The sequence below is a fragment of the Nocardiopsis alborubida genome, from assembly GCF_012396365.1.
Taxonomy (GTDB): domain Bacteria; phylum Actinomycetota; class Actinomycetes; order Streptosporangiales; family Streptosporangiaceae; genus Nocardiopsis; species Nocardiopsis alborubida.
The window spans coordinates 1-115,343 of the sequence record NZ_JAAXPG010000022.1; the positions used below are offsets into that span (position 1 = coordinate 1).

The following is a 115,343-nucleotide window of genomic DNA, read 5'->3' on the forward strand; positions in this document are numbered from 1 at the left end:
TCCCCGCCCTCCCGGGAGACCGGTCCGCCCGCGGCCCCCGCCCCGTCATCCCCTCACCGGCGCGACCCGTGACCGAGGTCCCGAAGCCCCCTCCGGGGAGAAAAGGTGACCGCACGCGACACTCCGCCCGATCGCCTTTCTTCGCGGGGCGAAACACGCGCCGGTGCCTCTTCGCTCTCCTTTCGGATTCCTCTCACCCCTTCCGGTCAGGCATAACATAATAAATCACTGAAAAGGCTGCGGCGTGAACGTGTGGCGCCTATTCTCGTGATGTCCGCAAAGGACAGTTAGCCTGATTCGTCGCGGGCCGACGCAAGTCACGGCCCCAGCCTTCGCAAAGGACCGACGTGCGCTTCGACCAGCAGTTGCGGGAGATGCTCCAGACGCCGGGGGTGCGCAGTGCCTGCCTCGTGGACTGGCGGCGAGGGCGCGTCCTCGCCCACGCCGGCGCCGACGATCCGGCCGCGGACGCGGCGGCGATCCTCAGGGCCGTCCGGGAAGGGCCTCTGTGCGCCGGCCAGCGGGTGGAGGACGTCGTCGTCACCGACACCGACCACCACGTGCTGTTCGCCGTCGTGGAGGGCTCCGACCTGTGCGTACGGGTGCGGATGGGCCGCACGGAGGGCAGCCTCGGCTTCGCCCTGCGGCGGCTGCGCGACCTGGTGCGCACGGCGAGGGTGCCGCCTCCCCGCGACGACACCGACCGCCCGCCCCGGCGGGACCTGCCCCGCCCCACCGCGCCGGCGGCCACGTCCGTGGACCGCAAGGTGCTGGAACGCGTGCTCACCGCGCTGCGGACGCTGTCCGTCGACGGCCCCCGGCCGGTGGCCGCGTGACCGGTGGGCAGCCCCGCCGAGGCGCCTCCGGTCTGCGCCGCTGGATCGCCGACCGCAGGGCGCCGCGCCGAACCACGTCAAGGAGAGAGAAGGACATGCCGAACATCGAAGCCGGGCTCAAGGACATGATGGAGATCGACGGGGCGGTGGGCGCCGCCGTCGTCGACTACAGCAGCGGAATGGCGCTGGGCACCCTCACCTCCACCAACTCCCTGGACCTCACCGTGGCCGCCGCGGGGAACACCGAGGTGGTCCGCGCGAAGATGCGCACCATGGACCAGCTGGGGCTCAACGACGCGATCGAGGACATCCTCATCACCCTGTCCGGGCAGTACCACATCATCCGGCCCCTCACCAGCCGCAAGGGGCAGGGCCTCTTCCTCTACCTGGCCCTGGACCGATCCCGGGGCAACCTCGCCCTGGCCAGGCACCGCCTCAAGGGCATCGAGGCGGACCTGGAGGTGTGACCGGGCGGGCCGCCCCGGCGCACCCGTCCTCCCGGAGGATTCCCAGCCGGGGAGGCGATGGGGCAGAATGCCGGTGTCCGCCCCCCGGCACCCTAGGGAGACAGCACATGTTCCGGGTCGTTATCAGCCGTCTCACCGACAACGGACTGCGTGTCACCCCAGAGCAGAAGGACACCGCCATGTCCGTCCAGGAGGCGGTGTCCTTCATCCGCGAGCACCTGCCCGGGGTGGACACCGCGGCCTTCGACGACAGCGCGGTGCAGGGCTCCGTCAACCGGGTCAACGACTTCCGCCGCGACGTCTCCACCGCGGACGGGGGGCACTACCGGGTGGTCATCGCCCCGATGATCTGACCCCGCCCCACGATGGAGGGGGTCCCCGGTACGCGCCGCCCCGCCGCCGCGCCTGGGTCCGGGTCAGTCCGACCCGAAGGCGGAGTCGAACGACGCCTCGGGCGGGTCGTAGGCGTGGGAGCGCACGAAGTCCACCGCCTCGGCCGCCCCGACCAGCCGGTCCATGCCCGCGTCCTCCCACTCCACCGAGATCGGCCCCTGGTAGTCGATCGCGTTCAACGTGCGGAAGCAGTCCTCCCAGGGCACGTCGCCGTGGCCGGTCGAGACGAAGTCCCAGCCCCGTCGCGGGTCGCCCCACGGCAGGTGGGAGCCCAGCCGCCCGTTGCGGCCGTTGCCCACCCGCTTGCGGGCGTCCTTGCAGTCCACGTGGTAGATCCGGTCCCGGAAGTCCCACAGGAACCCGACCGGGTCGATGTCCTGCCACACCATGTGGCTGGGGTCCCAGTTCAGGCCGAAGGCCGGGCGGTGGCCCACCGCCTCCAGCGCCCTCTGGGTGGACCAGTAGTCGTAGGCGATCTCGGAGGGGTGCACCTCGTGCGCGAAGCGCACCCCCACCTCGTCGAACACGTCCAGGATCGGGTTCCACCGGTCGGCGAAGTCGCGGTACCCGGCCTCGATGACGTCCTCGCCCACCGGCGGGAACATCGCCACGTACTTCCAGACGGCCGAGCCCGTGAAGCCCACCACGGTGGACACGCCGAGCCTGGCGGCGGCGCGGGCGGTGGTCCTCATCTCCTCGGCCGCCCGCTGGCGCACGCCCTCGGGCTCGCCGTCGCCCCACACCCGCGCGGGCAGGATGTCGCGGTGTCGGTGGTCGATCGGGTCGTCGCAGACGGCCTGGCCCAGCAGGTGGTTGGAGATCGCCCACAGGCCCAGCCCGTGGCGTTTGAGCGTGTCCAGCCGGTCGCGCACGTAGTCGTCGTCCACGGCGGCCCGGGTGACGTCGAGGTGGTCGCCCCAGCAGGCGAGCTCCAGACCGTCGTAGCCCCACGAGGAGGCCAGGGAGCACACCTCCTCGAAGGGCAGGTCGGCCCACTGTCCGGTGAACAGGGTGACTGGTCGCGGCATCTTCGTCTCCTCCTGGAGTAGGGGGTTTCGTGGTCAGTGGTCGTGTCCGCCGCCGGAGCCCTCCCCGGCGTCCTCGGGGCCCGCGCCCTCATCGGCGCCGTCGGGCGTGAGGGCGCCGCTGTCGGGGGCGGCGGGCAGGTACAGGTGGACGTGGCCGTGACCGGTGTCCACGCTGACCGCGTCCAGGTGCGTGGCGGCCACCGACCACGACACGACCGCCTGGTCGCGCAGTTCCATGGCGATGTGCAGGACGTCCATGCGCAGGTCCTCGTCCTGGACCAGCGCGGCCTTGGCGTAGGTGTCGACCGACATGGACAGCAGCCGGACGGAGGAGACCAGGCCCGCGTGCGCGGTCCGGTGGGCGCCACCGGACTCGGGGACCTCGCCGAAGTGCACCGAGGCGTCCTGGACCTCGGTGCGCCAGGAGTTGACCACTGAGGCCTCGGTCAGCTCCAGGGGCGGATGCGATCCGTCGGTGGGCAGGAACTCCTCCATGTCCTCCACCACGGGGACGAGTCCCTCGTGGGCCGTGCGGGTGTGGGCGAGCAGTGAGCCGACCTGTTCGGCGTCGGGGTGGTCCGCCGGGGCCTGCGGCGCGGCGGAGGCGCCGTTCGCGCCGTTCCCGCCGAGGAACACGGCGGAGGCGACGGCGGCACCGGCCACCGCGAACGACACCCCGGTCAGCCACCAGGTGGCGGGGGTGTCCGCCACCGGGTCCGGGAACTCGGATCCGGCGGCGGAGGGGGACTTGCGAGCGGGCATGGTGACGTCTCCTCGTGGGGATGGAGCCGCCCTACCTCAGTCAGCGCTTTCCGGCGAGCGCGGCACCGAGCGGGGGTGGTGGACGTTTCCTCCTGACCCGAGGGCACCGGCGGCCGCGGTGCGGACACGGCGACCGGGTCCCGTCCTCCGCGGGGCCCGACCGCCCCTGTACGGGCGGACCGGAGCCCCCGGGAAGCACCGCCTACCTGCACGGCGGCTCCTCTCGTCGGCTCAGGGCGCGAAGGAAGGCCAGGCCGTCGACGGCGATCGCGTCCTGGGTCGCCGCCAACGGTCGCCAGACGGAGGCCGCCGTGGCGATGCTGGCATTGTCCGCCGTGAACGACTCGATCACCAGGGGTCCTCCGTACCCCGCGTCGCCGAGCGCGCCGAGGATCGCGCTCCAGTCCAGGTGGTCGGCCCCGGGGGTGCCGCGGTCGTTCGCGCACACCTGCACGTGCGCCACCCTGCCCGCGGCGCGCCGCACGGCCGCCGCCACGTCCCGCTCCTCGATGTTCATGTGGTACACGTCCAGGGCCAGCCCGCAGTGCTCCTCGGGCAGGTCGGCCAGCATCTCCAGCCCCTGGTCCACCGTGTTGAGCACGCTCGTCTCGTACCGGTTGAGCGGCTCCACCGCCAGGCGGACCCCCGCGTCCGAGCAGTGCCCGACCACGGGGGCCAGCGCCTCGGTCAGCTCCGCGCCGATCCCCGCCCGCTCACGCGGGGACATCCGCCAGGTGCGGCCGACCGAGGCGTAGGCCGGACCGGCGGCGACGGGGGAGCCCACCGCCGCGGCCGCGTCCACGACCCGCCTGAGGTAGTCCTGCGTGGCCGAGCGGGTGGCCGCGTCGGTCGCGACCAGCTCCCGGCCCGGCCCCATGACCAGGACGACGCTGGCCGTCAGGCCCAGCCCGTCCAGCAGGGCCCGGGCGCGCCGGGGGTCCCAGTCGCCCGCGTTCTCCACGGGGAGCTCGATCACGTCGAACCCCCACTCCGCCACGCGGGGCGCGATCCGCTCCAGCGCGGCGTCGGTCAGCGGCGACGTCCACACCCAGGTGTTGACCCCCAGCGCGCGCATCTACCGGTCCGTCCAGGCCTCGGGGAAGCCCGGCAGGTCCTCGCCGCCGAACTTCGCGTAGTGCAGGGACGGCATCTCCGCGTTGCGCTCCAGGTACTCGTCCAGCTCGTCTGCGCGGATCGGCTCCTGCGGCAGGATCCACTCCGAGGGCACCTCCTCGCCGGCGAGGATCATGCCGGCGGCCAGGACCGGGGTCCGCCACTGGAAGTTGGAGTAGACGGGCGCGATCGCGGTGAGCTCCTCCTCCTGCCACTTGCGCATGAAGCTCAGCTCGTCCTCCCCGGAGATGACCGGGTAGGGCTGGCCCGCGTCCTCGAAGGCCTCCAGAGCCGCCACGGCGCCGTCCCCGGCGTCCATCCAGATGCCGTCGACCTCGCCGCGCTGGAGGTGCTGGGAGACCAGGTCCTTGATCATGGCGCCGTCGCCCTCGGTGAACTCGTGGCCGAGCACCTCCAGCTCGCTGTCGGCGAAGATCTCCTGGGCCGCCGCCCAGCGGTGTTCGAGCACGTCCACGCCGGGCAGGATGCGCAGCGCCAGCACGGTCGAGCCGGGCTCCAGCTCCTCGACCAGGAACTCGGCCGCGTCCGCGCCGTAGGCGTAGCCGCCGATCGGGTGGATGAACGTGACCATGCAGTCGCTGTTCACGCCGCGGTCGAAGACCACGACCGGGACGCCGCTCTCGCAGGCGGTCTCCACCGCCGGGGTCAGGGTCGCGGTGGTGGAGGGGGAGATGATGATGACGTCGCAGTCCCCGGAGTCCACGAAGGCCTGGATGTCGGAGATCTGCTGGTTGTCGTCGTCGGCGGCGTCCGACACCCGGAACTCGCCGATGCGCCCCTCCTCCTGGAGCGCCTCCACCTGCTGCTCCATGGTGATGAAGCCGGTGACGCGCCAGGGGTTGGACACCGAGGCGTTGGAGAAGCACAGCGTCGCGTCCTCGGGCGCGTCGTGCGTGAACTCCGAGGTGTCGATCCACTCGGGCTCGATCGCCTGGAGCCAGGGCTGGTCCTCGGGGCCCTCCGGGGTGATCTCGCGCTGGGCCAGCTGGGCCTCGAACTCGGCCTCGTCGAACCACTCCCCGTCGGGGGTGAGCTCGGCGCCCGCCTCCTCGGGGGCGTCGGTGGGGGCGTCCGTCGTACACGCCGTGAGCATCAGGGTCAGGCCGGCGGCGCCGGCGAGCAGCACGCGGGGGACGCGCATGGTTACCTCCTGGAAGTGCCGAGCGACCGCTCGGTCGGATGGTCCGGTCGCCGTCGCAGGCGCTCCGGCAGTCGAAGGTCGCCCCGGCGGGCGGCGTAGGCCACCGCGGCGATGATGATGAGCCCCTGCACCGTGGGCTGGAGCGTCGAGGGCAGGTACAGCTGGTTGAACAGCGTGAACAGGGCCTCCACGGTCAGGGCGCCCAGGACGGCGGCGACCACGGTGCCGCGCCCGCCGCCCAGCACCACCCCGCCCAGGACCACGGCGGTGATCGCGGTGAACTCCAGCCCGTCGCCGACCTGCGCGGTGACCCCGGCGTACCCGCCGATGAGGACGGCGGCGACGGTGGCCATGAGGGAGGAGCCGACGAAGGCCGCGGTGCGCACCCGCCACACCCGCACCCCCGAGAACCCGGCGGCGACGTCGTTGTCGCCCGTCGCCAGGAGGGAGCGGCCGTAGGGCGAGCGCATGAGCACCACCGCGCCCGCCGCCAGCACCAGCGCGATGAGCAGCGCCCACGGGATCTCGCCGAGGACGGGCACGCCCTCGATCCCGTGCCGCCCGAACACGCGGAAGGACTCCGACAGGGCGCCGGTGGGAGCCCCGCCGGTCCAGTAGCGCACGGCGCCGAACAGGATGAGCATCGTGCCGAGCGTGGTGATGATCGACGGCACCCGCAGCAGTGTGGTCACCAGGCCGTTGACCAGGCCCACGACCAGGCCGAAGACCAGCATGAGGCCGATCACCGGCAGGGTCATGGCCTCGTCGCCGTCGATGAGGCGGGCCGCGACCACCACCTGCGCGCCCACCAGGGAGCCGACCGACAGGTCGAACTCCCCGGAGACGATCACCAGGTACTGGCCGATGGCCAGGATCACCAGCGGTGCGGCCTTCTTGGCGAAGGCCATCAGCGGCGGCCCCTCGAAGAACGAGGGGTTCTGGGTGGCGATCACCACGAAGATCAGCGCCAGCAGCAGGGCGACGGTCGCCGTGCCGCCCCGGCCCAGCGCGGCCAGCGCCGCCAGCGGACCCGGGCCGCGCGACTCGGGCCCGCGCGACTCTGCCGGGCCGCGCGTGTCCTGGGTGGGGGTCGGGGTCATCGACGGCCTCCGAGGGGTTGCGGTGCGGACCCCGGCCCGGGGTCCGGATCGGGGGCGGCCCCGGTGTCCGGGGCGGGCCGCGGCACGGGGGAGGGCGGCGGCGCGCCGCCGGAGGGGAAGCGCGTCCGCGCGGCGGAGCGCCCGCCGCGGGCGTAGACGGCCACGGCGGCGATGACGATGACGCCGCGCAGCACGTCCTTGACGAACGGGTCGACCGCCAGCACGTTGAACACGGTGTCGAGCGTGGCGAGGATGAGCACCCCCGCCACCGTCCCGGCCACGCCGCCGCGCCCGCCGAGCAGGTAGGTCCCGCCCAGCACCACGGCCGCGATGGCCTCCAGTTCGTAGCCCCCGGAGTAGACGGTGGCGCTGCCGGTGCCGAACCGGGCGGCCAGCAGCAGACCGGCCACACCGGCGGTGACCGAGCACAGCACGTGCGCGGTGACCGTGGGCACCCCGGAGCGGACCCCGGAGAGCCGGGCCACGTCGGCGTCGCCGCCGACGGCGTAGATGTGGTAGCCCATCCGGGTGCGGCTCAGGAACAGCACCGCCGCCACCGCCACGCCCAGCATGACCAGGGTGGAGACGGGCAGCACGCCGATCCGGGTGTAGCCGAAGGCCTGGAAGGCGGGGGGAACCGCTCCGGCCGGGCCCTGGAAGTTCGTGTCCAGGTAGCCCTTGATCACCAGTCCCATGCCCAGGGTGGCGATGAAGGGGTTGACCCGCAGTCCCGTGACCACCAGCCCGTTGACCAGTCCGATCAGCGCGGCCAGGCCGAGCGCGGCGGCCACGCCGAGCACGATCCGGGAGGGGTCGCCCGCCATGGTGGTGGCCGCGACCACGGTGGACAGGGCGGCCACGTAGCCGACCGACAGGTCCAGGGAGCGGCACAGGATGACGAGGGTCATCCCGATGGCCAGGAAGCCCAGCAGGCTGCTGCGGGTCAGCAGGTCGACGGTGTTGGCGGTGGTGAGCAGGTTGCCGCCCCGGGCGGCCACGAAGGCCGCGCTGACCGCGAGCAGCAGCACCAGGGCCAGGTAGACCAGCCCGGTGGTGCCCGTCCGGGCGCGCAGGCTCCGGAGGAGCGAGGTCGGTGTGCGTGTCACGGGGCGGCCTCCTCGTGCCGTGCGGGGGAGCCGCCGCCGTCGGTCCCGGGGGACGGGGCGCCGGGGGAGGCGTCGTCGGCCGACGCGCGGGGGCGGCGGGCGTCCGCCCCGTTCTCCCCGGGGGGCGGTGGGGTCGGGTCGTCCGAGCGCGGTGAAGCGGCGGCCGGGGCCTTCCCGGAGGCGGGCGGGACGGGGCCGCCCGGGTGCGGCGATCCGGTGGCCACCGCCATGACCGCCTCCTCGGCGGCACCGCCGGGCAGCTCGCCCGCCACCCGGCCGTCCCGGAGGACGACCAGCCGGTCGGACATGCCGATCAGCTCGGGCAGCTCGGAGGAGATGAGCACGATCGCCACACCGGCCGCGGCCAGCTCGCGCATGAGCCGGTAGACGGCCTGCTTGGCGCCCACGTCGATGCCGCGCGTGGGCTCGTCGAGCACCATCACGCCGGGTTCGGCGGCCAGCCACTTGGCCAGCACGACCTTCTGCTGGTTGCCGCCGGACAGGTACCGGACCTCCTGGTCCTGGCCGCCGCGCGCCACCAGCTCCAGGGAGGAGAGGATGCCGGGCAGCCGCCGGGCCCCGCGGGCGGAGCCCAGGGGCCAGACCGCGTCCAGGACCAGGCGGCCGTTGGCCGCCACCGACTGGTTCAGCGCCAGCCCCTGCGCCTTGCGGTCCTCGGTGACCAGCACCAGACCGGCGCGCACCGCCGTGCGCGGTGAGCGCGGATCGACCCGCCGCCCGTCCACGCGGACCTCGCCCCGGGTGAAGCGTTCGACGCCGAAGAGGGCGTGGGCGACCTCGGTGCGCCCGCTGCCCTGGAGCCCGCCCAGGCCCAGGATCTCGCCGCCGCGCACCTCGAAGCCGATCCCGTCCAGCTGGGTGTTGCCGCCGGCGGTGACCGACAGCCGCACCCGGCCCACGTGCTCGCCGTGCGGTTCCAGGCGCTCGGGGAAGACCGCCGAGACCGGGCGCCCCACCATCTTGCGGACCAGCTCGGCCGGACCGATCTCGCCGGCGGGGACGGTGTCGACCAGGTGGCCGTCCTTGAGCACGGTGATGGTGTCGGCCAGGTCGAAGATCTCCCGCATGCGGTGCGACACGTACAGCACCGCCACACCGCGTTCGCGCAGGCGGCCGATGATCCGGTAGAGGACCTCCACCTCGTGGTCGGCCAGCGCGGCGGTCGGCTCGTCCATGGAGATGATGCGCGCGTCGTGCGAGAGCGCCTTGACGATCTCCACGATCTGCTGCTCGGCCACCGACAGCGACCGCACCCGGGCCCGGGGGTCGATGCCCTCCAGGTCGAGTTCGGCGAGCAGTTCGGCGGTGGCCCGCTCCATGGCCCGGCCGTCCACCAGGCCGCGGCGGCGGATCTCCCGGCCGAGGAAGACGTTCTCGGCGACGGTGCGGTCGGGCAGGAGGTTGAACTCCTGGAAGACCGTGGTCACGCCCGCGCGCTGGGCCTGGACGGGGTGCTCGAAGGAGACGGCCCCGCCCTCCAGTTCGACCGTGCCCCCGTCCGCCCGGTGCACCCCGGCCAGCACCTTCATCAGGGTGGACTTGCCCGCGCCGTTCTCGCCGACCAGGGCGTGCAGCTCGCCGGGGTGGAGCTCCAGATCGATCCCGTGCAGGACGCGCACGCCCAGGAACGACTTGGTGATGCCGCTCATGCGGAGCAGGGGCGGGCCGCTCATGCCCCGTCCACCTCCGGCACGTCGACCCAGCGGCGTTCCCGGGCCGAGGTCAGGACGGCCTCGGCCAGGACGGCGGCGCGCAGGCCGTCGGCGAACACCGGCAGGCCCTCGGGGGTCTGCCCGGCGATGGCGGCCCCGGTGTCGGCCACGAGCGCGTTGAAGCAGTCCTGGTAGCCCTGCGGGTGGCCGACTGGGGTCGTGGACAGGCGCGCGGCGTCGGCGCTCAGTTCGGGGTCGTCGCGGCTGATGGTGCAGGTGCGGCCCCGGCCGCCCGCCCAGAGGGTCTCGGGCCGCTCCTGGTCGAAGAGCAGGGTGCCCTCGGTGCCGGAGACCTCCAGCACGAGACGGTTCTTGCGGCCGGGGGAGACCTGGCTGATGACGGCGCTGCCGACCACGCCCCCCGCGGTGGAGAACTGGAAGGCCACCAGGTCCTCGGTGGCCACCGAGTGCCCGGCGCGGGTGTCGTTGATCCGCGAGGTCTGGGCGCTGACCGAGGTGATGCGGTCGCCGGTGACGAACTCCAGCATGTCGCACCAGTGCGAGCCGATGTCCCCGAACGCGCGGGTGGGGCCGCCCAGTTCGGGGTCCACCCGCCAGTTGTCCTCGTCCGGGTACAGGAGCCAGTCCTGGAGGTAGCCGCCGTGGGCGAGGCTGACGCGGCCGATGGAGCCCGAGGCCACGCGGGCGCGCGCCTCGCGGGCCATGGGGTGGAAGCGGTAGGCGAAGGGGACGACGGCGACCCGCTCGGCCTCCGCCGCGGCCCGGACCAGCTCGCGGGCGGTGTCGGCGTCGGTGGCCAGGGGCTTCTCGCACACGACGTGCTTGCCGGCGGCCAGGGCGGCCAGGCTCAGCGGCGCGTGCAGGTGGTTGGGAGTGCACACGTGGACCACGTCCACGTCGTCGCTGCGGACGAGTTCGAGGGCGTCGGCGTGGGACCGGGCGAGGCCGTGCGCGGTGCGGAACTGTTCGGCCTTGTCGGGGGAGGAGCCCGCGACCCCGACGACCTCGCCTCCCGCGGCGCGGACGGCGTGGGAATGGACTCGGCCCATGAAGCCGGTGCCGATCACCGCGGCGCGGTAGGCGTTGGGGGCGGTCGACCCGGGATCCGCTGCCTCACCCAGGCTTGTGACCTTACTCACTGACATGCTTCGAACGGTACGCCGGACTTCTGTCGATCGTCAAGCAAAAGTCGTAGGATCTATCTGCAATAGACGGATGACGGACAGTCAATAGATCCTGTGCTTCACTGTTCGCATGACGGAAGACGCGCTGACCCATGCGGAGGGACGACCCGGCCCGGCCGTCGCTCCGACCACCGCACCCGGTGCGGGCACCCTGCTCCGACTCCTGCGCGACGGCCGACCGCGCACCCGCTCGGAGCTGGCCTCGGTCACCGGTCTGGCCCGCTCGACCGTCACCCAGCGCGTGGACGCCCTGCTCGCCAGCGGACTCATCGGACCCGCAGGAGAGGCCGTCTCCACCGGGGGCCGGCCGCCCACCACCTTCTCGTTCCAGCCCGACGCCCGCGTGGTCCTGGCCGCCGACCTGGGCGCCACCCACGCCCGCCTGGCCCTCACCGACATGTCGGGGACCGTGCTCGCCGAGGAGCGCGCCGACCTGGACATCGCCCTGGGTCCCGAGCACGTCCTGGACTGGGTCGTGAACCGGGGCCGGGGCCTGCTGGGGGGCGCGGACCGGCGGGTGGACGAACTGCTCGGCCTGGGCATCGGCCTGCCCGGCCCGGTCCAGCACACCACCGGACGCGCGGTGAACCCGCCGATCATGCCGGGGTGGGACAACTTCGACGTGCCCGGCTACGTCCACGACCGGCTCGACGTGCCGGTCCTGGTGGACAACGACGTCAACATCATGGCGATCGGGGAGCACCACACGGCCTGGCCTGAGGCCAGCCACCTGATGTTCGTCAAGGTCGCCACGGGCATCGGCTGCGGCATCGTCAGCGAGGGCAGCGTCTACCGGGGCGCGCAGGGCGCGGCCGGGGACATGGGGCACATCCACGTCCCCAGCGGCGACGAGCGGCCCTGCCGCTGCGGCAACACCGGCTGCCTGGAGGCCGTGGCCAGCGGCGCCGCACTGGCCGCCGCGCTCACCGCCGAGGGCGTGCCCGCGAGCGGCGCCCGCGCCGTGGTCGAGCTGTCCCGCAACGGGTCGGTGCCCGCCCTGCGCGCGCTGCGCCAGGCGGGCCGCGACATCGGCGAGGTGCTCGCCGCGTCGGTGAACATGTTCAACCCGTCGGTCATCGTCATCGGCGGCGCGCTCGCCCTGGCCGGGGACCACCTGCTCGCCGGGGTACGGGAGATCATCTACCAGCGGTCGCTGCCGCTGGCCACCGAGCACCTGAGCATCGTCTCGTCCGTGGCGGGAGAGAGCGCGGGCGTGATCGGCGCGGCGGTCATGGTGATCGAGCACTGCCTGAGCCCCGAGCACGCCGACGCGCTGATCAACGGCTGAGCCGGGGGAGCAGGGGGAACCGGGGGAGCCCGTGATCCCTGTGAGCCCCGGCCGGGGTTCCCAGGGCAGGGCGGGGCCTCAGCGCACGATCGGGACCTTCGGCACTCGGAGGTGTCTTGAGCCTTCGGGGACGGTGTGCTCGGTCAGGGCGTGGACGCCGTCTCGGGTTCGAGATGCTCCATCAGCTCCCGGAAGCGGTTCCAGGCGTCGGGTTCGTCCCCGTCCCCGATCCGGTACCAGACCAGTGGGGCCATGGGCGGACCGAAGGCGACACCCGGAACCGGCGCGGCCAGCGCCCGTTCCCGTCCCGCCTCCAGGACCCCCTCCGGCCCCACGGCCAGCCCGACCGGGACGGACACGCCCGCCCACCGGGGCGCGTACGTCAGGTCGGCGCGCCCGAGGGCGCGGTGCACGGTCATGCTGCGCAGACCGTCCCGCTCGGTCAGCTCGCGCACCAGGGGGTCGAGTGCGTCCAGGTCGGGCCTCTCACCCGGCCGGTACCCCACCGAGAACAGGATCCGCTCGCGTACCCCCGACGGCGTGCGTGACACCCGCAGGCTCCCCGCCAGGGGACGCGCCCCCTCCTCCCGGACGCCTCCGGGCTGTCCGGCGAAGGCCAGCAGGGTCTCACCCGGGGAGCGGCGCCGCGCCATGGCCGTGACCCGCTCGGTGTCCCACGCCCTGGTCAGGGGCTCGGAGACGCCCCACACCGCGGGCGCGCCTCCGGCCAGGCGCTCGGCGAGCAGTTCCACGGTGGTGCCCAGCACCAGGCCGTGGCCGACGGGGTGGTCGACGCTCAGGTCCACGTGCAGGTGGGTACCCGGTTCCTCGTCGGCCGAGGCCCGGAAGGCCTGGTTGGGACCGTCCTCCGCGTTCACCCTGGGGTCGGGAACGAAGCCGGTCTCGGCGTCCCACACCAGCGGCAGGCCGTTGAAGCCGTCGTAGTAGCGCCCGTCCGGGGCGCGCACGACCCACGTGGCGCGGGGGCGGCTCAGGAACCAGCGCAGCGCGTGGGTGATGACGCTCGTGGACGGGGTGACCACCTGTAGGCCCCGCTCCTGGCGGCCGTGCTCGGCCAGCGCGTCCACGAACCAGCTGGACAGGGGGACCACCGGCCGGTCCTGCACCAGGACGGCGTTCGCCCCGGTCACCGTGCTCACCGCCGGATGGTCGGTCGCTCCCAGCAGGTGCGCGTCGTCCCGGGGAAGCCGCGGCTCCGGTTCCCACACCGCCCCGCCGTGCCGTTCGACCAGGCAGCGGGCGAACCGGCGTGCCGTCGCCGCCGTGTCGGTGTCCGCCAGTTCCGTTCCGCGGACCTCGACCCACAGCGGCTGCGCGGGCAGGTCGTCGGTGATCCCGTCGCCCAGGAGGCGGTCGGCCTCCGCCGACACCGCGAGCCGCTGCGCCGCCTGCATGGCGATCACCAGGCGGTCGGAGTCGTCGCGCAGCTGCACCACGGTGCCCTCGGCCACTAGCCGGACCCGCAGCTTGGGTCCGGCGGCGACCAGCGCGTCCAGGAGGGAGCGGCGGCTGGGGCTCTCGGCGAGGAGGGCGACGACGTCGTGGCTCAACGGGGTTCCTTCACAGGGGTGGGGTCGGTGCGGTGGGGCGGGGCCGGGGCCTGGTCGCTCAGATGGGGAACTCCCCGTACCAGTTGCGCTCGACGAGGCGCTTGGGTAGGTAGCCGGACTCCACGTCGAGGTGGAAGTCGGGGTCGCTCTCGGCGGTGTCGTAGGCCAGGCAGGCCATGGCGAGGAGACCGAGCGGGACTACACCCTCGATGTCGTTGGCCCGGCTCTCGTTGGCGGTGTAGTAGTCCGCGTGCAGTGCCACGCCTTGAGCAAGGGCCTCGTTGAACTTGTCGCTGTCGCGCTCCACCAGACGCAGGAAGGCGTTCATCGGTGGGAAGACGAGTTTGTCGAGGAGTTCGGTGTCACCGAAGTCGACGCGGTCGGGGGTGGACAGCTCCATCGCGGCCAGGAGTTCCTCGCCCAGGCCGGGGCGGTTGAGGACGAAGGCCTGGAGTGCGGAGATCCAGTGGTAGGTGAAGGGGTTGTACTGGGCGCCCTCGCTTTCCCCAGCCTCTCGCAGGAGGTCCACGGAGATTTCGCATAGTTCCCGGTAGCGCTTCTGGTCACGGCAGATGACCGCGAGGAAGAAGGCAGTGGTCCAGTTGCTGGCACTGGCGGCATAGGAAGGCCCGGTGGCCTTGGGGCGGCGAATTTTGTGGTGGACCATCAACTCCAGGTCGGCTCCCGGCGGGTTGGTTTCCACTGCGAAAAGAGCATGGTACATCTGCATGTCGGTGGTCCACGCCTGCCAGGATTCCAGCCGCTCCACCCCGGGGTCTGCGGCGGTACTGAACATCACGTCCATGTGCAAAGACCCCAGCGCGAGGTCAACCGACTCAGGATTCGACTCTAGAATCGAAGACCATTCATTTCGATTGTTTTCGCTTGACTCCCAGTGGTTGGGTTCCACGCGGTGGGAGAGGTCGTGGCTGGGGATGTAGAGTGTCATTCTTCTTCCGCTCTAATGTCGAAGAACCTCATGTGGTTTCCTTGGTGTGCTCCTCATCAGCGGTGCAGCAGAAGTTTTCCCAGGGCTTATGAAACAGCCAGGGAATAGTTTTTCCTTCCCTGGATTCGGGGCTGGAGAAGGTTGGGCTAGTGGGCTGATCGGATCTGTTGCCGGTGTGAATCAGGGGGTTTCCTCCGGGATGATCTTGTACTTGTAGCGAGTCTCGACCGTCCAACCTCGCTATAAGTACAAGATCACGCGGGTCAGTGCTGGACTGGTGAACCCTTGCAGCCACCGCACTAGCGCGAACCTCTCCAGCTTAATGGAGTCACAGCGCTCGTTGAGCATGCTGGTATCGGTGGTATGTGCAGGTCGGTCAGATGGGGAACTCTCCGTACCAGCTGCGTTGGAGGATGTGCTTGGGCAGGTAACCGGATTCAACGTCAAAGTGAAAGTCTGGATCCTGCCCGGCGGTGTCGTAGGCCAGGCAGGCCAGAGCCAGGAGAGGAATGGAGGTTCCGCCGTCCAGTTCTTCAGCGCGTTCGGGCGTGGCTGTGTGGAAGGAGCGGAACAGTTCCAGCCCTTCTGCCAGTGCTTCGTTGAACTTGTCACTGTTACGCCGCACCAGGTGCATCAGGGTGTTCAACGGCGGGAAGGTGAGCTTGTTGAGGACTTCAGCAGTGCCGATCTCCGCATTCGCGGGGTCGGACAGTTCCATGGCCTTGAAGAGGTGTTCTCCCAGGCCGGGGCGGTTGAGGACGAAGGCCTGCAAGGCTTCGATCAGGTGGTAGATGTAGGGGTTGTACTGGCTTCCCCGGCTCTCCCCGGCTTGTCGCAGGAGCTCGGTGGGGATCTCGCACAGGGAGCGGTAGCGTTCCTGGTCGCGGCAGGTCACCGCCAGGTAGAACGCGGTCAGCCAGTTACTGGCGTTCGTGAAGTAGTCGGGTTCGACCGCGGTCAGGGTGCGTTCCTGGTGGTTGATCATCCGCGTGAGCTGGGTGCCCGGTTCGGCGGTGGAGACGGCGAGAGTCGCCTCGCTCATCTGCATATAGGTGACCCAGGCCTCCCAGGTTTCCAGCCTGTCCACGTCGGTGTCCATGGCCAGACACAACTCGGCTTGGTCTTGTACCCCGGCCAGGGGGCCTCCAGCATCAAAGGGTGAGTCGATCAGCCACTGCACATAGAACTTACGCCTTTCGGGAACCCTGGCGATACTACCCTCGTAGTTGGGATTGCTGATGTCGTGACGCTCGATGTGGAATGTCAATCTCTGGCTTTTTCTTAGGGGGATCGTTCGGGGCTCTCGATGAGGATTGCGACGGGATCGTGGTTCAACGGGGTCCCCTCGGGGTGGTGATGGCTTCCAGCATGTCAGGATTCGACCAGTTGGGAAGGGCCTCAGATAGGGAATTCACCGTACCAGGACTGCCGGATAATGTGCTTAGGAAGATAATCGGACTCGACCTCGAAATGGAAGTCGGGATCGGTGTCACTGATATCGCAGGCGAGGCATGCGAGTGCAAGGAGTGCTAGGGGTACGACACCGTTAAGGTCCTTGGAGCGTTCTTCAGTGGCGGTGTAGTAATCGTGAAAAAGACGAAGCCCCTGGGCGAGGCCCTTGTTGAACTCTTCACTGTCGCGTTGCGCAAGCCGTAGAAGCGTGTTCATCGGTGGGAAGACTAGTTTATCTAGCGTTTCCGACGAGGAAATGTCCGCCTGTCCGGGTGTGGAAAGTTCCAGGGCTTTTGTGAGGTTCTCTACCAGGGTGGGGCGGTCCAGGATGAAGTCCTGCAGCGCCGAGATCCAGTAGTAGAGAAATTCGTCGTAGGCTCCTCCATCGCTTTCCCCCGCCTCCTTGAGGAGTTCCACGGGGATATTGCAGAGGAAGCGAACACGATTTTCGTCTCGGCAGGTGAGGGCGAGAAAGAATGCTGTCTCCCAGTTCCCTGCATCAGTGAAGTGGGATGGCTCGACCGAGGGTAGGTCGCGCACCTCCTGGTCGATCAGTCGTTCAACGTGATCACCTCGGGGGGCAGTGCTCGCGGCGAAGAGCGCTTCAGTGGCCTGCATGTAGGTTGACCACGACTCCCATGTGATCAGGTTTTTGGAGTCAGGATCGACTGCCAGGCTTATGGCCGCCTCGCGGCGGATGTTTTCAAGTGGAAAATCGGCAAGGGAGGGATCACGTACCAGCCATGCCACCTGTTCCTTTCTTCTGGTGGCGCTGTCTTCCATGAACTTCTGATAGAAGGGCTTGGAGGGGTCATGGCGAGGAATATTTATCATTGTGCCCGTTTCTAGTTCTTGTTCGAAAGATCGTAGAGGCCGAAAGTGAGGCCTGAGTGCCTTCCGGAGTTGTCGGTCATCGCCTTAACCTCAGTATAGTACAGCTTTCTTTCTGCCAGTGCTTTTTCTAGTTTTTCTGCCATGTCCCACTCATTCGGCTTTTTTCCGTTCGTCTTGTCCTCAAGTCCTCGCTCCTTCATGTTGCTGAAAGTTGCCTTGAGGTAAGCGTGTGTCCCCTGTGATATTCGCTTAGTATTTTTTCCGTCCCCGACTGTTCGTTCTCCAAGGGATGTGTCTTTGTCTCCCTTGGCTTCTACGATGACAAATTTTCCATCCTTGGCAGGCCAGATCTGGTCAAACTGGTAGTTTCCGCTATCGGGGGCTGTGTCGAACTTGGGAAGCGGCTTGTCATCGATAACCTCTGGAAGCTTTATTTCTTTTGTCTCTTTTTCTCCTGTCTCCTTGTTCTCGAAGAAAACGGTGACTTTGGTATTGCCATCAAAAAGTTTGGGAACCGCTGCGGCGGCGGTGGTCTCACCGTACATCTCACTGGAGACGCTTACGGCGGCTCGATCCAATGACTGTCTTTCCTGTGCGGCGACGACTTTAGGGTGATCGTTCTCGGGTCCGGCGTTATTTGGATAGGCCTTTTTTTGTTTTTCCACGTCCTCTCTGGATTTCCGGTTGCTCTCGACGGCGTCAAATCGCTCCTTGGCAAGGAAGTCGATTTTCCCGATCGCGTGGTGGCTGGAGTCCCGTGGGATGGTGACTCGCTTTCCCGGGAACCTGTAATCAGGTTTTCTGGGGCTCGGGAGGCTCTCTTTGACAATCCAGGGAAGGCCTTCTTTTGCGCGAGTGATCATGGGGATCGTCATTCCCAGGATCTGGCGCTCTATCGAGTGCCTGTGGCCGTTCTTCTGATAATATTCAGAAAATAGACCATCTGGGCTCTTGTTGAGAAGGCCAATGAATTTACCCGCGAAGTCCATCCAATCCATATCTGGTTTCAGGGAAAGCTTCTTAATGATAAATTCGTCGGCTAGCCTTCCGGTGAGCCCTTCTCCCTGCCCGGACGTTCCTCGGTGGTGAGACATGTGAGTCTCAACGTCCGCCTCCAAGAGGTTTTCCCCTGGCCGACGCGGGGTCTGGGAGGACGCAGCCGAATCCTCGTGTGAACCTGAGAGGTCTGTGTCAGACCTCGTGTTCTCGCGTCGGTCGGTGGTAGCCGTCGGCGTACTTTTCTGGCGCTCCTCCATCCTGTCGCGGTCACCATGATTCGGTGTTGAATGCTGCTCCTCAGTTCTGTTCGTATTGTTGGAGACCTCGCCCCGAGGAGGCGTGTCAACATCGGAGCCGCCGTCGCCGCCCGGCACGGAGTCAGCCCTGTTGACGGCGACCGGGCGACGGGTCTCCACGTCGGCGCCGCGGTCGTGCCGGAACCCTGCATCGGAGCCGCTCCGCGCGTCAGGCGCACCGATCCTTGAGGCGTCGACCCGGTGGCCGCTGCTGTCCCCCAGGTTCACGTGCTGGACCTGGCCGTGCGGAATCGGCTTCTGCGCGCTCGCGGTGTCGGCGTCGGGACGCGGTGCCGTCGTCGCGTACTCCCTGTCGGCCTCGGGCTCGTCGCGGCCGCCGTGTCCGTCCCGTCCGTCGCCGGGGCCTCCCTCCCAATTCACATGGGGGTAGTCGCTCGCCACCGCACGCATGTCGGAGAACGCGGCGTTCGCGCGGCCGTCCAGCCCGTACCTCTCCGCGACCTGGGAGTCCTTCAAGGGAGAGGAATCCGGGTCCACGGTGGCACGGTCGCCCTCGTACAAGGCGGTCTCGGCGCGTTGGTTGACCTGGAAGTTCGCGTGGTCCTCAGCCGTGAACATGCCGTTGACCTGTCGCAGCAGCCTGTCGCTCTCGCTGAGCTGCTCGGCGGTCGGGTCCTGGGAACCGCTCTCGGTCGGCGAGGGCCGGTGGGAGGTGTCCGAGGTGTCCTCGATCACCGGTACGGGAGAGCTGCCGCGCTCTTCCCCGGAAGCCTCCTCAAGGAGGGCCTGTTCGTCGTCCGCCCCGGCACGGTCGGTTTCGGGTTCGGCCCTGGAAGGTCTCTCGTTCGCCTCGGTCTCCCGGTCTGCGATCGGTCGTGCGGTGGTCCTCCTCGATTCGGAGGGATCGCTGTCACCCTGGACGGGCGCGGACTGCGGCGGAGGAGACCCGTCCGCGTGCGAGCCGTCGGCGGGGTCGTTCGTGATCCTCTGCAAGCGGTCCAGGGACCCCCTCAGGTCACCCAGCTGCTGCGGACTGAGTCCGTCGGGGTTGAAGACACTGGTGTCGATCCGCACGACGGGGGCACCGCTGCCCCCGAAGGTGGGGACGCCCGCGGGCAGGTCCACATCGACGTCCGTCGAGCTACCGGATCCGCTGTCACCGCCGCGACCGCCCATGCCGTCCACGATGGCCATGCCGCGCCAGGCCATCAGCGGCACGCCGACCGCCGCGCCCACACCGGTGGCCGACAGCGCGGCGCCGAGGGCGGTGACGCCGATGTTGAGCACGGCGGTGCCGATCACGTAGCCGGGACGCTCGCCCCACTCCTCCCAGGGCACCACCGAGTGGGCCAGGTCCTTCCACGCCGAGCCGACGGTGTCCCAGCCCGACCAGCCGTAGCTGTCGGACTCGGCGTCGTACATGCCCACCAGCGAGGCCACGGACTGGATGTTGCTCTCGTGGTACTCGTACAGGGCGTCGCCCCAGGACATGTTGAACCAGCCCTCGGAGCTGTGCATGCCCAGCATCGCGCCGGTGCCCTCGACCGCCCCGACACCGAAGTCCCACACCGCGTCCCAGCCGTCGACCAACCAGCTCTCGTCGACGGCGGCCCCGCTCACGCCCCACTCGGTGGCCAGGTCCGACAGGTCCTCGTCGTAGCCGTGGTAGAACACGTCGGGATCGAGGGCGCCGTCGCCGGAGGGCGTCTTCTCGAACGGGGTGCGGTCGGGGACGAACCGGTTGATGGCGTTGGCGCAGGCGAGCTCGGCGTCCGCATAGTCCTCGATGATGCGTGTGCCGTCCTCGATGAGGCGCTTGTTCTCCGCGACGTCGGGGTGCTCGCCGATCCCGAAGAAGCCGGCCACGCCCTCTGCCTTGCGCCAGTCCTCGCCCTTCGCGTCGATGCGGGCCCGGAACTCGAAGGCCTCGGCTCTCAGACCGGACCAGCGGGACTTGATGTCGCGCAGGTCGGCGGCGAAGGTCTCCAGCGCGCTCGCGGCGTGGCCGAGGTCGGTCGAGACCGTGTCGCCGTCAGCGGCCACCGGTTCGAGCACGGAGTAGAGGTGTTCCGCCTCGGGAGCCTTGTAGTGGGACCTCAGCCCGCTCCAGGCGGACGTGATGTCGTTGCCGGTGTCGCCGACCGACTCCCCGGCGCTGCGCAGGTCGGAGGCCAGGGTCTCGATGTAGTCGGGGGAGGGGGTGGGCACGGGGAAGGTCGCGGGGCTGACCTTGTCATCACCGTCGATGAGCATCTCGGTCTGTTCGCCGATGGTCAGCGGCGCGCTCGGGGGAGTGTCGGGAGGAAGCACGTGGGAGGACTCCGGGGGAGAGGTGACCGGGGGAGGGGAGAGGGGCGGTCGGGGTCAGACGAGTTCGGCGTTCCCGCCCGGGGCGGGCGGCGGGGGCGGGTCGGGGACCACACCGGCGTTGCGCTGCGCCTCCAGAGCCATCTCCTCGTTGCCCGTGACGTAGGCGGTGGTCGCCTCGCTGGTCTGTGTGACGGCGTTGCCGGTCAGGGAGAGCATGTCGCCCATGAGCCCGAAGTAGTGCTCGGCGAACTCGCCCAGGGCGACCCCGATGGGGGCGCTGTTGATGTGGGTGCTGAGGGTGGTGACGCGTTCCTCGATCGTGGTCATGTCACCGAACAGGCCCTCGGACCCGCCCTCCTCGCCGAGGTGAGAGAGGGTGTTGACGAGCACGGTGCCGATCTCCGGGGGGTCGATGTCCCAGGCGGTCACGGGGATTCCTCCTGTCGCTGTTCACGGGGCTCCTCGGGGGCGGGACGGGAGCGGAAGGCCTCGGGGCGGAAGGATCCGGTCCCGTCCTCGGGGCTGGGGCCGACGAGGGGCCCGGACCCGGCCCGGGCGGCCTCGACGGTGTGGAGCATCCGGTTCAGGGCCGAGCGGCCCCGGGTGAGGTCGGTGCGGGCGCGCAGGCGCATGTACTCCGAGGATCGCTGGATCCCAAGCCCGGGGTGCGGTGCCGACGCCTCCTCCGCTTGTCCGGAAGCCTGCTCCGGGAGCGGCGTTTGTGGTGGGGGCGCTTCCCCGTCCTGGTCGAGGCGCACGATGTCGAACTTCACCGGTCGTTCTCTCCTCCCCGCCCTCTCCGCTGCCTCCGCCCGGAGGCACTCACCATGCGGTGCGTACCGACGTACGGAATGTAGGCAATGGTTCCATTGTGGCGAGATCCACCGACATCCGCCGGGGCGGGTGTGGACGTCCGCCGGGGCGGGGTGTCGACGGTCCGCGGGCACAGGACCAGGTCGGGAGTGGTGCACGCGGAGCACGGACGCTCCGAAACCGTCCGGACCCGTGCGGTGTGCCACGTGTGCCTGGCCGGATGCGGCCAGGCCTGACGCACCCGCCCGGTGCCCCACGCCCGGACGGAGGCTCCGAGACGCCACGCACAGCGGATGGCGAGGGCCGTGGCGGCCCGCGCGGTCGTCCGGGTGTGAACGGGACGCCCGTCCCCCCGGCCGGTACCGCGCAGGCGGGTGGCGGCCGGGACGCGTACCGGACTTTCGGAAGGAGGTCCCGGATCCCCTCGCACGCGTTGTCCGCCCTTGGCGGAAAAGGAGGTCCGGCCGGTCCTGGAGGGCGGGGACGCGGCCGGATCTCCGCTTCGCGGACCCGGAGGAGGGCTGGCGCGGGGCGGCTCGCCGCGCACGTGCGCCGACCCGCTGGTCGGTACCCTCTTCCGGGTCCTTGGGGGAGTGGGGGGAGGGCTGAGACGCGGCAGAAGGGGCGGGGTTCGGGGCTTCGAGGCGCGCGGGCGGGCGCGGAGCCTCCGGAGGGCGGGTTCGGTGGTTCCCTTTTCTTTTCCTCGCCTTTCCTGTGCTTTGGTTTTTCCCGTGCGTGTGCGCCCCGAAACGCCCGCCACCGGTTCCGCTGATGTTTTCTCCGGGGCGCTCTTTTCTCGCCCTGATGGGAATTGTTTTGCTTTTTTGTCGAAAAAGGAGGAGATGAGGAGTTATGCGGGTCGGGTGACGTTTTCGGGCTGACTGCGGTCATGTGACCCGCTTGGTGGTGCTTCGTCGCGCCCGGTCCTTGCCCCGGGCCCGCTCCCTCACCCGGGTCCCGGGCACGCGAAAGGGGGCGGAGCCGATCGGCTCCGCCCCCTCGTGCGCCTCGGGTCAGGGGGCGCCGCTCTGGTTCCCGGGGTCACGGGTCACCTGGTCCGATTGCCCGTCCGGATCGTTCGGGTCCTTCGGCGTGCTGGCCGACCGGTGTGTCGGCCGCCCGGCCCGCCGCTCATCCGGCGTGCTGGTCACCCGGCGCCTGCCGGTCGTGTCGCTCGCGGTTGGCCTGCTCCGCCTCCGCGTCCATCTCCTGGGCGCGGATCTGGTTCCTGTGGTACTCGCCCTGCTTCACGTCGGGCAGGATGCCCTCGTGCCGCAGGACGGGCTCCTCGCGGGGACTCCGCGCGGGCTCCCGAGGATCCACGGGCTGCGTCTCGTCCCTCGGTTCGGGCGCCGGTTCCCCGACGGGCCTCACGGTCGCCTCCTGCGCCGTGTACGCCGTCCGGCCATCCCCCGGTGCCCGGCTGCTCAGGGTGGAGGCGCGCCCCACGCTCCGCAGCAGGGTGATGATCGCGACGCCCGTGACCAGATTGATCACGGCCGTGCTGACCTGGCTCGACGTGTCCACGGGTTCGCTGAACGGGGCGACGGCGGCGATCGCCGTGATCAGCCCCAGGATCCACCCGAAGAACTTCATCGCCCGCGGGGCGCTGAGCAGCAGCATGTGCATCAGCCCCGTGGCCAGCAGCGCCGCCACGGCGGCCATCAGCGCGTAGGCCACCGTGCTCGCGTCGCCCAGTGCCCCCGCGCTCTCCGGTGCGAGCACCGGAACCCCGAACACCCCCCGGAAGACCAGGGCGCCCGCGAAGATCACCAGCGCCGCCACGACGGCGGTGGCCATCCCTCCGTACCACAGCCGCGTGGTGTTGACGGGTCGTTCGCTACCTATCTCGGTCATGCCAGTACCCCCAGATACTGTGCCTCTGGGCCGATCCCCTACCCCGCATCCGTCCATGTACTACGAGTGACCGAGAAAACCCGCGTCGTGCCTGGTCATCCGGGATGCCCTGGGGCGCCGGGGAAAACGGTCACGCCTCCCCGGGCGTGTCCGGGCCTCCCCCCGGGCGTGTCCGGGCGCCGCTCCGTCCCGGTCCCCCGCACGTGGAACACTGGAGTACATGTCTCACTTCGCGCACGCTCGCGTCGACCTCGACGCGATCTCCCACAACGCGCGGGTGCTCCGCGGGTTCGCAGGGGGCACCCCGCTCATGGGTGTGGTCAAGGCCGACGGCTACGGGCACGGCATGCTCCCGTCCGCCCGCGCCCTGATCGCGGGCGGCGCGACCTGGCTGGGCACGGCCTTCATCGGTGAGGCCCTCGAACTGCGCCGTGCCGGACTGACCCTGCCCGTCCTGGCCTGGATCATCCCGCCCGGTGAGCCGGTCGCGGAGGCGGTCGGGGCCGACATCGACCTCGGGGTGAGCGACCGCGCGGTCCTGGACACCGTGATCGCCGAGGCCCGCCGCCTGGGCCGCACCGCCCGTGTGCAGCTCAAGGCCGACACCGGCCTCAACCGCGGCGGCGCGGGTCCCGCCGACTGGGGATCCCTGACCGAGGCCGCCGCCCGCGCCGAGGACGAGGGGCACCTGCGCGTCACCGGAGTGTGGTCGCACTTCGCCTGCGCCGACGAGCCGGGCCACCCCTCCGTCGCGCGCCAGCTCTCCCGTTTCCACGAGGCCCTGGAGACCGCGGACAAGGTCGGCCTGACCCCCGAGGTCCGGCACATCGCCAACTCGGCCGCGCTGCTCACCCTCCCCGAGGCCCGCTTCGACCTCGTCCGGGGCGGGATCGCCGGTTACGGCCTGTCCCCGATCCCCGGCCTCACGGGGACCGGGCTGAGGCCCGCGATGACGCTGCGCTCCCGGCTCGCCCTCACCAAGCGCGTCCCCGAGGGCAGCGGCGTCTCCTACGGCCACCGCTACGTGACCGACCGGGAGACCACCCTGGCCCTGGTGCCGCTGGGCTACGCCGACGGGGTCCCCCGCGCCGCCACCAACCGGGGGCCCGTCCTCCTGGGCGGGCGCCGCCGCGCCATCGCGGGAACGGTCTGCATGGACCAGTTCGTCGTGGACGTCGGCGACGACGCCGTGGAGGCCGGTGAGTACGCGGTGCTCTTCGGGAACCCGGAGGACCACCCGGACACCCCGACCGCCGAGGACTGGGCCGAGATCCTGGACACCATCCCGTACGAGATCGTCACGCGGGTGGGGCCCCGGGTCCCGCGCGAGTACGTCGGCGGGCAGGCCCGAGCCGCGTCGGCGGGAGTCTGACCGGTCACCGCGATCCGGTCACAGACCTCCTCCATCCGGCCTAACCTGGGTGAAGGGGGTGCGCTCCGGCGGCCCCGCCCGCACACGCCCTGACCCGGCGCGCCGCGATCCACCATCCACACCAGATCACGAGCAGCGAATCTGATGACAGACGCGACAGCAACCACTCCAGGTGCGGCCACCGTCCGCGAGGTCACCGCGGCCACCGACGACGCCATGCGCACCCTCGGCCGCGACCTCGCCGCCCTCGCCCGACCCGGCGACCTGCTGATCCTGTCCGGGCCGCTCGGCGCGGGAAAGACCACCCTCACCCAGGGCCTGGGCGAGGGGCTGGGCGTGCGCGGATCGGTCACCTCCCCGACCTTCGTCATCTCCCGGATCCACCCCTCCCTGACCGGAGGCCCCGACCTCGTCCACGTGGACGCCTACCGGCTCGGCGGGCCCGACGAGATCGACGACATCGACCTGGACATGACCCTCCCCGACTCCGTCACCGTGGTGGAGTGGGGCGAGGGCGTGGCCGAGGGGCTCTCCGACGACCGGTTGGAGATCCGCATCGAACGCCACCCCGACGACACCCGCTCCGTCCACCTGCGCGCCGCCGGCGCCCGGTGGGCCGGCGCCGACCTGCCCGGCACCGCCGCCGGGCGCGGATAGGCGGTCACCCGTGCTTCTCCTGGCCTTCGACACCGCCACCCCGGCGGTCACCGCCGCCATCGGCGAGACCGGCTCCGACGGCTCCTTCACGCTGCGCGCCAGCGCGAGCTCCGTGGACGCCCGCCGCCACGGCGAACTGCTCGGCCCCACGATCGCGCGGCTCACCGAGGAGGCCGGGATCGTCCTGGCCGACCTCGACCACGTCGCCGTCGGTATCGGCCCCGGGCCCTACACCGGCCTGCGGGTCGGACTGGCCACCGCGCACGCCCTGGCCGACGCCCTCGGCGTTCCCTGCCACGGCGTCACCACCCTGGACGCGCTGGCCTTCGCCACCGGGCGGTCCGAGCCCTTCGTCGCGATGACCGACGCCCGCCGCAAGGAGGTGTTCTGGGCCCGCTACGACGACCACCTCACCCGCGTGGGCGAGGTGCGCGTCGACCGACCCGCCGAGGTGGACACCGGCGGGCTCGCGCTGGTCGGCGACGGCGCCCGCATGTACGCCGACGTGCTCGGCGCGGGCTCCGCCGCGATGGACCCCCTGCACCCGGACGCCGCCGCCATGGCGGAGCTGGCCCTGCTGCGCCTGGGCCGGGGCGAGGAGCTGCCCGCGCCCAACCCGCTCTACCTGCGCCGTCCGGACGCGGTGGAGCCCGGTGCCCCGAAGAAGGTGCGCCAGTGGGTGAAGTGACGCCGACGCCGGGCCTGACCGGCGTGAGCCTGCGCGCGATGACCCCCGACGACGTTCCGGCCGTCATGGACCTCGAACGCGCCCTGTTCCCCCTCGACGCCTGGAGCGAGGGCATGCTCAGGGACGAGCTGGCCGAGCCCACGCGCCACTACCTGGTCGCCGTGTCCGGGGACGCCGTCGTCGGCTACGCCGGGCTGCGCGCCGTCCCGCCCGAGGGCGACGTGCAGACCATGGCCGTGTCCGAGCAGGTCTGGGGCCGGGGCGTGGGCAGCTCGCTGCTCACCGAACTCCTCACCGAGGCCGGGCGGCGCGGCGTCACCCACATGTTCCTGGAGGTGCGCTCGGACAACCCGCGCGCCCAGAGGCTCTACGGCCGGTTCGGCTTCGTGCAGATCGGTGTGCGGCGCGGCTACTACAACGGGGCGGACGCGCTCGTCATGCGGCGCGTCGCCGAGGAGGGGAACCATGAGTGACCTGCCGCTGGTCATGGGGATCGAGACGTCCTGCGACGAGACCGGCGTGGCGCTGGTGCGCGGCTGCGAGCTGCTCGGCGACGCCGTGGCCTCCAGCGTGGACCAGCACGTCCGGTTCGGCGGCGTGGTGCCCGAGGTGGCCAGCCGCGCGCACCTGGAGGCGATGACCCCGACCGTGCACCGTGCGCTGGAGCAGGCCGGGGCCAAGCTGTCGGACGTGGACGCCGTCGCCGTCACCGCCGGTCCGGGCCTGGCGGGCGCCCTGCTCGTGGGCGTGTCCGCGGCCAAGGCGTACGCGATGGCCCTGGGCAAGCCGCTCTACGGCGTGAACCACCTGGTGGGCCATGTGGCCGTGGACCAACTGGAGCACGGCCCGCTGCCCAAGCCCTCGATCGCCCTGCTGGTGTCGGGCGGCCACACCTCGCTGCTGCTGGTCAACGACCTGGCCACCGAGGTGGTCTCGCTCGGCGACACCGTGGACGACGCGGCCGGTGAGGCCTACGACAAGGTGGCGCGCCTGCTCGACCTGCCCTACCCGGGCGGCCCGCCCATCGACAAGGCGGCGCAGCGGGGCGACCCCAAGGCGATCCGCTTCCCGCGCGGCAAGTGGGGCGACGGCACCTACGACTTCTCGTTCTCGGGCCTGAAGACCGCCGTGGCCCGCCACGTGGAGGACACCGACCGCCGGGGCGAGCCCCTGGTGGTCGCCGACATCGCCGCCGCCTTCCAGGAGTCGGTGGTGGACGTGCTCACCCGCAAGGCCGTGGACGCCTGTGTGGAGCACGGCGTGAGCACGCTGGTCATCAGCGGCGGCGTGGCGGCGAACTCGGCGCTGCGCGCGCTGGCCGAGCAGCGCTGCCGGGAGGCGGGCGTCGAACTGCGCGTCCCGCGCCCGCGCCTGTGCACCGACAACGGCGCGATGATCGCCGCCCTGGGCGCCGAGGTCGTGGCGGCGGGCCTGCCCGCGTCCGCCCTGGACCTGGCCACGGACACGTCCCTGCCGGTGAGCTCCCCGCTCGCGATGTAGCCGACGCGTGGCCGCCCCGGCCCGGACCGGTTCCGGGGCGGGCCGGGGCGGTGTCCCTCATCCGGCCAGCGCCAGGCCCGCGCTGATGGCGGCGGCGATCAGGAACGCGATGGACCCCATGAGGGTCTCCATCACGGTCCAGCTCTTGAGGGTGGTCCTGATGTCGATGTCGAGGTAGCGGTTCATCAGCCAGAAGCCGGAGTCGTTGACGTGCGAGAGCACCGTCCCGCCCGCCGCGATCGCGATGACCACGAGCGCGATCTCGGGCTGCGACATCCCGGCCTCCGCGATGAGCGGGGCCACGATCGGTGCGGTGGTGACGATCGCGACCGTCTTCGACCCCAGGGCCACGCGCATGATCGTGGCGATGACGAAGGCCAGGACGACGGCGGGCAGGGCCGTGGCGGACAGGATCCCCGCCACGGCGTCGCCTGCGCCCGTCGCCTCCAGGACCTCGCCGAAGACCCCGCCCGCGCCGGTGACGAGCAGGACCAGGGCGGTCGGGCCCAGGGACGCGGAGGCGGCCTTCTCCACCCGCTCGCGCGTCATGCCCCCGCGCAGGCCCAGCAGCCAGAAGGACAGCAGGGTGGCGATCGTCAGCGCGGTGACGGGGTTGCCGACGAAGAGCAGGGCATCCAGCACGGGCCCCTCGGGTACCACCAGGGGGGAGAAGGTGTTGAGCAGGATGAGGGCGACCGGCAGGATGACCACGGCCAGGGTCAGCGACAGCGGGGGCGCGTTCTCGGGGACCTCGCTCAGCTCGTCGCCCTCCTCCTGGAAGGAGGCGGGGACGGGGACGAAGTTGCGGTCGCCCAGCCACTTGCCGAACACGTAGGCGCCCAGGTACCAGGCGGGCAGGCCGCAGACCAGGCCCATGAAGGCGATCCAGCCCAGGTGCCCGCCGAGCAGTTCGGCCGCTGCCACGGGGCCGGGGTGCGGCGGCAGGACCGCGTGCATGATGGCCAGGCCGCCCGCCGCGGGCAGCGCGACGCTGATCAGCGACCGGCCCGACCGGGCGGCGACCGCGTACAGCAGCGGGACCATGATGATGAAGCCCACGTCGAAGAAGACGGGGACGCCCAGGAGCAGCGCGGTCAGCCCCATGGCGAGCGGGGCGCGGCCCTCGCCGAAGAGGGCGAGCAGGCGCTGTGACAGGAGCTGGGCGGCGCCCGTCTCCTGCATCATGCGGCCCAGCATCGCGCCGAGGGCGACGATGATGGCGATGCCGCCGAGGGTGTCGCCCATCCCGGCTTCGAGCAGCTCCGGAATGCCGCTGAGGGGCAGGCCCGCGGCGAACGCCACGGCCGCGCTCACCAGGAGCAGCGCGATGAAGGCGTGCAGTTTGGCCCGCAGGACCAGCACGAGCAGCAGGACCACGCCGAGGGCGACGGTGAGGATGAGGGCCCACGGCGGGAGGGACCAGGCCGCTGCGGGGGCTTCGCCCGCGGAGAGGAACGCCCCGGGGGCGGAGGGGTGGGTGGTGGAGAGCATGGGAGGCCTTGTCTGGGGAGGTGCGGGCGCTCCGCCGCGGCGGGACGCCCGGGGGCCGCGGCACCGGAGGGGGGATCCGGTGGCGGAGGTGGTTCGCCGGGGCGGGGGCCGCTCCGGCGAACCCGGGGAGGGCTAGTGGCGCGCCGGACGGGCAGCGGGGGTAAGCCCCCCGGGGAGATCGGGATCGGTCCCGACTTCGCTCATATCGTCTCCATACGTAGACGTCATCTCTGTCTGTAGCCGCAGGTTATTTTGGGGGACACATCACGTCAACCTGGGACGTGGAGCACAAAGGGTGATGAAACGGGCAACACTGCGCGTGGCGCGGCGGGCGCGGGCATGGGGGAGGGCGGGGCGCGGGCGGCGGGAGCTCCTGTGACGGAAGGGTTTCGTCACGTGTTCCGGGGCGCGCGGGACGATGGTTGGGAGAACGGCGTTCTACACTGAGGACCCCGAGGCGGACGTCCTCGCTCGCCCCCGGCGGGCCGTCCCCGGCCGGGGGGCCGACCCGGCCCGCACGCAGCAGGAAGGAGGCGGTCGAGTGTCGGCCGCGGAAGGTCACGGCGGTGTCCGAGAGGTCAAGTCGGCGGCGCGCACCGTCGAACTCCTGGAGATCCTGGCGCGCTACCGGGACCCGGTCACCCTGCGCACCCTCTCGGAGGAGATGGGTATTCCCCGCAGCAGCCTGTACGCGCTGGTGCAGACGCTCGTGAACCGCGGCTGGGTGCGGTCCGACCCCACCGGAGCCCTCTACACACTGGGCATCCGCGCGCTCTTCACCGGGACCGGCTACATCGACTCCGACGCCCGCGTGGCCCAGGCGCGCGGCCACCTGGACTCCCTCGCCGAGAAGCTGGGCGAGACCGTCCACCTCGCCCGGCTCGACGGCGGCGACGTCGTCTACCTGGCCACCCAGGAGTCACGGCACTACCTGCGCCCCTTCAGCCGCGTGGGCCGACGGCTGCCCGCGCACAGCACCGCCCTGGGCAAGGCCCTGCTCGCCGAGCGCGAGGACGGACAGGTGCGCGACCTGCTGCCCGCGAAGCTGGAGGCGCTCACCGACGAGACGATCACCGACGTGGACGCGCTCCTGGAGGATCTGGCGCGCATCCGCGAGCGCGGCTACTCCACCGACGACGGTGAGAACGTCGTGGGCCTGCGGTGCGTGGCGGTGTCCCTGCGCTACGACCACCCGGCCGTGGACGCCCTGAGCTGTTCGGTCCCGACGCCCCGGTACACCGATGAGGTGGCCGCGGCCGTGCTGGAGGCCCTGATGGAGGCGCGGGCGATCCTGGAGCGCTACTGGCCCCCGGGTCCGGGCCTGGGGTGAGGCTTGTGGGGGTGGGAAGCCGCGGCTGCCCGCCCCCACGTGGGCGTGGTGTCCGGACTCAGCCGAAGAGTTCCTCGGGGCTGTTCACCTTGGCGGCCTTGCTGGCCCAGCCTTCGAGGGTGGCGAGGTCGTCACAGGATTCGATCCGCTGGCGGATCTCATCGGAGACCTCGAAGCCCCGGGAGGAGAGGAAGAGGATCACGCTGCGCGCGACGCCCTCCTCACGGCCCTCCTCACGGCCTTCCTCGCGGCCGATGTCGACGTACTCGCGGGCGAAGTCGCTCTGCCAGTTGTAGGTTCCCACGGACATCAGGTCCTCCAGGTATTTCCGGGCCTCGTCGGAGCGCCCGGCCAGTACGTAGTCATAGTAGAACGCGCGGTGGTCGGAGGACACGGCGTTCAGTGCCTCCATCACCGCGTCCAATGTGCGCAGATCGTGGTCACCGTGCGCCTTGGCCGACAGCACCGCCAGTTCGGGCATACTCCGCGCCTGCTCCGGGTCAGCGACCACCGGAGTGTTGGACGGTCCCACCACGAGAGGCGTGAGGTGGTCGCCCGGATACCCGGTGTGGATCGGGCCGGTGTAGTACCGGGCGAGTGCGTCGGTGGGACACAGCGCCAGCAGCACTGTCGGGCACTTGACCTGGGCTCGGACAGTGGCGTGATAGACCGGCCAGGTCCAGAACTTGTCCTGTTCCTGCTTGTGCTGGCGCTCCACGACCACGGCCAGGACCTTCTCGGTGCCGTTGCGCAGCACCACGGCGCCGTCGCTGGTGTAGACGCGCGGTTTGCTGTCGGTGCACTCGGAGGAGGTCATCGAGGCCTCGGTGTACTCGGGCAGTTCGAAGCCCACCGCGTCACGGAGCAGGGGGATGACCACCTCCGGTGCGTTTCGAATGATCTTCAGGGGTATCTCGTGTTCTTCGCTGGGCACGGCGTTCCTTGTTGTCGTAGGGGCGGGGAAGGGGTCACGCGGGTGCGGCCTGGCACTGCTGGTCGTGCCAGATGCGGACGAGGGAGGCGAGTTCGGCCCACTCGGCGGAGTGGGCTGGCCGGGTACGGGCGGACTCGGTGGGCCGGACGACGCCGAAGCGGGGCGCGGGTTCGCCGAGCAGTTCGCCTCCGGGGTCCTGGGCCCACTTCTGGAGGAGGGCGGCGGCGCGTTCCTGGACGAGGGCGAACGCGCGTTGGACCTCGTCGGTCTCGGCTCCGGGCTCGGGGTTTCGGGGCGCGGGAACCTGAGCCGTGGACGCGCGTGCGCGCAGGCGTTCGTGGGCGGCGTAGTAGGGCCTGACCAGGGCGACGTCCTCGGCCGGAACGATCTCGCGGGGAGGTGCCAGGCGGGGAGGCGGAAGCGGGGCCGGGGGAGGACCGGGAACGTGGCGGCGGACGCGGGTGGAGCGTCGGCGGCGACCGGCCACCGTGGCGTGGCGTCCGCAGGGGGCGGAGAGGAAGGCGATCAGCGGGCCGAGGGCACGGCTGAGAAGGGCAGCGCTAAACTGGCGCATGCTGGCAAGTTCCTTTGGTTAAAGGGGTTGAAGTTGCTGGCCAAGGCCCCGGGCGGAGACAACCGTCGCGGGGTCATTCGTGCTTTCAGTTGTGTGTTCGGGAAAAGGGTAGGGCATCGCGGGAGTGCTTGGCGAAACTACGGCGAAGTAATGTGCGGGTTAATTCGCAACTTGGCCGTCGTTGCAGCTCAGAAGCCTTGTAAGAACCTTTCTCGCCAAAAAGGCAAAAGGTTCTATCCGGACATGGAACGCAAAAAGGCCCCTGTCCCGGAAACGCGGGGCAGGGGCCGGTGCGATGCGGTCAGCGGTCGCCCTTGACGGAGGCGAGGAAGCCGGACCAGGCGGGGCTCCCGAAGGCGAGGTGGCCGTGGTCGCGGTGCTGGGTGTCGCGGACCAGGGTGTGCTCGGAGCCCTCGGCGACCTCCACACAGTTCTGGTGAGATGCTCCGCTGTAGCTGCTCTTGTGCCACTGGACGTCACTCATGGCGGAAAACCCTCAATCGTCTCTTCGACCAGCCGCAGCGACCGGCTCGGTGGCATCGCTGCTGCTTGCAGGCGGTGGAACCTCAGTTTGAACTCTCCCACGGCGTCGGGATCGTGGACGAACTGGCCCTTGTAGGCCGACTCCGCGTAGACGAGCTCCCGTTCCGGCGGGGGGTCGAGGATCGTGAAGGGCCCGACCAGTCCGGGGTGCAGCGGCTCCTCCGTGATCTGCAAGGTTATCCGCTCGCGCGCGGCGAGAGCGTGGATGTGCTCCAGCTGCCCGCGCATGATGGGGCCGTGGTCGATCGGTTCGGTGAGGACCGCTCGGCCGATCACCACCATCATCACCGGGGTGTCCGCGCTCTGGAAGCGCTCGCCGCGAGCGGTCCGCTCGCGCACGCTCGCCTCGGTTTTCGCAGGCGGCTCCCACGGAGTCCCCGCTCGCATGACGGCCGTGGCGTAGTCGGCGGTCTGGAGCAGAGAGGGCACCAGGAAGGGGTGGAACTCCAGGATGGAGGCCGCCTTGGGGCAGGTGTACTGACAGAAGCGGAAAACGGTGATTACTATATTCCCCAGGATTGGACGGAGTGGGATGTTTCCAGCGGGGAGAGGACTACCGCTTTGGCAAATGCCTTTTCGAGTGTGAGCCAACTCGGCCTTCCCAATTCTAATAACCCAGTCATGGACGACTATGTTACATATCTCGATCTTTACTCTGGAAATCGTGAAAAGTGGGAAGACTTCTCCGAAAGTTCCCGATAGGAAGGTTGGTTGAAGGTGCGCTCGAAACTGACTGGAGCGAAAGCGCTGTTTCTGGCGTTCGGTATTTCGATCGCCACGTCGTCCTGCTCTGCATACCAAGGTGGCGATAGCCATGTCGTCAATGAGGACCCGCATGTCCTGGCTCTCAGGGACTCCGTTGATCGGGTCGGCTGGCAGTGGAGTCCTGGTGGAGACGAAGAGGTTATCTCCGTGCATCCGCTCCCTGTGGGAGTCGCAGTAATTCTTGGTGATGGAGTGGTGGCATTATCTGGAGAAACTGGAGAAGTTGTATGGGAGTATCGAAATTCAGAAGAAAACTTTACCGGAGGAATATCGGGCGACGGTGACTACCTTGTATTGGAGGCCCAGGTTTCAGGGGGGGATGGTTACAAATTTATGCTCTTGGATCCGGAAACGGGCCAGATGGAGCACGACATATTGATTGATATTGAAGAGGTTGAATCATATTCATACCTTTTCCGCGAATCCGGGGCGCATATTGCTCTCATGTCAGATCGTGTCCGTGTTGTCGGGGTGGCAGAAGAAAACGGGGATGCTGTCAGTCTTTCTGCCTTTTCCCTTTCTGGTGGAGAAGAAGTCTGGTCCGGTCCTGGGGGTATCTCTTGTGATTCGGGGAAAAGGCTTCGTCTTTCCGCTGCGTCAAGTGTCCTTGTCGGGGATGTTCTGGTGGTCCCCTACACGTGTGCGGAATTTCTGAGCAATGAGGAGATCGAGGAGGCTGGGGAGGCTGTCGGGAACCAGGAAATGTCTGTCGGCTTGCTTGGTGTTGGCGTTCAAGATGGAAGAGAGTTGTGGCGCTTGGAGGAAGAGCACGTAGGCGTGGTCAATGATTCCTATGGCCGAGAGTTCATCCGGTTGAATCAAGGGCATGTTTCTATCCATTCTCAACGCCTTGAAAGCATGGTGGTCGACGTCCGAGATGGTCGTGTGGTTATGGAGGGGGCGAATGTACTGGCTGCGGCAGAAGATATGTCTTGGACTGTGCAAACGCAAGGGCGCGGAACCTACGTGCGAATGAACGAGAAGGCGAGGGAGGTGGGCAGGGTGGAAATTGATGACGAGGGTTCTCGGGATGAGGATTACCAGGTGGCTGTTCTGGAGCGGGCGATCGTAGTTTCTGGAAGTGTGGGTGCAGAGGAAAATTCATGGGCTACTGTGCGAGAATGGGGGGGTGGTGCCGAAGAGATTGGTTCGGGTATGGATTTTTCTGATTATCGCGTCAATAAGGTAATTTCAGTTCCGGGTGCTGTTGTTGTGTCTCATGGTGGCGGCGAGGGAGAGAGTGGACTCGTCGGTTTGCATTAGGATCGATTCGTCAGCGGGCTTCGGTGCATGGTTGGTCCGGCGATGTGCAGCAGGCCCTCCTGGGTGGACAGGCACACGAAGACCGTGACCACCACCTGGCTCTCCCACATGCTGACCCCGATCTCCAGGAAGTGCCGGGCACGCTCGTGGAAGACCTCCACGAAGCCCCGGACCCACTCCTCACGCAGCCGCCACCGGTTCTGCTCGATCAGCCGGTGAGTACATCGACGGTTACGACATTGCCTATGAGCAGGAAAGCCTGGGTAGATCCGGAGGGAACTAGAGAGGCTCGGAGATTTTCATTCCTATGAAACGTCTATGGATTTTCTTGGTCCCAGTGCTGTTGATCGCGGCCCTTCTCGTGATTTTGAGTGTCAGTGTCCTGGGTTCCTTCCCTGGTCGTTATGAGTCAACGGGTGAGGAGCTGCCGTCATCCCTTTCCCTCGCGGCCGCAGCGGAGGTTGAGGAGAACCTCGCTGAGGATCCGCGCGGTCCGGTGAGCGATCTCCTGACCACCGAGCGGGGGGTGTTGGCGGTCTTCGATGACGGTGTCGCCCTGTTTGGCACCGACCCTGTGACGGAGGTGTGGAGCCTTCAAGACTTGGGTGGGCCCGTGTCAGCGGGAGTCACCGCTGACGGCAGCGAGATTGTGCTGGCTCAGGAAGGGCAAGGGCCGTTCTCCGGTCATACGCGCTGGGCCGTGCTGGCTGAGGCCACGGGACAGGTCATCTCCGAGGACTGGGCACAGGAGTCGCCGGACGAACTGGTCGCTCTCCTGGCCACTGACTCCAGGCTGGTTCTGGGTGAGAACGGTCGCGTCACCGCTCGCGCGTTGGAGGATGACCGCGAGCTGTGGAGCCTGGAGCCTCAACAGTCCTGTGGGAAGTCCGAGGTCAAGGTCATCGGGGACACAGTCGCCACGGTTTCCCTCTGTGGTGGAGAAGTCCGTTTGTCCGGCGTCTCGGCTGAGACGGGAGAGACGGAGTGGGAGCGCACCTGGTCTGGTGACGCTCTCCCCGACATGCACCTCCTGACTCCGCGTACGGTCCCCGGAGGGCGGTCGGACCCGGTGGAGCGCATCGTGCGTGGCGACCTGGCCGACGGATACGTCCTGTTCGGCCGGGGGGAGGTGTTCGACCGGGCGCGGGCCCAGGAGTATCTCCCACCGCAGACGGACTTGGATGAGGTTCCCGCCCATGTGGTGCTGGTGGAGGACCTCCAGGACGCCGACGCACGCCTGGTTCTCCAGGCGGGTCACGTGTTCCTCGAAGAAGGCCTGATCGACAGGGAAGAGCTCGATGAGGCCGGGTTGCTGGTCGACGGGCGGCTTCCGCTATCGCCACAGGAGTGGGAGGGTGACCCCCGCATGATGATCGATGACTTGGACGCTGTGCTTTCCGCGCAGAACAACGGCTTGGGGTAGTAGCAGGAGACCGTACCCGGGCATGAGAGAGGCTCTCCGTGGGCTGGCGGACTACGTGCTCTGGAGTTTTTCCTCCGTGGTGAACACAGGAAATCTCAGGAAGAACTCGGTGTTGGCTGCGCTCGTCGTCGCGGCCACCGGGTGTTCCGTGCCGCCTGGTTCCGAGCGGGAGGGCTCCTCTGCGCCAGTTGGGTACGAGGTCGCCCATGAGAGGAGCGGACGCGAACCCGAACAACTCCCTGTGCCGATCACCGTCTCCGAGGCCGCGTGGACCTGGGAGGGACCTGAAGGCAGTGCTCTCCTGGAGATCCTGCCCGTGCCCACTGGCGCGGTATTGCACATGCGGGACGGGGCCGTGGGGTTGGACACCCGTACCGGGGAAGAGGTGTGGAGCTACCGGCTGCTGGAAGCCGAGGTCGAGGCCGATGTCGTCGTATCGCCGGACGGATCCCTGGTCGCGGTGAGCGCGGGTGGTTCCCTCGCGCTCCTGGACTCGGGAACCGGCGAGGAGGTGCGCGCCGTCGAGCACGGTGAGACCGAGGCGGGACACCTGTCCCTCGGAGGCGCGGGCCTGGTGGCCGACGAAGGGCTCATCCCGGCTGGAAGCAGCGGCTCGGAAGGTGTCGTGGTGTCTCTCGACCCGTGGGAGGACGAACCGGGTTGGCGCAACGAGGACCTGGAGTGCGTCAACGGCTCTGGAACCCCGCAGGTCGATCAGGGCTTCCTCACCCTTCCTCTGGTGGTCGGGCGGCGGCACGCGGCCGCCGCCCCACTAGGTTCCCCTCCCGGGATCAGGCCTCGGCGCCGAACAGGTCCAGGAACTCGCAGGCGAAGGCCGCGGCGTGGGCGGCGGCGACCGGCTGCCAGAAGTCGTCGGCGTCCCCGGTCTTGCCGCTGAGCAGGTCGGAGATCCCCCGGACCACCAGCGAGTGCGTGCCCGAAGCCAGGTAGGCGCTGCGCAGGAACCCGTAGCCCTCCATCTCCACGGCGACCGCGTCCCGGCAGTGCTGGCGCAGGCGCTCGGCGGTGAGCGCGTCCCTGGACGCCACGACCTTGTTCCCGGCGGCGACCGGCTTGACGAAGGCCCGGGGCGGTTCGGGCAGCGGCGCGGTCAGGATCCGCTTCGTCCACTCCTGGCGGAACACCACGTCCATGGCCCGCTGCACCGCCGCATGCGACGGGGCCGCCGTCTTCGCCCCGGAGAAGAAGCCCTCCCCGTTCTCCTTGCCCGTCTCGTAGTCGTAGATGGCGTCGGCCACCACCACGTCCCCGAGCCGTACGTCCTTGACGCCTCCGGCCACCCCGGCGAACAGGATCACCTCGGGGGAGAAGGCCGTGCGGGCCCGTTCCAGGGACACCCCCGCGTCCACGTTGCCCGGGCCGACCTGCACCAGGGCGACCCGGCGCTGGCGCCGGGATCCGTGCAGGGTACCGATCCGGTACAGCGTGCCGTTCTCGACGCGCTCCTCGAAGGGGCCGGACAGGTGCGCGGCCACCGCCGCGTACTCGCTCGCGATCGCGGTGACCACCACAGAGTCCGCCACCGGGCCGTCCGCGCGCGTTCCCCGGCTCCCGGGCCGCTCGGACGGAGCCGGTGCGGCCGTGGTGCGGTTGTGGATGTCGCCCGAGCCGAAAGTGCTGCCCGAGAAGCTGTGCCGCCCTCCGTGGAACGTGGCACCGCCGCCGTCGCCGCCCATCACTTCGCCTCCGTCTTCGCGTTCTCCAGGGCCGCGCCCGGTGAGCCGTCGGGCCCACCAGGGGCACCGTCGCCGGGCCCCTCGTTCGCACCCGGTGCCGTGTGGTTGTGGATGTCGCCCGACCCGAAGGTGCTGTCCGAGAAGGAGTGCCGCCCTCCGTGGAAGGTGGCACCGTAGTTGTTGATGTTCTGGATGATGCGGGCGACCTGTTCGGTGTCGTAGCCCGCCTCCCGCAGCACATCGCGGACGCAGACCAGTACCTTCTCCGGGATGGCCCGGGTGACGCGGCGGACGTCGTGCGACTGGAAGAGCTGCTGGAGGCCGTCCGTGGCCGCCCGCTCCCGGACGCCCATGCGCGGAGCGTAGTCGAAGAACTCCTCGTGCTCACGGGCCCAGGCGTGCAGCCGGTCGTTCCTCCTCAGCGCGCTCCGCGACCCGACCCAGGCCAGGGCCTCGGCGGGGTTGGTCCTCAGGTCGTCCACGACGCCGAGCAGGGACTGCCACGCCAACTGGACCCACTCCTCGGCGTCGGCGCCCGTGGGGAGCGGCCCCGCGGGCATCCCGTACCCGGGGGATATCGGGGGCATGACCAGGGTCTCCCCCTCCACGTGCAGCAGGCCTCCCTGGGCGGACAGGCGCACGAAGACCGTGACCACCACCTGGCTCTCCCACATGCTGATCCCGATCTCCAGGAAGTGCCGGGCGCGCTCGTGGAAGACCTCCACGAAGCCCCGGACCCACTCCTCGCGCAGCCGCCACCGGTTCTGCTCGATCAGCTGTGGGGCCAGGGCCACCACGTCGTCCTGGCGGAGGCCGGGGAGGAAGACGCAGTCGGCCACCTCGACCTCGCGCCGGGTGCTGCTCCGCATCCCCTCGGTCCCGGTCAGCTCGGGAAGCTCCGCGCGCAGTCTGGCGTAGAGGCACTCGACCAGGTCGGCGCCCGCGAGGGCGGGCGCCGTCTCCACGCCCTCGTTCTCCCGGGCGGTGGTGGAGGGCGCGGACGGCGCGGCGGCCGGGTTCCTCGCGGGTCCCCTCCGGCCGCGGTCGGGGAGGAGCTTGAGGGTCACGGGCCAGGAGTCGTAGCGCAGCCCGGCCCCGACGAAGGGCTTGAAATTGCTGTAGAAGGCCACCGGCACGGTTCCGACGCCGCTTCCCCTCCAGGGCTTCTCCGCCCGGGCCCTGATCGCGCCCAGCGCGCTGTTGGTCCTGGCCCGGACCCAGCAGCCGAGGCCGACCGCGACGCCGACCAGGAGCAGCACGCCCAACCAGGCGGGGAGCAGGCCGGAGCCCTCGGGGAGTTCGGCCGAGGGATCGGAGGCGCCGAAACCGCCCCCTCCGCCACCGCCCATGAACAGTGACACCGCGCCCGCGCTCAGCAGCAGGTAGACGACAACCGCGCCGACCAGCCAGACCAGGCAGCCGCCGCGCGACCTCGCGGCGCCCCGCGCGGCGCGGTAGCGGCTCGCGGCGCCGACGACGGCGGTCAGCACGAGGGCGGTGAAGCCCACCGCCGGGCTGAGGAGGCAGAGCACCAGGCAGGCTCCGAGGAACCAGGCGCCCGCGGCGGCCCGGACGCTCCTCGCCCTGACGCACTCCTCCGTGACCCGTGCGGCGTCCATGCCCGGCTCGCGGGCCAGGGTGCGATGGGGGTTCTCCACGCGTTCGCGCAGGACGTCGGCGCGGAAGGCGGGATCGGTCCAGGCCGCGCAGCTCAGGCGTGAGGTGGAGTCGTACTCGGGCGCGCCCGCGGCCGCCTCGACGCTCGCCGCGTCCACGCGCGGGGCCGGGCCCCGTCCGTTGTTCTGTGGTTGTGTCTCGGTCACGACAGGCTCCTTGGGGGCGCAGGGGGCGCAGGGGGCGTCGGCGTCCTCTGACGAGTGGTCGGGGCATGTCGGGCGGCGGATGGCACCGCCGCCCGGGGCCCTTCCCGGTCGCGGGCTGAGGCCGAGGGGCGTCAGGAGTCCAGGGAGGGCGTGTCGCCGGGGACCCGTGCGGAGTCCCAGGCGGTGTCGAAGATCCGTAGGGCGAAGTCGTACAGCTCGCCCGATCGGTGCGCGACGATACACGGCGAGTGGCGCCCGTGTTCGGCACTTCGGTACAGCGTGATGAAGGCGATGTTGTCGGTGGCCACGACCCGGTACAGGTTCGGCAGGTCGTAGAGGCGGATCTCGGTGTTCGCCCCCTCCCTCGACGCCTGGGTCAGGTAGTGGAAGTTGGCGAGCACCTGTTCGGAGAGCAGCCCGGGGCTGAAGCCGGGGTCGACCGAGATCAACTCCCTCTCCCGGCGCCCCAGCCAGTTCCCCTCGGGGCCGGGGGAGTGGGGGTCGGGCAGGAGAACCCGGACGGAGTCCGGCGGCCGTCCTCCGCCGCTCCACAACGGCGTGAAGCCGTCCCGGGTGAGTTCGTTCCCCCGCCCGACCATGACGCGCAGCCACCGGGCCCGACCGATCTCCTCGGACAGCTCGGGCTTCGCGTCGTCCTGGTGCCGGTAGACCCGCAGGGCCCCGAGCCCGTTGAGGCGGGAGGCCGCCGACAGGAGCCACCAGCGGACCCGCCGGGACAGCAGCCATCCCAGCCCGACGGTGGCGGCGGTGGCCGCCAGGGAGCTGGCGACTCCGAGCGTGAACTCCGTCAAGGCGTGCTCCTCGCGTGCGTTCCGGCGGGTCTGTGGTGTCCCGGGAGGTTTTTCTGGTCAACTTGACCATAATGGAGTCCATGATTTTGGTCAAGAGGACCTTTAGTAGGATTGGTGGGATGAGTTCCAGTGCGGGGCCCCCGACGCCCAGGTTTCCGGTTTCCGTGACCGTCGACCTCGTCATATTCACCGTGCGTGACGACGCCCTGCACGTGCTGCTCGTGGAACGGGGCAAGGAACCCTTCCTCGGCTGCGGCGCGCTGCCCGGCGGGTACGTCCGACCGGAGGAGGGCCTGGACGAGGCGGCCCTGCGCGAACTCGGCGAGGAGACCGGGCTGGACGGGCGCAAGCTGCACCTGACGCAGCTGCGGGCCTACGGCGACCCCGGCCGCGACCCACGAGGACGGGTCGTCACCGTGGCCTACCTGGCGCTGGGGCCGGACCTGCCCACCCCCGTGGCGGGGACCGACGCCGCCGACGCCGTCTGGACGCCGGTCGAGGAGGCGCTCGGCCCGGGCTTCGGCCTGTCCTTCGACCACGGCCGGATCCTGGCCGACGCGGTCGAGGAGGCGCGCTCCCGGCTGGAGTACACGACCGTGGCCGCGGGTTTTTGCCGGGAGCCCTTCACCATCAGCGACCTGCGCAGGGTGTACGAGGTGATCTGGGGTATCTCCCTGGACCCCAGCAACTTCCGCCGCAAGGTCACCAGGACGGCGGGCTTCGTCGAGCCCACGGGGGAGCGGCGCACCGCGGAGGCGGGCCGTCCCGCGGCCCTGTACCGGTTCGGTGGCGCCCGTGAGCTGTACCCGCCGCTCCTGCGCTCCGGTGACGTGGCGGGGGCGGATGAGCGCGCCGGAGCCGGAGAGCGGGGCCGGGCCGGGGCGGGAGCGCGAGGGGCGGGACGCGAGCCCGCGAACGGGACGGCGGCCTTGCCTCCGTGTTGACGCGGGGCCGGGCTTCCTCCCCGGCGGGCGGGGTAGTCGGGCCGTATGGACGCGACTCCTCAGCAACACGGTTCGCCGGCAGCCCTGCCCACCGTCACCAGCCTGTCCGAGCTGGCCGACCTCGTCCGCGGCCGTGACCGCCTCTACCTGCGCTACTCGGACGGCCCCGAGCGGGACCGCCACGTCGTGAGCAAGGACTACGAGAGCGAACTCGAACTCCCCGGGCTCTCGGTCACCGTCCTCACCCCCGAGTCCTGGTGGACCCGCCCCATGGAGGACTGGCTCTCCCGCCAGGTGCGCAAGTACGCCTCACTGGTCGACGAGGACCCGGACCGGGTGGGGTGGGTGCTCCAGGGCGACACCGTCGCCCACGGCCCAGACCACGAACCGCTCCTGGACGGGGTACGGCCGGTCGCCTACCTCTCCGAGGCCGTGATGGAGGAGGCGCAGCGCAGGTACCGGGAACGCTTCGAGGCGGGCAGGAAACCGACGGACCCGTAGCGGCCGGTCCTCTCCCCGCGCGTTTCGGCCCCCGGGGGTGGAACCGGATTCGGTCTCCGTGGTTGGCTTCGGAGTATGTTCGCTATCACCGCAGCACGCTTCGCGCCCGACGACCCCGTCTCCGCCCTGGAGGCGGGCGAACGCCCCGACCCCGAACCCCGTGAGGGGTGGACGACCGTCGACGTCAGGGCCGCGTCCCTCAACCACCACGACCTGTGGAGCCTGCGCGGCGTCGGGCTCAGCGAGAAGCGCCTGCCCATGATCCTGGGCTGCGACGCGGCCGGGGTGGACGAGGACGGCAACGAGGTCATCGTGCACGGGGTCGTCGGCGACCCGGCGGCCGGGGGAGGCGACGAGACGCGCGATCCCCGCCGTTCGCTGCTCTCGGAGGTCCACGACGGCACCTTCGCCGAGAAGGTCCTGGTGCCCCGCGCCAACCTGGTGCCCAAGCCGCAGGAGCTGTCCTTCGAGGAGGCCGCCTGCCTGCCCACCGCGTGGCTCACCGCCTACAGCATGCTCTTCGGCAAGGCCGACCTGCGGCCGGGCTCCACGGTGCTCGTCCAGGGCGCCGGGGGAGGCGTGGCCGCGGCGCTCATCCGGCTGGCGTCGCAGGTGGGCCACCGGGTCTACGCCACCAGCCGCAGCGAGGAGAAGCGGACCAGGGCCCTCTCCCTGGGCGCGCACGCGGCGCTGCCCACGGGCGAGCGCCTGCCGGAGAAGGTCGACGCCGTCTTCGACTCGGTCGGCCAGGCCACGTGGGCGCACTCGCTGCGCTCCCTGAAGCCGGGCGGCGCCGTCATCACCTGCGGCGCGACCAGCGGCGACGCGCCTCCGGCCGAACTCAACCGGGTGTTCTTCCTCCAGCTGCGGGTCCTGGGCTCCACCATGGGCACCCGTGAGGAGTTGGCCGCCCTGGCCCGGATGTGCGTGCGCACCGGCATCCGGCCCGAGATCGACCGGGTGCTGCCCCTGGCACGGGCCGAGGAGGGCTTCCGGGCGATGGCCGGGGGCGAGCAGTTCGGCAAGATCGTCTTCACCGTCTGAACGGGCCCGGCGGGGGCCGGGGCCCCGGCGTGCCGGCGCCGCTTCCGGACACACGGGGGCCGGGGCACCTCGGGTGCCCCGGCCCCTTCGCCGTCCGCCGGTCCGCGTCCGCCCGGCGCTCACCGGGCGGACCGCCTACGCGGACCCCGCGCTACCGGCTACTCGTCGTCCTCGTCCTCGTCGCGGCGGCGCTTCTTCTTGCCGTCCCGGCCCGGGCGCAGCAGCGCCTCGGCCAGGGCGAGCACCGTCTCCTCCAGGGAGGCGAACCGCTTGGTGATGTCGTCGTGCGAGTTCTCGACCGCCTCGGTGACGGTCTCCTCCAGCTCGTGCCGGTCCGGGCGCTGCTTCAGCTCGCGCAGCACCGGCGCCACGGCCGAGGTGACGTGCTCGTCGATCTCGTCCAGCTTGCCGGTGTGGTCCAGCTGCGGCCGCTCCACCAGCTCGCTCAGGCGGCGGTGCAGCTCGCTGACCTCCATGGTCTGCGGCAGCTGGTTGAGCCGCTGGTTGAGCGCCTCCAGCCGGTCGTCGAGGGCCTCCATGCGGCCGTCCACGCCCTCGAAGTGCCCGCTGACGCCCTCGAACTGGCCCTCGACCCCGTTGACCCGGCCGTCCAGGCCGTCCAGGCGGCCGTTGACGCCGTCCATGCGGCCGTCGATGCGGTCGAGCTTGCCCTCGACCCCCTCGAAGCTTCCCTCGAAGTGCCCCTCGAAGGTGTCGAAGCGGTCGGTGAGGCGGCCCAGTTCGTGGTCCACCTTGCCGGTGATCTGCGCCAGGTGGGTGTCGACCTTGCCGGTCAGGGCCTCGCGCTGGCGCTCCAGCCGCTCGTCCAGCGCCGTCCGGTGCGCCTCCACCTGCTCGGTGAGCGACTCGGTCAGCGTCCGCGAGCGCTCCTCGGACTCGGTGGCGAGGCGGTCGCCGCTCTCCTGGACGAACGTCCGCAGCTCGGCGAAGTCGGAGGTGACGCGCTCGGCGTCCTCGGCGATCCGGGTGCCCAGGGCGTCGGTGCGCTCGGTCACCGCCTCGCGCAGGCGCTCGGAGGCGGCCTCGGCCTGCTCACGGGTCTCGGTGCGGCCCAGCTCCATCTGCTCGTTGAGCTCGGCCAGGCGCTGGCGCAGGTGGGTGCGCATCTCGGTGAGCGAGGACTCGTGGTCCTCGCGGAGCTTGGCGAGCGCGCCGGTGACGTCGGCGACCGCGGCGGTGGTCTCGGCGTTGTTCTCCTCGGCCTGGGTGCTGAGGTAGCCGACGCTCTCGGCCAGCTTGGCGGCGAGGGTCTCGTGGCGCTCGGCGGAGGAGGTGGACAGGGCGCCCAGCTCCTCGGCCAGGGCGGCGGTGCGCTCGCCCAGTTCGCCGGTGTTCTCCTGAAGGCGTGACAGCAGCGTCTCGTGCTGCTCGGCGGTGCGCTCCTCCATCGAGGTGCGCAGCCGCTCGGTGCGCTCCTCCACGAGCGTGCGCAGTTCGCCGTTGGCCTGCTCCGCCCTGGCGGCGGCCTCCTCGGCCCTGGCCGCGACGGTCTCGCCCAGCCGGGCGTCGGCGGCGGCCAGGGCCTCGCGGCTCTCGCTCACGACGGCGGTGAGGCTCTCGCGGCTCGCGGCCACGGCCTCGGCCAGCTCGGTGCGGCCCTCGGCCAGGGCCTCGGAGATCTCGGCCCGCCCGCCGGCGAGCGCCTCGGCCAGTTCGGTGCGGCTCTCGCCGACCGCGGCGGTGAGGGCCTCGTGGCGGCTCTCCGCCGACTCCGAGAGCGCGGACAGCGACGCCTGTACGGCCTCGGTCCTGGCGGTCAGGGAGGCCAGCGCGGTGTCGAGCGCGTCCAGCCGGGCGCCGAAGGTCTCGCTCAGCCCGTCCAGACGGGCGCCGAGGGTCTCGCCGAGTCCGTTCAGACGGGTGTCGAGGCTCTCGTCCAGCCCGGTCAGGCGCTCGCCCAGCTCGTTGACCTGCTCGGAGGTGCGGTTGCCCGTCTCCGCCATCCGCTGGAGGCGGGTGAGCGCGGTGTCCAGGTGACCGGCGATGCGGTGGGTGTCCGCACGCAGGGAGGGCAGGTCCGACAGGGGCTTGACCTGCTGGGCGACGACCTCGATGTGCTCGGCGAGGGTCTCCGCCCACTCCGGCGGCCGGGCGAGGAACTCGTCGACGCGGCCGTTGACCGTGGCGACCGACTCGGTGAGGGCGGTGAGCTCGCGCTCGCGCAGCTCGCGGAGCAGCCACTCCATGCCCTCCAGGCGCTGGCGCATCTCCTCGCTGACGGCGCCCTGCGACTTCTGCTCGGAGACGTGCTCCTGGGCGGCCTGGGAGAGCAGATCGCGCATCCGGTCGGAGATCCCCGCCTGCCCTCCTCCGTTGAGGAAGTTGTGATTGGTCTGTTCCACCGAGGTGCTCCTTATTTTTCTGGCGCTCCCGTACCCGTCCGGGGGGAGTGGACGGTGGGTTCCGGACGGCTCGGGTTCTCGATGGTCCCCGGGCGGGTGGCGCTCCCGCATCCGTACGGCCTCATCGTGACTGGGGTGTTACCGAGCGTATACACGTGAGGCAAGGTCAGTGCTTTGGCCGAACCGCGGGGGCGGGTCAGCGTTCGCGACCTTCCGGGTGAATCCATGAGAAGGGAAAGAATTCGCGCCGCCAGTTTAACGACACGTACCCCTGCTCCCCCAGGGGACCGCCAAAGATCTGGGTGGGGAAGGTAACGATCTGGCCCGATGTCGTGATCCGGGGCCCCAGAGTGCACTCCGGCCACCTCGTCCGCGGTTGTCCACCTCAGCCGTTCACAGGCGGGAGTGTGCCCTTGTGGGCCGGTCGCGGGGAGAGGGACACTCGAACACGGGGGCGGCGCACCCGCCCGACGGCGGCGCGTGGCGCCCCCGAATCCAGCCTAGGTCGACACCTCCACCGCCCGCCAGCCCTTCGCCGGGCCTGTGGACGACCGGGCACGGACAACCGGGCCTGCTGACACGGACCAGCGGGCAAGGACGAGACGGACGGCGGCCGGACGGCGGCCGGGCGGTGATCGGCCCCCGGCTCCGTCCCGGTTCCCGGCTCCGCTCCGGCCCCGTTCCCCGACTCCGTTTCGGCTCCGTTCTGTTCCCGGTCCGGCCCCCGGCTCCACTCCGCCGCCAGCCCCGGGGCCCCCGCCGAACCGGGGCCTAACCCCGCGCCGGGGCGCCGACCTCGCGGCACAGCAGGCAGAAGGGCCGCTCGCCGATCCGCGTGAGCACGACCGTCACCGACTCCGGGCCGGACGCGCGCAGGTCCCGGCGCAGCTTCTCGGTGTCCACCGCCGACCCCCGCTTCTTGACGGTCACCGTCCCCGCCCCGAGGGCGCGCACCGCCGAGCGCAGCCGCTTCAGCGAGAACGGCAGCACCTCCACCACCTCCAGCACCCGCCACAGCGGCGAGAGCACCGCGGTGTCCGCGGTGAAGTACGCGATCCGCTCGTCCAGGAGGGCGCCGTCCACCCGGGCCGCCGCCTCCGCCACCAGGTGCGAGCGCACCACGGCCGGGTCCGGGTCGTACAGGTAGCGCCGGGCCGCCGCCACCGGGGCCGGACCGAGGCCGGGTTCGGCGTCCAGGTGCGCCACCGCGCCCTCGCGGGCGAGCAGCCCCTCGCGCTCGTGCAGCACCGTCGCCCGGCGCCGCGGCCCGTCGGCCAGCGCGCCGAACCACAGGGCGGTCTCCTTCAGCTCCCCGTCCACCGAGACCCACTCGGCCGCCGCCGCCTCGGGCAGCGCCTCGTGCGGGATGCCCGGCGCGGCCTTGAGACAGGCCGCATCCGCCCCCGCGGCCAGGCCCACGGCCGCGTCCCACGGCGGGGAGTAGGCCGAGGGGTCGAACACCCGGCCGCGCCCTCCCCGCCGGGCGGGGTCGCAGAACAGCAGCGGGTACCGGCCGGGCGCGGTCGCGGAGGCGTCGCCCTCGCGGACCCGGGCCAGCCCGGACAGGCCCAGGGCCTCGATGTTGGCGCGGGCCACCGCGACCGTGAGGGGGTCGGCGTCCACCCCCTCCACCGGAACGCCGCGCGCGGCCAGGGCCAGCAGGTCCGCGCCGACCCCGCAGCACAGGTCGCCCGCGGTGGCGCCGTCCAGGCCCCGACCCGACGACCCGGCCCACCCCGCCATGCGTTCGGCGCGGTAGTCGGCCACCACGCGCCGGGTGGACTGCTCCAGCCCGTCGGGGGTGAAGAACATCCGTTCCGCGAGTTCGCCGAACTTGGCCCGCCCGCGCTCGCGCAGGGAGACCTGGGTCAGGACGGCGTTTACCAGCTCGGAGACGGGTAGACCGGGGTCGAGGGCGGCCACGCGCGGATCACCGCGCAGGAGCGAGGCCGCGGCGAGCTGGTCCCTGGCGGCGGCCTTCGGGTCCACCCCGGCCAGGACCTCCCGGCCCGCGTCGGTGAGCAGGGCCTCGAAGGCGGGCGCGCGCATGGGTTCCCCCCGGGCGTCGAAGGAGCGGTGTGCGGGAGCGACCGCGCCCCGCCCCGGCCGGGAGGGGAGCCCCCTGACGGAAGTCCCTGACCGGGGGTCACGGTCACATTTCCATTCTGGCACTCTCGGGGGTAGAGTGCTAACCGCGACGAGGCCGGTCTGGCACCCGCGACGACAGGCCGCCGCGGTCGCCCCTTTTTCGCAGTCGGTCCGTGCACCAGCACGGGCCGAGATCAGTACACCGAAACTTTGAAGGGGGAGGTCACACCGTGTCGACCGCCACCAAGACCGTGCTGAAGCCGCTCGAGGACCGCGTCGTGGTCCGGACGCTGGAGGCCGAGCAGACCACCGCTTCCGGTCTGGTCATCCCGGACACCGCCAAGGAGAAGCCCCAGGAGGGCGAGGTCCTGGCCGTGGGCCCGGGCCGCTGGGACGACGAGGGTGACAAGCGCATCCCGCTGGACGTGAAGGTCGGCGACGTCGTTCTCTACAGCAAGTACGGCGGCACCGAGGTCAAGTACGACGGCGAGGAGTACCTGGTGCTCTCCGCCCGCGACCTTCTCGCTGTCGTCGAGAAGTAGGCCTCTACGGGGCCCGCTCCGTCGGGCCCGGAGCCATTCGCATCCCGCACCGGTCGGCGCACAGCCGGGCGGGCGGGATGCCCGCTTTCGACCAGCCTGAAGAGGAAGCACCCACATGCCGAAGATCCTGGAGTTCGAGGACGACGCCCGTCGCGCCCTCGAACGGGGCGTCGACCGCCTCGCCAACGCCGTCAAGGTGACGCTCGGCCCGCGCGGCCGCAACGTCGTCATCGACAAGAAGTTCGGCGCCCCCACCATCACGAACGACGGCGTGACCGTCGCCCGTGAGGTCGAGCTGGACGACCCCTACGAGAACCTGGGCGCCCAGCTGGTCAAGGAGGTCGCCACCAAGACCAACGACGCCGCCGGTGACGGCACCACCACCGCGACCGTCCTGGCCCAGGCCCTCGTCCGCGAGGGTCTGCGCAGCGTGGCCGCCGGCGCCTCCCCGATGTCCCTGAAGAAGGGCATCGACGCCGCCGCCGCCAAGGTGTCGGAGGTCCTCCTGGAGCGCGCCCGCCCCGTCGAGGAGCGCGCGGACATCGCCTACGTCGCCACCAACTCCGCCCAGGACGCCCAGATCGGCGACCTGATCGCCGAGGCGTTCGACAAGGTCGGCAAGGACGGCGTCATCACGGTGGAGGAGGCCCCGACCTTCGGTCTGGACCTGGACTTCACCGAGGGCATGCAGTTCGACAAGGGCTACGTCTCGCCCTACTTCGTCACCGACGGCGACCGCCAGGAGGCGGTGCTGGAGGACGCGCTGATCCTGATCAACCAGGGCAAGATCAGCAGCCTCAACGACCTGCTGCCCGTGCTGGAGAAGGTCGTCCAGAGCAAGAAGCCCCTGCTCATCATCGCCGAGGACATCGACGGTGACGCCCTGGGCGCCCTGGTGCTCAACAAGATCCGCGGCACCCTCAACGTCGCCGCGGTCAAGGCGCCCGGCTTCGGCGAGCGCCGCAAGGCCATGCTCCAGGACATCGCGGTCCTCACCGGCGGCCAGGTCGTCGCCGAGGAGGTCGGCCTGACCCTGGAGAACGTGGACCTCGACGCGCTGGGCGGCGCCCGCCGCATCACGATCACCAAGGACGCCACCACCATCGTGGACGGCGCCGGTGAGCAGTCCGAGGTCGAGGACCGCGTCCGCCAGATCCGCAAGGAGATCGAGGCGAGCGACTCCGACTGGGACCGCGAGAAGCTCCAGGAGCGCCTGGCCAAGCTCGCGGGCGGTGTCTCCGTCCTGCGCGTGGGCGCCGCCACCGAGGTGGAGCTCAAGGAGAAGAAGCACCGCCTGGAGGACGCCATCTCGGCGACCCGCGCGGCCATCGAGGAGGGCATCGTCGCCGGCGGCGGCGCCTCCCTGGTGCACGCTTCCAAGGTCCTCAGCGCGGACGACCTCGGCCTGACGGGCGACGAGGCCACCGGTGTGGCGATCGTGCGCCGCGCCCTGGTCGAGCCCGCCCGGTGGATCGCGGAGAACGCGGGTGCCGAGGGCTACGTGGTCACCCACCGCGTGTCGGAGCTGGAGGTCGGCCACGGCTACAACGCCGCGACCGGCACCTACGGCGACCTGACCTCGCAGGGCATCCTCGACCCGGTCAAGGTGTCCCGCTCCGCCGTGCAGAACGCCGCCTCCATCGCGGGCATGCTGCTGACCACCGAGGTGCTGGTGGCGGACAAGCCCGAGGACGAGGAAGACGACGGGCACGGCCACAGCCACTAGGCACGGTCGCCGGGCCCCCGGGCCTTCGGGCTTTCGAGCCCCGGGGCGCACGGGCCCGGCGCAGACGGGGGCGGAGCGGTTGCTCCGCCCCCGCGCACTATCACGCACGTCACAGGTTTCCCTCGGCGGCGCAGACGTTTTCGGGTGTTTTTCCCGAAACGTGACCATTCTGTAGTTGCCGATCCGCGTGGTTGAGTCCCGCGGTGGGGGCATCATTCCTAGCGTGACGGTGACGGATGCAGGCGCCCGGGGGCAGCGGGACCACACGGGGTTGAACCATCTGGGATCGCTCGCGGTCCGGGGGGACGACGGGGCGATGGACTCGCTGCTGCGCGAGGTCCGCCCCATGGTGGTCAGGTACTGCCGTGCCCGCCTGGCCCGGGTCTCGGGGCTGGCCCACTACTCCGACGACGTGGCCCAGGAGGTGTGTATCGCCCTGCTCTCGGCGATACCGCGCTACCAGGACCGCGGCCGCCCCTTCGCGGCCTTCGTGTTCGGCATAGCGGCCCACAAGGTGGCCGACACCCTGCGCGGCGCGGGCAGGGCCGAGACGGTGTCCACCGACTCCGTGCCCGAGCGCCCCGACGAGGGCCCCGGGCCCGAGGAGTCGGCGGTGCGGGTGATCGAGGCCCAGCGAGCCCGGGAGCTTCTCGACGAGCTGCCGGAGCAGCAGCGCAAACTGCTGGTCATGAGGGTGATCGCAGGACTTACGGCGGATGAGACGGGACATGTTCTTGGAATGTCGGCGGGAGCGGTACGGGTTGCCCAGCACCGAGCTATTGCTCGGCTTCGGCAGGTGGCCGTGGCGAACCGCCTTGTCCCCTGAGCACGCCGGACGCCCCCGGCCCGGACGCCGCCGGTGCCCCGACCGCCCCCGGGTGCGCGGGTACTGCCGCGCCCTCGGGCCGTCGGGCTACCTGCGCCCCTAGTCGGGCTACCTCCGCCCCTAGGGGCTCCCGCTCTCCACGAGGCCCGGGTCGCGGGCCGGGCCATGGGTTGAGACCCCCTCAACCGGTCTCACGCGTGGCCGCTGCCGAGGGACCTCGGTGACGGTCCGGAACGGACCCGGTCACCGGCCGCCGGTCCCCGTCTCCTGTGGGCGGCACCACCGGGGGAGCCCCCGAACCCCTGAGCCGCGGGAGGACCCGAGCGCCGGCCGGAAGCGCGGGAAGGGCCGCGCAAACCGTGAGCCTGGTCACTTTCGGCCCGGGGTGACGGGTCAAACACCTCGTTCCACCTGGGGTGCACGGGACCACGACCTAGGATGAGACGACACGCGAGGGCGAGACCGCGCAGGTGTGCCGGGAAAGCGGAGGTTGTGTCATGGGCCAGAGCCAGGAGTACAGCGACTACGGGGACAAGCTCCTTCCCCCCGGATTGACCTACGACGACGTCCTTCTGGTCCCGGCCTACTCCGATCTCCAACCGGGCGAGGTCGACACCACCAGCCGCCTGTCCCGCAACCTCACGCTGCGGATCCCGCTGCTCTCCGCGGCGATGGACACCGTGACCGAGGCCCGCATGGCCGTGGCGATGGCCCGCCAGGGCGGCGCGGGCGTCCTGCACCGCAACCTCTCCGTCGAGGACCAGGCCAGCCAGGTCGACCTGGTCAAGCGCTCCGAGGCGGGCATGGTCACCGACCCGGTCACCTGTCAGCCCGAGGACACCCTCGCCGAGGTCGAGCGCCTGTGCGCCCACTACCGGATCTCCGGCGTACCCGTCACCGACGCCACCGGAACCCTGGTCGGCATCGTCACCAACCGGGACATGCGCTTCGAGAGCGACCGCGACCGCCTGGTCCGCGACGTCATGACCACGGAGAACCTGGTCACCGCTCCCGTGGGCGTCAGCCGAGAGCAGGCCTTCGACCTGCTGCGCAGGCACAAGGTCGAGAAGCTGCCGCTGGTCGACGGCCAGAACCGGCTGCGCGGACTGATCACCGTCAAGGACTTCATCAAGAGCGAGCAGTACCCCGACGCCACCAAGGACGCCGACGGCCGCCTCGTCGTCGGCGGCGCCGTGGGCGTGGGCGCCGAGGCCGAGGAGCGCGCCAAGCGGCTCGTGGAGGCCGGTGTCGACTTCATCGTCGTGGACACCGCCCACGGCCACTCCTCGGGGCTCGCGGACATGATCGCCAAGCTCAAGGCCAACTCGCGCGCCGACATCGTCGCGGGCAACATCGCCACCCGGGCCGGGGCGCAGCTGCTCATCGACGCCGGAGCCGACGCCGTCAAGGTCGGCGTGGGCCCGGGCTCCATCTGCACCACGCGGGTCGTGGCCGGTGTGGGCGCCCCGCAGCTCACCGCCATCCTGGAGGCCGCCAAGGCGTGCGGCCCGGCGGACGTCCCGCTCATCGCCGACGGCGGACTCCAGTACTCCGGTGAGATCGCCAAGGCCATCGCGGCCGGTGCCAGCACCGTCATGCTCGGCAGCCTGCTCGCGGGCGTGGAGGAGAGCCCCGGCGAGCTGATCTTCATCAACGGCAAGCAGTTCAAGGCCTACCGGGGCATGGGGTCGCTCGGCGCCATGCGCGGCCGCTCCTTCTCCAAGGACCGCTACGCGCAGGCCGACGTGGCGACCGAGGACAAGCTGGTCCCCGAGGGCATCGAGGGCCAGGTGCCCTTCCGCGGTCCGCTCCAGGCGGTCGCCCACCAGCTCGTCGGTGGTCTCCACCAGTCCATGTGGTACGCCGGGACCCGTACGGTGTCCGAGCTGCGCGAGCGCGGCCAGCTGATGCGCATCACCAGCGCCGGGCTGCGCGAGAGCCACCCGCACGACATCAAGATGACGGTCGAGGCGCCCAACTACAACGCCCGCTGACGCGGTGGCCGGGCGGCCCGGCGCCGCCCGCCCCCGGGGTCGATAGACTCACGGCGGCAGGAAACGCGCCGGTAGACCGTCCGGCAAGGCACGTCAGAGGGGATCGAAACGTTGGCTCAGGTGGAGATCGGGCTGGGCAAGAACGGACGCCGGGCCTATGAGCTCGACGAGATCGGGATCGTGCCTGCCCGGCGGACGCGGGACCCAGAGGAGGTGTCCATCGCCTGGCAGATCGACGCCTACCGGTTCGAGACCCCGCTGGTGGTCAGCCCCATGGACAGCGTGGCCTCGCCCCGGACCGTCGTGGCCGTGGGCGAGCAGGGCGGCCTGGGCGTGCTCGACCTCGAAGGGCTCTGGACCCGCTACGAGGACCCGGAGCCGCTGCTCCAGGAGATCCGCGAGCTCGACGACGTCACCGCCACCCAGCGGCTCCAGGAGATCTACGCGGCGCCCATCCAGGAGGAGCTGATCGGTCGCCGGATCGAGGAGATCCGCGACGCGGGCCTGGTCACCGCCGCCCGGCTGTCGCCGCAGCGCACCGCCCAGTACCACAAGGCGGTCGTCGACGCGGGCGTGGACATCTTCGTGATCCGCGGCACCACGGTGTCGGCCGAGCACGTGTCCGGCCGCGCCGAGCCGCTCAACCTCAAGCAGTTCATCCACGAGCTGGACGTGCCGGTCGTGGTCGGCGGCTGCGCCACCTACACCGCGGCGCTGCACCTGATGCGCACCGGTGCCGCGGGCGTGCTGGTCGGCTTCGGCGGCGGCTCGGGCCACACCACCCGCTCCGTGCTGGGCGTGGCCGTGCCGATGGCCAGCGCCGTCGGCGACGTGGCGGCGGCCCGCCGCGACTACCTGGACGAGTCCGGCGGCCGGTACGTGCACGTCATCGCCGACGGCGGCATGACCGGCAGCGGCGACATCGCCAAGGCCCTGGCCTGCGGCGCCGACGCCGTCATGGTGGGCTCCCCGCTCGCCCGCGCCACCGAGGCGCCCGGCGGCGGCTACCACTGGGGCAGCGAGGCGCACCACAACGAGCTGCCGCGCGGTGAGCGCGTGCACGTCGGCACGATCGGCGACCTGAAGTCGATCCTGCACGGCCCGGCCTCCACCAGCGACGGCTCCATGAACCTCATGGGTGCTCTTCGTCGCACGATGGCCACCTCCGGCTACACCGACCTCAAGGAGTTCCAGCGGGTCGAGGTCGTGGTCAACCCGCACCACTAGGGGTGTGTCCGCCCAGGACACGGACCTGGAAGGGCCGCGCCGGCCTCCGTCGGCGCGGCCCTTCGCGTGTGCGTCCCCGCCGTGCGACCGTTCCCTGAGCCCGAGGGCACCGGCCACGAGGCGTCGCCGGTCGCGTACTTTGGTTCCGGCGTGATGTGGAATTGACGTTTCCTTGACGATGTGGAGTGCCCATGGGTGAACGACGTGCGTCCGGGGCCGAGGGGCGCCGGAGTCGTGGCCCGCTGGTCGCCGTCTGCGTGACGCTGACGGTGTGCCTGCTGCTGACCGGTGGAGTGGTCGTCCTGGTCAACCGGATCTCCGACGCGTTCAACGAGTGGTCGCCGCCCAGTGCCTCGGGCGTCGAGCCGCCGGTGGGCACGATCCAGACCCCGCCCCACGACGAGCTCACCGGTCCGCCTGAGCCCGCGGACGTGGCCCCGGCGGAGGGGGACCCCGCACCCGAGGAGGCGGGCGCCGACGAGCGCCAGACCCCCGCCGTCCCGGAGGCGCGCCCCAGCGCCGAGTGGCTCGACCAGGTGTCGGAGGCGACCGGCATCCCGCGCCGGGCCCTGGAGGGGTACGCGGGCGCGCAGCTGGTGGTCGCCCGGGACCAGCCCTCGTGCCAGCTGTCCTGGCCCACCCTGGCCGGTATCGGGTACATCGAGTCGCACCACGGCACCTACGCCGGGGGCGAGATCGGCGACGACGGGAGCACGACCGTCGACATCATCGGCATCCCGCTGGACGGCACCAACCGGACCCGGGCCATCCCGGACACCGACGGCGGCCGCTACGACGGCGACACCGAGTGGGACCGGGCGATCGGCCCGATGCAGTTCATCCCGCGCACCTGGGAGCGCTGGGGCGACTCCCCGTCCGGTGGCGACCCCGACCCGCACAACATCGACGACGCCGCGCTCTCCGCGGCCCGGTACCTGTGCGCGGAGGGCCGCGACCTGACCGTCGCCGCCGACTGGGAGGCAGCGCTCCTGGAGTACAACAGCTCCGACGAGTACGTCGCCGACGTCCTGGCCTACGCGCACGCCTACGCCGACGCGGCCTGACCGTACGGCCGCTCCTCGCGGTCGGGCCGCCTCCGGCCCGCCGCGGGGGCGCTCCGCCGCCCTGGTCGGAGGCCCGGTCACCGCGGCCGCCGCCCTCCCCGCCCCGGCCCTGCCGAGGAGGTGAACCGGTCCACGCCCCCGTCCCGTCCCGACCCGAACTCCCCGGGACACGCCGGTGCCGGACGCCCGGTGTGATCACCGCCCCCGGTTAGCCTGGGGCCCTCTCGGATGGACACGGGCCCGGGGCGGGTATGCGCCTGGGAGGAAACCCATCGAGACGGAGGAGACGGATGACTACCACCTGGCTGGGACCGAAGGGGCGCACCGAGGCGCTCGCGTCGATGGCCGACGAGGAATTCGACGTCCTCGTGGTCGGGGGAGGCATCGTCGGGGCGGGCATCGCCCTGGACGCGGTCTCGCGCGGACTGTCCACGGCACTGGTCGAGGCGCGCGACTTCGCGTCGGGCACCTCCAGCCGGTCCAGCAAGCTCATCCACGGCGGCCTGCGCTACCTGGAGCAGTTCGACTTCGAACTCGTCCGCGAGGCTCTCCACGAACGCGGACTGCTCCTCACCACCATCGCCCCGCACCTGGTCCGCCCGGTGCCGTTCCTGTTCCCCTTCGCCCACCACTGGGAGCGCGCCTACATCGGCGCGGGCGTCACGCTCTACGACGCCCTCGCCATGAGCTCGCGCAACAACCGCGGGCTGCCCACGCACCGCCACCTGACCAGGTCCGGGGCGCTGCGGGTCTTCCCCGCCCTCAAACGCAGCGCGCTCGCCGGGGCCATCCAGTACTGGGACTGCCAGGTGGACGACGCCCGCCTGGTCACCAGCGTGCTGCGCACCGCCGCCGGCCTGGGGGCCAAGATCGCCTCCCGCGCCCAGGCGGTCGGGTTCCTGCGCGAGGGCGAGCACGTCGTCGGCGCCACCGTCGCCGACCTGGAGGGCGGGGGGGAGCGGCGCGTCCGCGCCCGCCAGGTGGTCAACGCCGCGGGGGTGTGGACCGACGACATCCAGGAGATGGTCGGCGGCCGGGGCCAGATCCACGTCAGCGCGTCCAAGGGCATCCACCTCGTGGTGCCGCGCGACCGCATCCAGGCCTCCTCCGGGATGATCCTGCGGACCGAGAAGAGCGTCCTGTTCGTCATCCCGTGGGGCCGCCACTGGATCATCGGCACCACCGACACCGCCTGGGACCTGGACAAGGAGAACCCCGCGGCCAGCCGGGCCGACATCGACTACGTCCTCGACCACGTCAACCAGGTCCTGCGCACGCCCCTGGGCCGTGACGACGTGGAGGGCGTGTACGCGGGCCTGCGCCCGCTGCTGACGGGGGAGTCGGAGGAGACCTCCAAGCTCTCCCGCGAGCACACGGTGGCCCACCCCGTGCCGGGCCTGGTCCTCATCGCCGGGGGCAAGTACACCACCTACCGCGTGATGGCCAAGGACGCGGTGGACGCGGTCGCGCACGGCCTGGGCAACGGGATCCCGGACTCGGTCACCGACCGGTTGCCCCTGGTGGGCGCGGACGGCTACTGGGCGCTGTACAACCAGCGCCACCGGCTGGCCCGGAACTCGGGGCTGCACGTCTCCCGCGTCACCCACCTGCTGCGCCGCTACGGCTCCTCGGTCCACGACCTGCTCGACCTGGTCCGGGAGCGCCCCGACCTCGGCCGACCGCTCGCGCACGCCGAGGACTACCTGCGCGCCGAGATCGTCTACGCGGCCGAGGCCGAGGGGGCCCGCCACCTGGAGGACGTTCTGTCCCGGCGCACCCGGATCTCCTTCGAGACCTGGGACCGGGGCATCGCGGCCGCCGAGGAGGCCGCCGAACTGCTCGCCGGTCCCCTGGAGTGGAGCGAGGAGCAGATCGGGCGCGAGGTCGAGTACTACCGCAAGGGGATCGAGGCCGAGCGCGCGGCGCAGGAGCAGGACACCGACCAGGAGGCGGACGCGATCCAGCACGGTGCTCCGGAGATCGTCCCGGAGGCCGGTATCACGCGTCCCTGAGCGCGGGACGCGGGCGGAACGCCGCCGGGAACCGTCCGCGTTCCCGACCAGGTGGCCGCGCGGGCCCGTCGCCCGGGGGGTCGGCGGGCCCGCTACGCTCGGTCGCATGTGGCGATTCGTACGCAGACCAGCCAGAGTGCCGCGTCGGGGCGCCGACATCGGGGCGCACCTGGTACCGGAGGCCTTCGGAGTCGACCCCGTCCTGAGATCGGCGTGCGAGGCCGTCCGCGAGGGCGACCTCGAAGCCGGTACGGCCCTGCTCGTGGAGAGCCGTGAGGACCCCGAGATCCGCGTGCTGCGGGTCGAGGCGCTGGCCAGGGCCGCCACTGACCTGCCCCAGGAGGTCGTCGGCCTCTTGGAAGCCGGTGCCGACCGGGCCGACACCATGCTCTGGCTGGGCCACACGCTGCTGGCCCGCGCCCTGGTCCGGCCCTCCGGGAGGACCCGGGCCGACGAGAAGGCCGCCTCCGCCGCCCTGCACGAGGCGGGGGAGGCCCTGGAGGCCGCCGCGCGGCTGCGCCCCGACGACGCGGTGCCCTGGGCGGGGCTCCAGACCGCCGCGATGGGCCTGGGCGCGGACCGGGAGGAGAAGGACCGGATCTGGGGCGAGATCACCGCTCGCGCGCCCCACCTGTTCCCCGCCCACACGGTCCGCACGCGCACCCTGTCGGCGGCCCGGGGCGGCAGCGCCGAGGAGATGTTCGCGTTCGCGGGAGCCGCCGCCGACACCGCGCCCGCGGGCAGCCCGCTGCCGTCCGTGCTCGCCCTCGCCCACGCCGAGCACGTGCGCACGGAGCAGAAGCGCCTGCTCGCCGAGGGCAGCGCCCCCTACATCGTGGACATGGCCCTGGGCCGCCTGCACGGGGAGTCGGTCCAGGAGCTGTTCGCGCTCGCTCGGGCGTGGGTCGCCGAGGCGGTGCCGCACCCGCGCGACGCCCAGGCCCACCACCTGTTCGGATGGGCCTTCCACCGGGCCGGGATGGCGGAGGCGGCGCACTGGCACCTGAGCGCCGTGGGAACCGTGCGCTGCGACATGCCCTGGTCCTTCTTCGGCTCCGCCCACACCGAACTGATCCGTGCGATGGCCGAACTCGGGGTCGACCCGGGCCGGGGAGAGCGGGGCCCGGCGGCGACCTGAGTACCGCTACTCAGGTGCTGGCGGCGCGCACCGGGCAGTCTGGGGGACATGAACCACCGATCTCCCGCCCCCGCGCCCGCCTCGCGCACGGTTCTCCTCGCCGTGGCCGCGGCCCTGGCCGCCGCGGCCCTGGCCCACCTCGTCGGGTGGGGCGTCGCCCACGCCATGGACGCGGCCCACACGGAGCCCGACGCCAACATCGGCGCGGGGATGGCCCTGCTGCTCCTGCCCTTCCCCCTCGCCCCGGTCATGGCCTGGCCCCTGGTGCGGGCCGTCCGCCTGCCCCGCCCGGGGATCACGGCGCTGGCCTGCTCCCCCGTGTACCTGGTGCTGGCCGTCGGGGTGTGGACCCTGTGGCCCGGCTCGGTCGACCACGTGCCGCGGACCTCGTTCCTGTACCCCGTGCTGGAGTCCACGTGGAGCCTGGTCGCCGCCAACGCGCTCATCCTCGCGGTCGCGCTGGTCGCCGCGGCGCTGCTCGTCCGCGGCCTGTCCGCCCGCGCCGCCCGCTCCTGAGGGCGCACGTGCCCCGGCGTCCGAAAACCCCTCGCCACCGCGGCGGGGGCTCGGCGACAATGCACGGGTGCTACTGACGATCACGACCACGGCGAGCCCGGCGACGGACCTCGGCTTCCTGCTGCACAAGCACCCCGACAGGGCGCAGAGCTTCGAGCAGTCCTTCGGCACCGCCCACGTCTTCTACCCGGAGGCCACCGAGCGGCGCTGCACCGCGGCGCTGATGCTCGACGTCGACGCGCAGGCGCTGCTGCGCACGCGCACGTCCGTGAGCACACCCGACTTCGCGCTGGCCCAGTACGTCAACGACCGCCCGTACGCGACGTCGTCGCTGTTCACGGTGGCGCTGGGACGGGTGATGCGCTCCGCGCTCCGGGGGGACTGCAAGCAGCGCCCCGAGCTGGCCCGCACGCCGATCCCGCTGGAGCTGCGCATGCCCGCGGTGCTCTGCCGGGGCGGCGCCGAGCGCGTCCGCGCGCTGTTCGAGCCCCTGGGGTGGGCGGTGGAGGCCGAACCGGTCCCGCTCGACCCGGGGCTGCCCGGATGGGGCGACTCGCACTACCTGTCGCTCACCCTCACCGGTACCGTCCGGCTGGCCGAGGCGCTCAGCCACCTGTACGTGCTGCTGCCGGTCCTGGACGGCAACAAGCACTACTGGGTGGACCGGAGCGAGGTGGACAAGCTGCTGCGGGCCGGTGGGCCGGTCGCCGGAACCGCTGCCGGGACCGACGGTGACGCCGGGGCCGACGCTGCCGCCGGGTTCGCCGAGCCCGCTGACAGCGACGGAACCGACGGGACCGCTGGGCTCACCGAGACCGCCGAGAGCGCTGAGGCCGCTGAGGGCAGCGGGGCAGCCGAGAGTGACGGGCCCGCTGAGACCGGCTGGCTCGCCGGGCACCCCGAACGCTCCTGGATCGTCCGCCGCTACCTCAACCGCCGCGACGGCTACGTGCGGACCGCGCTGGCCCGCCTGGCCGAGGCCGACGACCTGACCGGCGACGAGGAGGACGACGACCCCGGCGTCGAGGAGGTCTCCGCGGCGCCGCCCCTGGAGGAGCGCGCCCCCAGCCTGGCCGAACAGCGGGCCGGGGCGGTCATGGCGGTGCTGGGCGCGGAGAACGCCACCAGCGTCATCGACCTGGGCTGCGGCGCGGGGCAGCTCCTCACCCGCCTGGTCCGCGACCACTCCCTGGAGCGGATCACCGGCGTGGACGTCAGCGTCGTCAGCCTCGAACGCGCCCACCGCAGGGTGTGCAAGGGCTGTGACCCGGGCGGGCGCGGTCGCCACCGGCCCCTGTTCACCGACACCGTCGCGGCCCGCGACCGAGGGGACGCGCGGCGGAGGCCGGAACTGCTCGTCGGCTCGGTCGTCTACCGCGACAGGAGGTTCGAGGGCTACGACGCAGCCGTCCTCATGGAGGTGATCGAGCACATCGACCCCTCGCGGCTGCCCGCGATGGAGGAGAGCGTCTTCGGCTCCGCCCGGCCCCGCGTCGTCGTGGTCACCACGCCCAACGCCGAGTACAACACCCACTACGAGGGTCTGGAGGACGGCGCCTTCCGGCACAGCGACCACCGCTTCGAGTGGACGCGCGCCGAGTTCACCCTGTGGGCGGACGGGGTCGCCGAGAGGCACGGCTACCGCGTCCGCCACCTGCCGGTCGGGCCCGAACACCCCGACACCGGCGCACCGACCCAGATGGGAGTCTTCAGCAGATGAGTACGACCGAGAGGGCCGGGGCCGCCGAGCCGCGCGTGCTCGGCGTGCCCGAGATGGGGCTCGTCGTGCTGGTCGGGGTGTCCGGTTCCGGCAAGTCCACCTTCGCCGCCCGGCACTTCGCGCCCACGCAGGTGATCAGCTCCGACCGCTGCCGCGGCATGGTCAGCGACGACGAGAACGACCAGGCCGCCACCGCCGACGCGTTCGCGCTCCTGCACACCGTCGTGGACATCCGGCTGCGCCGCGGCCTGCTCGCCGTGGTCGACGCCACCAACGTGCAGAGCAGGGCACGCCAGGAACTCGTGCGCATCGCCAAGGACAACAACGTGCTGTCCACGGCCATCGTGCTCGACGTCCCCGAGGCCCTGGCCCGGGAGCGCAACCGGGACCGGCCCGACCGCGACTTCGGCGACCACGTCATCCGCCGCCAGCGGCGCGACCTGCGCCAGAGCCTGCGGCACCTGCGCCGGGAGGGCTTCCGCAAGGTGCACGTGCTCCAGGGGCCGGAGGAGGTCGACGCCGCCACCATCGAGCTGGAGCGCGCCTGGCCCGACCGCAGGGAGCTCACCGGCCCCTTCGACATCGTCGGCGACGTGCACGGCTGCCGCGAGGAGCTGGAGGAGCTGCTGGGCGCGCTCGGCTACGAGCTGACCCGCGACGACCTGGGGCGCCCGGTCGGCGCCCGCCACCCGCAGGGCCGCACGGCGGTGTTCGTCGGCGACCTCGTGGACCGGGGTCCCGACAGCCCCGGCGTCCTGCGCCTGGCCATGGGCATGGTCGCCGACGGCGACGCCCTCTGCGTGCCCGGGAACCACGAGAACAAGCTCGTCCGGGTGCTCAAGGGGGGCAAGGCCCGGCTCACGCACGGCCTCGCCGAGACCATGGAACAGCTGGGACGCGAGAACGAGGAGTTCCGCAGGCGGGTGCTGGACTTCTGCGACGGACTGGTCAGCCACCTGGTCCTGGACGGGGGCGCGCTGGTCGTCGCGCACGCCGGTCTCAAGGAGGAGTACCACGGGCGGGCCTCCGGCCGGGTGCGCTCCTTCGCCCTGTACGGCCAGACCACCGGCGAGACCGACGAGTACGGCCTCCCGGTGCGGCTGCCGTGGGCGCGCGAGTACCGCGGCCGGGCCGCCGTGGTCTACGGGCACACGCCCATGGTCAAGGCCGAGTGGGTCAACAACACCCTCTGCCTGGACACCGGCTGCGTGTTCGGCGGCAGGCTCACCGCGCTGCGTTACCCCGAGCGCGAGATCGTCGACGTGGAGGCGCACCGCACCTGGTACGAGCCCGCCCGGCCGCTGACGGACGCGGCGGCCGAGGAGGCCGCCACACGCCCCGACGCCGCCGTGGACGTCACCGACATCGGCGTCGGCGACACCCGCACGGGCATGTTCGTGGAGACCGAGCACGGCCTGGTGCGCGCCGACGGCGGCAGCACGCTGGCCGCGCTGGAGGTCATGAGCCGGTTCGCGGTGGACCCGCGCTGGCTGCTCTACCTCCCGCCGACCATGGCGCCCGCGCCGACCTCGGCCGAGCCCGGTCTGCTGGAGCACCCGAACGAGGCCTTCGCCTCCTTCCGGGGCTCGGGGATCGGCGAGGTCGTGTGCGAGGAGAAGCACATGGGGTCGCGGGCCGTGGCCGTGCTGTGCCGTGACGGCGCCGCCGCCGAACGCCGGTTCGTGCCCGGGGAGCTGGGCACCGTCCACACGCGGACCGGGCGGCCCTTCTTCTCCGACCCGGCCCTGCAGGCGCAGGTCGTGGACCAGCTGCGGCAGGCGGTCACCGACGCCGGGCTGTGGGACCGGCTGGGCACCGACTGGGTCGCCCTGGACGGGGAGATGCTGCCGTGGTCGGCCAAGGCCCGGTCGCTGATCCGCGAGCAGTACGCGTCGGTGGGCGCCGCCGCCCGCGCGGCACTGCCCGCCGCCGGGATCGCGCTCGCCGCCGCGGCCGGGCGCGGTGTGCCCGTGGAGGGGCTGATCGACGGGGTCGCGCGCCGGACGGAGCAGATGGAGGAGTTCAGCCGGGTCTACCGGCGCTACTCCTGGGACACCGACGGCACCGCCGGGCTCCGGTACGCGCCGTTCATGGTGCTGGCCTCCGAGGGGCGCGAGTACGGGGACGCCGACCACCTGTGGCACATGGCGGTCGCCGAACGGCTCGCCGAGGCCAGCGGCCTGGTCCACCCCACCCGCTACCGGGTCGTGGACACCACCGACCCGCGGGCGTGCGCCTCGGCCGCGGACTGGTGGACCGACATGGTCTCCGCCGGCGGCGAGGGGATGGTGGTCAAACCCGTCCTGGGCGCCCGCGCCACGGGCCGCAAGGGCCTGGCGCAGCCCGGGCTGAAGGTGCGCGGGCCCGAGTACCTGCGCATCGTCTACGGGCCCGACTACACCGACCCCGAGCGGATGGCGGTCCTGAAGGACCGCAGCGTGGGCCGCAAGAGCGGGCTGGCCATGCGCGAGCACAAGCTGGGCCTGGAGGCGCTGGCCCGCCACGCCCGGCGCGAGCCGCTGTGGCGCGTGCACGAGCCGGTGTTCGCGGTGCTGGCCCTGGAGTCGGTTCCGGTCGACCCCCGGCTGTAGGGAGAGGGGGGCGGTCGCCGCCCCCTCTCCGCCGTGATCTTGTACCTGTAGCGAGGTTCGAGCGCCGAGATCGGCTATAAGTACAAGATCACCGCAGGTCAGGGCCTCGTGTGTCACATCAGCACCACTTCCGGCCAACCGTGACCCGGCGCGGCGGAGCGGGGAACCGGGAGGATCCCACGAGGCGGAGGCGCCGCCAGGATGGTCCGATCCCACCAACGGCGTTCCGATTCGTCTCCTTTTCACGCCCTCTCTTTCGGTCGGACATCCGCAGGGGCCATGATGTGCACGCCCGTCAACCCCCAGTCCCCTCCGGAGAAGATGTGTCCCCCAACCGACCCGGACGCCTGGTCGCGTCCACGTCCGCCGCGGCGGCGGTGCTCCTGGGCCTCGGGCTCACGTCCGCGCCGACCGCCCTCGCCGACACCGCAGCCCCGGTGGTCAGCGAGGTCTACGGCGGAGGCGGCAACAGCGGCGCGGACCTGCGCCACGACTTCGTCGAGCTGGGCAACCCCACCGGCGAGCCGTTCTCCCTCGACGGCTGGAGCGTGCAGTACCTGCCCGCCAGCCCCAGGCCCACCACCCAGGTGCAGGTCACGGCCCTGAACGGTGAGATCGGCGCGGGCGGGCACTACCTCGTGCGCCACGCGGCGGGCGCCGGGGGCAGCGTCGACCTCCCCGACCCCGACGCCACCGGCGGCACCAACATGTCCGCCACCTCCGGCACGGTCCTGCTCGTGCGGGGCACCGACCCCGTCACCTGCCGGACCGCCGCGGAGTGCGCCGCGGACGAGTCCGTCGCCGACCTCGTCGGTTACGGGGACGCCGTCATCCACGAGGGCGCGCCCGCGCCCCGGCTGGACAACACCACCTCCGCCTCGCGCGACGGCGCCCTCACCGACACCGGCGACAACGCGGCGGACTTCACGGCCGCGGCCCCCACGCCCACCAACACCGCTGGACAGACCCCCGGCGGGGGCGGGACCGACCCCGAGGAGCCCGTCGAACCCGGCGACCTGCGCATCCACGACGTCCAGGGCACCACCCGCACCTCTCCCTACGTCGGACAGCAGGTCACGGGCCTGCCCGGCGTGGTCACGGCGGTCAACCCCTTCGGTGGCGCGCGGGGCTTCTGGTTCCAGGACACCGAGGGCGACGGCGACCCGCGCACCAGCGAGGGGCTGTTCGTCTTCACCGGGTCCACCACCCCCGACGTGGCCGTCGGCGACGAGGTCCTGGCCGCCGGACGGGTCAGCGAGTACCGGCCCGCCTCCGGGGCGCAGACCATCACCCAGCTGGACGGGGCCCGCTGGACCGTCCTGTCCTCGGGCCACGCCACACCCGACCCGGTCCTGCTCGACGAGGACGCCGTCCCCGAGGCGTACGCGCCCGAGCCCGGCGGGGACGTCTCCGCGCTCGACCTGGAGCCCGGAGAGTACGCCCTGGACTTCTGGGCCGCGCACGAGCACATGCTCGTCCGCGTGCAGGACGCGCCCGTCGTCGGCGCCACCGACGACTACTCCGCGCTCTGGGTGACCACCAAGCCCGGACAGAACCCCACCGTCAACGGCGGCACCCGCTACGGCTCCTACGACGACCCCAACTCCGGACGGATCAAGATCGAGTCGCTGCTCGACCGCGACCGGCACCCGTTCCCCGAGGCCGACGTGGGCGACACCCTCGCCGGGGTCACCGAGGGGCCCGTCTACTACAGCCGGTTCGGCGGCTACCTCATCCGCGCCACCACCCTGGGCGAGCACGTCCGGGGCGGCACGGAGCGCACCGCCGTCCGCGACGCGCGGCGCCACGAGGTCAGCGTGGCCACCTACAACGTCGAGAACCTCGGCGGGCAGGACGACCAGGCCAAGTACGACGCGCTGGCCGCCGGGATCGTCGAGTCCCTGAACTCGCCCGACATCATCGGACTGGAGGAGATCCAGGACAACACCGGTCCGACCGACGACGGCGTCGTGGACGCCGACGTCACACTGGACCGCCTGGTGGAGGCCGTGGCGGCGCACGGCGGCCCCGCCTACGAGTGGCGGCAGATCAGCCCCGAGGACAAGCAGGACGGCGGCCAGCCCGGCGGCAACATCCGCAACGCGTTCCTGTTCGCTCCCGAGCGCGTGCGGTTCGTCGACCGCGAGGGCGGCGACGCCACCACCGCCGTGGAGGTCGTGGAGGGCGAGCGCGGCGCCGAGCTGTCGGTGTCCCCGGGCCGGATCAGCCCGCGGGACGGTGCCTGGGACTCCAGCCGCAAGCCGCTGGTCGGCCACTTCCGGGCCCTGAACCGGGACATCTACGTGGTCACCAACCACTTCAACTCCAAGGGCGGGGACGAGTCCCTGCACGGCGTCCACCAGCCGCCGCGGCGCACCAGCGAGACCCAGCGCCACGCCCAGGCCGGGCTCGTGCGCGACTTCGCCGAGGAGCTGCTGGCCGTGGACCCCGAGGCCAACCTGGTGGTCATGGGCGACCTGAACGACTTCCAGTTCTCCCGGACCCTGGAGATCCTCACCGTGGACGGGCCGCTGAGCAACCCGATGACGGACCTGCCCGAGGAGGAGCGCTACAACTACGTCTTCGACGGCAACTCCCAGGCGCTGGACCACATCCTGGTCAACCAGGCGCTCGCGGGCCGGGTCGACTACGGGATCGCGCGGATCAACTCCGAGTTCTCCGACCAGGTCAGCGACCACGACCCCCAGGTGCTGTGGCTGGACACCCGCCGCGGCACCCCGCCCGGGCGCCCCTGAGCCCGCCCGGCTCCCGGCGCGTCCCCCGCGCCGGGAGCCGGGTCCCGGCGGTGACCGGCCACCTGGCCGGTCACCCTCGTGTCGGCCGGGTCAGCGCACGTCCCGGCGGCTCAGCACCGTCGCGGAGAGCACCCACAGGGCGAGGGTGGTCGCCGCGGCCGCGAGCACGACGGAGAACGCGGTCGGCAGGTCGAGGGACCCCGCGCCGGAGACGGCCGTGCTGCCCAGGCTGAGCGACGTGGTGACCAGCGACTGCGGCAGGAGGTAGGAGACCACCCCGCCCTCCCCGGAGTAGAGGAGGCCGACCCCGGCGACGCAGCCCAGGAGGCCCAGGGCGACGGGCGCGGCGAAGGAGCGGACCAGCATCGACAGCAGGGACTGCAGCGCGGCGACCGGCAGCGCGGCGACGACGCCCAGCAGGGCCGCGGCCGTGCTGTGCCAGGGCAGCCAGCCGTCCAGGCCCAGGACGAGCTTCCCGCTCAGCACCACCAGCCCGAGCAGCGCGAACTGCATCATCGCGACCACCAGGGCGAGCGAGACGAGCTTGGCGCCGACGATCGCCAGGGCCCGCGCGGGGGTGGCCATCAACAGGTTCCAGTTGTGGCCCCGGTGCTCCATGCGCCAGGCGGCCGAGGCCATCACCGCGATCCCCATCGACATGAACAGCATCCCGTAGAAGATCACGACCTGGGACCAGTAGGACGCCCAGCCGGAGGAGAGCGCCTCCTCGTTGGCGCCGTAGTTCACGGTTCCCGTGATGACCGCGAGCAGCGGCAGCACCACGGCCATGATCCACAGGGCCGAGCGGCGCAGCTTGGCGAGTTCGGCGAGGACCATCCCCATCACGCCTCCGTCCGGTCGAAGCGGTGGCTGGCCGCGGCGAACAGGAGCGCCACGAGGACGAGGAACGCGGTCAACCAGCCGTACCCGGGCGTGATCGCGACGAAGCCGTCCTCGCCCATCCCCAGCGGGGAGACGACCGCGTAGTACCCCCAGGGCAGCGCGTACGTCAGCGCCGGGGGCATCAGCAGGGAGAACACCCCGCAGAACGCCCCGATCAGCCCGACCGCCATCCCGACGAGCTGGTTCTCCACCCGGGCGGCCAGCACCACGTGCAGGCACAGCAGCGCCAGGTCCACCAGCAGCTGGCAGACCGCGTACTGGACCCACATGCCGGGGGACAGCGGCACGGTGATCCCGGCGACCAGGCCCGCGGCGACGATCAGGGTGGTCTGTACGGCCACCGCCACCGCCAGCAGGGGCCCCAGCACCGCGACCTTGGCGCGGCACAGCCTCCCGGGGCTGAGTCCGGCCACCTGCGACAGCATCCAGCCCTGGCCCTGGTGCTCGATGTCGACCTGCCTGCTGGCCAGCACCGCGACCAGGAGGGGGGAGGTCATGGCCGTGATCAGGACGTGGCTCATGAACAGGCTCTCCCACGGCTGCGCGGCCGGGTCGCCGAAGCCCTCCCGCGCCGAGTCCGACATCAGGTTCATGCAGCTCAGGGCGATGACGGCGGCCACCATGGCCGTACACACCAGCACGATCCTGAGCCTGCGCGCCTTGCGGACCTCAAGGCTCATCGCGGTCAGCATCACAGCAGCCCCTCACGGCCGGTGAGGTCCATGAAGACCTCCTCCAGGGACTGCCGGACACGCCGCACCCCGTGGACCGGCACGTCGCCCCCGACGAGCCGCCGCACGAGCGCGGCCGTGTCCCCGTCGTCGAGACCGGACAGGCGCACGCCCCCTCCCTCACGCACGGCGGGGATGCCCAGGGCCAGGGCCCGCTCGGGTTCGGGGGTGTCCACGATCAGGTCCGGGGTGCTGCGGGCGAACAGCTCGGACCGCGTTCCCTGGAAGATCAGCCTTCCCTGGGCGAGGATGCCCAGCACCGACGCCATCCGGTCGATCTCGTCGAGCAGGTGGCTGGAGACCATGACCGTGACGCCGTTCCCCGCCAGCGACACCAGCAGTTCGCGGATCTCCTCGATGCCCGCGGGGTCCAGGCCGTTGGTGGGCTCGTCGAGGACGAGCAGGCGCGGGTCCCGGGCCAGGGCCATCGCGATGCCCAGGCGCTGCTTCATACCCAGCGAGTACGCGCGGACGAGCTTGCCCATGTGCTCCTGGAGGCGCACGGTGGCGACCGCGCGGGAGACCTGCCGGTCGGTGAGCCCGAGCATCCGCTGGACGATCGCCATGTTCTCCCGCCCGGTCAGGTGGGCGTACCCGGGAGGCGCCTCGATGAGGGAGCCGATCTCCCGCAGCAGGGTGGGGCGCGTGTCCCGGTTCATGGGCTGCCCGAAGACGGTGATCTCGCCCCGGGTGGGCCGGGCCAGCGACAGCAGCATCCTCATGGTGGTGGACTTGCCCGAACCGTTGGGGCCCAGGAAGCCGTACACGCAGCCCCGGGGCACCCGCAGGTCGAGGTCGTCGACGACCGTACGCGAGCCGTAGGCCTTCGTCAGATGGTGGGTGGTGATGATGTGGTCCATGGAACTCCTTCCACCGAGGAGCCTCCGGGACCGCACCCGGGGAGGGCATCGTGCCGGGGGAGGGGAAACGCGCTCGTACCGCGGTAGGAGGGGGCGCCGGGTGCCGTGGCGCCGGGCGGGGGCGTGGTGCCGGGGGCGTCCGCTCACGCCTCCCGGAGCAGGTCCTCGCGGCCCACCAGCCCGGCGCGGAACGCGAACAGCACGGCCTGCACCCGGTCGCGGGAGCCGGTCTTGGCCAGGACGTGGCCGACGTGGGTCTTGACCGTGGGCATGGACAGCACGAGGCGCTCGCAGATCTCCGTGTTCGTGTACCCCAGCGCCACGGCGACGAGGACCTCCTGCTCGCGCGGGGTCAGCGAGGCGACGGCGCGGCGGGTGCTCCCGTCGGTCGGGGCCGGACGGGAGGACGGGCCGCCGAGCAGGGGGCGCACGTGCCCGAGCAGCCTGCGGGTGGAGCTGGCGGAGATGACGGAGTCGCCGCGGTGCACGGTCCGCACGGCCTCCAGCAGCTCCTCGGGCGGGGTGTTCTTGAGCAGGAAGCCCGCGGCCCCGGCCTCGACGCCCTCGACCACGTACTCGTCGGTGTCGAAGGTGGTGAGGATGACGATGCGACAGCCCGCCCCGGAGGAGACGAGGGAGCGCGTGGCGCTCAGCCCGTCCGTGCCCGGCATCTGGACGTCCATGAGCAGCACGTCGACGGGGTCGGAGCGCTGGCGGGTGAGGGCCTGCGCCCCGTCGCCCGCCTCCCATGCCACGGTCAGGTCCGGCTGGGAGTCGATGACCATCGCCATGCCCGCCGTGAACAGCACCTGGTCGTCGGCCAGCCCCACGCGGATCACGTGTCCTCCCAGGGAATCACCGCGCGCACCCGCCAGGTGCCGGTCGCGTCGTCGGCGCCGGCCTCCAGGGTGCCGCCGTGCAGGCCGACGCGCTCGCGCATGCCGACCAGGCCGTGCCCGGGTCCCCGCCGAGCGCCGTCCGGGGTCGCCCCGGAGGTGGAGGGATCCGCAGGTGTCGAGGGGCGTGAGCGGCCGGTGGGCATGGAGAGACCTGCGGGCGAGGGGAGGCCCGCGCGCGCCGAGGGGTCCGTGGGTACGGCCTCGCGGATGGCGTTGGCCACGTCGACCCCGACCCGTCCGGGCGACCACGTGAGCTCGACCCGCACGGCGGCGGGTCCCCCGTGCTTCAGCGCGTTGGCGAGGGACTCCTGGACGACGCGGTAGACCGTCAGGGACGCGGTCGTCGGCAGGGTCGCCGGGGAGTCCGTGTCCGCCCGGCCGCCGCGCGGGGCGGCCGGGGTCCCGTGCTGGACCAGGCGGATCCGCAGACCGGCGCGGCGGTACTCCTCGACGAGGCCGGGCAGGTCGCCGACCCCGGGGGCCGGGGCGGCCCCGCGCTCCTCGCCGTCGCGCAGGACGCCCAGGAGCTGGTGCAGTTCCGCCGCCGACTCGCGTCCCACCTGGGCGACGGTGGCCAGGGCGGTCACCGCGCGCTCCGGGGCGGCGTTCGCGGCGTAGCGGCCGCCGTCGGCCTGGGCGACGATGACGTTCAACGAGTGCGCGAGGATGTCGTGCATCTCCCGGGCGATGCGGGTCCGCTCGTCGAGCGCGGCCAGGCGCACCTCCTGCTCCCGCTGGGTCTCCAGCAGCCGTGCGTGCTCCACGACTCGGGCGAACTCCTCGCGGTTGCGCCTGCGGAACGCTCCGAGCAGGGAGAACAGCGCGACCGCCGTCCACGCGGAGAAGACGCTGTTGAGGCGCATCTCCGGATCCGTCGAGAGAGCCTCGGCCGGAACGTCGAGAACCCCCCACGCCGCCCCGGCCAGGAGCAGGACGAACCCGACCGCCCGCCACGGGCGGGAGAGTTCGGCCTGCACCGTGTAGGCGGCGACCAGCGCGCTGACCAACGTCGCCGCGGTGAGGTGCTCCAGCCACAGGATGTGGCACGCCAGCAGCACGGCCAGGGCCGCCAGGGCCGGGAGAGGGCGCAGACGGCGCAGGGCCAGGGCGGCGCAGCACCCGGCGGTCATACCGAGGTAGGCCCACGACTCGGCGGTGTGGAACCCCGACACCGGCAGGGACGCCACCGACAGCCCGAACCAGACCGCCGCCCAGAGCGCGTCCACGGCGAGCACGTGGTCGCGGGCCCAGAGCGCGGCGCGGTCCAGGAGGGAGCGCGGGGACAGGTCGGCCATCCCTCCACGATAGGAACGCGGGGGCCGTGGAGCCTCATGCCCCGGCATGAGATCGCGGTGTCCGAAAGGCGGCCCCGGAGCCCGGCGCACCATCGAAGGGCAGGTCGGGGGTGCGGCGTGCCCACGGGTCCGCTTCCGGAGGGCGCCTATCCTGGGAGCGCCCGCGACGCGGCGGGCGCACTCCACCCAGGGAAGCGAGACATGAACGTACTGCTCACCGGTGGAGCCGGGTACATCGGCTCCCACACGGCGGTCGAACTCCTCGAAGCCGGGCACGAGGTCGTGGTCGTGGACCTCCTCTCCAACAGCCACGAGGAGGCCCTGCGCCGCGTCGAGCGCATCACCGGACGCACCGTCTCCTTCCACCGGGCCGACTGCGCCGACCCCGAGGCGATGCGCCGGGTCCTCGCCGAACACCGCGTCGACGCCGTCATCCACATGGCCGGGCTCAAGGCCGTGGGCGAGTCGGTGGAGCAGCCGCTGCGCTACTACCGCAACAACATGGACGCCCTGTTCACGCTCATCGAGGTGATGGACGAGCACGGCGTGCGCGACCTGGTGTTCAGCTCCTCGGCCACCGTCTACGGCGACCCCGAGCGGGTGCCGATCACCGAGGACAGCGCCCTGTCCGCCACCAACCCCTACGGCGCGACCAAGCTGTTCGCCGAGCGCGTCCTCCAGGACACGGCCGCCGCGGACCCGCGCTGGCGGATCACCGCCCTGCGCTACTTCAACCCCATCGGCGCCCACCCCAGCGGCCTGATCGGCGAGGACCCCCAGGGCGTCCCCAACAACCTCTTCCCCTACGTCGCGCAGGTCGCCGCGGGCCGCCGCGAGCGGCTGAACGTGTTCGGCGACGACTACGACACCCCCGACGGCACCGGCGTGCGCGACTACCTGCACGTGGTGGACCTGGCGCAGGGGCACATGGCCGCCGTGGAGCACCTCGCCGACGCGTCCGGGTACCGCGTGTACAACCTGGGCACCGGGCAGGGCACCTCCGTCCTGGAGGGCCTGCACGCCTTCGAGCGCGCCACCGGCGCGGCCGTTCCGTACGCGGTGGTCGACCGCCGCCCCGGCGACATCGCCGTGTGCTTCGCCGACCCCTCGGCCGCCGCCCGCGACCTGGGCTGGAAGGCCGTGCGCACGGTGGACGACGCCTGCCGCGACGCGTGGCGCTGGCAGTCGGCCAACCCCGCGGGCTTCGCTGCCTGAGCCCCGGGGGAAGCCCCCGGGCGGCCCCGCGGCGCGTGCTGGGCCGGACCGCACGCGCGCACGGGCCCTCCGGACGTGTGCAACGTCCCAGGACGTGTTCGGTGGATGCCGTCGGCCGAGGGCGGTGGAGGGCGGGAGCGTCCGGTGCGGCTCTCGCAGGGCCGGGGAAGGAGCCGGCCCGGGGGCGGCCGCCGACTGACGAGAACGCGGCGGGAGCCGTGCCGGGGCGTCGCGCAGCAGGGCGGATGCCCGCCGAACACGCCCTAGACTGGGCGGACATCCCTGTACTTCCTGCGGAAGGTCCTCCGTCGTGTCCGTTGGTGCTGAGAGCACGTTCGACACCGTTCTCGTCGTCGACTTCGGCGCGCAGTACGCGCAGCTGATCGCACGCCGGGTCCGCGAATGCCACGTGCACAGTGAGATCGTGCCCTCGACCATGCCCGTCGAGGAGATGCTCGCCAAGAAACCCAAGGCCATCATCCTCTCCGGCGGACCGTCGTCGGTCTACGCCGAGGGAGCCCCGAACCTGGGCCCCGAGCTGTTCGAGACCGGGGTGCCCACCTTCGGCATCTGCTACGGCTTCCAGGCGATGACCCGGGCCCTGGGCGGCACCGTCGCCAGGACCGACCTAAGTGAGTTCGGCCGCACCGAGCTGTCGGCGGTCACCGACTCCCTGCTGTTCGCCGGGATGCCCGCCGAGCAGCTGGTGTGGATGTCGCATGGCGACTCGGTGGTGGAGGCCCCCGAGGGCTTCGCCACGACCGCCAGCACCGCGGGGGCCCCGGTCGCCGCGTTCGAGCACACCGGCCGCAACCTCTTCGGCGTCCAGTTCCACCCCGAGGTCCTGCACACCGAGCACGGCCAGGAGGTGCTGCGGCGCTTCCTGTACGAGGGCGCCGGGTGCCGCCCCACCTGGACGATGGTGAACATCGTCGAGGAGCAGCTGGAGCGCATCCGCGAGCACATCGGTGACAAGCGCGTCATCTGCGCGCTGAGCGGCGGGGTGGACTCCGCCGTTGCCGGTGCCCTGGTGCAGCGCGCCGTCGGCGACCAGCTGACCTGCGTCTTCGTCGACCACGGCCTGCTGCGCAAGGGCGAGGCCGAGCAGGTGGAGAAGGACTTCGTCGCGATCACGGGCGCCAAGCTCAAGGTCGTGGACGCCGAGGAGCGGTTCCTGTCCGCACTGGCGGGGGTCACCGACCCGGAGGAGAAGCGCAAGATCATCGGCCGCGAGTTCATCCGCGTGTTCGAGCAGGCGGCCCGCGAGGTCGTCGCCGAGAGCGGCGAGACCGGCGCCGAGGTCGAGTTCCTGGTGCAGGGCACCCTCTACCCGGACGTGGTGGAGTCCGGCGGCGGGACCGGGACCGCCAACATCAAGTCCCACCACAACGTGGGCGGCCTGCCCGACGACCTCCAGTTCACGCTGGTGGAACCGCTGCGCGAGCTGTTCAAGGACGAGGTGCGCAAGGTCGGCGAGGAGCTGGGACTGCCCGCCGAGATGGTCTGGCGCCAGCCCTTCCCCGGCCCCGGCCTGGGCATCCGCATCATCGGCGAGGTCACCCGCGAGCGCCTGGAGATCCTGCGCGAGGCCGACGCCATCGCCCGCGAGGAGCTGACCCGCGCCGGGCTCGACCGGGACATCTGGCAGTGCCCGGTGGTGCTGCTCGCCGACGTGCGGTCGGTGGGCGTGCAGGGCGACGGGCGCACCTACGGCCACCCGGTCGTGCTGCGCCCGGTCAGCAGCGAGGACGCCATGACCGCCGACTGGTCGCGCGTGCCCTACGACGTGCTGGCCAGGATCTCCAACCGGATCACCAACGAGGTGCGCGAGATCAACCGGGTGACGCTGGACGTGACCAGCAAGCCCCCGGGCACCATCGAGTGGGAGTAGCCCCTCCCGGGGGGTGAACCCCCGGAAGGGCGGGCCTCCCCGAGGCAGCGGACGGGCCCGGGGTGACGACGCGTCGTCACCCCGGGCCCGTCCGTTCGTTTCGGCGGTGCCGCCCCGGGCGCCGGTTGTCCACAGGCGCGGACCGGGGGTGGCGGAGCGGGGCGCGGATGCGGTGTCCTGGATGTACGGGGGGTTTCCCACCCCGTCGGCACGGTGCTGCCCTCCGGCAGGTCCATCCCGCCCCGGGCCGCTCCGGTACGTCCCGGCCTGCTGCGGTCCCGTCGGCCTGCTGTGGTCCCGCTCGGCCCCGGGCTCAGTCCACGATGTGCTCGATGTTGATCTCCGTGGCCTCCGCGCCCGCCCGGTGGTTGAGGACGAGCGTCCGCGGCTCTCTGTCGTCGCGGAGCACGAACACCAGCTCGCCCGCCGCGGTGGCCCCGGGACCGATCCCGGCCGGGTCCCACAGCGGATCCTCGATCTCGCGCACGGACGGCGCCTGGGCGCTGACGGGTTCCCCGTTGGTCGTCATGTGCTGCGCCGTGTGGTCGAACTCCACCAGTTCGTCGCTGGTGTTGACCAGCTTCAGGTCCACCACGCAGTACTGGCCGGTGGACGGCAGCTCCGAGCGGATGTTGTGCTCGGTCAGGCCGCAGCTGACCCCGCTGATCCAGTACTCGACCATGCGGTCGGCCGAGGCGCCCGACATCCCGCCGGGCACCTCGCCGGGCGCCTCATCCCCGGCGCCGCCGGGGGACTCGTCGCCGGGCGCGGGGTCCTGCGGTTCCTGGGCGGCGCCCGTCTGCCCGGAGGTGTCCCCCTGGGAGTCCCTGTCTCCGAAGAGCGACCAGTCGCTGAGGTTGGCCAGCACGGTCGCCATGATGATCAGCGCCGCGAGCAGCGCCACGGCTCCCAGGGCCAGGGCCACGACCGTCCCCCTGCGCCGGTTCGGCGCGGCGGGCTGGTGCGGTGGCGGGGGCACCGGCGGGACGTAGGGCTGCGGACCCCGGCGGCCCGTCTGCTGGTCGGCCGGGGGGACCATCGGGATCTGGCCGGTCGAGGCCGGGTGCGGCGCCTGGGGGGGTCCGGGCACGTGCCGGGGCTGCTGCATCGGACCGCCCTGGGGCTGTCCGCCCGGAGCCTGGACTCCGGGTGCCGGACCGCCCTGCTGCTGCGCCTGGCCCCCCGGCGGAGGACCGCCGGGGTGGGCGGCCGGATGGCCCGGCGGGGGTCCCTGCGGGCGCGGGTAGTTGCCCGTCTGGTGCGCGGGCGGGGGCATGGGCGGTGCGCCCTGGTACTGGCCGGGCCCCGGGCGCCGCATGCCCGTCATGGTCTGGCGCGGCCCCTGCTGGGGGTGGGGCATGCCGGGCGGGGGCACCGGCGGCAGGTTGGGCCGCCACGACTGGTGCAGCGCGTGGGAGACCATGTCGTTGGGGTTGCTGTTGTCCTCGCCGCCCGCCAGCTCCAGCAGCAGGTCCTGCGCGGTGGGGCGGCGGCCCGGCTCCTTGGCCAGCGCGCGCGTCACGAGGCGGTCCAGGGGGCTGTCCAGGTTGCCGATCTGGGGTTCGGCGAACAGCACCCGCTTGCCCAGCGTCATCGCGTCGCCGTTGCCGAAGGGGTGGGTGCCGTTCCCGGCGAAGGCCACCAGGCAGCCCCAGGCGAAGATGTCCGCCGAGGTGGTGACCTTCTCCTCCAGCAGCTGCTCGGGCGCCATCCAGCCGGGGCTGCCCATGACGATGCCGGTCTGGGTGTGGTTGGTGGCGGTGTTCATCGCGCGGGCGATGCCGAAGTCGATCACCCGGGGCCCCGAGAGCGACAGCAGCACGTTGGCGGGCTTGAGGTCGCGGTGGACCAGCCCGGTGCGGTGGATGGCGGCCAGGGCCGCAGCCACGCCCAGCGCGAAGCCGTGCAGAGTCGAGGAGTCCAGGGGGCCGTTCTCGGCGATGTGCTCCGCCAGGGCGGTGCCCGCGATGTACTCGGTGACCATGTAGGGACGGTTCTCGAACGTCCCGTGGTCGAGCACCTTGGCGGTGCAGAAGGAGGCGACCTTGCGGGCGTTCTCCATCTCGTCGCGAAAGCGCGCCCGCGTCGCCTCGTCGAAGGCGAGCTCCGGGCGGATGACCTTGATGGCTACCTGGTTGTTGCGCTCGGGAGTGCTGCCCAGGTAGACGGTTCCCATGCCGCCGCTACCCAGCTTGCCGGACAGCACGTAGGGACCGATGGTGGCCGGATCCCCGGCGGCCAGCGGTTCCAGGTTCTTCGGGAGCCCATCCGACGGCAAGCGACCCTCCCCGACGGTGTCCAAACTCCGCCTTGCCCCAAGGTAGCGGTGTTTGTGCCCGGTTTCCCACTCACGGGCCTGATTGGGCCGTTCTGGGGACGGGCGGAAACTGACATGACAGTGGTGACGATCCCCGAACCGCGTCCGGGGTTCCCGTTTTCCTCTGACGGCGTACGCGCCGACGGGAGGCGGTGAACACACCGACGCCCCTTGAGGGCACTGTGTTCACGCAAGGTGGGGGTTCCTTTACGATTGGGGACTCGTGACCGTTAATACCACCGTAACCGTGCGGGTCCCCGCGAAGGTGAACCTCCAGTTGGCGGTGGGGCCCAGACGTGAGGACGGGTTCCACGACCTCGTCAACGTGTTCCACGCCGTCTCGCTGTTCGATGAGGTTACCGTCAAGGCGGCTTCCTCGCGCCGACCGAGCCCGCCCGGCGGTGTCGGATCCGCCGCCTCCGAGGTCTTCGCCGGACTGACCGCGGGCGGTGCGCTGGGGTCCCACCTGTCCCGTGTGCCCCTGGACGGGTCCAACCTGGCCGCGCGCGCCGTGACCCTGCTGGCGGAGCGGACCGGCCGGGGTTTCCCGGTCACGGTCCACCTGGACAAGCACATCCCGGTGGCGGGAGGCATGGCCGGGGGCAGCGCGGACGCCGCGGCCGCCCTGCTGGCCTGCGACCGCCTGTGGGGCTGCGGCCTGCCCCTGGAGGAGCTGGTGGGGTACGCGGCCGACCTGGGCAGCGACGTGCCCTTCGCGCTGTTGGGCGCCACCGCGGTGGGCATGGGGCGGGGGGAGATCCTGCGGCCGATGACCAGCCCGGGAAGGTTCCGGTGGGTCTTCGCGCTGTCGGCGCACGGGCTGTCCACGGCCAGCGTGTTCGCCGAGTACGACCGCATCCGACCGGACGCCCCCGAACCCCGGCGGGACCGTGTGCTGGCCGACGCGCTCGTCAGCGGCGATCCGGCGGCCCTGGGCGCGGCGCTGACCAACGACCTCCAGGAGGCCGCGCTCTCGCTGCTGCCGGAACTGGAACGCACCCTCAAGACCGGCGCAGGAGCGGGAGCCCTGGGATCCCTGGTGTCGGGGTCCGGTCCGACCTGCGCCTTCCTGGTCGGCGGGGGCGGCGAGGAGGAGTCGGTCGTCGCGGAGCGGGAGGCCGCGGTGGTGGCGGCGCTGGAGGGCAGCGGACTGTGCGAGCAGGTCGTGACGGCGTACGGGGACGTCCCCGGGGCCACCGTCCTGTGACCTAAATCACTGCTGCTTCTCCTGGTCGGAGACGGTCCGCGCCAGTTGACCTCAACCTTTGTTTGGGTTCAACACTGGTGGACATGACGACCGCAACCGCCCTCTCGCGCTACGCCGACCTGCCGGCCCTCATCGGACTCATGGAGGGTGACGAGAAGCACAACGGAGCGGCCCACTCGACGCTCGACGTCGTGTGGGTGCTCTACGACCGTGTGCTGTCCGTCACTCCGGAGACCGCCGACGATCCGGCCCGGGACCGGTTCCTGCTCTCCAAGGGCCACGGTCCCGCCGCCTTCTACGCCGTGCTCGCTGCCAAGGGCTTCCTGGACGTGCCGACGCTGCGCGGCTGGACCGCCTTCGACTCCCCGCTCGGCCACCACCCGGACCGGCTGCTCGTGCCGGGGGCGGAGATCGGCAGCGGGTCGCTCGGCCACGGACTGCCCCTGGGGCTGGGCAGCGCGCTCGGACTGCGCGCCCAGGGGATCCGCCGCCCCGACGGCGCGCGGCCCCGCGTCGTGGTGCTCGTCGGCGACGGCGAGCTCGACGAGGGCAGCAACCACGAGGCCATCGCGGTCGCCGGACGGCTCGGCGCGGACAACCTCACCGTCGTCGCCGTGGACAACGCCTCCGCCAGCCACGGCTGGCCGGGCGGGATCGGCGCCCGCTTCGAGACCGAGGGCTGGGAGGCCCGCGACGTCTCCGGACGCGACCACGACGCCCTGTACGGGGCGCTCACCCGCCCCCACCCCGGACGGCCGCTGGCCGTCGTCGCCCGCGTCCGTTCCTAGGAGAGCCCCATGCGTGACACCTTCGCCGCCACCGTCAACCGGGCCATGGACACCGACCCACGCCTGGCCGTCGTCCTGGCCGCCATCTCGGCGGGCATGTTCCGGGGCGCCGCCGCCCGCCACCCCGGGCGGGTGATCGACGTGGGCATCCGCGAGCAGGCCATGATCGGCGTGGCCGGGGGACTGGCCCTGACCGGGATGCGCCCGGTCGTGCACAGCTACGCGCCGTTCCTGGTGGAGCGGCCCTTCGAACAGGTCAAGCTGGACCTGGGACACCAGGGCGTCGGCGCCGTCCTGGTGAGCATCGGCGGCTCCTACGACGCCGCGGAGGAGGGGCGCACCCACCAGGCGCCCGGTGACGTGGCGCTGCTGGACACCCTGCCGGGCTGGACCGTGTACGCGCCCGGGCACCCCGACGAGGTGCGCGCCGCCCTGGAGGCCGCCCTGCCCGGTGAGGACCGCGTGTACGTGCGGCTGTCGGGGACCTCCAACCGCGCGGCGATGCCGTTGGACGGACGCCTCAGCGTGGTGCGGACGGGCTCGCCGCGCTCGGCCGGGGTGGTGGTGGCGGTCGGGCCGATGCTGGACCGGGTGCTGGAGGCCACAGCCGGCCTGGACGTGACGGTCGCCTACACGGCCGCCGTGCGCCCCTTCGACCGTGAGGGGCTGAGCGCGATCGTCGGCGCGGCGGGCAACGCCGACGTGCTGGTGGTGGAGCCCTACCTGAGCGGGACCTCGGCGCACGAGGTCGCCGCGGCGCTGGCCGACCGTCGCCACCGCCAGCTGGGCCTGGGCGTGGCCCGGGACCGCGAGGTGCGCGCCTACGGGACCCCGGCGCAGCACGCCCGGGCGCACGGGCTGGACGCCGAGGGCATCGCCAAGTCCGCCCGGGCCTTCTTCCTGGTGTGACCCTGTCGCCGGTGTGAGGCCCGGACCCGCCCGGGGCCCCGCGCGGCGCGGCCCCGGGCTCCCCTCGCGCCTGTTACTTGACGGCGCCCATCGACAGGCCGCGCACGAGCTGGCGCTGGGCCGTCCAGCCGATCACCACGATGGGCAGCGAGGCCATGACGGCGGCCGCCGCCAGCTGCGCCACGAACAGCCCCTCGCTCGTGATGAAGCCGGTCAGGAACACCGGGACGGTCGCGGCCCGGGCGGCGGTGAGGTTGACGGCGAAGAAGAACTCGTTCCAGGCGAAGATCATGCAGATCAGCGCGGTCGCCGCGATGCCCGGGGCCATCACCGGCATCATCACCGACCACAGCACGCGTGCCAGCCCGGCGCCCTCCACCCGGGCCGCCTCCACGATCGCCTTGGGCACCTCCAGGAAGAACGACCGCAGCATCCACACCGCGATGGGCAGGTTCATCGCCGTGTACAGCACCACCAGGGTCCACACGTTGTCCAGCATCGACAGTTGCGAGGCGGCGACGTAGATCGGCACCACGACCGCCACCACCGGCAGCATCTTCGTCGAGATGAAGAAGAACAGCACGTCCTGGGTCCGCTTGACCGGGGCCACCGACAGCGCGTAGGCGGCGGGCAGCCCGAGCAGCAGCACCAGGAGCGTGGACGCCAGGGTGGCGATCACCGAGTTGCCCAGGTACGGCAGGAAGTCCGCCCCCAGGACGGTGGAGAACCGGTCCAGCGTCGGCTGGAAGAAGAGCGTCGGCGGGTCGGTCGCGGCCTGGTTCTCCTCCTTGAACGCCGTCAGCACCAGCCACAGCACCGGGAACACGAAGACCAGTCCCACGGCCCACGTGAACACGGTGAGGGCGGCGCTCCCCAGACGGGCCCGGGAGCGGCGGGCCCCGCGCGGCGCTCGTGCGGCGACGGCGCCGCCTCCGGCGCCCACGGGGCGTTCGGGGGCTCGGGCGGTCACGAGCTCACCTCCTGTGCGTTCATGAACGTGCGGAAGATCAGCCGCAGGGCCAGCGTCGCCACGATGATGGTGCCGACCACCACCACGACGCCCATGGCCGCGGACTGGCCGATGTCGAACCCGAGGAAGGTCCGCTGGTAGACGTAGAAGGGCAGGTTGGAGCTGGCGGTGCCCGGTCCGCCCTGGGTCATCATGTAGATCGTGTCGAAGGTGTTCACCACGTAGACCGACCCCAGCAGCACGCCCAGCTCGATGTAGCGGCGCAGGTGCGGCAGGGTGATCCAGGCGAACATCTGCCACCGGGACGCGCCGTCGACCTGGCCCGCCTCCAGCACGTCACCGCCCTGGCTCTGGAGCCCCGCCAGCACCAGCAGCATCATGAACGGCGTCCACTGCCAGACCAGCGCGGCCACCACCGACAGCACCGGCGCCTGGGAGACCCAGTCGAACGACTCGACCCCGAACGGCGACAGCACGAAGTTCACCAGGCCGAACACCGGCTCCAGCATGATGTGCTTCCACAGCAGCGCCGTGGCCACGGGCAGGATCAGGAACGGGGTGATGACGAGCGTGCGCACCACGCCGCGCCCCCGGAACCTCCGGTCCAGCAGCAGCGCCAGTCCGATGCCCAGCAGCATCGCCACCACGACGCAGGAGGCGGTGATCAGCACCGTGTTCGCCGCCGCGCCCAGGAACTGCCGGTCGGTGAAGACCGCCGCGTAGTTGGCCAGGCCCACCCACGCCTGGGAGTCCGGCCGCAGCAGGTTCCACGAGCGCAGCGAGTACACGACCGTCGCCAGGAACGGCAGCTGGGTGACGACCAGCATGAACACCAGGGCGGGCAGCAACGGGGCCCTGCGGGCCCATCCGCCCCCGCCGCGGCTCCGCCTCGGCCGCTCGGGCGGTGTCGGTGCCGCGGGCGCCTCGCGCGCGGGCGCTGTCACAGCGCTCATCGGTCGTCCTCCTTGTAGGTCTCACCGACGGCCTCGGCGTACTCCTGGCTCTGCTCCAGCGCCTGCTCGACGGTGATCTGCCCGGCTATGGCCGCGCTCAGCTGCTGGCTGACCCGGGTGCCCAGGTCCTGGAACTCGGGGATGGCGAGGAAGCCGATGCCCTCGTAGGGGACCGGGCGCGTGCCCGGGTCCTCGGGGTCGGCGCGCTGGATGCCCTGGAGCATGGGCTCGGCGTAGGCCCGCGCGACCTCCTGGTACTCGGGGACCTCGAACGTGGAGAGCCGGTTGCCGGGCGGTACCCGCTGCCAGCCGTACTCCTCGGCGACGGTGCGGACGTAGTCCTTGTCGGTCATCCACTCCAGGAACGCCCACGCCTCCTCCTTGTGCTCGGAGGTGGAGGGGACGCCCAGCGCCCAGGTGTAGAGCCAGCCGCCGTAGTCGGTCTCGGCCACCGGTGCCGCGGCGTAGCCGTTGAGCCCGGCCACGGTCGCGGAGTCCGGGTCCTCGATGGTGCTGACCATGGAGGTGGAGTCGTAGAACATGGCCGCCCGGCCCTGGGAGTAGCGGTTCAGGCAGTCCCCGAACCCGCTGTTGGCGGCGCCCGGCTGGCCGTGCTCGCGTGCCAGGCCCACGTAGAACTCGGCCGCGCGCCGGAACTCGGGGGAGTCGATCTCGGCGTTCCACTCCTCGTCGTACCAGCGTCCGCCGAAGGTGTTCAGGACGCTGTTGAAGGGGCTCAGCACCTCGCCCCAGCCCGCGAGGCCGCGCAGGCAGATCCCCGAGACCCCCGGCTCCACGCCGTCGAGCTCGGCGGCCAGGTCCGCCACCTCCTCCCAGGTGGGGTTCTCCGGCATCTCCACGCCGGCCTCCTCGAACAGGTCCTTCCGGTAGGCGAGGAAGGAGGACTCGCCGTAGAAGGGCACCGAGTACATGTCGCCCTCGTAGGACAGGTCCTCCCTGATGGAGGGGACGAAGTCCTCGTGGTCGTAGTCCCCGGCGGCGTCGATGGAGGGCTGTAGGTTCTCCAACCAGCCGTACTCGGCCCACTGGCGGGTCTCGTAGTTGCTGATCATGACGACGTCGAACTCGCCCCCGCCGGTGGCCACGGAGGTGGTGATCTTGGCGCGGGCCTCGTTCTCCGGCAGGGACACGAAGTCGATCCCGATGCCGGGGTGCTCCTCGCGGAACCGCGCCTCCAGGGAGATCGCGTCCTGCATCTGCGGGTTGGACACGATCGCGACGGTCAGCCGGACGGTGCCGTCATCGGAGGAGAGGGCGCCCATTCCGGCGCACCCGGTGAGCAGCAGTCCGGAGGCGGCCGCGGCGGTCGCCCGGACGGCGTAGGTGGTGTGCACGTTCGCTGCCTTCCCGGGTCAGGCGGTCTCGTCGGGGACGATCTGGACCTTCACCCCGGTGCCCGCGCGCATCATGGCCAGCGCCTCGGGGAACTTCTCCAGGGGCAGGGCGTCGGTGAGCAGCGGAGCGGTGCGCACGGCGCCGGCGCTGATGAGGTCCACGGCCGCCCCGTAGCTGTTCAGCACCGCCATGGAGCCCACGACGGTGATCTCGTCGTTGTAGATCCGAAACGGCGACAGCGCCACGCGGGCGGCCTCGTCGGCGACCCCGAAGACCAGCAGGCGCCCGCCCCGCCTCAGCGAGTCGAAGGCCGCCTCGATGGCCGGGGGCGCGCCCGTGACGTCCACCGCGGCGTCGAAGCGCTCGTCGCCCAACCCGGACGTGTCCGTCGCGGTGGCGGCGGCGCCCAGGTCGGCCGCGATGGCCAGGCGGCGGGTGTTGCGGTCGACCACGGTCACGCGGGCGCCGGAGTTCTGCAGCAGCTGCTGGAGGAGCAGGCCCATGGTCCCGGCGCCCACCACCAGGAAGCGCTCGCCGTTCTCCACCCCGATGCGCCGGACACCGTGGACGGCGCACGAGAGCGGCTCGACCAGGGCGCCCTCGCGCATGCTCACCGAGTCGGGCAGGCGGTAGCAGTTGGCGGCGGGGACGGCCACGTACTCGGCGAACGCGCCGTCCACGGTGTCGCCGATCGCGCCCCAGTTGGCGCACAGGTTGCCCCGCCCGGCGCGGCAGTACTCGCAGTGCCCGCAGAACAGGGAGGGGTCCACGGCCACCCGGTCGCCCGGGCGCAGGTCCCCCGGGGCGCTCTCGCCGACGGCCGTGACCGTTCCGGCGAACTCGTGCCCGGGCACCAGCGGGTAGGGGCTGGGCGGGAACTCGCCGTCGGCGATGTGCAGGTCCGTCCCGCAGATCCCGCAGGCGCCGACCCGGACCACCACGCCGTCGGCGGCGGGGCGGGGGTCGGGGCGGTCCCCCACGGTGACGGAGCCCGGTTCGGTGATGATGGCGGCACGCACGGTTGGGAACCTCCCGTTGGACGCTCATGTGAGCGACATGAGTCACAGATGTTTCGAACATTGAACGCCCATCGGAAACGCGCTGTCAATGGATGGGAGCACATTCGAGTACACTCCTGCACGTATGAGCGATCAGCGTGGTGAGGTTCAGGAGACGGCCCCCAGCGGCCCCGCGGAGATGGTGCGTCTCGCCGCCATCGCCCGCAGGTTCTACCTGGACGGGCGGTCCAAGGTGGAGATCGCCGAGGAGTTCGGCCTGAGCAGGTTCAAGGTCGCCCGGGACCTGGAGGCCGCCCGCAGCAGCGGGATCGTGCGCATCGACATCCGCCTGCCCGCCCGGCTGGACGGGGAGCTGTCCGAGCGCATGCGCGCGGCCTTCGGCCTGCGCAGGGCGATCGTCGTGGACGCCCTGGACGACCCGCGGGACACCCGCCGGGCGCTGGGGTCGGTGGCGGCGCGGCTGCTGTCGGAGATCGTGCGGCCCGACGAGGTGCTGGGGCTGGCCTGGAGCAGGTCGCTCCAGCTGATGGGCGTGGACATGGTCGACCTGCCGCGCTGCACGGTGGTGCAGCTCAACGGCGTGCTGTCCGAGCAGGCGGAGGGCGGCGGGTCGGTCGAGACGGTGCGCCGGGCGGCCGCGCTCTCGGGCGGGCCGGCGTACCCGATCTACGCGCCGCTCATCCTGCCGGACGCCGCGACGGCGGCGACGCTGCGGGCCGACCCGGGCATCGCCTCCGCGTTCGCGCACTTCGACCGCCTGACGACGGCCGTGGTGGCCATCGGGGGCTGGGACGAGCACAACTCGACCGTCTTCCAGGCGCTGGACCCGGACTCGCGGGCCAGGTACACCGCGCTGGGCGTGTGCGCGGAGATGTCCGCCCAGCTGTTCGACGCGGAAGGACAGCAGGTGCACTCCGACCTGGACGAGAGGGTCATCAGCGTCCGGGCGGACCAGCTGCGCCGGGTGCCCGAGGTGGTCGCGGTCGCCGGGGCCGGGGACGAGGCCAAGGCCAGGGCGATCGGCGCCGCGCTGCGCAGCGGCCTGGTGTCGACGCTGGTGACGGACGACGCCGTGGCCCGGCTGCTGCTCGACGAGGAGCCGACGGGACGGGAGTGAGGCCCGGGAGCCGTCCCGGGGCCGGCGGCGGTCAGCGCACCACGGCACTGCCGCCACAATGGACAGTGATGAATCTGGTCAATCTTCAGGACGTGTCCCTGGCCTACGGGCCGCTCGTACTCCTCGACAAGGTGTCGCTCGGCGTCGACGAGGGTGAGCGCATCGGCGTCGTCGGCCGCAACGGCGGCGGCAAGTCCACGCTCATCTCCGTGCTCTCGGGCATCACCCAGCCCGACTCCGGGCGGGTGGTGCACAACCGCGGGCTGCGCATCGGCTTCCTGCACCAGCGCGACACCTTCCCCGACACCACGGTGGGGGAGTTCGTCCTGGGCGACCGGGCCGAGCACGAGTGGGCGGGCGACGCCCGCGTCCGCGACATCCTGCGCGGACTCCTCGGCGGCTGGGCCCTCGACACCCCCATGGCGGGCCTCTCCGGAGGTGAGCGGCGCCGCTCCGGCCTGGCCCGGCTCCTGGTCGGCGACCACGACCTCATCGTCCTCGACGAGCCCACCAACCACCTCGACATCGAGGGCATCGCCTGGCTCGCCGAGCACCTGCGCGGCCGTCCCGAGGCGCTCGTGGTCGTCACCCACGACCGCTGGTTCCTGGACGCCGTCACCACCCGCACCTGGGAGGTCGGGCGGGGCGCCGTCGAGCGCTACGAGGGCGGTTACGCCGCCTACGTCCTGGCCAAGGCCGAGCGCGAGCGCCAGGCCGCCGCGTCCGAGGATCGCCGCCAGAACCTCATGCGCAAGGAGCTGGCCTGGCTGCGCCGCGGCGCCCCGGCCCGCACCTCCAAGCCCAAGTTCCGCATCGAGGCGGCCAACCAGCTCATCGCCGACGAGCCGCCGCCCCGCGACACCGTCGAACTGGTCAAGTTCGCCAGCTCCCGGCTCGGCAAGACCGTCATCGACCTCAAGAACGTGTCGGTGGCCATCCCCGACCGGACCCTGCTCGACCACCTCACCTGGCAGCTGGGCCCCGGTGACCGGGTCGGCCTGGTCGGGGTCAACGGCGCGGGCAAGTCCACGCTGCTCAAGATCCTGGCCGAGGAGCGCGAGCCCGACTCCGGCACCGTGCGCACCGGCCGGACCGTGAAGCTCGCCCACCTGTCCCAGAACGTCGTCGAACTCGACCCCGCCGCCCGACCCCTCCAGGCGGTCATGGACGTGCGCGAGCACATCACCATCGGCAAGCGCGACTACACCGCCAGCCAGATGCTGGAGCGGTTCGGCTTCCGGGGGGAGCGCCAGTGGACCCCGATCGGCGACCTGTCCGGCGGTGAGCGCCGCCGCCTCCAGCTGCTGCGCCTGCTCATGGACGAGCCCAACGTGCTGCTGCTGGACGAGCCCACCAACGACCTGGACATCGAGACGCTCACCGAGCTGGAGGACCTGCTCGACGGCTGGCCCGGCTCCCTGGTGCTGGTCAGCCACGACCGCTACTTCCTGGAGCGCATCACCGACCGCGTGCTGGCCCTGATGGGCGACGGCGGTCTGGCCTTCCTGCCCGGGGGCGTGGACGAGTACCTCCAGCGCCGCGCGGCCAGCGCGGGCGAGGCCACCGTGCCGCTGGGCGCCTCTGAGGCCGCCGCGGCCCAGGCCCCGGCGGAGCAGCCCGCGGTGTCGGCGGCCGAGCGGCGCGCCGCGCAGAAGGAGATGCAGCGCGTCGAGCGGCGCATGGACCGCATCGCCAAGCGCGAGGCGGAGCTGCACGAGCTGATGGCCGCCGCGGCCGAGGACTACACCCGGCTCTCCGAACTCGACGCCGAGGCCAAGGCCCTGGCCGCCGAGCGCGGGGAGCTGGAGGAGGTCTGGCTGGAACAGGCCGAACTCGTCGGCGAGTGAGGCCGTAGTACGGCGGACCGCGAAGGACGCCCGGCCGCGATGTCGAGGCCGGGCGTCCGGCTCGGAGGGCACGGACCCGCCCTCCGCCGTCACTTCCCGTAGTGATAGCGGCAGGCGGCTATCCGGATCTCATCCCCGCTGATCTTGTACACCAGCCGGTGTTCGTCGGTGATGCGGCGGGACCAGTAGCCCTGGAAACCGTGCCGCAGCGGCTCGGGCTTGCCCATGCCGTCGTTTCCGTTGCGGTCGATGTCCTTGATCAGGGCATTGATGCGTTTGAGGATCTTGCGGTCCTGTCCCTGCCACCAGACGTAGTCCTCCCAGGCGCTCTGGGCCCAGACCAGTTTCATTCGGCCAGATCCCGTTCTATGCCCTGATCGGACTCCAGCTCCTCGATCGCGGTGACCAGACGCCGCGCGTTCTCCGGGCTGCGGAGGAGGTAGGCGGTCTCCTTGAGGGTCTCGTACTCCGACAGCGCCATCATGACCACGGGCTCGTGCCCGGCTCTGGTGATCACCACCTCCTCGCGGTCGTCGACGACGGAGTCGAGCGTGGCCGCGTAGTTGGCACGGGACTCCGAGTAGCTCATCGTCTTCACGTCTGGCCTCCCGGCGCTGTAACGTACAAGGAGGCTCATTGTACAAGAACGCGTACGTCCGTGCCGGGTATTGTCCGCGGGCATTCATGGGAAGCGAGGCGGTTCCGCCCGCGAGCACGTCGGCACGGCCCGCGCGGAGGCGCGGTGCGCGGGCGGTACGGCTGGACCGGGGCCCCTTCCTGAGAAAGAATCCGAGCCACGGCGGCGTGTGCTCCGAATACGTCGTGAAGCACCACGCCACTCGGTGGGCGTCGGCGCCCCGGCAAGCAAGGAGATGGACGCGGATGAGCGGCCTGGACGAGATCCCCGTGACCCTGATCGACGGACGTGAGACGACGTTCGGCGAGTGGTCCGGCAAGGTGAGACTGGTGGTCAACGTCGCCTCGCGCTGCGGCTACACCCCGCAGTACGAGCGGCTGGAGAAGCTCCAGCACCAGTACGGCGACCGGGGGTTCACCGTGCTCGGCGTCCCCAGCAACCAGTTCCTCCAGGAGTTCGGCAGCGAGGAGAGGATCGCCGAGTACTGCTCGGCCACCTGGGGCGTCACCTTCCCCATGACGGCCAAGGCCAAGGTCAACGGCAGGCAGCAGCACCCGCTCTACGCGGCGCTCTCCTCGGCCGCCGACGAGGACGGCAGGGCCGGGAAGGTCAAGTGGAACTTCGAGAAGTTCCTCGTCCTCCCCGACGGCGCCGTGCACCGCTTCCGCTCCTCGACCGAGCCCGACGACCCCAGGGTCACCGCGCTCATCGAGAAGGCCCTCCCCGGCGGCGCGGAGTAGCCCCACCGGACGGCCTGATCCGCCGCGGTCTTGTGCTTATGGCGAGGTTCGCGCGTCGACATCGGCTATGAGTACAAGACCATCCCAGGTCAGAACCCCGTGCGTCGCAACGGCAGCACGTCCGGCCAGTCCGGCGGCCCGTCCCCGAACGCGGCCGCCGGGGCAGCCGGTGGGACGCCCCGGCCGCCACAGCCGATCCGGCCGCCTCAGCCGACCTGCCGGGCGAAGACGGCGGCGATCTCGCGCGCACCCTCCTCGTTGGGGTGGATGTCCGGCCCCCGCTCGCCGTGGCACATCCACGTCAGGTCGCAGACGTTCTGGAGGTTGGCGGGAAGCCCCGTCTCGCTGCCCTGGGGCACCTCCTGGTTGGTGGACTCGAAGACCGTGTCCACCTCCGCCACGTCGATCCCCTCCGCCCGGTAGGCGTCGGCGATCGTCCCGTTGACCTCCAGCAGGATGTCCACCGCCTCCTCGGCCAGCCCCCCGCGCGCCTCGGTCTCGGGGAAGAGCTCCTCGGCCTCCTCCGCCGACGCGGCCGCCTGCTGGGCGGGGTCCCCGTCCATCAGCAGGAAGGCCAGGAACGGGTTGTAGTAGGTCATCCCGATGATCTGCGTGTCCGGCCCCGCCGCGTCGCGCAGCCGCTCGGCGATCTCGGGGGTCTCCTCCCGGAGCCGGTCCAGGCCCTCGTCCACGCACGCGCGGTCGATGTCCACGTCCCCCGAGTCGGGGGCCTGCCCCTCGGGGGTGTTGATCCCCCGCACGCAGCTCGTGAAGTTGTTGGCGCCGATGGTGAGCGTCACCAGGTCCACCTCGCCCTCGTGCCCGGCCAGGAAGGCCTCGGCCTCCTCCAGCTGCGACCCCTGCTCGTAGCGCGCGTCGCAGCCGGGCAGGCCGCCTTCCATGAAGGTGGTGGTGTCCTCGCCCGCGCACCCCATCCGCTCGTGCCGCAGCCGCGGGGAGTCCTCCTTCAGGGTGCGGTACAGGACGTCGGTGTAGCCCTCGGAGGTCTCCACCGGTTCGCCGTCCTCGTCGGGCTGCACGCCCACGCTGATCGAGTCGCCCAGGGACAGGTAGTGGCCGCCGGAGTCCGCCCCGCCGCCCTCACCGCCGCCGGAGCCATCGCCCCCGTCACCGCTGCCCGAGCACCCCGCGACCAGCACGGCCGCGGCCGCCACGGCCATCCAACGGACTCGCACGTGTCCCCCCGAACGATCGACTGCGCGTACCGGGGCTGCACTACCCCGGAAGGCGCGGACCTCACGCGCGGTTCCCGGGAGGCGTTCGCCACACGGCGCCGGGCCCGCCGCCCGCACGGCCACGGAAGGAGGCGGGTACCGCTCGGTGACTAGCCCTGCTGGCCCTCGGGGCCCCTGTCGAGGGGCGCCAGGAGGCGTCTCAGTAACGACGCCAGCTGTTCGCGGTCGTCGTCGGCCATCGGCGCCAGCAGGGTCTCCTCGTAGCTCAGGAGCGACTTGAGGGCCGCGTCGATGCGCTGGGCGCCCTGCTCGGTCAGCCGGACCAGGACCCCGCGCTTGTCGGCGGGGTCGGGGCGGCGCCGCACCAGCCCGGCCGCGGCCAGCCGGTCCACCCGGTTGGTCATGGTCCCCGAGGTCACCAGGGTGGCGCGCAGCAGCCGCCCGGGGCTCAGCTCGTACGGGGGGCCGGAGCGGCGCAGTTCGGCGAGCACGTCGAACTCCCAGGGCTCCAGGGCGTGCTCGGTGAAGACGGTGCGCCGGGCGCGGTCCAGGTGGCGTGCGAGCCGCGACACCCGGCTGAACACCTCCAGCGGCGTCACGTCCACGTCGGGGCGTTCGGAGCGCCACGCCTCGATCAGCCCATCCACCTCATCGCGCATGGGGACAGCTTATCTCTTGACATCAAGATAGTGGGGCGGGTATGCCGTGCACACCCGCCCCACAGATCTGGGAGGACCTTCCGAGGTCAGCCCGCCCTGCGTTTGCCCGGACCCAGCTTCGGCTTGGGCTCCAGGCTCGACAGCCCGTTCCACGCCAGGTTGACCAGGTGCGCGGCGACCACCTCGCGCTTGGGCCTGCGCACCTCCAGCCACCACTGGCCGGTCAGGGCCCACATCCCCACCAGGGCCTGGGCGTACATGGGGGCGAGCGCCGGGTCGTAACCCCGTTCGGCGAACTCGTCGACCATGATGTGCTCGACCTGGCTGGCGATGTCGTTGAGCAGACTGGCGAAGCTTCCCGTGCCGGAGGCCGCGTGCGAGTCCCGGGTCAGCACCCGGAACCCCACGGTGTTCTCCTCCACGTACCGCAGCAGGGCCAGGGCCGCGTTCTCGATCTTGCTCCGAGCGCCGTCGGCGGAGAGGGCCTCGCCCATCATCGCCAGGAGGGTGCGCATCTCACGGTCGACCACGACCGCGTAGATGCCCTCCTTGCCGCCGAAGTGCTCGTACACCACGGGCTTGGACACACCGGCCCGCGCGGCGATCTCCTCGACGGAGGCCGCGTCGAACCCGCGCTCGGCGAACAGCTCCCGGCCGATCTCCACGAGCTGTTGCCGACGCTCCTTGCCCGTCATGCGCTTGCGGCGCACACGGATCTTCTGATCGCTGTCGGCTGCTCCCATGATGGCTACCGATCCTAGACGCTGACCCGCTTGGCGGCGAGTCGCTCGTTGTTGGGCCAGCGGACCTTGGAGGCCCAGCCGAGCTTCTCGAAGATCCAGATGACGCGGGCGGAGATGTCGATCTGGCCCTTGAGCACGCCGTGGCGCGCGCAGGTCGGGTCGGCGTGGTGCAGGTTGTGCCAGGACTCGCCGAAGGACGGGATGGCCAGCCACCACACGTTGCGGGAGCGGTCGCGCACCTCGAAGTTCTCCTCGCCGATGGTGTGGCAGATGGAGTTGATCGACCAGGTGACGTGGTGCAGCAGGGCCATGCGCACCAGGCTGGCCCAGAAGAAGGCGGTGAACGCGCCCCACCAGGACATGGTGACCAGACCGCCGATGAGCGCCGGGGCGCCCAGGGAGAAGACCACGATCAGACCGAAGAGCCTGTCGACCAGGACGATGTCCTTGTCCTTGAGCAGGTCGGGCGCGAAGCGGCGCGGCGAGGTCTTCTTGTCGTCCAGGTACATCCACGCCATGTGCGCGTAGTACAGGCCCTTGGCGACCGACTTCCAGTCGTCGCCGAAGCGCCACGGCGAGTGCGGGTCGCCCTCGGCGTCGGCGTACTTGTGGTGGCGGCGGTGGTCGGCCACCCACTTGATGACGCTGCCCTCGATGGCCATCGAGCCGGCGATCGCGAGCGCGATGCGCAGCGGGCGCTTGGCCTTGAACGAGCCGTGCGTGAAGTGGCGGTGGAAGCCGACCGTGATGCCCAGCCCGCTGATCAGGTAGAAGACCGAGGCGATGGCGATGTCGGTCAGGGACAGGCCCCAGCCCCAGAAGAAGGGCAGCGAGGCCAGCAGCGCGATCAGCGGCACGAACACGAACGCGAAGACCGTGTACCGCTCGGCCTTGCCGCGCAGTTCGGGCTCGTACTCGGGGATCGCCTCGCGCTTCGGCTCTGTCTTCTCGGTCGGTAGCTCGGGAGCAGCGGTCATGGTTCTTCCTCGCTGTCATGCAGTCAGGCGACGTCGTCGCGGTCAGGACGGCGTCCGAGGGCACCTGAGTGACCGCCGCGACGACCCAACCTATTCCTACGTAACCGTAACCTACGATGCCGTAGGTTTGGCAAGCCCTCCATGAAAGGCGCTATCTTGGTGGCTGGCGTGCGGGTGGTGTGTTCCACCCCGACGCGTTCCCGGATGATGTAATCGGCAGCATGTGGGGTTTTGGTCCCCATCGTCCAGGTTCGAGCCCTGGTCCGGGAGCTGTCCCGGTGTCGCGCGCGTACGCGCTGGTCACTCCAGCGGATCCGCGCGCGCGTCCCGTCGGGGACGCGCCCGGAACACGGTGTCCGCCGCCGTCCGAAGACCGCGCGCGGCGCGCCGGTCCGCACGTCCCGTCTCACACCGCGTACCCCTGCGGAACGGACGCAACCATCCGAAGCGGCGCATCTCACACCAAACCCTCGGAAACCGACGCCACAGGCGGGGTGCGGCCAACAGCCGCTCACCCCCGCGTCACGCGCCCGTGGGGCGCTGGTGAGGCACATGTATCCTTCCCATGTCGGCCGCTGGTCATCCGACGGCCGCCCGTGCGGCATGCGGGTCGCGCCGCCGAAAGGGTGAGCCGACATCTCAGCCACCAGCTACCACGAGGGACTCCTCAGTGAGCGTGAACCGTCCGGCTGCCGTCATCGTCCTCGCGGCGGGCGAGGGCACCCGAATGAAGTCGAAGCTTCCCAAGGTCCTCCACGAGCTCAACGGCCGCAGCATGCTCGGCCACGTGCTCGCGGCGGCGCGGGAACTCGATCCCCAGCACGCGGTCGTGGTCGTCGGCCACGCGCGTGAGCAGGTCAGATCCCACCTGGAGGAGATCGCCCCCCAGGCCTCCACCGCGGTCCAGGAGGAGCAGAACGGCACCGGTCACGCCGTGCGCATGGCGATCGAGGACCTGGCCGCCAAGGGCGTCAAGCTCAGCGGCACCGTGGTCCTGACCTGCGGTGACACCCCCCTCCTGCGCGGTTCCACGCTCGCGGAGCTCGTCGCGGCCCACGACGAGGAGGGCAACGCCGTCACGGTGCTCTCCGCGCGCGTACCCGACCCCCACGGCTACGGCCGCATCGTCCGCGACGCCGACGGCGACTTCACCGGCATCGTCGAGCACGCCGACGCCACCCCCGAGCAGCACGCGATCGACGAGATCAACTCGGGCATGTACGCCTTCGACGGCGCCCTGCTGTCCGAGGTCGTCCAACGCCTGTCCACCGACAACGCCAAGGGCGAGGAGTACGTGACCGACGCCGTCTCCCTGCTGCGCGGCGACGGCCACAGGGTCGGCGCCTGGGCGGCGGGGGACTGGCACGAGGTCCAGGGCGTCAACAACCGCGTCCAGCTCTCCGAGGCCCGCCGCGTCCTCAACGACCGGCTGGTCCACGAGCACATGCTCGCCGGGGTCACCGTCGTCGACCCCGCCACCACCTGGGTGGACACCCAGGTCACCATCGGCCGCGACACCGTGATCGAACCCGGGACCCGGCTGCTGGGCGCCACCTCCGTCGGGGAGGACGCCGTGGTCGGCCCCCGCGCGGACCTGAGGGACACGGTCGTCGGCGCGGGCGCCACGGTGCGCGAGACCACGGCGGACCGGGCCGAGATCGGCCCCGGGGCCTCCGTCGGCCCCTACACCTACCTGCGGCCGGGCACCCGTCTGGCCGAGCGGTCCAAGGCCGGAGCCTTCGTCGAGGTCAAGAACTCGAACGTCGGCGCCGAGTCCAAGATCCCGCACCTGACCTACGTCGGCGACGCGGACATCGGCGTGGGCAGCAACATCGGCTGCTCCTCGGTGTTCGTCAACTACGACGGGGTCAACAAGTCCCGGAGCGTCATCGGCGACCACGTCAGGATCGGCAGCGACAACACCATCGTCGCCCCGGTCCGCGTGGGCGACGGCGCCTACTCCGGGGCGGGGACCGTGGTCCGCGACGACGTGCCGCCCGGTGCTCTCGCGGTTTCCGAGGGGCACCGCCAGCGCAACGTCGAGGGCTGGACCCGGCGCAAGCGCCCGGGTACGCCCTCCGCCGAGGCGGCGGAGCAGGCCGATCGGCACAGAGCCGACGACAAGCAGTGACTGTGGGGGAGAAACACGTGACCGGGATGAAGGCCACCGGCCAGAAGAACCTGATGCTCTTCTCGGGGCGCACGCACCCGAGCCTGGCCGAGGAGGTCGCGAAGGAACTGGGGATCGACGTGGTCCCCACCCGGTTCGACACCTTCGCCAACGGTGAGATCTTCGTCCGTTACCTGGAGTCGGTGCGCGGCTCGGACGCGTTCGTCATCCAGTGCCACTCCGACCCGATCAACGAGTCCATCATGGAGCAGCTGATCATGGTGGACGCGCTCAAGCGCGCGTCCGCCAAGAGGATCACCGTGGTGACCCCGTTCTTCGGCTACGCCCGGCAGGACAAGAAGCACCGCGGCCGCGAGCCCATCTCGGCCCGCCTCATGACCGACCTGTTCCGCACCGCGGGCGCGGACCGGATGATGGCCGTCGACCTGCACACGGACCAGATCCAGGGCTTCTTCGACGGCCCCGTGGACCACCTGTTCGCGCTGCCGATACTGGCCGACCACATCGCCAGCCGGGTCGACCAGTCCGAGATCACCGTGGTCTCGCCGGACGCGGGCCGGGTGCGCACCGCCGACCGCTGGGCGGACCGCCTCGGCGCTCCGCTGGCGATCATCCACAAGCGCCGCGACCCGGACGTGGCCAACCAGGTCCGCGTGCACGAGGTCGTCGGTGAGGTCAAGGGCCGCGTCTGCGTGCTGGTGGACGACATGATCGACACCGGCGGCACCATCGTCAAGGCCTCCGAGGCCCTGTTCGAGCAGGGCGCGGCCAAGGTCCTGGTGGCCGCCACGCACGGCGTGCTGTCCGGTCCCGCGGCCGAGCGCCTCCAGAGCTCGCGGATCTCCGAGGTGGTCATCACCAACTCGCTGCCCGTTCCGGAGGAGCGTTCCTTCGAGAAGCTGACCCAGCTCTCGATCGCGCCGCTGGTGGCCCGCGCCATCAGCGAGGTCTTCACCGACGGCTCGGTCACGAGCCTGTTCGAGTAGACGCGGGGGACGCGCGTCCCGCCTGTCGTCCGGGACCTCCCGCGGCCCGCCCCTCCGGGCGGGCCGCGGGGGGTCTCCGCCGTTTCCGGCCCCTTGCGGGAGCGGTGCGCGAAGGCGCAGACGGTCTCCAGCGCGCGGACCGGCGCGTTCCCGGTCCCGGCGTGCCCGAACCGGCGTCCCGGGGTCCTGGCGGCGGCCTGGCGGGCGGACGGGGCGGAGCCCCCGCCGCCGGGGCGGACGTTCTCGCCGGCGTCCGCACGAGCCGCCCGGACGTCCGCACGAGCCGCCCGGCCCGCAGGTTTCTCTGGGGGCTTGTCCGGACCGGGGAGGGAATCGCGGGCCATGTTCGGAGTCGTCGGCGAAGCCATTAGACTTGACCGAGTGTCCCCGTGCCCAGGCGGAGCCCTAAGAAGGCTGCGTGTGGAAGGCGGGCAGGGGTGCGCGACGAGCGTTCCCGGGCCGGGCGGGTCCGGTGGCGGCTCGCCGGGCACGCCTGGAACCAGGGCGGTTGCGTCCCTGCCTGAGGGCAGTCCCCGCCGCATTCACCGCCGAGGGCGGGAATCGTTCGTGCTACTGGAGTCGTGTTCCCCGTGCTGCGGGGTTGAACCCGAGGAGTTTTGTCGTGTCCGAGGTACGTATCGCTGCCGAGCCCCGCACGGAATTCGGCAAGGGCGCCTCTCGTCGCGCCCGCCGCGCGGGTAAGGTGCCGGCCGTCCTCTACGGCCACGGCACCGAGCCCCGCCACCTGAACCTGCCGGGCCACGAGCTCATGCTCGCCCTGAAGACCCCCAACGTCCTGATCCGCCTCGACGGCCTGGACAAGGACAACCTTGCCCTGCCCAAGAGCGTGCAGCGCGACGCCATCAAGGGCTTCCTGGAGCACATCGACCTGCTGGTCGTCTCCAAGGGCGAGAAGGTCGAGGTCGAGATCCCGGTCCACCTGATCGGTGAGGTCAAGGCCCCGGGTGTGCTCAACCAGGAGCTCGTCACCGTGGCCGTCGAGGCCGAGGCCACCCACATCCCCGAGGGCGTCGAGTTCGTCATCGAGGACCTGGAGATCGGCGCCAACCCGACCGCCGCCGACCTCAAGCTGCCCTCCGGCGTCACTCTGGTCACCGAGCCCGAGACCCTCCTGCTGACCGTCTCCGCCCCCCGCGTGGAGGAGGAGCCGGAGACCAGCGAGGAGGCCGCCGAGGGCGCCGAGGCCACCGAGAGCGCCGCCGAGTAGGCGGCCGCAAGGCACACATCGACGACGCGCGGTCTCCCGAGAGGGGCCGCGCGTCCGTCGTGTCAGCCGCCGTCCCGGTAGGGTCGTGCCCCATGGGCAACTGGTGGGGCAGGCTGTTCGGCGGCAGGGGCCCCGGTGCGGAGAGCGCCGGGGACGGCAACGTCGGCGGAGAGAACGAGGACATGGCCGATACCGAGCGCTGGCTCGTCGTGGGACTGGGCAATCCCGGGCCCAAGTACGCCGGGAACAGGCACAACGCCGGTTTCCTGGTGGTGGAGGCGCTCGCGGGCGGCGAGCGCTGGAAGGCGCACAAGGCGCACGCCGAGGTGGTGGAGACCCGCCTGGACGGTGTTCCCGTGGTGCTGGCCAAGCCGCGGAGCTTCATGAACCTGTCGGGCGGTCCGGTCTCCGGCCTGGCCCGCTTCTACAAGGTCCCGGTCGAGCGGATCGTCGTGGTGCACGACGAGATGGACATCGACTTCGGCGCGCTCAAGCTCAAGAAGGGCGGCGGGCCGGGCGGGCACAACGGCCTGAAGTCGATGACCTCGTCCCTGTCCAGCCCGGACTACATCCGCGTGCGCTTCGGGGTGGGCCGCCCGCCGGGCCGGATGGACCCGGCCGCGTACGTGCTCAAGGACTTCTCCTCCACCGAGCGCGCCGAGCTGGACCTCAACGTCGAACGCGCCGCCGACGCGGTGCGCACGGTCCTCACCGACGGCCTGGGCCGGGCGCAGAACATCTACCACACCGCAGCCTGACCCCCAGGGCACGGGAGCCCTCCGGGGCGGGGCTCACACGCCCGCCGGACGACCGCTCCCACCAGGGGTTCCAGGCGAGGGGCGCCCGCGCCGGGCACGGCGCGCGCTGAGCCGGGCATACCGCGCCCGCCGGCGGAGGAACGCCGACGGGCGCGGCGACGGGGGCGCGGTACCCGGCTACCGGCCGTGGCCCGCCCAGGGAGGGCGGCCCTGCCCGTCGTCCTCGGCCCCCTTCAGGAGGGATCGGAGGGTGAAGTAGGCGGGCTTGCGGTCGAAGTCCCCGTCCATGACGGTCGCCGCGCCCTCGCCCTCGAAGAACACCGGCACCCACGAGTACTTGTCGGTGAAGCCCCAGATGGTGAAGGAGTCGCAGCCCTCCACCCCCAGGCAGGCCTCCAGCGCCTGCCCGTAGTAGTCGGCCTGCCGCTCCAGCTGCTCCCCGGTCGGCTCCCCGCCCCCGGGCACCGCCATGCGCACGTCCACCTCGGTCAGCGCCGTGCCCAGGCCGAGGTCGTCGAAGCGCTGGAGGTTCTCCTCCAGGCCGGACGGGAATCCGTACTGCATGCTCAGGTGCACCTGGGCGGAGAACCCGTGCACCGGCACGCCGTCCGCCAGCAGCTCCTGGATCAGCGCGTGGTAGGCGTCGCTCTTGGCGTTGACGTCCTCGACGCCGTAGTCGTTGAAGTACAGCTCCGCCGACGGGTCGGCCTCGTGGGCCCAGCGGAAGGCGTCGGCGATGATCCCCGGCCCGAGCTCGCGGATCCAGATGTTGTCCTCTGTGCGCAGCTCCCCCGCCTCGTCGAAGATCTCGTTGGCCACGTCCCACTGCGAGATCCGGCCCTCGTAGCGGCCGACGACGGTGGTGATGTGGTCGTGCAGGATCTCGCGCAGCTCCTCGTCGGTGAAGTCGCCCTCCTCCAGCCACTCGGGGTTCTGGCTGTGCCACAGCAGCGTGTGCCCGCGCACGTCCTGGCCGTGGCGCTCGGCGAAGTCCACGATCCTGTCGGCCATCCCGAACGCGTACTCGCCCCGCTCGGGGTGGATGTACTCCCACTTCATCTGGTTCTCGGGGGAGACAGAGCTGAACTCCCGGGCCAGGATCCGGCGGTACTGCCGGTCGGAGGTGAAGGGGTCGGGGTAGTCCTGCTCCTCGTGGTGTCCGCCGCCCGCGACGGCGGTGCCGATGACCAGGCCGTCGGGCGCGGCCCAGCGCAGCGTGCCCGGCTTGGCGTATCGGGGGTGGTTGGGCGGCCAGTGGCCGTGACCGTGGCCGGGGGAGGCGACCGCGGGGGCGGCCAGGGGGACCGACAACGCCGTCGCGGCGAGGACGGCGGTGACGAGGCGGAGCGGCTTCATGGGGGGATCTCCGATCTGGCGACCGACGAAACTTCCGGAAAGTTCCGTAACATGTGAAGGTCAATGGACCCTAGGTCGTCGCCGGGCGCAGCGTCAAGATCCCGTCTCGGAGCTGTCGCCCCACCAGCTGTGCTCGTACTCTGGGTGAGCACAAAGGAGGACCATGCCCGACACCCCGTCCCGAGACGTCACGATCTCCGCCATCGCCGAGGAGGCGGGCGTCTCCGCGCCGACGGTCTCGCGCGTGCTCAACGGCCGGGGCGACGTCGCCCCCGCCACGCGCGAGCGCGTGGAGAGCCTGATCCGCGCGCACGGCTACCGGCGCCGCGGAGGACGGCCCCGGGAGCGCGTCGGCCTGCTCGACCTCGTCTTCAACGACCTGGACAGCCCGTGGGCCGTCGAGATCATCCGCGGGGTGGAGGACGCCGCGCACGAGAGCGGGACCGGCATCGTGGTGTCGGCCATCCACCGCCGGGTCAGCTCCACCCGCCAGTGGCTGGAGAACGTGCGCTCGCGCGCCACCGACGGGGCGATCCTCGTGACCACGGACCTGGACCCCGAGCTGCGCGAGGAGCTGCGGGAGCTGCACGTGCCCGCCGTGGTCGTCGACCCGGTCGGCGTCCCGGACCTGGACACGCCCACGGTCGGCGTCACCAACTGGGCCGGGGGCCTCAGCGCCACCGAGCACCTGATCCACCTCGGCCACCGGCGCATCGCCTTCGTCGCCGGGCGCCCCGAGCTGTGGTGCAGCCGGGCCCGGCTCGACGGCTACCGGGCGGGCCTGGAGACCGCGGGGCTCGCGGTCGACGACGAGCTGGTCGTGCCGGGGGAGTTCGGCTACGAGTCCGGCTTCCGGGCGGGGGAGCGGTTGTTCGAGCTCGCCGAGCCGCCCACGGCCGTGTTCGCGGCCAGCGACCAGATGGCGCTGGGTGTCTACGAGGCGCTGCGCCGACGCGGCCTGCGGGTGCCCGCCGACGTCAGCGTGGTCGGCTTCGACGACCTGCCCGAGGCGCGCTGGTCCTCGCCGTCCCTGACCACCGTGCGCCAGCCGCTGTCGGACATGGGCAGGCTCGCGGTGCGCACCGTGCACCGCCTCGTGCAGCGCGAGACCATCGAGAGCCCGCGGGTCGAGCTGGCCACCGAGCTCGTCGTGCGGGACAGCACCGCCCCGCCGCCGTGAGCGGGGGGGGGAAACGTTGACACCCCGACACGGCGCTCCTTAGGCTGCTTTCTCCGGAATGTTCCGGAAACCCCCCAGGCTCCGTGTCAAGGAGACCAGCGTGACCACCACCCCCCGACGGACGCGGGGCCGTGTCCTCGCCGTCCTGCTCGCCCTCGGCTTCGCCCTGTGCGCCGCGGCCCCCGCGGGCGCCCGCCCCGCTCCGCCCTCCCCCGGCGGGCACGCCACCCCCGACATCGTCGACTCCACGCAGCGCGGCGGCCGTGCCGTGGCCCTCACCTTCGACGACGGGCCCGACCCGCAGAACACCCCCCGGCTGCTCGACGTGCTGCGACGACACCGCGTCCACGCCGTGTTCTGCCTCTGGGGTGAGCACGTGCGCCAGCACCCCGACCTCGTCCTGCGGATCGCGCGGGAGGGGCACACGCTGTGCAACCACTCCATGCGCCACGACGACATGAGCGCCTGGTCGCCGGAGCGGGTCCGCGCGGACCTGCTGGAGACCGGCGCGGCCATCCGCGAGGCGGCGCCCCGCGCCCGCGTCCCCTACTTCCGGGCGCCCTACGGGGCCTGGGGCCGGAGCCCCGAGGTGGCGGCCGGACTGGGTATGCAGCCGCTGGGCTGGAGCCTGGCCGTCGAGGACTGGGCGCCGCCCGGCACCGACGAACTCGTCCGGCGGCTGGAGGAGGGCCTCACCCCCGGATCGGTGGTGCTCCTGCACGACGGCGGGGGCGACCGCGGCCAGACCGTCGACGCCGTGGCCCGGATCATCCCGAAACTGAGGGCCGAGGGCTGGCACTTCACCCTCCCCGCCCGGCGCTGACAGACCGTGCTTCCTCCGGGCCCGCGCGCCCCGTCCCGCCCGGCCACGTCAGCCCCCACGTCCGAGGAGAAGACCATGTCCCCCACCCGCGCCCGGCGAGGCCTGGCCGTCGTCATGACGGGCACGCTGTTCCTGCTCGGCGGCTGGAGCGCCACCGGCGCCGCGGCCGCACCGGCCGAGGCCGACCCCGGGAACTGGGTCGGCACCTGGGCGGCCGCACCGACCGCCGCACCCGCCACGGCGACCCCGGTCCTGCACGACGAGACCATCCGCCAGGTCGTGCGCACCAGCGTCGGCGGCGACCGGCTGCGCCTGCGCCTGACCAACGAGTTCGGGGAGAGCGCGCTGCGCGTGGGCGGGGTGCACGTGGCCCTGCGCGCGGGCGACTCGGGAACCGACATCGACCCGGCCACCGACCGCACGGTCACCTTCGGCGGCCGCACGTCGGTGACGGTCCCGGCGGGCGCGCCCATGGTCAGCGACCCGGTACCGCTGGAACTGCCCGCACGCGCCGACCTGGTCGTGAGCATCCACCTGCCGGAGGAGACCCCGGTGACCACCCTGCACGCCTCCTCCTTCCAGGAGAACGCGGTGGCCGCGGGCGACGTCACCGGTGACACGTCCGTCGAGGCGACCCGCACGCTCACCCAGTGGCACTTCCTCTCGGGGGTCAGCGTGCGGTCCCGCACGCGGCTCGCCGACGCGGTCGTGGCCCTGGGCGACTCCATCACCGACGGTTCCGAGACCGAGGTGAACGCGAACCACCGGTGGCCGGACCTGCTCGCCCGGCGCCTGCCGCACACCGGCGTGCTCAACTCGGGGATCGCGGGCAACCGCCTGCTGCACGACCCCAACCCGCCCGAGGGCAGCGACGCCGAGGACTTCGCGGCCTTCTTCGGGCAGAGCGCCCTGCGCCGCTTCGACCGGGACGTGCTGGCGCACCCGGGCGTGGGCCACGTCATCGTCCTGCTGGGGGTCAACGACCTGGGCCACCCCGGCACCGTGGCCCCGGTCACGGAGACCGTCACGGCCGAGGAGGTCATCGGCGCCCACCGCCAGATCATCGCCCGGGCCCACGCGGCCGGGCTGCGGGTCTACGGGGGCACCGTCCTGCCGTTCGGGGGCGACACCCTGGGCTTCCACACCGAGGAGAACGAGGCCAAGCGCCAGGCGGTCAACGCGTGGATCCGCACGAGCGGGGAGTACGACGCCGTCATCGACTTCGACGAGGTGGTGCGCGACCCCGCCGACCCGCTGAGCCTGCTGCCCGCCTACGACAGCGGCGACGGCCTGCACCCCAACGACGCCGGTATGGCCGCCATGGCCGACGCCGTACCGGCCCGGCTCTTCCGTCCGGGGCGGGAGGGGTGACCACACCGGGAGGGAGAGGGGCGGCCCGCGTCCCGGTCCCGGCGCGGCCGGGGCCGGGACGCGGGCCGCTTCGGTGTCCGGTGTCCGCCTCAGCCGCGTACCAGGCGCCAGAAGGCCAGCGCGGCCTCCTCCGGTAGGGCGGCCCCGCTCGCCCCGTCCGTCTTCCCGGCCCCGTCCGCCCCGTTCGCCTCCACGGCCTCTCCGACGCCGACCCAGTCGGCGATCACACCGACCAGCGCACCCGCCAGGTAGGCGGCGTGCGTGCGCACCGGCACGTCGTCGAACCCGGGCGGCCTCGCCCCCCGCGCGAACCGCGCGGCCAGCTCCTCGGCGAGCCGCCCCCGCAGCCGGTTCGTGAAGCGGGCGCTGCCGTGGTCCGACAGCATCCGGCGGTAGAGCACCGCGCTGTCCGCCACATGTCCGAACAGGTCCACCAGCGGCTCGGGCACCCGGTCGCGGGGCGCGTCCAGCGGGCACAGCGCCGCGCAACGCGCCACGTGCGCGACGGCGCTCTCCGTGGCGTCGGCGACCAGCGCGTCCAGGTCGGCGTAGTGCTGGTAGACGGTCGCACGGTTGACCCCGGCCCGCCTGGCCACGGTGGAGACCGTGACGGTGCCCGACGGGTTCTCCGCGGTCAGGGACAGCAGGGCGGTGCGCAGGCGGTCGCGGGTGCGCTGGACACGGGGGTCGTCGGGGTTCACGGAGACAGTATACGACGCCTGTCTCTCATATACACCTGTTGTTTAAGCAACGGATGTCGGTTATGTTGTCCCCATGAGGATCGAGATCTGGGCCGACACGGTCTGCTCCTGGACGTACATCGGCAAGCGGCGCCTGGAGCGGGCGCTGGCCGGGCTCGACGGCGCGCTCCGTGAGGAGGCCGAGGTGGTCTGGCGCCCCTACAGGATCGACCCCGCCGCCCCGGTCGCGGCCGAACCCCTGGACCCCCTGTTGCGCGACCCCCTCGTGGACGCCGCCCTGAGGGCCTGCGCGCCCGGCCTCACCCCGGCCCGGAACCGCGTCCGCGTGGCCGAGGCCGCCGCGGCCGAGGGGCTCGGTCCCCGCTGGGGTGCGGCATGGAGGGTCAGCAGCCACGACTCCCACCGCCTCCTGTCCCTGGCCCTGGAGACCGGCGGCCCCGACCTCCAGGGCGCCGTCGCCGAGGGCGTCCTGCGCGCCCACTTCACGGCGGCCGAGGACATCGGTTCCGCCGACGTCCTGGACCGCGTCGCCCGCGAGGCCGGGTTCCCCGGCGGCGGCCGGCTCCTGGCCGGGGGCGCGGGGGAGGAGCGGGTTCGCGAGCTCCTCCTGCGGGGCCGGGCCACGGGCGTGCGCACCTCCCCGACCCTGGTGGTCAACGGCCGGGCCCTGGAGGGCGCCCAGCACCCCGACGCGATCCGCGACTTCCTGGTCGGAGCCGCCGGGCACACCCCGCGCCGACTCCCCGAGGAGGTCGAGCGCTTCCGCCTGGCGGAGTCCCTGCTGGACCGGGGCGACCCCCTCGGCGCGCTCACCCTGCTCCGGCCGATGCTCGACGAGCACGCCGCGGACCGGAACGTGGGCCTGCTCGCGGCCCGGGCCTACTACCGCTCCGCGCAGCTGGGCCGTGCCCGCCGCGTGCTGGAGGAGCTGGTGGCGCGGAGCCCGGACGACGCGTACGCGCGCCTGCTCCTGGGGCGCACGCTCCAGCGGCAGGGCGAACGGGAACCGGCCGGGCCGCACCTGCGCCTGGCCGGTGCCATGGTCCCCGAGTACGTCTGACCCGGACACCCGGACACCCGGAACGCGCGGAGCGGGCCGCCGGGAGGTCCGGGTCCCGGCAGCCCCCCAGGTGACCGCCGGTGCCCCCACCAGGTCACCCCCTGCCCGGCCGAACGGATCTCGACACGGACACGTTCCTGTTTTGAACGGGGCTCCTTACCCAACAAGCCGCAACACTGCGCGACTTTTCCACTACTTTTGGTTACTGTTCGGGGCGTTGGTCTCCGCGCCCGACGCACCTGCCCCGCTCACGTCCTCAGAGTGCTCTCCCGTGGCGCGCGGAGCGATGCCGTGTGAGCTGCCAGAGTCGTGGGTTTTGGGGGAGTGTACGTGGTCACAACCAGCCGGACGGAGACCGTCCGCGAACAGTCGACGCGGATCGTGGTCGGCCCCGGAACCCCAGGGGTCCCAGGGATCCCCGGGACGGCGGGCGCCACCGAGCGGCGCGGAGTGATCTCCCCCGGCGGGACCAACAGCGCCTGGGTGCGCCCCTACGTCGTGAGCCTGGTCGGACTGGACCTGGCCGCCGCCCTCACCGCCGCCCTCAGCGGAACGGCGGTCCGCTTCCCCTCCGCCCTCGGGGCGGCCACCACCCTGCCCTACCTGGCCCTCTCCCTCCTGCTGCCCCCCGTGTGGATCCTCTTCGTCTACCTGGGCGGCGGCTACGCCCGCCGCTTCCTCGGCGTGGGCACGGAGGAGTACCGCCGCGTCGCCACGGCCGGTATCGCCCTCGCCGCGACCGTCGCCGTCGGCGCCTACGCCATGCGCTTCGACCTCGCCCGCGGCTACGCGCTCGTCACCCTGCCGCTCATCCTCCTGCTCACCCTCGGCCTCAGGTACGCGCGCCGCAAGGCCCTGCACCGGCGCCGCGGTTCGGGCCAGTGCATGAGCGGGGTCGTGGTCGTCGGCTACCGCGTGGCCGTCCGCGACCTGGTCCGCCGGTTCCGCGGCGAGGTCTACCACGGCATGCGCGTCGTGGGCGTGTGCCTGCCCCAGGGGGAGGCCGCCTCGGGCCCGGGCGCCGACGAGGTGGAGGGCTGCCCGGTCCTGGGCACCTTCACCGGCGCCGCGGAGGCCGCCGCCCTGGTCGGGGCCGACACCGTCGCGGTCCTGGCCTGCCCGGAGATGGACGGGGCCGAACTGCGCCGCCTGGCCTGGCGGCTGGAGGAGACCGGCACCGACCTCATCGTGGCCTCCGCGCTCATGGACGTGGCCGGGCCGCGCACCTCCATCCGCCCGGTCGCGGGGCTGCCCCTGCTGCACGTGGAGCACCCCGAACTGGTGGGCGCGCGCCGCGTCCTCAAGGGCGCCTTCGACCGCTGCGCCGCCGCCCTGGCCCTGGTGCTGCTCTCGCCGCTGTTCCTCGTGCTGTGCGTCCTCGTCCGGTCCGAGGGCGGCGGGCCAGCCCTCTTCACCCAGACGCGCGTGGGCAGGGGCGGGGGCGAGTTCACCGTCTACAAGTTCCGTACGATGGTGGTGGGGGCCGAGGCGTTGAAGGCGATGCTCCAGCCCCGCAACGAGCACGAGGGCGTGCTGTTCAAGATGCGCCGCGACCCCAGGGTGACGACCGTGGGGGCCTGGCTGCGCCGGTACTCGCTCGACGAGCTTCCCCAGCTCGTCAACGTGGTCCGGGGAGAGATGTCGCTCGTCGGCCCGAGGCCGCCGCTTCCGGAGGAGGTCGCCCGCTACGGGGACGACGTCCGCCGCAGGTTGGTGGTCAAGCCGGGTATGACGGGTCTGTGGCAGGTGAGCGGCCGCTCCGACCTCTCGTGGGAGGAATCGGTCCGGCTCGATCTGCGGTACGTGGAAAACTGGTCGCTGACACTGGACGTCCAGATCTTGTGGAAGACGTGGTCAGCGGTGATCCGTGGGGCGGGAGCATACTAGCCGGTGAAGAACATCCGAAACGATCATGAGGTGGCACGCGACCTGGCGAGCGAGGCGGGGCAGCTGCTGCTGCGCCTGCGCGCCCGACACGGTTTCGACGAGCCCGACGTCCTGCGCACCCTGGGGGACCGCACCTCCCACGAGTTCCTGTTCTCCGCGCTGGGACGGCTGCGGCCCAGCGACGCCGTCCTCTCCGAGGAGGGGGCCGACGACCCCGCGCGGCTCAACGCGCGCCGGGTGTGGATCATCGATCCCCTCGACGGCACGCGCGAGTTCGCCGAGGCCGGGCGCACCGACTGGGCGGTGCACGTGGCGCTGTGGGAGAACGGCGACCTGGTCGCGGGCGCCGTGGCGCTGCCCGCCCAGGGCAGCACCCTGTCCACGGTCGATCCGCCGTGGCTGCCCGAGGAGCGCCCCTCGGACCAGCGGCTGCGCATCACCGCCAGCCGGACCAGGCCCCCGGCCTTCGTCCAGCGGATGGCCACCCAGCTCGGCGCCGAGGTGGTCCCGATGGGCTCGGCGGGCGCCAAGATCTGCGCGGTGCTGCTCGGCATAGCCGACATCTACGTGCACGCGGGCGGCCAGTACGAGTGGGACAGCGCAGCCCCGGTGGCGGTGGCCCGGGCCTCGGGTCTGCACACCTCCCGGATCGACGGATCCCCGCTGCGGTACAACACGGCGGACCCGCTGCTGCCGGATGTCCTTGTATGCCGATCGGAATTGTCGGGTATGTTGTTGGCGAGCATCCGCGACGGCGCGGACCTGGACAGCGCGGGTCCGCACGCGGGGGGCTGATAGGACGACCCCTCCGCCGTCGGCCCTGTCGGTATTTCTAAGGCGGATTCATGGGTCAGGCGAGTCAGCAGGCCGGACGCTACCAGCTCTCCCAGCTGGACGTCCTGGAGGCCGAAGCCATCTTCATCATGCGCGAGGTGGCCGCGGAGTTCGAGCGGCCGGTGCTGCTCTTCTCCGGCGGCAAGGACTCCATCGTCATGCTGCGCCTGGCCGAGAAGGCGTTCTGGCCCGGTGCCGTTCCGTTCCCCGTCATGCACGTGGACACCGGCCACAACTTCGACGAGGTCATCGAGTTCCGCGACCGCAGGGTCGCCGAGGCCGGCGTCCGCCTGGTCGTGGCCTCGGTGCAGGAGCAGATCGACGCGGGCAAGGTCACCGAGCCCACCGGCCGCTGGGCCAGCCGCAACCGCCTCCAGACCTCGGCGCTGCTGGAGGCCATCGAGGAGAACGGCTTCGACGCCGCCTTCGGCGGTGCGCGACGCGACGAGGAGAAGGCCCGGGCCAAGGAACGGGTCTTCTCCTTCCGCGACGAGTTCGGCCAGTGGGACCCCAAGAACCAGCGCCCCGAGCTGTGGAGCGTGTTCAACACCCGCATCGAGCGGGGCGAGCACATCCGGGTCTTCCCGATCTCCAACTGGACCGAGCTGGACGTGTGGGCCTACATCAAGCGGGAGCGGCTGGAGCTGCCCTCCATCTACTTCGCCCACGAGCGCGAGGTCTTCGAGCGCGACGGCATCCTGCTGTCGAACTCGCCCATCATCAACCGCGACGACACCGAGGTCCCGTTCACCGAGACCGTCCGCTACCGCACGGTCGGCGACCTCACCTGCACCGGAGCGGTCAAGTCCACGGCCGTGGAGATCGACGACATCATCGCCGAGATCGCCGCGACCCGGGTGACCGAGCGGGGGCAGACGCGGGCGGACGACCGCGCCAGCGAGGCCGCCATGGAGGACCGCAAGCGCGAGGGCTACTTCTAGCCGCCCCCGCGCCCCCGTCGGAGCCCGGCGCGGACGCGCCCAGCCGACGCAGGCTCCCCCCGTGAGCGGCTCGGCGGCCTCCGGATCCCGGTACGCCTCCGGCGCGGGCCACCCGTTCCCCGCAGACCACACACTCCGCATTGGACCAGGCAAGCATGAGCAATGACATCCTGCGGTTCGCGACGGCGGGTTCCGTCGACGACGGCAAGAGCACCCTGATCGGCCGACTGCTGTTCGACTCCAAGTCCATCTTCGAGGACCAGCTCGACGCGGTGGAGCGCACCAGCGTCGCGCGCGGCGAGGAGCAGACCAACCTGGCGCTGCTCACCGACGGCCTGCGCGCCGAGCGCGAGCAGGGCATCACCATCGACGTGGCGTACCGCTACTTCGCCACCCCCAAGCGCACCTTCATCATCGCCGACACCCCCGGGCACATCCAGTACACCCGGAACATGGTCACCGGCGCCTCCACGGCCGACCTCGCCATCATCCTGGTGGACGCGCGCAAGGGCCTCCAGGAGCAGAGCCGCCGCCACGCCTTCCTCACCACCCTGCTTCAGGTGCCCCACCTGGTGCTGGCGGTCAACAAGATGGACCTGGTGGACTACTCCCAGGACCGCTTCGAGGAGATCAAGGCCGAGTTCGCCGACTTCGCCACCAAGCTGGACGTGTGCGACCTGACGTTCGTGCCGATCTCGGCCCTGAACGGCGACAACGTGGTGACCCGCTCGGAGAACATGCCCTGGTACACCGGGCCCTCCCTGCTCCACCACCTGGAGAACGTGCACATCGCCTCCGACCGCAACCTCATCGACGCGCGCTTCCCCGTGCAGTACGTGATCCGGCCGCACAGGTCGGCCGACCCCGAGCTGCACGACTACCGGGGCTACGCGGGCCAGCTCGCGGGCGGCGTCCTCAAGCCGGGCGACGAGGTCACCCACCTGCCGTCCGGGCTGAACACGCGGATCGCCAGGATCGTCACCGCCGACGGCGACGTCACCGAGGCCTACTCGCCGATGTCGGTCACCCTCCTGCTGGAGGACGAGATCGACATCTCCCGGGGTGACATGATCTGCCGCCCCAACAACGCCCCCGCGGTCACCCAGGACGTGGAGGCGATGGTGTGCTGGATGACGGACGCGCGCAAGCTGGAACCGCGCTCCAAGCTCATCCTCAAGCACACCACCCGCACCGCGAAGGTCGTGGTCAAGGACCTGCGGTACCGGCTGGACGTCAACACGCTGCACCGCGACGAGCAGGCCGAGCACCTGTCGCTCAACGAGATCGGCCGGGTGCGGCTGCGCTCCACCCAGCCCCTGTTCGTGGACGAGTACGCCAAGAACCGCCAGACGGGCGGGTTCATCCTCATCGACGAGTCCACCAACGTCACGGTCGCCGCGGGGATGGTCGTCAAGACCGACTGACCCGGGGCGCCGGACGTCCGGAACGTGGAGGGGGCCGCCCGCGAGGGCGGCCCCCTCCACGTGTTCCGCCGCCGGACGGGGAGGCCCCGCGGGGAGCGGGTGCGGCGGGCCCGGACGCACCGGAAAGGGGCGGCGCGGGGGCGGAAAGGGCACCGTCAGGTGCGCCGCCGATGCCCGCGACCGTGCTATCCGAGAAATCTCTTTCGGTCCTCAGATTCTTGCGGAATGGTTTCCGAGGGTCAACGACGTGTTTCTCCACAAGGACTCCGGAAGGAGCCGAAAGGCCTGTCCGAAAAACGTTTGACCACTACAGGAGGGTGTTTTCAGGCCTCCTCCCCGCGGTGTCGAAGCACTCGGACGCTGCGCGACCACGGCCCCCGAAGGTCGCCGTGAGGTACTTGGACGCAAAAAAAGTTGCCCTCGCACCCTGGAGCGGAGGGCGAAGTCTGGTTATGGTGGCAAAGCGCAGCAAACCTGGAATCGCATGACTACTCTGGGTTATTAACCGCTGTGCGCCTCCCATTACCGTCCCCCGCAAAAGGAGAATACGAGTGCACAGGCACACCACGAGGAGAACGGTGCTCGGCCTCGCCGCGGCCGGAGCCCTCTCCGTCCCCCTGGCCCTGTCGGGAGCCGTCTCGGCGGGCGCCGACGAGCTCGCCCCCCTCCACACCGTCGGCGCCTCGGCCACCGGCGACTACTTCGTCGTCCTGGAGGACACGCTCAGCGCCGCCTCCGTCACCCCCTCGTCCCTCGGCATCTCCTCCGGCCAGGTCAACCACGCCTACGACGAGGTCGTCAACGGCTACTCGGCCAGTCTGAGCGCGGAGGAGGTGCGCGAACTGCGCGGGCAGTCGGGCGTCGCCTACGTCGAGGAGGTCGGCGTCGCGCACACCACCGTCACGTGGGGCCAGGACCGCATCGACCAGGAGGACCTCCCCCTGGACGGTTCCTACGGCACCACCGGTGACGGGGCCGGCGTCTCCGCCTACATCATCGACAGCGGCATCGACGCCTCGCACCCCGACTTCGGCGGTCGTGCCTCCTCCGCCTTCGACGCCTACGGCGGCGACGGCTCCGACGGCAACGGCCACGGGACCCACGTCGCGGGCACCATCGGCTCCGCCGCGTACGGCGTCGCCCCCGCCGCCGACCTCTTCGGCGTCAAGGTGCTCGACGACAACGGCTCGGGCTCCTACGACGACGTCATCGCCGGCATCGACTGGGTGGCCGCCAACGCCGGACCCAACGCGGTGGCCAACCTGTCACTGGGAGGCCCCGTCTCCCCGACCCTGGACGAGGCCGTCAACAGCCTGGCCGCGTCCGGTGTGTTCGTCGCGGTCGCGGCGGGCAACGAGGGCCAGGACGCGGGCAACACCTCCCCGGGCGGCGCCGAGGGCGTGACCACGGTCGGCGCCTCCGACGCGACCGACACCGCGGCCCCCTTCTCCAACCACGGCCCGTCCGTCGACATCTACGCCCCCGGTGTGGACGTGGAGTCCACCGTCCCCGGCGGAGGGACCGACTCCTACGACGGCACCTCGATGGCCAGCCCGCACGTCGCCGGGGCCGCAGCCCTGTACAAGAGCGTGAACGGCGACGACGACCAGGCCGCCATCCAGGACTGGCTCGTCTCCAACGCCGGAGCGGACAAGCTCGGCGGCGTTCCCGCGGGCACGGTCAACCTGCTGCTCAACGTCCAGGGCCTCTGACCCGGGGGGTTGTGGAGACCCCGCTCGTCCACAGCCCGCCCCCGCGGCCACCGCGCGAGGAGCAGACGAACAACCGGTCGGCCCCGGTCCGGGGGACACCTCCCCCGGACCGGGGCCGACGCGTGCCTGGGGCGCGGTCCCCGATCCGGGCGCGCAGTCGTCACGTCGGGGTCTTGTTCGATGACCGAAAGTAATAGCCTGGTGCGGTGGACGATGGTTATCGACTGGTGTTCGTCGGCGGAATGGGCCGCTCCGGCTCGACCCTGGTCGAGCGGCTCCTCGGCGAACTGCCCGGGTTCTGTTCGGTCGGCGAGGTCGTGCACCTGTGGCGGCGCGGACTGGTGGAGGACGAGCGGTGCGGCTGCGGCCGACCGTTCTCCGGCTGCGGTTTCTGGTCCGAGGTGGGCAAGGAGGCCTTCGGCGGCTGGGACCGTCTGGACACCGGGGAGGTGCTGCGGCTCAAGGACCGCGTCGACCGCACCCGGTTCCTGCCGGTGCTGCTCAACGGCCCGCACCAGGGCCTGCTCGCCTCCCGCTGCGACCGTTACACCGAGCTCTACCACCGCCTGTACTCGGCGGTGGCCCTGGTCAGCGGTGCCCACGTGATCGTGGACGCCAGCAAGCACGCCTCCCTGGCCGCCTGTCTGCGCTGGCGCTACGGCGCCCGGATGCGCCTGCTGCACGTGGTGCGCGACCCGCGTGCGGTGGCCCACTCCTGGGCCAGGCGCGTGGCGCGCCCGGACGCCTCCCCCGACAGCAGCGAGCCGGAGATGGCCCGCTACTCGGCCGGTCGGGCGTCGGTGCAGTGGATGACCCAGAACGCCTGCTTCGACGCCCTGGCCCGGCGCGGCGTCCCGACCCTGCGCGTGCGCTACGAGGACTTCGTCGCCGACCCCGGCGGCGAGTTCGACCGGATCGCGGGGTTCGCGGGGTACCCGGGCACCCCGCCGGACGCGGCGCGGGGCTGCTCCGGCCTGTCGGAGGGGCACGCCGTGTCGGGAAACCCGATGCGCTTCACGGCCGGGCGCGTCGGGGTCCGCGCCGACCACGGGTGGCGCGAGGCGATGCCCTCCTGGCGGCGGCGTCTGGTGGCCGCCGTGACGGCTCCGTCCCGAGGGCGTTACGGCTACTGAAGTCCGTTTTGCCACTTCAAGGACTGTTGTCCGCCCCAAATATGACGTATGGTGTCCATCTGAACACTCTGAGTAGCATTCGGAGAGCTAGGGGGAGTTCGCCGTGGACAGGGGACCGGTACGGGCACTGGCGACGACGGGGGCACTGACCCTCGTCCTGACACTGGCCGGGGCGGGGGACAGCCCGGCGGACGGGACCCCGTCCTCTCCACGGCAACCCTCGGACCGGCCGGTGGGGGCGGCGGAGCCCCCCCGGGGCGGGGGGTACGCCGCCGACGAGGAGTGCACCGTCTCGGAGATCCTGGAACCCTCGTGCGGAGTCTGGTGGGGGGCCAGCCCCTACCAGGACCGGATCGAGCCGCTGGAGGAGGCGGTCGACCGCCGCATGGACATCGTCTACACCTGGCGCGGCGTCGACCAGGCGAACATCCCCGGCAGGCGCGAACGCGACCTGATCGCCGAGGGCAGGTTCGTGCACACCAACATCGAGGCCCGGCGGTTCACGCGCTCCGGGCACCCGGCGGTCTCCTACGAGTCCATCATCGACGGCGAGTTCGACGACTCCCTGCGGTCCCAGGCCGACGCCGTCGCGGAACTGGGGGTGCCCTACTTCGTCACCTTCGACCACGAGGCCGACGCCAACACGCGCTACGACAGGCGCGGCACCCCCGAGGAGTTCGTGCGGGCCTGGCGGCACATCGTGGACCTGTACCGCGAGGAGGGCGCGGACAATGCCATCTGGGTGTGGAACGTGACCGGGTGGGAGGGCAACTTCGACCGTCTCCCCGGCCTGTGGCCCGGCAACGACTACGTGGACTGGGTCAGCTGGGAGGCCTACAACATGACCGGCTGCGACTCCCAGCCGCACTGGGACGAGGTGTACTCCTTCGAGGACATGATGCGTCCGGCCTACGAGTGGTTCCAGAACGAGGGGCCCGAACACGGGATCGACCCGGACAAGCCGGTGATGATCGGCGAGATGGGCACCACGCCCATCGGCCCGCGGGAGACCCTGGAGTGGTACACCGAGATCCCCGACGTGCTGCGCCGCTACGAGCGGGTGCGCGCGGTCAAGGTGTGGGACAACAAGCTGTCCGCGGACTGCGACTTCCGGATCCGGGCCAACGAGCACGCCCAGCGCGGCTTCGAGGCGGCCGGGCAGGACCCGTACGTGTACCTGCCCGAGCAGGTGCGCGACCTGGCCGAGTACGCCCGGGAACGGGGTTGACCGCCCGGGGCCCGGGCCGTCCGGGTAGGTCCGCGCGTGTGGGAGCCCGCGCGCGGGGGCGTGCCGCCGCCCCCGGTCCAGTACCGCGTCCCCGCCCGGTGAGGCCCGTGCGCGGGGGCGTACCGGATTCAGCCGCCCACGGGCCGGAACATGGACCAGGTGCGCGGGCCGCCCCCGGGCAGCTCGTACTCGGCGGTCACCCGGAAGCCGAGCGACGTGTACAGGCCCACGTTGTCCTCCGTCGACGTCTCCAGGAACGCGGGGAAGCCCGCCGTGTCGGCCTCGTGCAGACCGGCTCCGACCACCGCGCGCCCCAGGCCCTGACCCCGGGACGCGGGGTGGACGCCGACGGTGCCGAGGAACCACACCGGCTCCTCCGGCCGGTACGGCGCCATGGCGGCCTCGGCCGCCGCGTAGGCCGGGGCGCGGTCGCCCGCCAGCTCCACGAGCCGGGGGAGCAGGGCCTCCATGGCCTCCTGCGCGCCGTCGGAGCCGGGCACCGTCCAGACGGAGACCGCCCGGAGGTCGTCGCTCACCCACACCCGTCCGTACGGAAGGCCGACGTCGGCGAGGAAGACGCGCTGGAACTCCCGCAGCCGCGTTCCGTGACCGTCGGCGCTGATCACGTGACGGGTGAAGGGGTAGTCCGCGAAAGCGGCGGCCAGCGTGTCCGCCGCCTCCTCGACGTCCTCGGAGGTGGCTTTTCGGATCATGCGCGTCCTTCCCGGCTGCTCGGTCCGCGCGCCGGGCATCCGGCGCGCGGACCGAGGTTACACGCCCCTGCCGCGCAGGTGCAGCGCACGCGTGATCCACCCGGCGGGCACCCCGAACACCACCGCCAGCGCCAGGTAGGCGCGGGCCTCGGCCGGGCGGCTGCGGACCGTGGTGCCGATCCAGCGCAGCGCGGCGCGTCGGCGCCCGGAGGCGGCCTCGGCGAAGGCGATCTGCCCGGCCACGCGCGCGTGGCCGCGCGGCACCAGCGCGAACTCGGGGTAGCGGTCCAGCAGCCAGCGCAGGGCGGTGGAGATGGTCCGCCAGCGCCCGGAGAAGTGCGACCTGCGGTGCCACAGCACCCGCACTCCCGGCTCGGGGATGTTGCGGATGGGGCCGCGCCGGGCCAGCCGCAGCAGCAGTTCGTAGTCCTCGGCGTAGCTGCCGGGGATCTCCTCGCTGACGGTTCCGCAGCCGTCGATCATGGCGCGGCGCCGGATGAGGAACGTGGACGGGTGCAGCTCGGTCAGGCGCGAGCCCAGCAGGTCGCCGAAGGTCACGCTGGTGCGGTCCAGGCTGCGGACCGCCTCGACCCTGTCGTACACCACCCGGATGCCGCAGCACACCAGCTCGGTGCCGGGCTCGTCGAGCATGACGTCGACCTGCGCCCGGAGCTTCCCGGGCAGCCACGTGTCGTCGTCGTCGCAGAAGGCCACCAGGTCGGTGTCGGCGGCGAGCACGCCGGTGTTGCGGGCCCCGGCCAGGCCGGGGGTGAGGGTGTTGGTGACCACCCGCACGGGGCGGTCGCCGTCGGAGCGGGCCAGGGAGGGGTCGGGCTGGTCGTTGTCGAAGACGACGATCGTGGTGATGGGGCCGGAGTAGTCCTGCTCGTTGATCGCCCGCAGGGTGCGGCGCAGCAGTTCCGGCCGGTCCCGGGTGGGCACCACCACGGTCACGCCGGGTCGGGGCGCGGTGTCGGGTGCGCCGGTCCGCGCGGCGGTCTGCGCGCAGGCGCGGTCGGCGGTCTGGTGGCCGGTTCGGTTGGTGGCCAGCGGACCCGTGTCGCTTCCGGCGGTGCGGACGGCGGATCCGGTGGCCGGTGCGTCGGGGTCCGCGGCGGTCCCAGCGGCGGTTTCCGCCGCCGCGTCCCGGACACCGGTGAGCAGGTCGATGAGCTCCCCGGCGCGCAGCGCGGCGCGCTCGGTGCCCTCGCCGTCGCCGGGATCCACCCGGAAGTCCCCGGGTGAGGCGAGCGCCCTGTCCAGGAGCGCGAAGAGCTGTTGGGGGGTGGCGCAGGAGCGTATCCGGCCCGCCTCCTCCAGACGCCGCACGAACAGGAGCTGGTGCTCGTCGACGTGCTCGTCCAGTTCGGGGTCGCGGGCGACGACGATGGGCAGGCGTCCGGCGCGGCGGGCCTGGACGATGGTGCCCGGTCCGCCGTGGGCGACGACCACCCGGGCCCGGCGCATGTGCTCGCCGAGCTCCTCCCCGGGCAGGAAGGGGGTGCCCGCGGCCACGGCGGGGGCGGCGCTGTGCCCGTGCTGGACCAGGAAGCGCAAGGTCCGGCGGCGCCTGGCGTAGTCGTCGATCCAGCGGACCAGCCGGTCGAAGGAGTGGTGGTCGGTGCCGAGGCTGACGACCACGTCGGGGTGGCCGCTGTCGTCGGGGCGCGGGACGGGACGCGTGGTCTGTTCGGTCAAAGCAGCGGTCCTACCGTGATGGCGGTCGGCATGAAGGCGCGCTGTTCCTCCCACTGGGCGAGGAACAGCCGGGTGAACGGGCGGCACAGCCGGGCGGTGAGCGTCGGTGTGTCGAGGCGGTCGTAGACCTCGATGTAGACGGTCGGTATCCGCAGCAGCCACGCCAGGACGAAGAACGGCAGGGCCACCCCGGCACCGGTGGTGACCACGGCGCAGGGGCGCCGCTCGCGCAGGACGCGGACGGCCAGCCAGGCGTTGCGCAGCAGGTTGCCCACGTGGCGGGTGGTGGGGTGGAAGGCCCACCGGACGCGCTCGCCGGTCAGGGCGGACTCGGCGTCGGGGGTCCGGAAGGTCACCCACACGCGCTCGCGGTGCCGCCACCAGGGGCGCAGTGAGCACAGCTGGGTGAGGTGCCCTCCACTGGAGGCCACCAGGAGAACCGGTCGTGGAGACATGTGGTCATCATTTCATAACTCTGTGTAGTCGCTGGGATGGTCACGGCGAGGCGCACCGGTTGTCCACAGGCGGAGAGGGCGTCTTCCGCCGGGCGCGCGGGGGCTTTCATGGATAACGGGGGGTCCCCCGGGCCCGCCCGCCTCGGCGTGCCCGCACCGCCGTCAACCGCCGTCCCGGGTCACCGCCGTGTGCCTCACCGGCGCGGGCCCAGGCCCAGGAGTCCCCGCAGCGACCACACCGTCACCAGATGCCCTGCAGCTCCCGAGGCCACCGCCATCGCCAGCGTCGCGATTCCGCCGCCCAGCAGCGCCTCCAGCGCCAGCGGCAGGGCGCCGAACCACGTCAGCGCGCTGGCCGTCGCGGCCAGCACCGGACGGCTGAACGGGTGCAGCACCACGCGGGACCGCAGCTGCCACAGGGGGAGCAGCTTGCGCACCAGCATCGCGGCCACCAGGGCCACGGCCGCCCCGGCCGCTCCGGCCACGGGCACGAGCAGCACGCACACCAGCACGTTCGCCGCCAGCGACAGCACGTTGTTGACCAGGTTCAGCCGGGTCAGTCCGGTCATCGTCAGGACCAGGTCACCCATGCCCAGCGCCGCGGCCGTCAGCTGGCCCGCGCACACCACGGTCAGCGCCGTCGCCCCCGCCGCGTACTCCGGCCCGAACAGCCGCATCACCTCCGGAGCGAACACCAACACCGACAGGTACAAAGGCCACAGCAGACACACCAGCCACGCCGTTCCCGCCTGGTAGAGGGCCCGGACCCCGGCGTGGTCGCCCGTCGCCAGCTGTTCGGCGAACCTGGGCTGGGCCGCGTACAGCACCGCCTGCGTGCCGAACTGGCCGACCACCATGACCCGCGTGGCCGCCGTGAACACCGCCGCTCCGGTCAGCCCGCTCAGGAGCGCCACGAGGACCACGCCGCCGCGCTGCACGCCCATCTGGGCGACCGCGGCCACCGCGCGCGGCAGGGAGAAGGACCAGAACGTCCGCGCGTCCACCCGTTCCACGGTCTCCTGAACCACGGCTGTTCCGGTGAACCCGGGCGCACCGTCGGCGCCGCCGGCCTCGGGAGCGGCCCGACGCACGACACGGCCCAGCCAGAACCACGCCACCACAGCCGCGGGCAGATACGGCCCCGCCCACGCCAGGGCCAACAGCCCCGCCGCCCCCGACAGCGCTGCCCCCGCCACCAGGGCGAGCTGCGCCAGAGGACGGCCCACCTTGTCCACCAGCACGGTTCCGGCCATGTCGTGGTGGGCGCGCGTCGCGGCCAGGGCCGTGTCCGCCAGTACCGCGAACGGCAGGAACACCGCCAGCAGCCGCAGGTAGACCTCCGCTCCGTCGCCGCCCAGGCCCCGTGCCACCGGCCCGGCGCACACCAGCAGCAGCA

98 protein-coding genes and 1 pseudogene (1 of these 99 running past the window's edge) are annotated in these 115,343 nt (G+C 71.7%); 50 read left to right on the forward strand and 49 right to left on the reverse strand.

All coding sequences use genetic code 11. The features are described 5' to 3' along the window. The first annotated feature begins 347 nt into the window (after positions 1–347). The 3 genes from HGB44_RS21495 to HGB44_RS21505 all read left to right on the forward strand — a co-directional run bounded on the left by HGB44_RS21495 (position 348) and on the right by HGB44_RS21505 (position 1,656). Positions 348–836, forward strand: coding sequence for a hypothetical protein (locus HGB44_RS21495; protein ID WP_061079951.1), 489 nt, complete (start codon positions 348–350; stop codon positions 834–836). Between the two features lie 95 nt (positions 837–931). Then, positions 932–1,303: a hypothetical protein gene (locus HGB44_RS21500; protein ID WP_061079950.1), complete on the forward strand. Its 372-nt coding sequence runs from the start codon at positions 932–934 to the stop codon at positions 1,301–1,303. Between the two features lie 107 nt (positions 1,304–1,410). Then, positions 1,411–1,656 (forward strand): hypothetical protein, encoded by a 246-nt coding sequence (locus HGB44_RS21505; protein WP_061079949.1) that lies wholly within the window; start codon positions 1,411–1,413, stop codon positions 1,654–1,656. A 63-nt stretch (positions 1,657–1,719) separates the two neighbouring features. Here the strand turns inward: HGB44_RS21505 and HGB44_RS21510 are convergent, their stop codons facing one another. The 8 genes from HGB44_RS21510 to HGB44_RS21545 all read right to left on the reverse strand — a co-directional run bounded on the left by HGB44_RS21510 (position 1,720) and on the right by HGB44_RS21545 (position 10,800). Next, positions 1,720–2,724, reverse strand: coding sequence for a sugar phosphate isomerase/epimerase family protein (locus tag HGB44_RS21510; protein ID WP_017563966.1), 1,005 nt, complete (start codon positions 2,722–2,724; stop codon positions 1,720–1,722). Positions 2,725–2,757: 33 nt separating this feature from the next. Continuing rightward, positions 2,758–3,486 (reverse strand): hypothetical protein, encoded by a 729-nt coding sequence (locus tag HGB44_RS21515; protein WP_061079948.1) that lies wholly within the window; start codon positions 3,484–3,486, stop codon positions 2,758–2,760. A gap of 202 nt (positions 3,487–3,688) precedes the next feature. Beyond that, complete coding sequence (locus HGB44_RS21520) at positions 3,689–4,561, reverse strand: sugar phosphate isomerase/epimerase family protein (protein ID WP_061079947.1); 873 nt, start codon at positions 4,559–4,561, stop codon at positions 3,689–3,691. Continuing rightward, a complete protein-coding gene (locus HGB44_RS21525) occupies positions 4,562–5,761 on the reverse strand; it encodes a substrate-binding domain-containing protein (protein WP_061079946.1) in 1,200 nt (399 codons plus the stop codon). It lies immediately after the preceding gene. Between the two features lie 2 nt (positions 5,762–5,763). Then, a complete protein-coding gene (locus HGB44_RS21530; protein ID WP_082768294.1) occupies positions 5,764–6,861 on the reverse strand; it encodes an ABC transporter permease in 1,098 nt (365 codons plus the stop codon). Beyond that, positions 6,858–7,967 carry an ABC transporter permease gene (locus HGB44_RS21535; protein ID WP_061079945.1) on the reverse strand — a complete coding sequence of 370 codons (1,110 nt, stop codon included), beginning with the start codon at positions 7,965–7,967 and terminating at the stop codon, positions 6,858–6,860. The genes HGB44_RS21530 and HGB44_RS21535 overlap by 4 nt, the downstream gene beginning before the upstream one ends. Next, positions 7,964–9,661 carry a sugar ABC transporter ATP-binding protein gene (locus HGB44_RS21540; RefSeq protein WP_061079944.1) on the reverse strand — a complete coding sequence of 566 codons (1,698 nt, stop codon included), beginning with the start codon at positions 9,659–9,661 and terminating at the stop codon, positions 7,964–7,966. The genes HGB44_RS21535 and HGB44_RS21540 overlap by 4 nt, the downstream gene beginning before the upstream one ends. Then, positions 9,658–10,800, reverse strand: a complete 1,143-nt coding sequence (locus HGB44_RS21545; RefSeq protein ID WP_061079943.1) for a Gfo/Idh/MocA family protein — start codon at positions 10,798–10,800, stop codon at positions 9,658–9,660. Before HGB44_RS21545 ends, HGB44_RS21540 begins: the two co-directional genes overlap by 4 nt. Positions 10,801–10,915: 115 nt before the next feature. On the opposite strand from HGB44_RS21545, the gene HGB44_RS21550 reads away from it, so the two are divergent. Further along, positions 10,916–12,133, forward strand: a complete 1,218-nt coding sequence (locus HGB44_RS21550) for an ROK family transcriptional regulator (protein WP_061079942.1) — start codon at positions 10,916–10,918, stop codon at positions 12,131–12,133. A 143-nt stretch (positions 12,134–12,276) separates the two neighbouring features. Here the strand turns inward: HGB44_RS21550 and HGB44_RS21555 are convergent, their stop codons facing one another. The 8 genes from HGB44_RS21555 to HGB44_RS21590 form a co-directional block, all read right to left on the reverse strand. Next, the gene (locus HGB44_RS21555) at positions 12,277–13,704 is read right to left on the reverse strand and encodes a DUF6177 family protein (RefSeq protein WP_061079941.1); all 1,428 of its coding nucleotides are present in this window, start codon (positions 13,702–13,704) and stop codon (positions 12,277–12,279) included. A gap of 58 nt (positions 13,705–13,762) precedes the next feature. Further along, positions 13,763–14,509, reverse strand: a complete 747-nt coding sequence (locus tag HGB44_RS21560; protein ID WP_231972376.1) for an immunity 49 family protein — start codon at positions 14,507–14,509, stop codon at positions 13,763–13,765. A 520-nt stretch (positions 14,510–15,029) separates the two neighbouring features. Continuing rightward, positions 15,030–15,920, reverse strand: a complete 891-nt coding sequence (locus HGB44_RS21565; RefSeq protein ID WP_061079940.1) for an immunity 49 family protein — start codon at positions 15,918–15,920, stop codon at positions 15,030–15,032. A 131-nt stretch (positions 15,921–16,051) separates the two neighbouring features. Then, positions 16,052–16,888 (reverse strand): immunity 49 family protein, encoded by an 837-nt coding sequence (locus HGB44_RS21570; protein ID WP_082768296.1) that lies wholly within the window; start codon positions 16,886–16,888, stop codon positions 16,052–16,054. Positions 16,889–16,950: 62 nt separating this feature from the next. After that, positions 16,951–20,505, reverse strand: coding sequence for a hypothetical protein (locus HGB44_RS21575; protein WP_061079939.1), 3,555 nt, complete (start codon positions 20,503–20,505; stop codon positions 16,951–16,953). Between the two features lie 54 nt (positions 20,506–20,559). After that, complete coding sequence (locus tag HGB44_RS21580) at positions 20,560–20,934, reverse strand: DUF6507 family protein (RefSeq protein WP_013155052.1); 375 nt, start codon at positions 20,932–20,934, stop codon at positions 20,560–20,562. Further along, positions 20,931–21,278 carry a hypothetical protein gene (locus HGB44_RS21585; protein ID WP_168444100.1) on the reverse strand — a complete coding sequence of 116 codons (348 nt, stop codon included), beginning with the start codon at positions 21,276–21,278 and terminating at the stop codon, positions 20,931–20,933. Before HGB44_RS21585 ends, HGB44_RS21580 begins: the two co-directional genes overlap by 4 nt. Positions 21,279–22,449: 1,171 nt before the next feature. Beyond that, positions 22,450–23,175: a DUF6069 family protein gene (locus HGB44_RS21590; protein ID WP_061079937.1), complete on the reverse strand. Its 726-nt coding sequence runs from the start codon at positions 23,173–23,175 to the stop codon at positions 22,450–22,452. 220 nt (positions 23,176–23,395) lie between these two features. Here HGB44_RS21590 and alr point away from each other — a divergent pair, with 220 nt between their 5' ends. The 5 genes from alr to tsaD all read left to right on the forward strand — a co-directional run bounded on the left by alr (position 23,396) and on the right by tsaD (position 27,392). Next, positions 23,396–24,547 (forward strand): alanine racemase, encoded by a 1,152-nt coding sequence (gene alr / locus HGB44_RS21595; RefSeq protein ID WP_061079936.1) that lies wholly within the window; start codon positions 23,396–23,398, stop codon positions 24,545–24,547. A gap of 144 nt (positions 24,548–24,691) precedes the next feature. After that, entirely contained in the window at positions 24,692–25,204 is a 513-nt protein-coding gene (gene tsaE, locus HGB44_RS21600; protein ID WP_061079935.1) for a tRNA (adenosine(37)-N6)-threonylcarbamoyltransferase complex ATPase subunit type 1 TsaE, read from the forward strand. A gap of 10 nt (positions 25,205–25,214) precedes the next feature. Further along, complete coding sequence (gene tsaB, locus HGB44_RS21605) at positions 25,215–25,892, forward strand: tRNA (adenosine(37)-N6)-threonylcarbamoyltransferase complex dimerization subunit type 1 TsaB (RefSeq protein ID WP_061079934.1); 678 nt, start codon at positions 25,215–25,217, stop codon at positions 25,890–25,892. After that, positions 25,889–26,365 carry a ribosomal protein S18-alanine N-acetyltransferase gene (gene rimI / locus HGB44_RS21610; protein ID WP_061079933.1) on the forward strand — a complete coding sequence of 159 codons (477 nt, stop codon included), beginning with the start codon at positions 25,889–25,891 and terminating at the stop codon, positions 26,363–26,365. The genes tsaB and rimI overlap by 4 nt, the downstream gene beginning before the upstream one ends. Next, positions 26,358–27,392 (forward strand): tRNA (adenosine(37)-N6)-threonylcarbamoyltransferase complex transferase subunit TsaD, encoded by a 1,035-nt coding sequence (tsaD, locus tag HGB44_RS21615; RefSeq protein WP_061079932.1) that lies wholly within the window; start codon positions 26,358–26,360, stop codon positions 27,390–27,392. The genes rimI and tsaD overlap by 8 nt, the downstream gene beginning before the upstream one ends. A 57-nt stretch (positions 27,393–27,449) precedes the next feature. Here the strand turns inward: tsaD and HGB44_RS21620 are convergent, their stop codons facing one another. Next, positions 27,450–28,883 (reverse strand): GntP family permease, encoded by a 1,434-nt coding sequence (locus HGB44_RS21620; protein ID WP_061079931.1) that lies wholly within the window; start codon positions 28,881–28,883, stop codon positions 27,450–27,452. Between the two features lie 541 nt (positions 28,884–29,424). Here HGB44_RS21620 and HGB44_RS21625 point away from each other — a divergent pair. Next, on the forward strand, positions 29,425–30,213 hold the full coding sequence (locus HGB44_RS21625; protein WP_061079930.1) for an IclR family transcriptional regulator: 789 nt from the start codon (positions 29,425–29,427) through the stop codon (positions 30,211–30,213). A 58-nt stretch (positions 30,214–30,271) separates the two neighbouring features. Here HGB44_RS21625 and HGB44_RS21630 read toward each other — a convergent pair whose 3' ends face one another. The 4 genes from HGB44_RS21630 to HGB44_RS32525 form a co-directional block, all read right to left on the reverse strand. After that, positions 30,272–31,147, reverse strand: coding sequence for a hypothetical protein (locus HGB44_RS21630; RefSeq protein ID WP_061079929.1), 876 nt, complete (start codon positions 31,145–31,147; stop codon positions 30,272–30,274). A gap of 34 nt (positions 31,148–31,181) precedes the next feature. Beyond that, positions 31,182–31,721, reverse strand: a complete 540-nt coding sequence (locus tag HGB44_RS21635; RefSeq protein WP_061079928.1) for a hypothetical protein — start codon at positions 31,719–31,721, stop codon at positions 31,182–31,184. Between the two features lie 301 nt (positions 31,722–32,022). Then, positions 32,023–32,205, reverse strand: coding sequence for a DUF397 domain-containing protein (locus tag HGB44_RS21640; protein WP_061079927.1), 183 nt, complete (start codon positions 32,203–32,205; stop codon positions 32,023–32,025). Beyond that, positions 32,202–33,101: a DUF5753 domain-containing protein gene (locus HGB44_RS32525; RefSeq protein WP_325096996.1), complete on the reverse strand. Its 900-nt coding sequence runs from the start codon at positions 33,099–33,101 to the stop codon at positions 32,202–32,204. Before HGB44_RS32525 ends, HGB44_RS21640 begins: the two co-directional genes overlap by 4 nt. On the opposite strand from HGB44_RS32525, the gene HGB44_RS21650 reads away from it, so the two are divergent. Then, positions 32,982–34,292, forward strand: coding sequence for a PQQ-binding-like beta-propeller repeat protein (locus HGB44_RS21650; protein WP_168444101.1), 1,311 nt, complete (start codon positions 32,982–32,984; stop codon positions 34,290–34,292). The genes HGB44_RS32525 and HGB44_RS21650 overlap by 120 nt on opposite strands. Here the strand turns inward: HGB44_RS21650 and HGB44_RS21655 are convergent. After that, positions 34,289–34,453: a hypothetical protein gene (locus HGB44_RS21655; RefSeq protein WP_168444102.1), complete on the reverse strand. Its 165-nt coding sequence runs from the start codon at positions 34,451–34,453 to the stop codon at positions 34,289–34,291. The genes HGB44_RS21650 and HGB44_RS21655 overlap by 4 nt on opposite strands. A gap of 176 nt (positions 34,454–34,629) precedes the next feature. Between HGB44_RS21655 and HGB44_RS21660 the strand changes: the two genes are divergently transcribed. Then, positions 34,630–35,715, forward strand: a complete 1,086-nt coding sequence (locus HGB44_RS21660) for a PQQ-binding-like beta-propeller repeat protein (protein WP_061079925.1) — start codon at positions 34,630–34,632, stop codon at positions 35,713–35,715. A 791-nt stretch (positions 35,716–36,506) separates the two neighbouring features. Here the strand turns inward: HGB44_RS21660 and HGB44_RS21670 are convergent. The 3 genes from HGB44_RS21670 to HGB44_RS21680 all read right to left on the reverse strand — a co-directional run bounded on the left by HGB44_RS21670 (position 36,507) and on the right by HGB44_RS21680 (position 40,047). After that, positions 36,507–37,412, reverse strand: coding sequence for a 5'-methylthioadenosine/S-adenosylhomocysteine nucleosidase family protein (locus HGB44_RS21670; protein WP_061079924.1), 906 nt, complete (start codon positions 37,410–37,412; stop codon positions 36,507–36,509). Beyond that, on the reverse strand, positions 37,412–39,235 hold the full coding sequence (locus HGB44_RS21675; RefSeq protein WP_061079923.1) for a hypothetical protein: 1,824 nt from the start codon (positions 39,233–39,235) through the stop codon (positions 37,412–37,414). The genes HGB44_RS21670 and HGB44_RS21675 overlap by 1 nt, the downstream gene beginning before the upstream one ends. 131 nt (positions 39,236–39,366) lie before the next feature. Further along, the gene (locus tag HGB44_RS21680; protein ID WP_061079922.1) at positions 39,367–40,047 is read right to left on the reverse strand and encodes a hypothetical protein; all 681 of its coding nucleotides are present in this window, start codon (positions 40,045–40,047) and stop codon (positions 39,367–39,369) included. A gap of 119 nt (positions 40,048–40,166) precedes the next feature. On the opposite strand from HGB44_RS21680, the pseudogene HGB44_RS21685 reads away from it, so the two are divergent. The 3 genes and pseudogenes from HGB44_RS21685 to HGB44_RS21695 all read left to right on the forward strand — a co-directional run. Further along, positions 40,167–40,883 (forward strand): annotated as a pseudogene (locus tag HGB44_RS21685) (NUDIX hydrolase); the annotation flags it as partial. 153 nt (positions 40,884–41,036) lie between these two features. Beyond that, positions 41,037–41,492, forward strand: coding sequence for a DUF6098 family protein (locus HGB44_RS21690; protein ID WP_061079921.1), 456 nt, complete (start codon positions 41,037–41,039; stop codon positions 41,490–41,492). Positions 41,493–41,567: 75 nt separating this feature from the next. Continuing rightward, complete coding sequence (locus tag HGB44_RS21695) at positions 41,568–42,536, forward strand: zinc-binding dehydrogenase (RefSeq protein WP_061079920.1); 969 nt, start codon at positions 41,568–41,570, stop codon at positions 42,534–42,536. A 158-nt stretch (positions 42,537–42,694) separates the two neighbouring features. Here the strand turns inward: HGB44_RS21695 and HGB44_RS21700 are convergent, their stop codons facing one another. Together HGB44_RS21700 and HGB44_RS21705 are read right to left on the reverse strand one after the other, a co-directional pair. Continuing rightward, positions 42,695–44,899, reverse strand: a complete 2,205-nt coding sequence (locus HGB44_RS21700) for a coiled-coil domain-containing protein (protein ID WP_061079919.1) — start codon at positions 44,897–44,899, stop codon at positions 42,695–42,697. Positions 44,900–45,670: 771 nt separating this feature from the next. Further along, positions 45,671–46,948, reverse strand: a complete 1,278-nt coding sequence (locus HGB44_RS21705; RefSeq protein ID WP_061079918.1) for a class I SAM-dependent methyltransferase — start codon at positions 46,946–46,948, stop codon at positions 45,671–45,673. A gap of 269 nt (positions 46,949–47,217) precedes the next feature. On the opposite strand from HGB44_RS21705, the gene groES reads away from it, so the two are divergent. The 12 genes from groES to HGB44_RS21765 all read left to right on the forward strand — a co-directional run bounded on the left by groES (position 47,218) and on the right by HGB44_RS21765 (position 65,099). Next, positions 47,218–47,529 (forward strand): co-chaperone GroES, encoded by a 312-nt coding sequence (gene groES, locus HGB44_RS21710; RefSeq protein ID WP_061079917.1) that lies wholly within the window; start codon positions 47,218–47,220, stop codon positions 47,527–47,529. A 115-nt stretch (positions 47,530–47,644) separates the two neighbouring features. After that, positions 47,645–49,255 (forward strand): chaperonin GroEL, encoded by a 1,611-nt coding sequence (groL, locus tag HGB44_RS21715; protein ID WP_061079916.1) that lies wholly within the window; start codon positions 47,645–47,647, stop codon positions 49,253–49,255. 229 nt (positions 49,256–49,484) lie between these two features. Next, positions 49,485–50,081, forward strand: coding sequence for a sigma-70 family RNA polymerase sigma factor (locus tag HGB44_RS21720; protein WP_082768295.1), 597 nt, complete (start codon positions 49,485–49,487; stop codon positions 50,079–50,081). A gap of 497 nt (positions 50,082–50,578) precedes the next feature. Further along, complete coding sequence (guaB, locus tag HGB44_RS21725) at positions 50,579–52,075, forward strand: IMP dehydrogenase (RefSeq protein WP_061079915.1); 1,497 nt, start codon at positions 50,579–50,581, stop codon at positions 52,073–52,075. A gap of 120 nt (positions 52,076–52,195) precedes the next feature. Beyond that, positions 52,196–53,302 carry a GuaB3 family IMP dehydrogenase-related protein gene (locus HGB44_RS21730; protein ID WP_061079914.1) on the forward strand — a complete coding sequence of 369 codons (1,107 nt, stop codon included), beginning with the start codon at positions 52,196–52,198 and terminating at the stop codon, positions 53,300–53,302. A 191-nt stretch (positions 53,303–53,493) separates the two neighbouring features. Further along, complete coding sequence (locus HGB44_RS21735) at positions 53,494–54,366, forward strand: lytic transglycosylase domain-containing protein (RefSeq protein WP_061079913.1); 873 nt, start codon at positions 53,494–53,496, stop codon at positions 54,364–54,366. 290 nt (positions 54,367–54,656) lie between these two features. Further along, positions 54,657–56,378 (forward strand): glycerol-3-phosphate dehydrogenase, encoded by a 1,722-nt coding sequence (glpD, locus tag HGB44_RS21740; protein WP_061079912.1) that lies wholly within the window; start codon positions 54,657–54,659, stop codon positions 56,376–56,378. Positions 56,379–56,484: 106 nt separating this feature from the next. Next, entirely contained in the window at positions 56,485–57,516 is a 1,032-nt protein-coding gene (locus tag HGB44_RS21745) for a hypothetical protein (protein WP_061079911.1), read from the forward strand. A gap of 48 nt (positions 57,517–57,564) precedes the next feature. Continuing rightward, positions 57,565–58,032, forward strand: coding sequence for a hypothetical protein (locus HGB44_RS21750; RefSeq protein ID WP_061079910.1), 468 nt, complete (start codon positions 57,565–57,567; stop codon positions 58,030–58,032). Positions 58,033–58,099: 67 nt separating this feature from the next. After that, positions 58,100–59,752, forward strand: a complete 1,653-nt coding sequence (locus HGB44_RS21755) for a 3' terminal RNA ribose 2'-O-methyltransferase Hen1 (protein WP_061079909.1) — start codon at positions 58,100–58,102, stop codon at positions 59,750–59,752. Beyond that, positions 59,749–62,343, forward strand: a complete 2,595-nt coding sequence (locus HGB44_RS21760) for a polynucleotide kinase-phosphatase (RefSeq protein ID WP_061079908.1) — start codon at positions 59,749–59,751, stop codon at positions 62,341–62,343. Before HGB44_RS21755 ends, HGB44_RS21760 begins: the two co-directional genes overlap by 4 nt. 323 nt (positions 62,344–62,666) lie before the next feature. Then, positions 62,667–65,099, forward strand: coding sequence for an endonuclease/exonuclease/phosphatase family protein (locus HGB44_RS21765; RefSeq protein WP_061079907.1), 2,433 nt, complete (start codon positions 62,667–62,669; stop codon positions 65,097–65,099). Positions 65,100–65,189: 90 nt separating this feature from the next. Here the strand turns inward: HGB44_RS21765 and HGB44_RS21770 are convergent, their stop codons facing one another. The 5 genes from HGB44_RS21770 to HGB44_RS21790 all read right to left on the reverse strand — a co-directional run bounded on the left by HGB44_RS21770 (position 65,190) and on the right by HGB44_RS21790 (position 69,787). Continuing rightward, on the reverse strand, positions 65,190–65,942 hold the full coding sequence (locus HGB44_RS21770) for an ABC transporter permease (RefSeq protein ID WP_082768615.1): 753 nt from the start codon (positions 65,940–65,942) through the stop codon (positions 65,190–65,192). Continuing rightward, on the reverse strand, positions 65,942–66,682 hold the full coding sequence (locus HGB44_RS21775) for an ABC transporter permease (RefSeq protein WP_233458845.1): 741 nt from the start codon (positions 66,680–66,682) through the stop codon (positions 65,942–65,944). Before HGB44_RS21775 ends, HGB44_RS21770 begins: the two co-directional genes overlap by 1 nt. An 11-nt stretch (positions 66,683–66,693) precedes the next feature. Continuing rightward, positions 66,694–67,593, reverse strand: coding sequence for an ABC transporter ATP-binding protein (locus HGB44_RS21780; RefSeq protein ID WP_061083204.1), 900 nt, complete (start codon positions 67,591–67,593; stop codon positions 66,694–66,696). Between the two features lie 143 nt (positions 67,594–67,736). Then, positions 67,737–68,432 carry a response regulator gene (locus HGB44_RS21785; RefSeq protein ID WP_061083205.1) on the reverse strand — a complete coding sequence of 232 codons (696 nt, stop codon included), beginning with the start codon at positions 68,430–68,432 and terminating at the stop codon, positions 67,737–67,739. Beyond that, positions 68,429–69,787 (reverse strand): sensor histidine kinase, encoded by a 1,359-nt coding sequence (locus HGB44_RS21790; RefSeq protein WP_061083206.1) that lies wholly within the window; start codon positions 69,785–69,787, stop codon positions 68,429–68,431. The genes HGB44_RS21785 and HGB44_RS21790 overlap by 4 nt, the downstream gene beginning before the upstream one ends. Before the next feature lie 201 nt (positions 69,788–69,988). Between HGB44_RS21790 and galE the strand changes: the two genes are divergently transcribed. Next, the gene (galE, locus tag HGB44_RS21795) at positions 69,989–71,002 is read left to right on the forward strand and encodes a UDP-glucose 4-epimerase GalE (protein ID WP_061083207.1); all 1,014 of its coding nucleotides are present in this window, start codon (positions 69,989–69,991) and stop codon (positions 71,000–71,002) included. 310 nt (positions 71,003–71,312) lie between these two features. Continuing rightward, on the forward strand, positions 71,313–72,893 hold the full coding sequence (gene guaA / locus HGB44_RS21800) for a glutamine-hydrolyzing GMP synthase (protein WP_061083208.1): 1,581 nt from the start codon (positions 71,313–71,315) through the stop codon (positions 72,891–72,893). A gap of 313 nt (positions 72,894–73,206) precedes the next feature. On the opposite strand, the gene HGB44_RS21805 is transcribed toward guaA, so the two are convergent. Next, positions 73,207–75,171 (reverse strand): serine/threonine-protein kinase, encoded by a 1,965-nt coding sequence (locus HGB44_RS21805; RefSeq protein ID WP_061083209.1) that lies wholly within the window; start codon positions 75,169–75,171, stop codon positions 73,207–73,209. 262 nt (positions 75,172–75,433) lie between these two features. On the opposite strand from HGB44_RS21805, the gene HGB44_RS21810 reads away from it, so the two are divergent. The 3 genes from HGB44_RS21810 (at position 75,434) to HGB44_RS21820 (ending at position 78,114) form a co-directional block, all read left to right on the forward strand. Next, positions 75,434–76,417, forward strand: coding sequence for a 4-(cytidine 5'-diphospho)-2-C-methyl-D-erythritol kinase (locus HGB44_RS21810; protein ID WP_082768617.1), 984 nt, complete (start codon positions 75,434–75,436; stop codon positions 76,415–76,417). An 83-nt stretch (positions 76,418–76,500) separates the two neighbouring features. Next, positions 76,501–77,205 (forward strand): thiamine pyrophosphate-dependent enzyme, encoded by a 705-nt coding sequence (locus tag HGB44_RS21815; RefSeq protein WP_061083211.1) that lies wholly within the window; start codon positions 76,501–76,503, stop codon positions 77,203–77,205. Between the two features lie 9 nt (positions 77,206–77,214). Further along, positions 77,215–78,114 carry a transketolase family protein gene (locus HGB44_RS21820; RefSeq protein ID WP_061083212.1) on the forward strand — a complete coding sequence of 300 codons (900 nt, stop codon included), beginning with the start codon at positions 77,215–77,217 and terminating at the stop codon, positions 78,112–78,114. Positions 78,115–78,187: 73 nt separating this feature from the next. Here the strand turns inward: HGB44_RS21820 and HGB44_RS21825 are convergent, their stop codons facing one another. The 4 genes from HGB44_RS21825 to HGB44_RS21840 are packed head-to-tail and all read right to left on the reverse strand — an operon-like array spanning position 78,188 to position 82,412. Then, positions 78,188–79,084 (reverse strand): carbohydrate ABC transporter permease, encoded by an 897-nt coding sequence (locus HGB44_RS21825; RefSeq protein WP_061083213.1) that lies wholly within the window; start codon positions 79,082–79,084, stop codon positions 78,188–78,190. Then, a complete protein-coding gene (locus HGB44_RS21830; RefSeq protein WP_061083214.1) occupies positions 79,081–80,037 on the reverse strand; it encodes a carbohydrate ABC transporter permease in 957 nt (318 codons plus the stop codon). Before HGB44_RS21830 ends, HGB44_RS21825 begins: the two co-directional genes overlap by 4 nt. Further along, positions 80,034–81,392: an ABC transporter substrate-binding protein gene (locus HGB44_RS21835; protein ID WP_061083215.1), complete on the reverse strand. Its 1,359-nt coding sequence runs from the start codon at positions 81,390–81,392 to the stop codon at positions 80,034–80,036. The genes HGB44_RS21830 and HGB44_RS21835 overlap by 4 nt, the downstream gene beginning before the upstream one ends. Positions 81,393–81,410: 18 nt before the next feature. After that, complete coding sequence (locus HGB44_RS21840; protein ID WP_061083216.1) at positions 81,411–82,412, reverse strand: zinc-dependent alcohol dehydrogenase family protein; 1,002 nt, start codon at positions 82,410–82,412, stop codon at positions 81,411–81,413. Positions 82,413–82,590: 178 nt separating this feature from the next. On the opposite strand from HGB44_RS21840, the gene HGB44_RS21845 reads away from it, so the two are divergent. Both HGB44_RS21845 and HGB44_RS21850 read left to right on the forward strand, forming a co-directional pair. Beyond that, positions 82,591–83,529 (forward strand): sugar-binding transcriptional regulator, encoded by a 939-nt coding sequence (locus HGB44_RS21845; protein ID WP_061083217.1) that lies wholly within the window; start codon positions 82,591–82,593, stop codon positions 83,527–83,529. A 68-nt stretch (positions 83,530–83,597) separates the two neighbouring features. Then, the gene (locus HGB44_RS21850; RefSeq protein ID WP_061083218.1) at positions 83,598–85,376 is read left to right on the forward strand and encodes an ABC-F family ATP-binding cassette domain-containing protein; all 1,779 of its coding nucleotides are present in this window, start codon (positions 83,598–83,600) and stop codon (positions 85,374–85,376) included. Between the two features lie 89 nt (positions 85,377–85,465). Here HGB44_RS21850 and HGB44_RS21855 read toward each other — a convergent pair whose 3' ends face one another. Together HGB44_RS21855 and HGB44_RS21860 are read right to left on the reverse strand one after the other, a co-directional pair. Continuing rightward, entirely contained in the window at positions 85,466–85,726 is a 261-nt protein-coding gene (locus HGB44_RS21855) for a Txe/YoeB family addiction module toxin (protein ID WP_061083219.1), read from the reverse strand. Beyond that, positions 85,723–85,974: a type II toxin-antitoxin system Phd/YefM family antitoxin gene (locus HGB44_RS21860; protein WP_061083220.1), complete on the reverse strand. Its 252-nt coding sequence runs from the start codon at positions 85,972–85,974 to the stop codon at positions 85,723–85,725. The genes HGB44_RS21855 and HGB44_RS21860 overlap by 4 nt, the downstream gene beginning before the upstream one ends. 284 nt (positions 85,975–86,258) lie before the next feature. Here HGB44_RS21860 and HGB44_RS21865 point away from each other — a divergent pair, with 284 nt between their 5' ends. Then, a complete protein-coding gene (locus HGB44_RS21865; protein WP_061083221.1) occupies positions 86,259–86,753 on the forward strand; it encodes a glutathione peroxidase in 495 nt (164 codons plus the stop codon). Between the two features lie 206 nt (positions 86,754–86,959). Here the strand turns inward: HGB44_RS21865 and HGB44_RS21870 are convergent, their stop codons facing one another. The 4 genes from HGB44_RS21870 to HGB44_RS21885 all read right to left on the reverse strand — a co-directional run bounded on the left by HGB44_RS21870 (position 86,960) and on the right by HGB44_RS21885 (position 90,328). After that, positions 86,960–87,934 carry a GDSL-type esterase/lipase family protein gene (locus HGB44_RS21870; protein WP_061083222.1) on the reverse strand — a complete coding sequence of 325 codons (975 nt, stop codon included), beginning with the start codon at positions 87,932–87,934 and terminating at the stop codon, positions 86,960–86,962. Between the two features lie 164 nt (positions 87,935–88,098). After that, positions 88,099–88,608 (reverse strand): MarR family winged helix-turn-helix transcriptional regulator, encoded by a 510-nt coding sequence (locus HGB44_RS21875; protein WP_061083223.1) that lies wholly within the window; start codon positions 88,606–88,608, stop codon positions 88,099–88,101. Positions 88,609–88,694: 86 nt separating this feature from the next. Next, on the reverse strand, positions 88,695–89,351 hold the full coding sequence (locus HGB44_RS21880) for a TetR/AcrR family transcriptional regulator (RefSeq protein WP_210751979.1): 657 nt from the start codon (positions 89,349–89,351) through the stop codon (positions 88,695–88,697). Positions 89,352–89,365: 14 nt separating this feature from the next. After that, entirely contained in the window at positions 89,366–90,328 is a 963-nt protein-coding gene (locus tag HGB44_RS21885) for an acyl-CoA desaturase (protein WP_061083224.1), read from the reverse strand. A 670-nt stretch (positions 90,329–90,998) separates the two neighbouring features. Between HGB44_RS21885 and glmU the strand changes: the two genes are divergently transcribed. The 4 genes from glmU (at position 90,999) to pth (ending at position 95,431) form a co-directional block, all read left to right on the forward strand. Then, entirely contained in the window at positions 90,999–92,459 is a 1,461-nt protein-coding gene (gene glmU / locus HGB44_RS21890) for a bifunctional UDP-N-acetylglucosamine diphosphorylase/glucosamine-1-phosphate N-acetyltransferase GlmU (RefSeq protein ID WP_082768618.1), read from the forward strand. A gap of 17 nt (positions 92,460–92,476) precedes the next feature. After that, positions 92,477–93,445 carry a ribose-phosphate diphosphokinase gene (locus tag HGB44_RS21895; protein WP_061083228.1) on the forward strand — a complete coding sequence of 323 codons (969 nt, stop codon included), beginning with the start codon at positions 92,477–92,479 and terminating at the stop codon, positions 93,443–93,445. Positions 93,446–94,067: 622 nt separating this feature from the next. Continuing rightward, positions 94,068–94,673, forward strand: coding sequence for a 50S ribosomal protein L25/general stress protein Ctc (locus HGB44_RS21900; protein ID WP_061083728.1), 606 nt, complete (start codon positions 94,068–94,070; stop codon positions 94,671–94,673). A 92-nt stretch (positions 94,674–94,765) separates the two neighbouring features. Continuing rightward, the gene (gene pth / locus HGB44_RS21905) at positions 94,766–95,431 is read left to right on the forward strand and encodes an aminoacyl-tRNA hydrolase (protein WP_061083729.1); all 666 of its coding nucleotides are present in this window, start codon (positions 94,766–94,768) and stop codon (positions 95,429–95,431) included. A gap of 177 nt (positions 95,432–95,608) precedes the next feature. Here the strand turns inward: pth and HGB44_RS21910 are convergent, their stop codons facing one another. Continuing rightward, complete coding sequence (locus tag HGB44_RS21910; protein ID WP_061083730.1) at positions 95,609–96,787, reverse strand: endo-1,4-beta-xylanase; 1,179 nt, start codon at positions 96,785–96,787, stop codon at positions 95,609–95,611. Positions 96,788–96,950: 163 nt separating this feature from the next. Between HGB44_RS21910 and HGB44_RS21915 the strand changes: the two genes are divergently transcribed. The 3 genes from HGB44_RS21915 (at position 96,951) to HGB44_RS21925 (ending at position 100,161) form a co-directional block, all read left to right on the forward strand. Beyond that, positions 96,951–97,967: a LacI family DNA-binding transcriptional regulator gene (locus HGB44_RS21915; protein WP_061083731.1), complete on the forward strand. Its 1,017-nt coding sequence runs from the start codon at positions 96,951–96,953 to the stop codon at positions 97,965–97,967. A gap of 100 nt (positions 97,968–98,067) precedes the next feature. Next, positions 98,068–98,790: a polysaccharide deacetylase family protein gene (locus HGB44_RS21920; protein WP_082768661.1), complete on the forward strand. Its 723-nt coding sequence runs from the start codon at positions 98,068–98,070 to the stop codon at positions 98,788–98,790. A gap of 75 nt (positions 98,791–98,865) precedes the next feature. Further along, positions 98,866–100,161, forward strand: coding sequence for an SGNH/GDSL hydrolase family protein (locus tag HGB44_RS21925; protein ID WP_061083733.1), 1,296 nt, complete (start codon positions 98,866–98,868; stop codon positions 100,159–100,161). An 89-nt stretch (positions 100,162–100,250) separates the two neighbouring features. Here HGB44_RS21925 and HGB44_RS21930 read toward each other — a convergent pair whose 3' ends face one another. Beyond that, the gene (locus HGB44_RS21930) at positions 100,251–100,862 is read right to left on the reverse strand and encodes a TetR/AcrR family transcriptional regulator (RefSeq protein ID WP_061083643.1); all 612 of its coding nucleotides are present in this window, start codon (positions 100,860–100,862) and stop codon (positions 100,251–100,253) included. Between the two features lie 73 nt (positions 100,863–100,935). Here HGB44_RS21930 and HGB44_RS21935 point away from each other — a divergent pair, with 73 nt between their 5' ends. From HGB44_RS21935 to HGB44_RS21970, 8 genes are all read left to right on the forward strand, one after another. Further along, entirely contained in the window at positions 100,936–101,922 is a 987-nt protein-coding gene (locus tag HGB44_RS21935; protein WP_061083642.1) for a DsbA family protein, read from the forward strand. Between the two features lie 330 nt (positions 101,923–102,252). Next, the gene (locus HGB44_RS21940; RefSeq protein ID WP_168444104.1) at positions 102,253–103,809 is read left to right on the forward strand and encodes a sugar transferase; all 1,557 of its coding nucleotides are present in this window, start codon (positions 102,253–102,255) and stop codon (positions 103,807–103,809) included. A 3-nt stretch (positions 103,810–103,812) separates the two neighbouring features. Continuing rightward, positions 103,813–104,604: a 3'(2'),5'-bisphosphate nucleotidase CysQ gene (locus HGB44_RS21945; RefSeq protein WP_026338425.1), complete on the forward strand. Its 792-nt coding sequence runs from the start codon at positions 103,813–103,815 to the stop codon at positions 104,602–104,604. A gap of 50 nt (positions 104,605–104,654) precedes the next feature. Beyond that, complete coding sequence (gene cysD, locus HGB44_RS21950) at positions 104,655–105,584, forward strand: sulfate adenylyltransferase subunit CysD (RefSeq protein WP_061083641.1); 930 nt, start codon at positions 104,655–104,657, stop codon at positions 105,582–105,584. Between the two features lie 140 nt (positions 105,585–105,724). Continuing rightward, entirely contained in the window at positions 105,725–107,008 is a 1,284-nt protein-coding gene (gene cysN / locus HGB44_RS21955) for a sulfate adenylyltransferase subunit CysN (RefSeq protein ID WP_267909112.1), read from the forward strand. Between the two features lie 551 nt (positions 107,009–107,559). Continuing rightward, entirely contained in the window at positions 107,560–108,720 is a 1,161-nt protein-coding gene (locus HGB44_RS21960; RefSeq protein ID WP_061083639.1) for a S8 family peptidase, read from the forward strand. 242 nt (positions 108,721–108,962) lie between these two features. Next, a complete protein-coding gene (locus tag HGB44_RS21965; RefSeq protein ID WP_061083644.1) occupies positions 108,963–109,853 on the forward strand; it encodes a sulfotransferase in 891 nt (296 codons plus the stop codon). 103 nt (positions 109,854–109,956) lie between these two features. After that, positions 109,957–111,081 (forward strand): glycoside hydrolase family 26 protein, encoded by a 1,125-nt coding sequence (locus tag HGB44_RS21970; RefSeq protein WP_061083638.1) that lies wholly within the window; start codon positions 109,957–109,959, stop codon positions 111,079–111,081. A gap of 128 nt (positions 111,082–111,209) precedes the next feature. Here the strand turns inward: HGB44_RS21970 and HGB44_RS21975 are convergent, their stop codons facing one another. From HGB44_RS21975 to HGB44_RS21990, 4 genes are all read right to left on the reverse strand, one after another. Next, complete coding sequence (locus tag HGB44_RS21975; protein WP_061082792.1) at positions 111,210–111,794, reverse strand: GNAT family N-acetyltransferase; 585 nt, start codon at positions 111,792–111,794, stop codon at positions 111,210–111,212. A 57-nt stretch (positions 111,795–111,851) separates the two neighbouring features. Next, positions 111,852–113,492 (reverse strand): glycosyltransferase, encoded by a 1,641-nt coding sequence (locus HGB44_RS21980; RefSeq protein WP_061082791.1) that lies wholly within the window; start codon positions 113,490–113,492, stop codon positions 111,852–111,854. Beyond that, positions 113,489–113,947: a glycosyltransferase family 28 protein gene (locus HGB44_RS21985; RefSeq protein WP_061082790.1), complete on the reverse strand. Its 459-nt coding sequence runs from the start codon at positions 113,945–113,947 to the stop codon at positions 113,489–113,491. The genes HGB44_RS21980 and HGB44_RS21985 overlap by 4 nt, the downstream gene beginning before the upstream one ends. A 194-nt stretch (positions 113,948–114,141) precedes the next feature. Then, positions 114,142–115,343, reverse strand: partial view of a lipopolysaccharide biosynthesis protein gene (locus tag HGB44_RS21990; RefSeq protein ID WP_061082789.1) — the 3' portion only. It continues 355 nt past the right edge of the window; the window shows 1,202 of its 1,557 coding nt (coding positions 356–1,557); its start codon lies off the right edge, out of view; it ends in the stop codon at positions 114,142–114,144.

Coding starts and splice junctions, on each gene's coding strand:
- HGB44_RS21500 (WP_061079950.1), top strand. CDS start 932: ATGCCGAACATCGAAGCCGGGCTCAAGGACATGATGGAGATCGACGGG.
- HGB44_RS21505 (WP_061079949.1), top strand. CDS start 1,411: ATGTTCCGGGTCGTTATCAGCCGTCTCACCGACAACGGACTGCGTGTC.
- HGB44_RS21510 (WP_017563966.1), bottom strand. CDS start 2,724: ATGCCGCGACCAGTCACCCTGTTCACCGGACAGTGGGCCGACCTGCCC.
- HGB44_RS21515 (WP_061079948.1), bottom strand. CDS start 3,486: ATGCCCGCTCGCAAGTCCCCCTCCGCCGCCGGATCCGAGTTCCCGGAC.
- HGB44_RS21520 (WP_061079947.1), bottom strand. CDS start 4,561: ATGCGCGCGCTGGGGGTCAACACCTGGGTGTGGACGTCGCCGCTGACC.
- HGB44_RS21525 (WP_061079946.1), bottom strand. CDS start 5,761: ATGCGCGTCCCCCGCGTGCTGCTCGCCGGCGCCGCCGGCCTGACCCTG.
- HGB44_RS21530 (WP_082768294.1), bottom strand. CDS start 6,861: ATGACCCCGACCCCCACCCAGGACACGCGCGGCCCGGCAGAGTCGCGC.
- HGB44_RS21540 (WP_061079944.1), bottom strand. CDS start 9,661: ATGAGCGGCCCGCCCCTGCTCCGCATGAGCGGCATCACCAAGTCGTTC.
- HGB44_RS21550 (WP_061079942.1), top strand. CDS start 10,916: ATGACGGAAGACGCGCTGACCCATGCGGAGGGACGACCCGGCCCGGCC.
- HGB44_RS21560 (WP_231972376.1), bottom strand. CDS start 14,509: ATGGACGTGATGTTCAGTACCGCCGCAGACCCCGGGGTGGAGCGGCTG.
- HGB44_RS21570 (WP_082768296.1), bottom strand. CDS start 16,888: ATGGAAGACAGCGCCACCAGAAGAAAGGAACAGGTGGCATGGCTGGTA.
- HGB44_RS21590 (WP_061079937.1), bottom strand. CDS start 23,175: ATGACCGAGATAGGTAGCGAACGACCCGTCAACACCACGCGGCTGTGG.
- alr (WP_061079936.1), top strand. CDS start 23,396: ATGTCTCACTTCGCGCACGCTCGCGTCGACCTCGACGCGATCTCCCAC.
- tsaE (WP_061079935.1), top strand. CDS start 24,692: ATGACAGACGCGACAGCAACCACTCCAGGTGCGGCCACCGTCCGCGAG.
- tsaD (WP_061079932.1), top strand. CDS start 26,358: ATGAGTGACCTGCCGCTGGTCATGGGGATCGAGACGTCCTGCGACGAG.
- HGB44_RS21620 (WP_061079931.1), bottom strand. CDS start 28,883: ATGCTCTCCACCACCCACCCCTCCGCCCCCGGGGCGTTCCTCTCCGCG.
- HGB44_RS21635 (WP_061079928.1), bottom strand. CDS start 31,721: ATGCGCCAGTTTAGCGCTGCCCTTCTCAGCCGTGCCCTCGGCCCGCTG.
- HGB44_RS21640 (WP_061079927.1), bottom strand. CDS start 32,205: ATGAGTGACGTCCAGTGGCACAAGAGCAGCTACAGCGGAGCATCTCAC.
- HGB44_RS32525 (WP_325096996.1), bottom strand. CDS start 33,101: ATGCGGGTCCTCATTGACGACATGGCTATCGCCACCTTGGTATGCAGA.
- HGB44_RS21670 (WP_061079924.1), bottom strand. CDS start 37,412: ATGGGCGGCGACGGCGGCGGTGCCACGTTCCACGGAGGGCGGCACAGC.
- HGB44_RS21690 (WP_061079921.1), top strand. CDS start 41,037: ATGGACGCGACTCCTCAGCAACACGGTTCGCCGGCAGCCCTGCCCACC.
- HGB44_RS21695 (WP_061079920.1), top strand. CDS start 41,568: ATGTTCGCTATCACCGCAGCACGCTTCGCGCCCGACGACCCCGTCTCC.
- HGB44_RS21705 (WP_061079918.1), bottom strand. CDS start 46,948: ATGCGCGCGCCCGCCTTCGAGGCCCTGCTCACCGACGCGGGCCGGGAG.
- groL (WP_061079916.1), top strand. CDS start 47,645: ATGCCGAAGATCCTGGAGTTCGAGGACGACGCCCGTCGCGCCCTCGAA.
- guaB (WP_061079915.1), top strand. CDS start 50,579: ATGGGCCAGAGCCAGGAGTACAGCGACTACGGGGACAAGCTCCTTCCC.
- HGB44_RS21735 (WP_061079913.1), top strand. CDS start 53,494: ATGGGTGAACGACGTGCGTCCGGGGCCGAGGGGCGCCGGAGTCGTGGC.
- glpD (WP_061079912.1), top strand. CDS start 54,657: ATGACTACCACCTGGCTGGGACCGAAGGGGCGCACCGAGGCGCTCGCG.
- HGB44_RS21745 (WP_061079911.1), top strand. CDS start 56,485: ATGTGGCGATTCGTACGCAGACCAGCCAGAGTGCCGCGTCGGGGCGCC.
- HGB44_RS21750 (WP_061079910.1), top strand. CDS start 57,565: ATGAACCACCGATCTCCCGCCCCCGCGCCCGCCTCGCGCACGGTTCTC.
- HGB44_RS21760 (WP_061079908.1), top strand. CDS start 59,749: ATGAGTACGACCGAGAGGGCCGGGGCCGCCGAGCCGCGCGTGCTCGGC.
- HGB44_RS21770 (WP_082768615.1), bottom strand. CDS start 65,942: ATGGGGATGGTCCTCGCCGAACTCGCCAAGCTGCGCCGCTCGGCCCTG.
- HGB44_RS21775 (WP_233458845.1), bottom strand. CDS start 66,682: ATGAGCCTTGAGGTCCGCAAGGCGCGCAGGCTCAGGATCGTGCTGGTG.
- HGB44_RS21780 (WP_061083204.1), bottom strand. CDS start 67,593: ATGGACCACATCATCACCACCCACCATCTGACGAAGGCCTACGGCTCG.
- HGB44_RS21790 (WP_061083206.1), bottom strand. CDS start 69,787: ATGGCCGACCTGTCCCCGCGCTCCCTCCTGGACCGCGCCGCGCTCTGG.
- galE (WP_061083207.1), top strand. CDS start 69,989: ATGAACGTACTGCTCACCGGTGGAGCCGGGTACATCGGCTCCCACACG.
- HGB44_RS21815 (WP_061083211.1), top strand. CDS start 76,501: ATGACGACCGCAACCGCCCTCTCGCGCTACGCCGACCTGCCGGCCCTC.
- HGB44_RS21820 (WP_061083212.1), top strand. CDS start 77,215: ATGCGTGACACCTTCGCCGCCACCGTCAACCGGGCCATGGACACCGAC.
- HGB44_RS21830 (WP_061083214.1), bottom strand. CDS start 80,037: ATGAGCGCTGTGACAGCGCCCGCGCGCGAGGCGCCCGCGGCACCGACA.
- HGB44_RS21845 (WP_061083217.1), top strand. CDS start 82,591: ATGGTGCGTCTCGCCGCCATCGCCCGCAGGTTCTACCTGGACGGGCGG.
- HGB44_RS21850 (WP_061083218.1), top strand. CDS start 83,598: ATGAATCTGGTCAATCTTCAGGACGTGTCCCTGGCCTACGGGCCGCTC.
- HGB44_RS21855 (WP_061083219.1), bottom strand. CDS start 85,726: ATGAAACTGGTCTGGGCCCAGAGCGCCTGGGAGGACTACGTCTGGTGG.
- HGB44_RS21865 (WP_061083221.1), top strand. CDS start 86,259: ATGAGCGGCCTGGACGAGATCCCCGTGACCCTGATCGACGGACGTGAG.
- HGB44_RS21870 (WP_061083222.1), bottom strand. CDS start 87,934: ATGGCCGTGGCGGCCGCGGCCGTGCTGGTCGCGGGGTGCTCGGGCAGC.
- HGB44_RS21875 (WP_061083223.1), bottom strand. CDS start 88,608: ATGCGCGATGAGGTGGATGGGCTGATCGAGGCGTGGCGCTCCGAACGC.
- HGB44_RS21880 (WP_210751979.1), bottom strand. CDS start 89,351: ATGGGAGCAGCCGACAGCGATCAGAAGATCCGTGTGCGCCGCAAGCGC.
- HGB44_RS21885 (WP_061083224.1), bottom strand. CDS start 90,328: ATGACCGCTGCTCCCGAGCTACCGACCGAGAAGACAGAGCCGAAGCGC.
- pth (WP_061083729.1), top strand. CDS start 94,766: ATGGGCAACTGGTGGGGCAGGCTGTTCGGCGGCAGGGGCCCCGGTGCG.
- HGB44_RS21910 (WP_061083730.1), bottom strand. CDS start 96,787: ATGAAGCCGCTCCGCCTCGTCACCGCCGTCCTCGCCGCGACGGCGTTG.
- HGB44_RS21915 (WP_061083731.1), top strand. CDS start 96,951: ATGCCCGACACCCCGTCCCGAGACGTCACGATCTCCGCCATCGCCGAG.
- HGB44_RS21925 (WP_061083733.1), top strand. CDS start 98,866: ATGTCCCCCACCCGCGCCCGGCGAGGCCTGGCCGTCGTCATGACGGGC.
- HGB44_RS21935 (WP_061083642.1), top strand. CDS start 100,936: ATGAGGATCGAGATCTGGGCCGACACGGTCTGCTCCTGGACGTACATC.
- cysD (WP_061083641.1), top strand. CDS start 104,655: ATGGGTCAGGCGAGTCAGCAGGCCGGACGCTACCAGCTCTCCCAGCTG.
- HGB44_RS21965 (WP_061083644.1), top strand. CDS start 108,963: ATGGGCCGCTCCGGCTCGACCCTGGTCGAGCGGCTCCTCGGCGAACTG.
- HGB44_RS21975 (WP_061082792.1), bottom strand. CDS start 111,794: ATGATCCGAAAAGCCACCTCCGAGGACGTCGAGGAGGCGGCGGACACG.
- HGB44_RS21985 (WP_061082790.1), bottom strand. CDS start 113,947: ATGTCTCCACGACCGGTTCTCCTGGTGGCCTCCAGTGGAGGGCACCTC.